Below are 112568 nucleotides of genomic sequence, written 5' to 3'. Positions count from 1 at the left end.
CGCTCACCGCGATGTTGACCTCGACCACCTCGAGTCCGGCCATGCGTTCCACGGCGGTGATCACGTTCTCCCGCACGGCGTGGGCGACATCGCCGATCGAGACGCCGTAGTCCACGACGATCTCCAGGTCGAGCGCCGTCTGCACCTCGCCGACCTCGGCCTTCACGCCCCGGGTGACCGACTTGGAGCCGCCGGGCACCCGGTCGCGCACGGCACCGAAGGTGCGGGCCAGGCCGCTGCCCAGGGCGTGGACACCGACCACGTCCCGGGCCGCGAGAGCGGCGATCTTCTCCACGACGCCGTCGGCGATGGTCGTCCGTCCACGGGTCGCGGGGTCTCCGCCGCCGCGCCGGGTCGCCTTACGGGTCGAAACCTGCGGCTCCTGCTCGTCCTCGGGGGTCGTCGTCATATCGGTCATCGCCGTACGTCCCTTTCGGTCGTCCCCTTCGATCGTCCTCGACCACCGTAAGCAAGGTTCCCCCTCCGCGCGCCGGTGATACGGCAGGCTGGAGGAATGACGGCGGACCGGTGGACACAGGTGGTGCGGCGCCAGATCGGGCTGGGCAGACTGCTGCCGCTCGGCGGGCCGCGTGACGGCGCCTGGATCGCGGAGGCCGCGGCCGCGGCGGTGCTGGAGCGCGCGGTGGCGGAGGGGCTGCCCGGGGTGCGGCTCGGTGCGCTGCGGCTCGCGCTCGCCGATCCGGAAGAGGCGCCCGAGCCCGTCGTACCGGCTCCGCCGAGCGCGCTGCCGCCGGGCCCACTGCGGCTGACGGCGGACTTCGCCGCGACGGCCGCCGAGCCACTGCCGGCGGTGACGTCCGGGCTACGGCGGACACTGGCGACGGCCGCGACGGAGCGGCTCGGGCTCGCGGTGACGGAGGTGGACCTGCGGGTCACCGACCTGCTGGAGGTGGCGGAGCCGGCCGCCGAGGTGCGTGCACCGCAGCCGGTATCCGCACGGGAGCCCACGGACCCGGACGAGGTCCGGGTGGCCGCGGCCGCGCTGTCCGTCCCCGGGGTGACCGCACTGACGGGCTCCCTCGGCGGTCTCGGCCGGGCGGTCCACCTGGAGGAACGCACGGCCGCTACGGCACTGCCGCACCGGCACGCGCGCGTGGAGCTGGCGACCGGCGCGGACCGCCGGGCCGTCGAGGTGGCCCGGCAGGTGCGTACGGCCGTGACGGCCGCGCTGGAGGACAGGCCGACGGTGGCGGTGCTGGTGACGGCGGTCGGCTGAGCGGTGACCGGCGCCGGTTGCCCTGCCGGCGCAGGGGTCATTCGCCGAGGCCGGCCAGATCCCTGAGTCGCCGGGCCTGAGCAGCCCGCTCCGCCGCACGCTGCTCGTCGTACGTACGATCCACGGCACCCTGCAACAACGCCTTGGTCTCGACCACGGCGTCCCGCGGCGCAGCCAGCAGCGCGGCCGCCAAGTCCCGCACGGCCTCGTCCAGTTGGTCACCGGGCACGGCCACGTTGGCCAGCCCCGACGCCACCGACTCCGCAGCGCCGACGAACCGTCCGGTCGCGCAGATCTCGAGCGCGCGGGCGTACCCGACGAGACCGACCAGCGGGTGAGTGCCGGTCAGATCGGGGACGAGGCCGAGGCTGGTCTCGCGCATGGCGAACTGCACGTCGTCCGCGACGACCCGCAGATCGCACGCGAGCGCGAGCTGGAAGCCGGCCCCGATGGCGTGCCCCTGGACGGCGGCGATGGACACGATGTCGCTGCGCCGCCACCAGGTGAACGCCTCCTGGAACTCGGCGATGCTCGCGTCGAGCCCGGCGTCGTCACGGCGCGCGAGTTCGATGAAGGTCGACTCGCCCGGGATCCCCTCCGGGGTGAACATCTGCCGGTCGAGACCGGCGGAGAAGGACCTGCCCTCACCGCGCAGCACGACGACACGGACGGAGCCCGGCAGCAGCCGGCCGGCCTCGGTGAGCGCCCGCCACAGGGCGGGGCTCTGCGCGTTGCGCTTGGCCGGATTGGTCAGCGTCACCGTGGCGAGCGCGTCGTCGACGGTGAGCCGTACGCCGTCCTTGTCGAGTGCAGGAGCGAGGTCCTGGTCGGGCGAAGCCATGGGGCGCCTCCGATGGGTGCGGTCATCACACAGTGCCGTTGCGGCATGCTAAGTGACTGCACAGTAACCACCCGGTCGACCAGTCTGCCGACCGGGTGGCCACCATCGAAGGCGGACCGCCCGGCGTCAGGACGATGCGGCCTTCTTGCCCCGGGTCGCTCCGCCACGCCCACGAAGCGTGACGCCCGACTCACTGAGCATCCGGTGCACGAAGCCATACGAGCGGCCGGTCTCCTCGGCCAGCGCCCGGATGCTCGCACCGGAGTCGTACTTCTTCTTCAGGTCTGCCGCGAGCTTGTCGCGCGCGGCGCCGGTCACCCGGCTGCCCTTCTTCAGAGTCTCGGCCACCCGTGCCTCCTCATGGGAAGTGCGCTCTGGTCTCCTCATGATCACCCCTCTTGGGCGTGATGGCCACCCATTCGGCAAGGTCCGTGAGACATCGTTGTGACGACAGGAGTGGATCCCCACAAGCGGAATCAAGGATTCCAGGGGGTGGTGTCCAGGGGGCCGAACGGGTGGATCCGCGAAGTGCCAGGTCAGGGACGCGCGACGGCCGATCCCTTGGCGCGCAAGGGATCGGCCGGGAAATCCGTGTACGACACACCTCGATACGAGGAGATCTCACACAGATGATGGATCACCGATGAGCCGAATGATCCATACGCAGTGGATCACGCCAGGGCGACGAGGTCCGCGTAGTCGGAACCCCACAGGTCCTCGACGCCGTCCGGCAGCAGGATGATCCGCTCCGGCTGGAGGGCCTCGACGGCGCCCTCGTCGTGCGTGACGAGGACGACCGCGCCCTTGTAGGTGCGCAGGGCGCCGAGGATCTCCTCGCGGCTGGCGGGGTCGAGGTTGTTGGTCGGCTCGTCGAGCAGGAGCACGTTCGCCGAGGAGACCACCAGGGTCGCCAGGGCGAGACGGGTCTTCTCACCGCCGGAGAGGACGCCGGCCGGCTTGTCGACGTCGTCGCCGGAGAACAGGAACGAGCCCAGCACCTTGCGGACCTCGACCAGGTCCATGTCGGGGGCGGCCGAGCGCATGTTCTCCAGGACCGTGCGGTCGGCGTCCAGGGTCTCGTGCTCCTGGGCGTAGTAGCCGAGCTTGAGGCCGTGGCCGGCGACGACCTGGCCGGTGTCCGGCTTCTCGACGCCGGCGAGCAGGCGCAGCAGCGTGGTCTTGCCCGCGCCGTTGAGGCCGAGGATGACCACCCGGGAGCCCTTGTCGATGGCGAGGTCGACGTCGGTGAAGATCTCCAGCGAGCCGTACGACTTCGACAGGCTCTCGGCCGTCAGCGGGGTCTTGCCGCAGGGCGCGGGCTCCGGGAAGCGCAGCTTGGCGACCTTGTCGGACATCCGGACCGCTTCGAGGCCGGAGAGCAGCTTCTCGGCCCGGCGGGCCATGTTCTGCGCGGCGACCGTCTTGGTGGCCTTGGCGCGCATCTTGTCGGCCTGGGCGTTGAGGGCGGCGGCCTTCTTCTCCGCGTTGGCCCGCTCCCGCTTGCGGCGCTTCTCGTCGGCCTCGCGCTGCTGCTGGTAGAGCTTCCAGCCCATGTTGTAGATGTCGATCGCGGACCGGTTGGCGTCCAGGTAGAACACCTTGTTGACCACGGTGTCGACGAGATCGACATCGTGACTGATGACGATGAAGCCGCCGCGGTAGGTCTTCAGGTAGTCCCGCAGCCAGATGATCGAGTCCGCGTCGAGGTGGTTGGTCGGCTCGTCGAGGAGCAGGGTGTCCGCGTCCGAGAACAGGATGCGGGCCAGTTCGATACGGCGGCGCTGACCGCCGGAGAGGGTGTGCAGCGGCTGACCGAGGACCCGGTCGGGCAGGTTCAGCGCGGCGGCGATGGTGGCGGCCTCGGCCTCGGCCGAGTACCCGCCCTTGGTGAGGAACTCGGTCTCCTGGCGCTCGTACTGCTTGAGGGCCTTCTCGCGGGTGCCGCCCTTGCCGTTCGCGATCCGCTCCTCGTTCTCGCGCATCTTGCGGATCAGTACGTCGAGCCCGCGCGCGGACAGGATCCGGTCCCGGGCGAGGACGTCGAGGTCGCCGGTGCGGGGGTCCTGGGGGAGGTAGCCGACCTCGCCGGAGCGGGTGATCTGGCCGGAGGCCGGGATGCCCTCGCCGGCCAGGCACTTGGTGAGGGTGGTCTTGCCGGCGCCGTTGCGGCCGACGAGTCCGATGCGGTCGCCCTTGGCGACACGGAAGGTGGCGTTCTCGATGAGGACGCGCGCACCGGCGCGCAGCTCGATACCGGAGGCGGAGATCACGGACAGACTCCAGGGCGTACAGGGATTGGCGGGTGGGCGGCTGAGGACGTTCCCGCCGTCTAATGCGCGAGGAGAATGGCCATGGGGAGAAGTCTAACGGGGGCATGCAAGCTGTTTTTCTACGTCCGCGCGTTCGGTCCGTGCTGCGGAGATCGGCACGGAAGATCGTCGCCGAACGGCGTGCGGTCCGGTGTGGTCCGCCCGAGGTCGTCCAGGGCGACGAGCTGCCCGGTCCGGGCGCCCTGCGCGCACGGCCGGGCGATCAGCGGGGCCGCACCGCGCCGTGATGCGGTACGCGGTGACGCGGTACGGGGTGACCACCTCGAGGATGCCGTGGCCGAGGGGGCGCAGTACGCCGGTGCCGCCGTCGGCGCCGGTCAGCAGCCCGTCCTCCCACAGCGCGATCGCCTCCACGCGCGTGGCCCGCACGGCGACGGGCCGACGCCCCACGCGCGTGTACCGCCGGCGCGGTGGGACGGCGAGTCCTGGTTCGCTCGGGGCGGCTGCCACCGCCCCGCCGCCGCAGCGCGCCGCACCGTACGTCCACGTCTCCGGCGTCACCCGGCCCCGAACCCCCGAACGTGCGACTCCCCACCCTCACGCTCAGGGCTGCCGCAGGGCTGCCGGAACGGCGGTACGAAGCGGTGCGGCACCTTTCCGCCGGGGCGTTGTCAGTGGCGGCTGCAAGACTGAACGGGACGCCACGGAACCGACACACGAAGGAGTGATCGGCATGGCAGGCACGGGCGGCGGACGGCCGAGTCTCTACCCCACGCTGCTGTACGGGGACGCGAAGGCGGCGATCAAGCAGCTCACGGAGGCCCTCGGCTTCACCGAGCTGTCGGTGTACGAGACGCAGGACGGCAAGGTGATGCACGCCGAGCTGGTCCAGGGCAACGGCGCGGTGATGATCGGCTCCAAGGGCCGCGGCGGCCTCTTCGACACGGCGATGAAGGACGCGGGGCCCGCCGGGGTGTACGTGGTCGTGGACGACGTGGACGCCCACCACCAACGGGCCCTGGAGCACGGCGTGGAGATCCTGATGCCCCCGACGGACCAGGACTACGGCTCGCGGGACTACATGGCCCGGGACGCCGAGGGCAACATCTGGAGCTTCGGGACGTACGCCCCCGAGATAGGAGCCTGAGCGGCCCCCGCGCCGCTCATCCTCCGGTGTGCACCTGGAAGGCGGCCCGGCGCACGGCCTTGGCCAGGGCCGGGTCGGGATGCGCGGCGGCGAGCGCGACCAGGACCTGCACGGTACGCGGGTGCCCGACGGCGCGGACCTCGTCGAGCATCTGGGGGACGGTGGGCTGCACCGCGGACTCCAGATGCCGGACCAGCATCGGCGACTCGCCGTGGTCGGCGACGGCGGCGGCCGTGTCCACCCACAGCCAGGTCGCCTCCTGCCGGGTGAGGACCTCGTGGGCGTCCTCCGGGTCGATCCCGTCGTGCTCGGCGAGCCACAGCAGGGCGTAGGGCCGCAGGGCCGGCTCGTCCACGACGGCGCGCACGTCGGGCTCGGCGGGGGCGCCCACGACGCGCAGCGCCTCGAAGGCCAGGCCGCGCAGCAGGGCGTCCTCGCCGCGCGCGGCGTGGATCAGCTCGGTGACGGCGGCGCCGACCGTGCGGGCGGCGAGCCACGCGCGGTATTCGGCGCGGGCGGCGTTGGGGCGGAGCTGGGCGCAGCCGCGGAGCATGTCCTCGGCGGACTGCTCGATGTTGCCGGCCGGGCTCTGCGCGGCCACGCAGATCTGCTCCAGCTTGACCCACACCGCCCAGCTGCCCAGCGGGGTGAGGGTGGCCTGGCCGTCGCCGTAGGTCAGCGCGCCGACCGAGGCGAGGGCCCGCAGCGCCCAGTCGAGGAGGGGTTCGAGCGGGGTGTCGCCGGCGGGCGCGGTGTCTTCCGCGACGGCGGCCGTGCGGTCCCCCGGGTCCGGGGCGCCGGCCGCCGGGCCCGAGTGCCCCGGCTCGGAGGCCCCCCGCGCTTCCGACACCACAGGCTGTGCGGAGCCGGGCTCGGACGGCTGCCGGGCCGCCGGCACGGTCGGCCGGGCGGACCCGGACTCGCCGGGCTGCTCGCCGCCCGGCTCGTAGGGCACCTCGCAGCGCTCGGTGCGCAGTTCGGTGACCCGCTGCTGCAGCAGGTCGAGGAGCTGCTCCACCGGGACGGGCCCGGCGGACAGCTGGAGGAAGGAGAGCACCTGCGGCATGGCCGAGACGACCTCGGCGACGGCGGCCGGCTCGTGCTCCTCGGATTCCGGGGAGGCGAGCGACCAGGCGTCGAAGAGGGCGACCCAGCCGCGCAGTACGGCGCTGTCGTCGCGGTCCCAGGCGCGCAGCCGCCAGCCGGGGCGCGCGCTGTCGCCGTGCACCTCGACGAGTCCGGCGAGGCGTGCGGTGTCCCAGTCGGTGCGGATCTGATCGACGCTCAGGCCCAGGTCGGCGGCGGCGCGTCGGGCCGTGGAGTCGGAGAGGGTGGCCTTGCCGTCGGCGGTGGCGCCGTCGCTGCCGGGGCCGAGTGCGGCGTCGGCCCAGCGGGCGACCCGGACCGGGCCGGCCAGCCCGCTGCGGGCCATTCCAGCCAGTTCCGCGGGGGCCGGCGTGCCCTCCGGAGGCCGGGGTGCGGCGCGGCGCGGGCGCCGCTGGTTCACAGCTCTGGGGGCGGCGGCCAGGGGTCGCGGTCGGACGAGTCGGAGCCTGGAGTCGCGCGGGATACGGGACGTCACGGGTGCAGTCTTCCGGTTGACGGTCCGAAAACCCAAACGGAATGTCACGCCGGGCGACGGGGCTGGCCAAGGCACGGGGTCCGGGGCGGGGGAAGGAGTCGTGATCAGGCCAGTCGTACGGCCTTAAACGGAATGCCCGGCACCGGGTCGTCCGACGCCGGCCGGCGAGCCGGGAGCGGGTCCTCACACCAGCGGGGTCAGGAAGCGGCGCAGCCGCTCCTCGTACTCCTTCGGGTCCGCGTTCCACATCGCCGCGTGCGGGGCCTGCGGAACCGTGTGCAGGGCGACCAGATCCGGGCGGCGGAGGGCGAGCCGGCGGGAGAACTCCCAGGGGGCCACCTGGTCGTCGGGCCCGTGGAAGATCAGGGTCGGTACGGTGAGCACACCGGGGTCGGTGATCTCGGGGACCCGGTCGGCGTACAGGCCGGTGCGGCCCTGGGCGGCGCGCACCGCGAGCGGCAGCAGCGGCTGCGGGGTGCGGCGGGCCCGGGCGAGGGCGCGCAGCGTGGCCTCCCAGCTGAGCACCGGCGAGTCGAGGACCAGCCCGGCGATGCGCTCGCGCACCGGGGAGTGCTCGGCGGCGCGCAGGGCCATGGTGGCGCCGGTGGACCAGCCGAGCAGGACGACCCGGCGGGCGCCGTAGCGGACGGCGTAGCGGATCGCCGCGTCCAGGTCGCGCCACTCGGTCTCGCCGAGGTGGTTCAGTCCGTCCGGCGGGCGCGGCGCGCCGAGGTCGCCGCGGTAGGCCAGGGCCAGGATCGGCACCCGGCGGGCGTGCAGCGGGGCCATGAGGTTCATGGCCTGTTCCCGGGTGGTGCCGAGGCCGTGCACGGCGATCACCCAGGTGTCCCGGGCCCCGGGCACGAACCAGGCGGGCAGCTCCCCGAGTTCGCCGGGCACGTCGATGTCGGCGTGGTCGAGGCCGAGGGCGGTGCCGGGGTTGCCGACGTGCAGGTTCGGGGTGAACCACACCGCGTCGCCGGAGGCGAGGGTGCCGTGCGTGACGCGTTCCAGACGGCGTACGACGGTGTCGGCCGCATGCCGGGCCGCCTCCAGGACGGGGCCGACGATCGCGTGGGAGCCGTCGCCGGAGAGGCCGTAAGTGCCGGGGCGCAGCGAGGCCAGATCGCGGGTGAGGGTGATCTGGCCGGCGGCGGTGCCGTGCACGGTGAGGCGGGGTTCGGTGGGCAGCGGACGGCCCGCGGGCGCCTTCAGCGCGGCGTCGCTGGCGATGCGGCCGGCGGCGACGGATGCCATTGCCATGCCGGCGGCTATGGCGGTGGTGAGGGCGGTCGCTTTGACTGGGCGCACGGGTCCAGTGTCGTGGGGGTCGGGCCCACCGGCCAGTGGAAGGGCGGGGCAGTGCGGAGCATCGGGGTGCGGGTGGGTCCGGCACCGCCGGACAGGTGCGTGGTGGCTGAGCGCCATTGCGGCGGACAGGAGTGAGCGGAACCGGCAGGGGCGCGGCGGATCATGAGCGAGGCGGTCGAGGAAGCGTCGGAGCGAAGGGCTGGGCAGCACGGGGTCACCTCCGTTGGCCGTACCCCTTCAAGCGTTCCCCGACCTCCGCCAGCTGTGCCTCCGTCAGCAGGGACGGGGTCAGGCCCGGGACCGAGGACGCCGTCAGCCACAGGCGGCACATCCACTCCAGTTGGGCGGTGCGGTCGTAGGCCTGGTCGAGGGTCGCGCCGTAGCTGATCGTGCCGTGGTTCCGCAGGAGGCAGCCGGTGCGGTCGGTCAGGGCGCGGAGCATGTTCCCGGCGAGTTCGTCGGTGCCGTACGTGGCGTAGGGGGCGACCCGGACGGGGCCGCCGAGGGCGGCGGCCATGTAGTGGACCAGCGGCAGCTCGGTCACGAGCGTGGAGACGGCCGTCGCGTGCACGGCGTGCGTGTGGACGACCGCGCGGGCGTCGGTGGTGCGGTAGACGGCGAGGTGCATGGGCAGCTCGCTGGTCGGCACCAGCGTGCCGAGCACCTGTCGTCCGGTGAGGTCGACGCCGGTGATGTCGTCCGGGGTGAGCCGGTCGTACGGCACGCCCGACGGGGTGACGAGCACCAGGTCGCCGATGCGCGCCGAGACGTTCCCGGAGGTGCCGACCACCAGCCCGTCGGTTACGGTCCGCCTCGCCGTGGCGACCAGTTCCGCCCAGATCCGTTCCCGTTCCGCGTCCCGCCGCTGTTCAGCCATGCCGCGATCCTGCCAGCAGCGCCCACCGGAGGGGGGGTGACGGCCGTCCCCGGCCGGACGTGCGAGGGAAGCGCACACCCCCGAATGGGCGAAGTCATGGTGAATCGCCGCAAAAAGGCACCGATTCGGTGATCGCCGGACCTTCAATGGTCTCTCTTGCCCGCTGGACGATCATTCGTCCGCGACCCGGGGAGACACATGGCCCGCGAACGCATCCCTCTCCGTCACCGCGCCGGTGCCCTCGCCGCGGCCATGGCGGCGCTCGCCCTCGTGGGCACCGCGTCCGTGCCGGCCGCAGGCGCGGCGCTCGCCTCGGGCCGACCCCGGGGACACGACGTCTCGTCCCACCAGAAACGCGTCGACTGGGCGGCCGCCCGGTCCAGGGGCGCGCGGTTCGTCTACGTCAAGGCGACCGAGTCCACGGACTACCGCAACCCCTACTTCGCCCAGCAGTACAAGGGTGCGCGCAAGGCGGGCCTGTACCGGGGCGCGTACCACTTCGCACGGCCGGACAAGTCCTCCGGCGCCCGGCAGGCCGCGTACTTCGTGCGGCACGGCGGGGGCTGGCGGGCGGACGGCCGGACGCTGCCGCCCGCGCTCGACATCGAATACAACCCGTACAACAAGCGGCACAAGTGCTACGGGCTGGGCTGGAAGCGGATGGTCCGCTGGATCCGGTCCTTCAGCAACGAGGTGAGCCGGGAGACCGGCCGCCGCCCGGTGATCTACACGACGACCCAGTGGTGGCGGATCTGCACCGGCAACAGCCGTGCGTTCTCGAAGAGCCACGCCCTGTGGATCGCCCGGCACGGCACCTCCCGGCCGGGGAAGCTGCCGGGCGGGTGGCGGTACTGGACGTTCTGGCAGTTCGGCACCAGGGGCCGGCTGCCGGGTGACCAGAATCTCTTCAACGGCTCCACCCGCCGGCTGCGGACCTTCGCGCGGGGCTGGTAGCCAAGGGGCGCTTGGGGCGCCCGATCCAAACGGAACCTCAACCCCCCTCTTCGGACACCCTCACGCCCGCCTGAGTTCATCTTCCGTTCATCCAGGTTGCCTACGGTCGTCCAGCCAATGACCTCGAACGATTGCCTGGGTAAATGGAAAGCTTCTCGCTGATCCTCGCGATAGTGGTGGTAACCGCTCTCGCGTTCGATTTCACGAACGGTTTCCACGACACCGCCAACGCGATGGCCACCACCATCTCGACAGGCGCGCTGAAGCCCAAGATCGCGGTGGCCATGTCCGCCGCCCTCAATCTGGTGGGCGCCTTCCTCTCCGTGGAGGTCGCCAACACGATCTCCAAGGGTCTCGTCGACGAGACCGGCATCCGTCCCGAGGTCATCTTCGCCGCCCTGGTCGGCGCAATCCTCTGGAACCTCATGACCTGGCTGGTGGGCCTCCCCTCCAGCTCCTCGCACGCCCTGATGGGCGGTCTGATCGGCGCCGCCGTCGCCTCCGCCGGCCTCGGCGCCGTCCACACCGACGTGCTGGTCACCAAGGTGATCCTCCCCGCGGTCGCCGCACCGCTCGTGGCGGGCGCCGCCGCGATGCTGGCCACCCGGTTCTCCTACGGCATCGGCGGCAAGGCCGAGGGCGAGGCCACCCGCAAGGGGTACCGCGCCGGCCAGATCGCCTCCGCCGGCCTGGTCTCCCTCGCCCACGGCACCAACGACGCGCAGAAGACGATGGGCATCATCACCCTCGCGCTGATCGCGGGCGGCGCCATCGCCCCGGGCTCGAACCCTCCCACCTGGGTCATCCTCTCCGCCGGCCTGGCCATCGCGCTCGGCACCTACATCGGCGGCTGGCGGATCATCCGCACCATGGGCAAGGGCCTGACCGACCTGGAGCCGCGCCAGGGGTTCGCCGCCCAGACCAGTGCCGCGACCGCCATCCTCGCCTCCTCCCACCTGGGCTTCTCCCTCTCCACCACGCATGTCGTCTCCGGCTCGGTGATGGGCGCGGGCCTCGGCCGCAAGGGCGGCGTGGTCCGCTGGTCCACCGCGACCCGCATGGCCGTCGCCTGGGTGCTCACCCTCCCGGCCGCCGCGCTGGTCGGCGCGGGCGCCGAGTCCGTCACGGAACTCGGTGACTGGGGCACCGCTGTCGTCGCCGTCTTCCTGGTCGCCGCGAGCGCCACGATCTGGAAGATCTCCCGCCGCGAGGTCGTCGACCACACCAACGTCGTCGACGAGCCCGCGGAGCCGGCCGGCGTGGTGACCGCCGCCATCGCCGCGGTGACCCCGCCCCCGGCGGGCACGATCACCGAGGACCTGACGGCCACGATCCCCTCCCCGGCCGCCGCCGAGCCCGCCCCCGAGGCCGCACCGCCGGCCGCCACCGTCTGACCCCCGGCCATACCGGTAACCAAGGAAGCAACCCATGAAGATCGACTGGTCGGCCCTCGGCTCCGTCTTCGGCGTCAGCCTCGCGTTCACGGTGGGCCTGGTGGCCCTGTTCACCCTCGGCATCAACGGTCTGGCGCGGCGTGAGAAGGCCGCGGCCCAGGGCGGCTCGGCCGGCCTGGCCGTCACCGGGGCCTACGTCTGCTTCGCCGCCTGCGCGGCGGCGGTGTCGTACGGCATCTACCTGATCGTCGCCAAGTCCTGACCGAGCAGCACCAATCGGGCAGTCCGAAGGCTCCCCTCCGTCCGTGACGGAGGGGAGCCTTCGCCATGCCCCAGGGGTCACGGGCGCCCCACGATGTGGGGATCGGCACACTCTCCCCACGCAGGTCAACGGCAAGTTGACGGCCGTTCGGAGCGCGTGGTGGACTGCCCAGGCCATGTACGGCGGCAGGAGAGGAAGCCGGTGCGAATCCGGCGCGGTCCCGCCACTGTCACCGGGGAAGAACCCCCGGGAGCCAGGAACTCTCACCGCCGGATTTCGTCGAACCAGGGCGCGGACACCCTGAGTGAGGACACAGATCGCCATGCCCGGCTGCCGAAGGACCCGTAGCAGGCCCGCTCCCGTACCCACGGCCGGCTGAGCCGATGGGTGCCGATCGCAATTACGCGTACGGCGCCGCCGCCGGCCTTCTCGGCGACCTGCTCCTCGGCGATCCGCGCCGCGGGCATCCGGTCGCCGCGTTCGGACGTGCGGCCGCTGCCGTGGACCGCGCGTTGTGGCACGACCACCGTGGCTGGGGCGCTGTGCACACCGTCGTGTGCGCCGGTGGCGCCGTCGCCCTGGGCACGCTCGCCGCACGCGCCGTACGCCCCTCCCCCGCCGCCTCCGTCGCGCTGACCGCCGCCGCCACCTGGGCGGTGGTGGGCGGTACGTCGCTCGCCCGGGAGGCCCGCACGATCGGACGCGCCCTGGAGTCCGGGGACGCCGAGACGGCCCGCGCCCGGCTGCCGCATCTGTGCGGCCGCGACCCGCAGGCGCTGGACGCCGAGGGGATCGCCCGGGCCGTGGTCGAGTCGGTCGCCGAGAACACCTCCGACGCCGTCGTGGGCGCCCTGGTGTGGGGGGCCGTGGCCGGGGTGCCCGGGCTGCTGGGCTTCCGGGCCGTCAACACCCTGGACGCGATGGTGGGTCACAGGTCACCCCGGTACCGGCGTTACGGCTGGGCCTCCGCCCGGCTCGACGACCTGGCCGGCTGGCCGGGTGCGCGGCTGACCGCCGTACTCGCCGCCGCGGCCGGACCCGACCCGCGGGGTGCCCTGCGCGCCTGGAAGGCCGACGCCCGCAGGCACCCCAGCCCCAACGCCGGGCCCGTGGAAGCCTCGTTCGCGGGGGCGCTGGGGGTGCGGCTGGGCGGCACGCTGTCCTACGGCGGCCGGGTCGAGCACCGCCCCGTGCTCAACGGGGCGGCCGGCCGCTCCGTTCGGGTCACCGACATCGACCGGGCCGTACGGCTCTCCCGCCGCGTCGGCCTGCTCGCGCTCGGCGGCACGGTCGCCGCGCGCCTCCTCGTCAAGAGCCCCAACGGTCTGAAGGGACATGGCAAGTGAGCGGGGGTCTCCTCGTCGCCGGCACCACCTCCGACGCCGGCAAGAGCGTCGTGACGGCCGGGATCTGCCGGTGGCTGGTGCGTCAGGGCGTGAAGGTCGCGCCGTTCAAGGCGCAGAACATGTCACTCAACTCCTTCGTGACCCGCGAGGGCGCCGAGATCGGGCGGGCGCAGGCCATGCAGGCCCAGGCGTGCCGGATCGAGCCCACCGCGCTGATGAACCCGGTGCTGCTCAAGCCGGGCGGTGAGCAGAGCAGTCAGGTGGTGCTGCTGGGCAGGCCGGTGGGCGAGCTGAGCGCACGGGGGTACCACGGCGGGCGGCAGCAGCAGCTCCTCGGCACGGTGCTGGACTGCCTGGCCGAGTTGCGGGGCACGTATGACGCGGTGATCTGTGAGGGCGCGGGCAGCCCGGCCGAGATCAATCTGCGCCGGACCGACATCGTGAACATGGGGATCGCGCGGGGCGCGCGGCTGCCCGTGCTCGTCGTCGGCGACATCGACCGCGGGGGCGTCTTCGCCTCCTTCTTCGGGACCGTCGCCCTGCTCTCGCCGGAGGACCAGGAGCTGGTCGCCGGGTTCCTGGTGAACAAGTTCCGCGGCGATGTCTCCCTGCTGGAGCCGGGTCTGGAGATGCTGTACGGCCTCACCGGGCGGCGTACGTTCGGCGTCCTGCCCTTCCGGCACGGGCTCGGCATCGACGAGGAGGACGGACTGCGGGTGTCCCTGCGGGGCACGGTCCGCGAGTCCACCGTCACCGCGCCGGTCGGCGAGGACGTGCTGCGGGTCGCCGTGTGCGCGGTCCCGCTGATGTCCAACTTCACGGACGTGGACGCGCTGGCCGCCGAACCGGGCGTCGTGGTGCGGTTCGTGGACCGGCCGGAGGAGCTGGCGGACGCGGACCTGGTCGTGATTCCGGGAACCCGGGGCACGGTGCGGGCGCTGCAGTGGCTGCGGGAGCGGGGGCTCGCGGACGCCCTCGTGCGGAGGGCCGCTGAGGAGAGGCCCGTCCTCGGCATCTGCGGCGGCTTCCAGATCCTCGGCGAGCGCATCGAGGACGAGGTCGAGTCGCGGGCCGGCGAGGTCCCCGGTCTCGGTGTGCTGCCGGTGCGGGTGCGGTTCGCCCGCGAGAAGACCCTGACCCGGCCGGCCGGTGAGGCCCTCGGCGAGCGGGTCGAGGGGTACGAGATCCACCACGGGGTCGCCTCCGTCGCGGGCGGGGAAGCGTTCATCTCCGATGACAAAGGACACAGCCTCGACGGCTGCCGCGTCGGGCATGCCTGGGGCACGCACTGGCACGGCTCGCTGGAGTCGGACGGCTTCCGGCGGGCCTTCCTGCGCGAGGTGGCCGCCGCCGCGGGCCGCCGTTTCGTGCCCGCGCCCGACACCTCCTTCGCCGCGCTGCGCGAGGAACAGCTCGACCGGCTCGGCGACCTGATCGAACAGCACGCGGACACGGACGCGCTGTGGCGGCTCATCGAGTCGGGCGCGCCGCAAGGACTGCCTTTCATCCCACCGGGAGCGCCTGCATGAGCACAGTGTTGTTGTTGTCGACCGCCGACACGGATCTGCTGGCGGCCCGGGCCTCCGGCGCGGACTACCGCATCGGCAACCCGGCACGGGTGGACGTCGAGCAGGAGCTGCCGGGGCTGCTGGCGGGCGCGGACCTCGCCGTCGTACGGCTGCTGGGCGGCAAGCGTGCCTGGGAGGAGGGGCTGGCCGTGCTGCGGGCGTCCGGCGTCCCGACCGTGCTGCTGGGCGGCGAGGCCGTACCGGACGCCGAGCTGATGGCCGAGTCGTCGGTGCCGGCCGGTGTGGTGGCGGAGGCGCTGAGGTACCTGGTCGAGGGCGGGCCCGCGAACCTGCTGGAACTGTCCCGGTTCCTTTCGGACACCGTGCTGCTGACCGGTGAGGGCTTCGAGGAACCGCGGAAGATGCCGGAGTACGGCCTCCACGGCTCCTACGAAGTACACGCCGGCCGTCCGACCGTGGGCGTGCTCTTCTACCGGGCGCACGAGCTGAGCGGCAACACCGCGTTCGTGGACACCCTGTGCGACGCCATCGAGGCGAAGGGCGCCAACGCCCTCCCCGTGTACTGCGGTTCGCTGCGCGGCGCCGACGCCGGGCTGTACGAGCTGCTGGGGCAGGCCGACGCGCTGGTCGCGACCGTGCTGGCGGCCGGTGGTACGCACGCGTCGCAGGCCTCGGCGGGCGGTGACGAGGAGTCCTGGGACATCGGCGCGCTCGCCGATCTCGACGTCCCCGTGCTGCAGGGGCTCTGCCTCACCTCCTCGCGGGCCGCGTGGCGGGAGTCGGACGCCGCCCTGTCCCCCATGGACGCGGCGATGCAGGTCGCGATCCCGGAGTTCGACGGACGGCTGATCACCGTGCCGTTCTCCTTCAAGGAGCAGGGCCCGGACGGGGTCCCGGTGTACGTCGCCGACCCGCAGCGGGCCGCACGGGTGGCCGGAATCGCCCTGCGGCACGCGCGGTTGAAGCACAAGCCGAACGCCGAGAAGAAGATCGCGCTGGTCTTCACCGCGTACCCGACCAAGCACTCCCGGGTCGGCAACGCCGTCGGTCTGGACACGCCCGCGTCGGCGGTGCGCGTGCTGGACGCCCTGCGCGACGCCGGCTACGGCCTCACCGCATACCCTTCCGGCGGCGACGAGTTGATCCACCGGCTGATCGAGGCCGGCGGCCACGACGTGGAGTGGCTGACGGAGGAGCAGCTGGCGACGGCACCCGCACGGGTGCCGCTGGCCGACTACCGGGCGTGGTTCGACACGCTCGACCCGGACCTCAGGGAAGCCATGGTGGAGGCGTGGGGCGAACCGCCGGGCTCGTTGTACGTCGACGGCGACGACATCGTGCTGGCCTCGCTGCAGTTCGGGAACGTCGTGGTCATGATCCAGCCGCCGCGCGGCTTCGGCGAGAACCCGATCGCGATCTACCACGACCCCGACATGCCGCCCTCGCACCACTACATGGCGGCGTACAGGTGGCTGGAGGCCGCGACGTCGGAGGGGGGCTTCGGCGCGGACGCGGTCGTGCACATGGGCAAGCACGGCACGATGGAGTGGCTGCCGGGCAAGGGGCTGGGTCTGTCGCGGGGGTGCGCCCCTGACGCCGTTCTCGGGGACCTCCCCCTCATCTACCCGTTCATCGTCAACGACCCCGGCGAGGGCACCCAGGCCAAGCGGCGCGGGCACGCCACGGTGGTCGACCACCTGGTCCCGCCGATGGCCCGCGCCGACACCTACGGCGACCTGGCCAAGCTGGAGCAGCTGCTGGACGAGTACGCGCTCGTCTCCGACCTGGACCCGGCGAAGGCCCCGGCCGTCCGCGCCCAGATCTGGACGCTGGTCAAGGCGGCCGAGCTGCACCACGACCTGCATGTGGACGAGCAGCCGGACGACGCCGCGTTCGACGAGTTCGTCATGCACATCGACGGCTATCTGTGCGAGATCAAGGACGTGCAGATCCGCGACGGTCTGCACATCCTGGGCGGCGGCCCGGCCGGCGAGCCGCGCGTGAACCTCGTCCTCGCCGTACTGCGCGCCTCGCAGGTGTGGGGCGGGCAGGCGAACGCGCTGCCGGGGCTCCGGGCCTCGCTGGCGGCTCGTTTCGGGCTCACCGAGAAGGAGCTGCTCGCCGAGCCGGGCGCGGCCGTGAAGGTGCCGGTGGAGCTGACCGACCTGGTGGAGGTCCCGCCCGTCTCCCACCACCCTTCCAAGGAAGGCGCTCCGCGCCCTTTTATTCCTTCCCGGACGGCCTCCGACGCGATCGACCTGCTGGAGCAGCTGTGCCGGCGGATCGCGGAGGAGATGGAGGCGCGGGCGTGGGACCGTGCGGTCGTCCCGGCGGTTCTGCGGGGCGTGCTCGGCGCCGAATTCCCGGACGCCGTCGCGGTGCTGGAGTTCGCGTGCGAGGAGGTCGTACCGCGGCTCGCCCGCACCACAGACGAGATCGGACACATCCTGCGGGCCCTGGACGGCGGTTACGTCCCGGCCGGCCCCTCCGGCTCGCCGACCCGGGGCCTGGTCAACGTGCTGCCGACCGGCCGGAACTTCTACTCGGTCGACCCCAAGGCCATTCCGTCGCGGCTGAGCTGGGAGGTCGGCCAGTCGCTGGCGGACTCCCTGGTGCAGCGGTATCTGCAGGACACGGGCGCGTATCCGAAGTCCGTCGGCCTCACGGTGTGGGGCACCTCCGCGATGCGTACCCAGGGCGACGACATCGCCGAGATCCTGGCGCTGCTGGGCTGCCGCCCGGTGTGGGACGACGCCTCGCGCCGGGTCACCGGCTTCGAGGTGGTCCCGCTGCGGGAGCTGGGCCGGCCGCGCATCGACGTCACGGTCCGCATCTCCGGGTTCTTCCGGGACGCGTTCCCGCACGTCGTCGGCCTGATCGACGACGCCGTACGGGCCGTCGCCGAGCTGGACGAGCCCGCCGGGAGCAACTTCGTGAAGGCCCACGCCGACGAGGACACCGCCGGGCACGGTGACCGGCGGCGGGCGACGGCCCGTGTCTTCGGCTCCAAGCCGGGGGCGTACGGCGCGGGGCTGCTGCCGCTGATCGACGCCCGGAACTGGCGCTCCGACGCCGACCTCGCCGAGGTGTACGCCGTCTGGGGCGGTTACGCCTACGGGCGCGGGCTGGACGGGCGGGCGGCGCGCGGGGACATGGAGACCGCGTTCAAGCGGATCGCGGTCGCCGCGAAGAACGTCGACACCCGCGAGCACGACCTGGTCGACGCCGACGACTACTTCCAGTACCACGGCGGCATGGTGGCGATGGTCCGTCATCTGACCGGCGCCAACCCCGAGGCGTACGTCGGCGACAGTGCCGTACCGGACCAGGTGAAGACCCGCACGCTGGGCGAGGAGACCCACCGCGTCTTCCGCGCCCGGGTGGTCAACCCGCGCTGGATGGCGGCCATGCGCCGGCACGGCTACAAGGGCGCCTTCGAGATGGCGGCGACCGTGGACTACCTGTTCGGCTACGACGCCACGGCGGGCGTGGTCGACGACTGGATGTACGAGAAGCTCAGCGCGGAGTACGTCTTCGACCCGGAGAACCGGGACTTCATGAAGAAGTCCAACCCGTGGGCGCTGCGCGGCATCACCGAGCGGCTGCTGGAGGCGGCGGACCGGGGCCTGTGGGCCGAGCCGGACGCGGAGACGCTGGAGCGGCTGCGCGCCACCTACCTGGAGCTGGAAGGCGACTTGGAGGGCGACGACCAGTGACAACTCCCTTCCCTTTCACGGCCGTTGTCGGCCAGGACGATCTGCGGCTCGCGCTGCTGCTGAACGCGGTCAGTCCTGCCGTCGGCGGTGTGCTGGTGCGCGGCGAGAAGGGCACGGCCAAGTCGACGGCCGTACGCGCCCTGTCGGCGCTGCTGCCCGAGGTGGCCGTCGTCGCGGGCTGCCGCTTCTCGTGCGACCCGGCGGCACCGGACCCGTCCTGCCCCGACGGTCCGCACGAGCTCGGGCCGGGTACGGCCCGGCCCGCGCGGATGGTCGAGCTGCCGGTCGGCGCCTCCGAGGACCGGCTGGTCGGTGCCCTGGACATCGAGCGGGCGCTCGCCGAGGGCGTGAAGGCCTTCGAGCCGGGCCTGCTGGCCGACGCGCACCGCGGGATCCTGTACGTCGACGAGGTCAACCTGCTCCACGACCACCTGGTCGACCTGCTGCTGGACGCGGCGGCGATGGGTGCCTCGTACGTGGAGCGCGAGGGCGTCTCCGTGCGGCACGCGGCCCGTTTCCTGCTCGTCGGCACGATGAACCCCGAAGAGGGCGAGCTGCGCCCGCAGTTGCTGGACCGGTTCGGGCTGACCGTGGAGGTCGCGGCCTCGCGGGAGCCGGACCAGCGGGTCGAGGTGGTGCGGCGCCGGCTGGCGTACGACGACGATCCGGCCGGCTTCGCCGCGCGCTGGGCGCAGGAGGAGACCGCCGTACGGCACCGGATCGTCGCGGCACGGGAGTTGCTGCCGCAGGTGCACCTCGGCGACGGGGCGCTGCGGCAGATCGCGGCCACCTGCGCGGCCTTCGAGGTGGACGGCATGCGCGCCGACATCGTCATGGCGCGTACGGCGACGGCGCTGGCCGCGTGGGCCGGGCGTGCCGATGTGCTCGCCGAGGACGTACGGCAGGCGGCGCTGCTCGCGCTGCCGCACCGCAGGCGGCGCAACCCCTTCGACGCGCCCGGTCTGGACGAGGACAAGCTGGACGAGACGCTGGAGGAGTTCTCCGGCGAGTCCCCCGACGACGATCCCGGCCCCGACGGTCCCGGCGGCGGTGGCGGTCAGCCGGCACCCGACAGCGGCCCCCAGGGCGGCGGGGACACCGCCGCGCGGCCCGAGGCCGGTGAGGGCGGGGAACCGCAGGCGTCCGGGGCGCGGGAGCAATCGGCCGTACGGGCCGCCGAGCCGTTCAGGACCAAGGTGCTGAGCGTGCCCGGTATCGGCGAGGGTGCCGCGGGCCGCCGGTCGCGGGCGCGGACCGAGCACGGGCGGACGACCGGGGCCCGGCGGCCCCGGGGCGCGCTGACCAAGCTGCACCTGGCCGCCACCGTGCAGGCGGCGGCCCCGCACCAGCGGGCGCGCGGCCGGTCCGGGCCGGGGCTGGTGGTCCGCCGGGACGATCTGCGCCAGGCGACCCGGGAGGGCCGCGAGGGCAACCTCGTGCTGTTCGTCGTGGACGCCTCGGGGTCGATGGCGGCGCGGCAGCGGATGGGCGCCGTGAAGGGTGCCGTGCTGTCGCTGCTGCTGGACGCCTATCAGCGGCGGGACAAGGTCGGTCTGGTGACCTTCCGAGCGTCTGCCGCGCAGCTCGCGCTGCCGCCGACCTCGTCCGTGGATGCGGCGGCGGCCCGGCTGGAGTCGCTGCCGACCGGTGGCCGTACGCCGCTCGCGGCCGGGCTGCTCAAGGCGCACGAGGTGCTGCGCGTGGAGCGGCTGCGGGATCCGGCGCGGCGGGCGCTGATGGTCGTGGTGACCGACGGGCGGGCCACCGGTGGCCCCGAGCCGGTCGCGCTGGCGGGGCGTGCGGCTCGGCTGTTCGCGGCCGAAGGGGTCGCCTCCGTGGTCGTGGACTGCGAGTCGGGGCCGGTGCGGCTCGGGCTCGCCGGGCAGCTCGCGGGTGAGCTGGGCGGTACGGCGGTCACGCTGGACGAGCTGCGGGCCGACTCGATCGCCGGGCTGGTCAGGGATGTGCAGGGGACGCACGGGACGTCGAGGAGGGCCGCGTAATGCCGCAGGGACAGCCGAGTGTCGTACCGGACGACGGATTGACCACGCGTCAGCGGCGGAACCGTCCGCTCGTCGTCGTGCACACCGGTGTCGGCAAGGGCAAGTCCACCGCCGCGTTCGGGCTCGCGCTGCGCGCCTGGAACCAGGGGTGGCCGATCGGGGTGTTCCAGTTCGTCAAGTCCGCGAAGTGGAAGGTCGGCGAGGAACGCGCGCTGCGGGTGCTCGGCGACAGCGGTGAGGGCGGTTCGGTCGCCTGGCACAAGATGGGCGAGGGCTGGTCGTGGGTGCAGCGGGACATCCAGGGGGACAACGCGACCAACGAGGAGAAGGCCCGGGAGGGCTGGGAGCAGGTCAAGCGGGACCTGGCCGCCGAGACGTACCGGCTGTACGTGCTGGACGAGTTCGCCTACCCGATGCACTGGGGGTGGGTGGACACCGACGAGGTCGTTGACGTGCTGCGGAACCGGACCGGTACCCAGCACGTGGTGATCACCGGCCGCAACGCGCCGGAGAAGCTGGTGGACTTCGCCGACCTCGTCACCGACATGTCCAAGGTCAAGCACCCCATGGACGTGGGGCAGAAGGGTCAGAAGGGCATCGAGTGGTGACGTCGTCGGTGCCCCGGCTGGTCGTCGCCGCGCCCTCCTCGGGCAGCGGCAAGACCACCGTCGCCACGGGGCTGATGGCCGCGTTCGCCGCGCGGGGGCTCGCCGTGTCGCCGCACAAGGTCGGGCCGGACTACATCGACCCCGGGTACCACGCGCTCGCGACCGGGCGGGTGGGGCGCAACCTGGACGCGTACCTGTGCGGGCCGGAGCTGGTCGCTCCGCTGTTCCTGCACGGGGCGCGGGGGTGTGACATCGCGGTCGTCGAGGGCGTGATGGGACTGTACGACGGGGCGGCGGGGGAGGGTGAACTCGCGTCCACCGCGCATGTCGCCAAGCTGCTGGGCGCTCCGGTGGTGCTGGTGGTCGACGCGTCGTCGCAGTCCCGGTCCGTCGCCGCGCTGGTGCACGGGTTCGCCTCCTGGGATCCGGAGGTGCGGGTCGGGGGCGTGATCCTGAACAAGGTCGCGTCCGACCGGCATGAGGAGCTGCTGCGGGAGGCGTTGGACTCGGCGGGGGTGCCGGTGTTGGGTGCCTTGCGGCGGGCTGAGCAGGTGTCGACGCCTTCTCGGCATCTGGGGTTGGTGCCGGTTGCGGAACGGGGCGCCGCGGCGGTGGAGGCTGTGGCGGCGATGGCTGCGCAGGTGTCCCGTGGCTGCGACCTGGCGGCGCTGGAAGCACTTGCCCGTACCGCGGGTCCCGTACCAGGGGGCTCCGCGCTCTGGACCCCCGCCTCGCCCACCCTCCCCCACGCTCGGCTTCGCTCGCGCGGGGGGACCCCCGTTCCGAAACCGTCGGCTGAAAGGCCGGCGCCCGTCGTCGCCGTAGCCGGTGGATCCGCCTTCACCTTCTCCTATGCCGAGCACACCGAGCTGCTCACCGCCGCCGGAGCCGAGGTCGTCACCTTCGACCCCTTGAGGGATGAGCAACTGCCCCCGGGCACCGCCGGGTTGGTCATCGGCGGCGGCTTCCCCGAGGTCTACGCGGCCGAACTGTCCGCCAACGAGCCGCTGCGGAAGGCGATCGCCGAGCTGGCGCTGAACGGTGCTCCCGTGGCCGCCGAGTGCGCCGGGCTGCTCTATCTGTGCCGGGAACTGGACGGGCGGCCCATGTGCGGGGTGCTGGACGCCCCCGCGCGGATGACGGACCGGCTGACGCTCGGCTACCGGGACGCCGTCGCCGTCGGGGACAGCGTGCTGGCCGTCGCGGGGACGCGGATGCGGGGGCACGAGTTCCATCGGACCGTCGTCGAGCCCGGCGCCGGGGCCGCTCCGGCGTGGGGCGTGCGGGCGCCCGTGCGGCGGCTCGAAGGTTTCGTACAGCAGGGCGTGCACGCGAGTTATCTGCACACGCACTGGGCGTCCGAGCCCGGTGTCGCCCGTCGGTTCGTGGAGAGGTGCCGGACGTCATGAGCAGCAGGCTGGTCGGAGTCGGGGTCGGTCCCGGTGATCCGGAGCTGGTGACCGTCAAGGGGGTCAACGCGCTGCGGGCCGCAGAGGTGGTCGTCGTACCCGTCATGGACAGCGGGGAGCGCGGGCGGGCCGAGGCGACCGTGTTGCACTACGTGCCCGAGGACAAGGTCGTCCGGGTGGTGTTCGCGCTGAACGAGCGGAGCGACCGGGCGCGCCGGGAGGCCGCCTGGGATGCGGCGGGCGGGCGGGTCGCCGGGCTGCTGGAGCGGCACGCGTCCGTCGCCTTCGCCACCATCGGCGATCCCAACGTGTACTCGACGTTCACCTATCTCGCGCAGACGATCGCCGGGCTGGTGCCGGGTATCGTCGTGGAGACCGTGCCCGGGATCACCGCCATGCAGGAGCTGGCGGCCCGGTCCGGTGCCGTGCTGACCGAGGGCACCGAGCCGCTGACCCTGGTGCCGGTGACCGCCGGGTCCGCGGTGCTCAAGGAGGCGCTGGCCGGGCCGGGGACCGTCGTCGCGTACAAGTTCGGGCGGCAGGCCGCCGAGGTCGCCGAGGCGCTGAAGGAGAACGGACGGCTGGCGGACGCGGTGTGGGGGTCGGCGCTGGGGCTGCCGGAGGAGTCGGTGCGGCCGGCCGCCGAGCTGGACGGGACGCCGCTGCCGTATCTGTCGACGCTGATCGCACCGCCGCGGCGGGACGGCGGACGGGGCGGGAAGCTGTGAGCACCCGCTGTGCCGCCGCGCGGTCAGCCGCCGGAAAGACCCACCACCAGCCAGATGAACGCCGCGCCCGCCACCGTGCACAGCAGGGTGGAGCGTGCGGGGTGCTCGTGGTGGGCCTCGGGCAGGATCTCGGCGGCGGCGAGGTAGAGCAGGACGCCGCCGAACAGGCCCAGATAGCCGCCGAGGACCGCTTCCGGGATGTGGACGAAGACGGTGGACACCGCGCCCACCAGGGGTGCGCAGGCGTCGGCCACCAGCATCGCGATCGCCCGGCGGCGGGCGTTGCCGTACAGGCTCGTGATGGTGAAGGTGTTGAAGCCGTCGGCGAAGTCGTGCGCGATCACGGCGAGCGCCACGGCCGCGCCCATGCCACTGCCCACCTGGAAGGCCGCGCCGATCGCCACGCCGTCCATCGCGCTGTGGCCGACCATCGCGGCGGCGGCCGTGAGGCCCACCTCGGGCGCCCGGTGGTTGTGTCCCTCGGCGCCGCCGTGCGCGGCCTGGCGGGCGGCCAGGGTGCGCTCCACCAGGTGGGCCAGGAGAAAGCCGGCCACGAACAGCAGCAGGGCGGCGGGTACGCCGAAGATCTCGCGGCCGGCCGCGTGCAGCGCCTCCGGCAGCAGGTCCAGGCCGACCACGCCCAGCATCAGTCCGCCGGCCAGTCCCAGGACGAGATGGCGACGGTCGGTCACGCGCTGTGCCGTCCAGCCGCCGGCCAGCGTCATCAGGAACGCGCCGAGCGCGACGAAGACCGCCATAGGCCCTTGCTATCCGATGAGGGCGCCTTCGCGCACATCCGGCGCCGCTCACACCTCACCAGACCCTGACATTTCACCGATTCCGACTTCTGATTCCGCGGTCTCCCACCGCTTCCGCAGTCTCCGCAGTTTCCGTACGAGAGGACCCTCCCCATGGCCGATGCCCCCACCGGCAAGGTGACGTTCGTCGGTGCCGGCCCCGGCGCCGCCGATCTGCTGACGTTCCGCGCCGCGCGCGCCATCGCGGAGGCGGACGTGGTGATCTGGGCGGCGAGCCTGGTCCAGGCGGAGGTCCTCGACCACGCGCGCGAGGACGCGGAGATCCTGGACTCGGCGGCCATGCCGCTGGAGGACGTCGTCGCCGTCTACCGGCGTGCCCGCGCCGAGGGTCTGCGGGTGGCCCGGATCCACTCCGGCGACCCGGCGCTGTGGGGCGGCACGCAGGAGCAGCTGGACCGGTGCGCGGAGATCGGGATCGAGACCGAGGTCGTACCCGGGGTTTCGGCCTTCTCCGCCGTCGCCGCTCTGGCACGGCGGGAGCTGACCATTCCCGAGGTCGCGCAGTCCGTCGTCCTCACCCGGCTGGGCGGCGGCAAGACGCCGATGCCGCCCGGGGAGGAGGTACGGGAGTTCGCCCGGCACGGTACGACGATGGCGATCTTCCTCTCCGCCGCACGCAGCGGGCAGCTGGTGCGCGAGCTGCTGGAGGGCGGCTACCCGACGGACACCCCGGTGGTCGTCGCCTACCAGGCGACCTGGCCGGAGGAGCTGGTCGTGCGGTGCACGGTCGGCACGCTGGAGGAGACGGTCAAGGAGCACAAGCTCTGGAAGCACACGCTCTTCCTGGTCGGCCCGGCGCTGGACGCGCACGGGACGCGTTCGCACCTGTACCACCCGGGACACTTCCACGGCTACCGCAAGGCCGACCCGGAGGCCCGGCGGGCCCTGCGCGAGCAGCGGGCGAAGAGTTGATCACGGTCGTCGGCGCGGGGACGGGCGCGCCGGTCGCCGCGGACGTCCTCGCGGGGGCCGCGCTGGTGGTCGGCGGGCGGCGGCACCTGGACACGGTACGGCTGCCGGACGGCGCCGAGCGGGTCGTACTCGGACCGCTGGCGCCCGCCCTGGACACGATCGCCGAGTATGTCGACAAAGAGCTTCCGGTGGTCGTGCTGGCCTCCGGTGACCCGGGGTTCTTCGGGATCGTGCGGGTGCTGGCCGAGCGGTTCGGGCCGCGGCGGCTGGATGTGCGGCCCGGGGTCTCGTCCGTCGCCGCCGCGTTCGCGCGGGTGGGGCTGCCGTGGGACGACGCCGTGGTCGTCAGCGCGCACGGCCGGGAGCTGCGTATGGCGGTCAACGTGTGCCGGGCGCGGCCGAAGGTGGCGGTGCTGACGGGGCCGGGCGCGGGGCCGGCGGAACTGGGGGCGGCGCTGCTGCACCACGCGCGCGAGCCGGGGCGTGTCCTCGTCGTCGTCTCCGCCGTCGGCTCCGCGGACGAGCGCGTCGAACGGGTCACTCCCGCCGAGGCCGCCGCCCGGGACTGGGGTACGGCGGTGAGCGTGGTGCTGTGTCTGGACGAGGCGCGGGCGCTCGGGCCGGTGCGTACGGTGGCCGGGGTTCCCGCGCGGCCGTCCAGGTGGGCGCTGGCCGAGGGCGAGTTCGCCCACCGCGACTCGATGATCACCAAGTTCGAGGTGCGGGCGCTGGCGCTGGCCCGGCTGGGGCCGAGCCTCGGCGACCTGGTGTGGGACGTCGGCGCCGGCTCGGGTTCGGTGGCGGTGGAGTGCGCCCGGCTCGGTGCGGCCGTCGTCGCCGTGGAGAAGGCGGCGGACGGGGTGGAGCGGATCCGCGCCAACGCGCATGCCCACGGCGTGGACGTGGACGTGGTGCACGGCGCGGCACCGCGGGTCCTGGACGGGCTCGACGATCCCGACGCGGTGTTCGTCGGGGGCGGCGGGCGCGAGCTGCCCGCCGTCGTGAGCGCGTGCGCGCGGCGGGCCCGGCGGGCCGTGGTCGTCGCCATGGCCGCCCTCGACCGGGTGCCGGCGGCCCGCGAGGCGCTCACGGCCGCCGGGTTCACCTGCGACGGGGTGCTGCTGCAGTCGTCGCGCCTGGCGCCGCTGCCCGGGGACGTGACCCGGCTCGCGGCGACCAATCCTGTGTTTCTGCTCTGGGGCGTCAGAACCCCGGTCCCTAGCGAAGGAGTTCTCCAGTGATCGGCCTGATTTCCGCCACCGCGGCGGGGGCGGCGGCACGGGACCGGCTGGCCGCGGCCTGGCCGGGCCGGACGCGGGTGTACGAGGGGCCCGTCGGGGAGGCGGCACGGGCCGCGTTCGCCGAGTGCGAGCAGCTGGTGTGCTTCCTGGCGACGGGCGCGGTGGTGCGGCTGCTCGCGCCGCTGCTCGGCGACAAGGCGGCCGACCCCGGCGTGGTGTGCGTGGACGAGGGCGGCCGGTTCGCGGTGGCGCTGCTCGGCGGGCACGGCGGCGGCGCCAACGAACTCGCCCGCGCGGTGGGCGAGTCGCTGGGTGCCGAGCCGGTGGTGACGACCGCGACGGACTCCGTCGGCCTGCCGGGTCTGGACACGCTCGGGCTGCCCTTCGAGGGGTCGGTGGCGACGGTCTCCCGCGCCCTGCTCGACGGCGAGCCGGTGGCGCTGGAGGCCGAGGTGCCGTGGCCGCTGCCGCCGCTGCCGACCTCGCCACAGGGCGCGTACACCGTCCGGCTCACCGACCGGGCCGTCGTACCCGGCGAGCGCGAGGTGCTGCTGCGGCCGCCGTCCCTGGTGGTCGGCGTCGGCGCGTCCAAGGGGGCGCCGGTGGAGGAGGTCCTCGGGCTGGTCGAGGGGGCGCTGCGGGAGGCGGGGCTCTCGCCGAAGTCCGTGGCCGAACTCGCCACCGTGCACGCCAAGGCGGAGGAGCCGGGCATCGTGGCCGCCGCGGAGCGGCTGGGGGTGCCGCTGGTGACGTACTCCGCCGAGGAGCTCGCGGGGGTCGAGGTGCCCAACCCGTCGCAGGCGCCCCTCGCCGCCCTCGGCACGCCGTCGGTCGCGGAGGCCGCGGCGCTGCTCCGGGGCGGTGAACTCCTCGTCCCGAAGCGGAAGTCGGCGATGGCGACCTGTGCCGTCGTACGGCGTGCGGGGCGCGGGCGGCTCGCGGTGGTCGGGCTGGGGCCCGGCGCCCGGGACCTGCTGACCCCGCGCGCGGCGGCCGAGCTGCGCCGGGCCTCGGTGCTGGTCGGGCTCGACCAGTACGTGGACCAGATCCGCGACCTGCTGCGGCCCGGCACCCGGGTGCTGGAGTCGGGGCTCGGCGCCGAGGAGGAGCGGGCGCGCACGGCGGTCGCCGAGGCCCGCAAGGGGCATGCCGTGGCGCTGATCGGCAGCGGGGACGCGGGCGTGTACGCCATGGCCTCCCCCGCGCTCGCCGAGGCCTCGGACGACATCGACGTGGTCGGGGTGCCCGGGGTGACGGCCGCGCTGGCCGCCGGGGCGGTCCTGGGCGCGCCACTGGGCCACGACCACGTCTCCATCAGCCTGTCCGATCTGCACACGCCGTGGGAGGTCATCGAGCGGCGGGTGCGGGCGGCGGCCGAGGCGGACATCGTCGTCACCTTCTACAACCCGCGCTCCCGGGGCCGCGACTGGCAGCTGCCGAAGGCGCTGGCGATCCTGGCCGGGCACCGGGAGCCGATGACGCCGGTGGGTGTCGTGCGCAACGCGTCCCGGCCGGACGAGTCGAGCCGGGTGACCACGCTCGCCGAGCTCGACCCGGCGACGGTCGACATGATGACGGTCGTCACCGTGGGCAACACCGCGACCCGCACGGTCGCGGGACGCATGGTGACACCGCGCGGCTACCGCTGGCAGGAGGGCGCCCGGTGAACCCCGTGGCTCGTGTCGTCCACCCCATCGAGCAGGAGTCCTTCCGGCGGCTGCGCGCCCGCCTGGACACCTCGCACTTCCCGCCGCTGACCCGGGCGGTGGTGGAGCGGGTCATCCACTCCGCCGCCGACCTGGAGTACGCGACCGATCTCGTCATGGACGAGGACGACCTGGTGACGGCGCACGCGGCGCTGCACGCCGGGGCGCCCGTCGTCGTGGACGTGGAGATGGTCGCGGCCGGCATCACTCGGCGGGAGACCGTCTGCCGGCTGAAGGACGCCAGGTCCGGCCCGGGGCTGACCCGTTCGGCCCATGCCGTCCGGCTCGCGTTCGAGCAGGTCGGCCCGGGCGCGCTCTGGGTGATCGGCTGTGCGCCGACCGCGCTGGAGGAGCTGCTCACCCTGGACGCCTCCCCCGCGCTCGTCATCGGCCTGCCCGTCGGTTTCGTCGGCGCCGCCGAGTCCAAGGCCGCGCTGCGGACGAGCGGGCTGCCCGCCGTGAGCAACGTGTCCGAGAAGGGCGGGTCGGCGGTCGCCGCCGCCGCGCTCAACGCCCTGCTGTACCACCCCGTTTCGTCTGAGGAGACCTCGTGACCACCCCGCCCGCCCTGCTCATCGCCGGCCACGGCACCCGTGACGACGCCGGCGCCGAGGCGTTCCGCGACTTCGTGCGGCAGCTGCAGCTCCGCTCCGGCATGCCGGTCGCGGGCGGCTTCATCGAGCTGTCCGCGCCACCGCTGGGCGAGGCCGTCGCCGGACTGGTGGCGCGGGGCGTACGCCGGTTCGCCACCGTGCCGCTGATGCTGGTGTCCGCCGGGCACGCCAAGGGCGACATCCCGGCCGCGCTGGCCCGCGAGAAGGAACGGCACCCGGGCATCTCGTACACCTACGGCCGTCCGCTGGGCCCGCATCCGGCGCTGCTGAGCGTGCTGGAGCGGCGGCTGGACGACGCGCTGGGGTCCTCCGCGCGGAGCCCCGAGGACCGGGCCGATGTGACGGTGCTGCTGGTGGGCCGCGGCTCGACGGACCCCGACGCCAACGCCGAGGTGTTCAAGGCGGCGCGGCTGCTGTGGGAGGGCCGTGGGTACGCCGGGGTGGAGACGGCGTTCGTGTCGCTGGCGGCGCCGGACGTGCCGAGCGGGCTGGACCGGTGCGCGGCGCTGGGGGCGCGGCGGATCGTCGTACTCCCCTACTTCCTGTTCACCGGGATCCTGCCGGACCGGGTGCGGCAGCAGACCGAGGGGTGGGCGGCCGCGCACCCGGAGATCGAGGTGCGGTCGGCCGATGTCATCGGGCCCGAGCCCGAACTGCTGGATCTGGTCCTGGAACGGTACGAGGAGGCCGTCGAGGGCGATCTGCGCATGAACTGCGACTCGTGCGTGTACCGGATCGCGCTGCCGGGCTTCGAGGACAAGGTGGGGCTGCCGCAGCAGCCGCACTACCACCCGGACGACGACGGCCACCACGGCCATGGTCACGGGCATCAGCACGGGGGGCACTCACACAGCCATGCGCACTGAGGGCACGGGACCGGATCTGCGTCACCACGGGGACGCCGAGGTGCGGGACGACGGGGCCGCGCTGGTCGATCTCGCCGTCAACGTCCGTGCGGACACGCCTCCTTCGTGGCTGCGGGAGCGGATCGCCGGCTCGCTGGCGTCCCTCGCGGCCTACCCGGACGGGCGGGCCGCGCGGGCGGCGGTGGCGGCGCGGCACGGGCTGCCGGTGGAGCGGGTGCTGCTGACGGCGGGCGCGGCGGAGGCGTTCGTACTGCTCGCCCGCGCGCTGAAGGTGCGGCGGCCGGTCGTCGTGCACCCGCAGTTCACCGAGCCGGAGGCTGCGCTCAGGAACGCGGGGCACACCGTGGACCGGGTGCTGCTGCGGGCGGAGGACGGGTTCCGGCTGGATCCGGCGGCGGTGCCGGAGGAGGCGGACCTGGTGGTGATCGGGAATCCGACGAATCCGACGTCGGTGCTGCATCCGGTGGGAGCGATCGCCCGGCTGGCCCGTCCTGGGCGGGTGCTGGTGGTCGACGAGGCGTTCATGGACGCGGTGCCGGGTGAGCGGGAGGCGCTGGCCGGGCGGGCCGACGTGCCGGGGCTGGTCGTGCTGCGCAGTCTGACCAAGACGTGGGGGCTGGCCGGGCTGCGGATCGGGTACGTGCTGGCTCCCGCGGAGATCGTCGCCGAACTGGAGCGGGCCCAGCCGCTGTGGCCGGTGTCGACGCCGGCGCTGGCCGCGGCCGAGGCGTGTGTCACGCCACGGGCGCTGGCGGAGGCGGGCCACGTGGCGCATCGCGTCGCGGCGGACCGGGCCCACCTGGTGGCGGGTCTGACGGCGTTCGCCGACCGGGGCGTGCAGGTCGTGTCCCCTGCGGAGGGGCCGTTCCTGCTGGTCCGGATGCCGGGCGCGGCCGCCGTACGACACCGGTTGCGCGAGCTCGGTTATGCGGTGCGACGGGGGGACACGTTTCCGGGACTGGACGAACAGTGGGTACGGGTCGCCGTCCGGGACCGGGCTACCGCGAGCGGCTTCCTGCGGGCACTGTCGGCTGCCCTGCGGTGACCGACGCGGCATCGGACGTCATCGGGGGCGTGGCCAAGGCCGAGCCGCCGGCCGGACGGACGTCGGTCGTCGCCGGTGGGCCGCTCCCCGCCCGGCGTGGTGGCCGGGTGGGGAGCGGTGCGGGGAGGTGGTGTCAGTTCTTGCGGCGCCGGGCCACCGTCACCGCTCCCCCGCCGGCCAGCAGCAGCACCAGCGCGCCGCCCGCGATGTACGGGGTCGCGGAGCTGCCCCCGGTCTCCGCGAGGTCCGCGCGGTCTCCCTGGGGCTTCGCGCCGGCCGCCGGGTCGTGGCTCGGCACGGGGTGAGCGGTGGGCGGGACCGCCGGGGTCTCGCAGGTGGCCTTCGCCAGGATGACCGTGCCCTCGACGTCGGCCACGTTGAGCTTCAAGGGGTTGACGGAGACCTTGAGTTCGAGGGCGGTGGCGGCGGCCGTACGGGTCGTGGTACGCCGCTGGGCGAGGTCGAGGCGGACCTCGCCGACGCCGGGCACCTTGACCTCGGTCGGGCCGCCGGCGGTGAGGGTGACCCGCTTGCCGAGGACGGTGACGGCGCCGAGGACGTTCGCGTCGGCGGCGGGCGCCCGGCCGGCCTCGCAGGTCGCCTTGGCGGTGACCGTGCCGACCTCGATCAGGGACAGCAGGGGCAGGCCGGGGACGTGCAGCCTGGCGTCGACGAGCCGGACCGAGCCCTCGGCGCGCCGGGCGGTCACGGTGGCCTTCGCCGAGGCGACGCCCGCGCCGAGGACCGTGAACGGCCTGCCGCCCGCCACCCCTTCGAGCCGGGCGGACAGCGCGGTCTTGTCGGCGCTCTGCGGTGCCTGGACCTCGTTGAGGGAGACCGCGAGCGGGACGTCGACGGTCTTGTTGAGCAGGGACACGTCGAGCCCGGTGCGCAGGACGACGGCGGAGGCGCGACCGTGGTCACCGGTCGCGTGCGCGGCGCCCGCGCCCAGGGCCGCCGGAGCGGCGGCGAGGGCGGTGACCGTCAGGACGGTGGCGAGACGGCGCGCGGGCATGCGGAAGTTGTTGCTGTTCAAGGCGGTGGGACCCCCAGTGGGAACATGCTTGGGACCCGTCAACCTTGTACGCACTGTGGGTGAACGGTCAGCAATCCTGGGTCACTTCACTCAAACGTGGATTTTCCGCACACCGATTCGAATCAGCGGGCACAGGCGTTCCCGCACGTTCCCCGCGCCCCTGCGCGGCTACTCGACGACGATCCCGTTCAGCACCACCCGGCGCGGTGCCGCCAGCACCCGTACGTCCGCGCGCGGATCGGCCTCGTACACCACGAGGTCGGCCGGTGCGCCCTCCTCCAGGCCAGGGCGGCCGAGCCAGGCACGGGCGCCCCAGCTCGCGGCCGAGACGGCGGCCACGGCGGGGATGCCCGCGGTGACCAGCTCGGCGACCTCCTCCGCGACCAGGCCGTGGGCGAGTGAGCCGCCGGCGTCCGTGCCGACGAACACCGGGATCCCGGCGTCGTAGGCGCCGCGCACGGTGTCATAGCGGCGTTCGTGCAGCCGCCGCATGTGCGCGGACCAGCGCGGGAACCGGGTGTCGCCGCCGGCCGCGAGCTGCGGGAAGGTGGCGATGTTGACGAGGGTGGGGACGATCGCGACGCCGCGCTCGGCGAAGAGCGGGATCAGGTCGTCGGTCAGGCCGGTGGCGTGCTCGATGCAGTCGATGCCCGCCTCGACCAGGTCGCGCAGGGAGCTCTCGGCGAAGCAGTGCGCGGTGACGCGGGCGCCGAGCCGGTGGGCCTCGCCGATGGCCGCCTCCACCGCGTCGCGCGGCCAGCAGGCGGACAGGTCCCCGAGGTCACGGTCGATCCAGTCGCCGACCAGCTTGACCCAGCCGTCGCCGCGCCGGGCCTCCTGGGCGACGTACGCGACCAGGTCGTCCGGTTCGATCTCCCAGGCGTAGTTGCGGATGTAGCGGCGGGTGCGGGCGATGTGCCGGCCGGCCCGGACGATCTTCGGCAGGTCCTCGCGGTCGTCGACCCAGCGGGTGTCGGAGGGCGAGCCGGCGTCCCGGATCAGCAGGGTGCCCGCCTCCCGGTCGGTGAGCGCCTGCTTCTCGGCGGTGGCGGAGTCGACCGGGCCCTGCGCGCCGAGGCCCACATGGCAGTGCGCGTCGACCAGGCCGGGCAGCGCCCAGCCCTCGACGGTCCGGACGTCCCGGGCGCCGGCGGGGCGGTCGTACGACACCCGGCCCCCGACCACCCACAGCTCGTCGCGGACGTCCCCGGGCCCGGCCAGGACCCGCCCCTTCACGTGCAGCACGGCGCCATCGCTCATGTACTGCACCTTAATCAGCTACTGCGCGGGCTTCCCCGCCTGGTCCGAGGTCTCCTCCTCCACCTCGGCCATCGCCGGGTCCAGCACCCGGGACAGGAAGTGGCGGGTGCGCTCGTGCTGCGGGTTGCCGATGACCTGCTCCGGGCTGCCGTCCTCGACGATCACGCCGCCGTCCATGAAGACGACCCGGTCGGCGACCTCGCGGGCGAAGGTCATCTCGTGGGTGACGACCATCATGGTCATGCCCTCGTCGGCGAGCATGCGCATGACGGCGAGGACATCGCCGACCAGCTCCGGGTCGAGCGCCGAGGTCGGCTCGTCGAAGAGCATGACCTTCGGGCCCATCGCCAGCGCCCGGGCGATGGCCACCCGCTGCTGCTGGCCGCCGGAGAGGGAGGACGGGTAGGCCTCCGCCTTCTCGGCCAGGCCGACCCGGGCGAGGTTCTCGGCGGCGATCCTCGCGGCCTCCGCCTTGCCCCGCCCGAGGACCCGGCGCTGCGGCAGCGTGAGGTTCTCGGTGACGCTCAGGTGCGGGAAGAGGTTGAACTGCTGGAAGACCATGCCGATGCGGCGGCGTACGGCGTCGATGTCGACATCCGGGTCCGTCAGCTCGGTGCCGCCGACGAAGACCTGGCCCTTGGTGGGCTCCTCCAGCAGGTTCACACAGCGCAGGAGGGTCGACTTGCCGGAACCCGAAGGGCCGATGACGCAGACGACCTCGCCCGAGCCGATCTCCAGGTCGATGCCCTTGAGCACCTGGTTGTCACCGAAGGACTTGTGCAGGTCCTGGACGCGGATCTCGGGGCTGGTCACTTGATCTCCTTCTGGGCCTTGGCCTCCAGACGGCGGGCGACGAAGCCGAGCGGGATGGTGACCAGCAGGTAGCACAGGCCCGCGACCAGGATCGGCGTGGAGTTGGCGGTCGTACTGGCCAGGTCCCGGCCGTACTTGGACAGCTCGCGCTCCTCCAGGGTCACGCCGAGCAGCAGCACCAGGGAGGAGTCCTTGAAGAGCATGATCAGCTCGTTGGTGAGCGGCGGCAGGATGATCCGGAAGGCCTGCGGGATGATGATGGAGATCATGGCCCTGGCCGGTGAGAAGCCCAGCGAACGGGCCGCCTCCATCTGCCCCTTGGGCACGGCCTGGATGCCGGCGCGGAACGTCTCCGCCATGTAGGCGGCGCCGATGAGGCCGAGGCCGAGAGCACCCTTGCCGTAGGTGCCGCCCGGGATCTCCGTGCCGGGGAAGGCCAGCGGCACGGCCACCGCGATGAAGACGAAGATCAGCAGGGCGGGCAGGCCGCGGAAGACCTCGATGTAGATGCCGGCCACCCACCGGTACGGCCCCACGGAGGACAACCGCATCAGCGCGATGACCAGGCCGAGCACCAGTCCGAGGACGAATCCGGACACCGTGTACAGCACGGTGTTCTTCAGCGCCAGCGTGATGACGTCCGGCCACATCTGCTTCGCGATGCCGCCCTGCGCGAACTGGTTCTGCAGCCGCCCCCAGTCCGCCGTGACCGCCACGGCGATCACGGCGGCGACGAAGACGACGTACTGGATGCCCCGGGACAGTCGCCGCTTCTGAGTGCGGGTCAGTCCCTTTTTCCTCGGTCGCAGTTGTACGTCGAGATCCGTCATGAGGCGGCGGGAGAGGCCACGGAGGCGTTGTACGGGCCGATCCACTGCTCGTACAGCTTCTTGTAGGTGCCGTCGGCCTTGGCGTCCTTCAGGGCCTTGTCGATGGCCTCGCGCAGCGCCGTGTTGCCCTTCTTGACCGTGAAGCCGTACTGCTCGCCGGTCTTGAGGTTGTCGACGACCTTGAACTTGTCCGCGTTGGCCTTGTCCTTCAGCCAGCCCTGGACGACCGGGTAGTCGATGACGACGGCCTGGACCTGGCCGGTGCGCAGGCCGTTGAGGACCGCGTCGGAGGACTCGAAGGAGACCGGGTCGTAGCCCTTGCCCTTGACGTAGTCCTCGCCGGTGGTCTGCGCCTGGGCGCCGAGCTTCTCGCCCTTGGCCTTGACGTCGGCGAGCGAGTTGATCCCGCTGCTCTTGGCGACCAGGACGGCCTGGGTGGCCTCGAAGTACGGGGCGGAGAAGTCGACGTTCTTCTTGCGCTCGGGCGTGATCGTCATGCCGGCGGCGGCCAGGTCGCACTGGCCGGAGTTCAGGAAGGCGCCGGTCTTGAAGTTCTCGAACGGCGTGTCGACGATCTGCTGCTTGACGCCGAGGTTCTTGGCGACGAGGTCGATGAGGGAGACGTCGAAGCCCTGCACCTTGCCGTTGATCTCCGACTGGAACGGCGGGTACGGCAGGTGGGTGCAGGTGGTCAGCTGACCGGCCTTGACGAGGTGGACCCCCTTGACGGTGGCACCGCCGCTCCCCCCGCTGCCGTTCGAGGAGCAGCCGGCCACGACGAGGACCAGCCCGGCGGTCGCGGTGGTGGCAGCCAGGAGGCGGGACCGGCGTCCGAGGAGCGTTTTCATGGGGGATCTTCTCTGTGGGGGAACTGTGGGTTCCGATTATAAGGAAGAGTTTGAGTACCTCAAATCAAACCGATGGTTAAGGGGGGCTTGGACCTAAGATCGGTGGAGTTGAGCCGAATATTGCCCCCGAGAACGAAGAGAGCGCAGCCGTGACCCACCCTTTCCTCGACCTGCCCCCACTGAGTGCCGAGCGCTTCGCCGCCATCGAGGACGGGGTCGCCCGGCTGCTGGGCACCCGGCAGGACGTGCTGGTCACGCAGGGCGAGGCGCTGCTGCCGCTGGAGGGCGCGATCCGCGCGGCGGCCGGTTCCGGCACGGTGGCCCTGAACGTGATCACGGGCCCGTACGGGCAGACGTTCGGCAACTGGCTCCGGGACGCGGGTGCGACGGTGTACGACCTCTGCGTCCCCTTCCACACGGCGGTGACCGCCGACCGGATCCGGGAGGCGTTCGCCGAGCACCCGGAGATCGACTTCGTGTCGCTGGTGCACGCGGAGGCGGCGACCGGCAACACCAATCCGGTCGCGGAGATCGGCGAGGCGGTACGGGAGCAGGGCGCGCTGTTCTACCTGGACGCGGTCGCCTCCGTGGGCGCGGAGCCGGTGCTGCCCGACGCGTGGGGCGTGGACCTGTGCGTGATCGGGGCGCAGAAGGCGATGGGTGGGCCGGCGGGGGTGTCGGCGATCTCGGTGAGCGAGCGGGCCTGGGCCCGGATGGCGGCGAACCCGAACGCGCCGCGCCGCTCCTATCTGTCGCTGCTGGACTGGAAGGAGCGCTGGCTCGACGCCGGCCGCGCGGTGCTGCCGCACGCTCCGGCGCAGTTGGAGATGCTGGCACTGGAGGCGTGTCTGGAGCGGATCGAGTCGGTGGGGCTGGACGAGGTCATGGCCCGGCATCGAAGTGCCGCGCTGGCCACGCGGGCGGGTGCGGTCTCGCTGGGCGGGGGGCTTGAGCCCTATGTGTACGAGGCCGCGGATGCGGCGCCGGTGGCCACGACACTGCGGGTGCCGTCGCAGGTAGTGGCGTCGGAGGTGGTGGCTCGGGCCCTGACCGACGATCCGACGCTGCCGATCGCCGCCGGCGGTGGGGCGCTGGCCAAGGAGATGATCCGGGTCAACCATTACGGGGCGGATGCTTCGCCGGAGACCGTGGAGAGGTGTCTGGCGGCGCTCGGGGCGGCGCTCGGCGTTTGACGTCGCCCCCTGGGGGCTCCGCCCCCAGACCCCCGTCCGCCCACCCGCCCACGCGTCCCGGTCGGCCAAAAGGGCGCCCCTCCGCGGATGCGCGGCCCTGTCGATGTCAGCACCCGGTGCCATCCTTCCCCCATGACCACGCCACGGACGCCCCAGTCCCCCAAGACACCCCGAACCCCCCTCACCCTCCCCGACGGCCGCCCCGTCCCCCCGATGACCGGTTCCGAGCGTGCCCTGCTGGAAGGCTGGCTGGACTTTCACCGGGCCACGCTGGAGCTGAAGTGCCGGGGGCTGGACGAGGCGCAGGTGCGGCTGGCCTCGGCGGAGCCGTCGGAGTTGACGCTGCTCGGGCTGGTGCAGCATCTCGCCGAGGTCGAACGGAACTGGTTCCAGCGGGTGCTGGCCGGCCTGGACGTGCCGCCGGTGTTCGAGGAGGAGACGGGGTACGCGCTCGACCCCGCACGGGGGCTCGAAGAGGCGCTCGGCGTATGGCGGCGGGAGATCGCGCGCGGACGCGAGCTGCTGGCCGTGCGCTCTCTGGAGGACACCGGGCGGATCGTCGACGAGCCGATGACCGGCATGGAGGTCAGTGTGCGCTGGGTGCTGATCCACCTCATCGAGGAGTACGCCCGGCACAACGGTCATGCCGACATTCTGCGTGAACGAATCGACGGGGCCACCGGAGCCTGAATTCAATATTCGGGTTAGTTTCACAATTCCCGCAAATTCTCCCGGTGGCAGCTTCCCATGGTCTTCTGCCCGCTTTTTGCAAACCTAAACGGGGGAATTTCCTAGCGGTTTTCTGCCGGTTTCCGTGCTGTGACGTACTCCACAGCAAGGCCCGTTTGCCCCGATTTGATGTGGGTCAATTCCGACATTTCACCAGACTCTCTGTGCGGCACAGCGACGGTGCCCGTGCATTTCCTAATTCACCTCGCTAAATTCGTGCCGCATGACTGCCGCACCCGCAGACCTGATCGTCGACCAACCGGCGGTGACCGACGGAGCCGCGCTCTGGCGTCTCGCCAAGGACTCGAAAACCCTCGACTTGAACTCCTCGTACAGTTATCTGCTGTGGTGCCGGGACTTCGCCGGCACCTCGGCGGTGGCGCGCGGTGCGGACGGGGAGCCGGTCGGTTTCGTCACCGGCTATGTGCGGCCGGAGCGCCCCCGCACGCTGCTCGTCTGGCAGGTGGCCGTCGACTCCGCCCACCGGGGTCTCGGTATCGCCGCCGCGCTGCTGGACGGGCTGGCCGGACGCCTGGCCGCCGAGCGCGGCATCACCGACGTGGAGACCACCATCACCCCCGGCAACACCGCCTCCGAGCGGCTGTTCACCTCGTTCGCCGCCCGGCACGGCGCGCGCGTCGAGCGTGCGGTGCTGTTCCCCACCGAGCTGTTCCCGGACGGACCGCACGACCCCGAAGTCCTCTACCGCATCGGCCCGCTGACCGATGCCACCCCCACAGAAGCCCACTGAGGAGCGATTCACCGTGACCATCACCCAGCCCGACCTCAGCGTCTTCGAGACTCTCGAGTCCGAGGTGCGCAGCTACTGCCGCGGCTGGCCCACGGTCTTCGACCGCGCGCAGGGCAGCCGGATGTTCGACGAGGACGGTCATGTCTACCTCGACTTCTTCGCCGGTGCCGGCTCACTCAACTACGGTCACAACAACCCCGTACTCAAACGGGCGTTGATCGACTATCTGGCACGCGACGGGGTGACCCACGGGCTCGACATGTCGACCACCGCCAAGCGGTCCTTCCTGCAGGCCTTCCAGGATCTGGTGCTGCGCCCGCGCGATCTGCCGTACAAGGTCATGTTCCCGGGGCCGACCGGTACCAACGCCGTGGAGTCGGCCCTGAAGCTGGCCCGCAAGGTGAAGTCGCGCGAGGCGATCGTGTCGTTCACCAACGCCTTCCACGGGATGTCGCTGGGCTCGCTCGCGGTGACCGGCAACGCCTTCAAGCGGGCCGGCGCCGGGATCCCGCTGGTGCACGGCACGCCGATGCCGTTCGACAACTACTTCGACGGCACGGTGCCGGACTTCCTGTGGTTCGAGCGGCTGCTGGAGGACCAGGGCTCCGGCCTCAACAAGCCCGCCGCGGTGATCGTGGAGACCGTGCAGGGCGAGGGCGGCATCAATGTGGCCAGGCCGGCGTGGCTGCGCGCGCTGAAGGAGCTGTGCGAGCGGCAGGACATGCTGCTGATCGTCGACGACATCCAGATGGGCTGCGGGCGTACGGGCGCCTTCTTCTCGTTCGAGGAGTCCGGGATCACGCCCGACATCGTCACGGTCTCCAAGTCCATCAGCGGCTACGGGCTGCCGATGTCGCTGTGCCTGTTCAAGCCGGAGCTGGACGTCTGGGAGCCGGGCGAGCACAACGGCACCTTCCGGGGCAACAACCCCGCGTTCGTCACCGCCACCGCGGCGCTGGAGACGTACTGGACCGACGGCTCGGCCATGGAGAAGCAGACCCGCGCCCGTGGCGAGCAGGTCGAGCAGGCGCTGATCGCCATCACCGAGGAGAACCTCGCCGACGTGAAGGAGTACCGCGGGCGCGGTCTGGTCTGGGGCATGGAGTTCCACGACAAGGACCGGGCCTCGCGGATCGCGCGGCGGGCCTTCGAGCTCGGGCTGCTCATCGAGACGTCCGGCCCCGAGGGCGAGGTCGTCAAGCTGCTGCCCGCCCTCACCATCACCCCCGAAGAGCTGGACGAGGGGCTGAGCGTCCTCGCCCGCGCCGTCCGGGAAACCGTCTGACCGACGCCCTCCGGCCGGCACCGTCCGACCTCATCCGACCGACCCTGTGATCAACCCGGAGAGAGAACACCACCGTGATCGTCCGATCGTTCAAGGACATCGAAGGCACCGACCGGCACGTCAGGTCCAAGTCCGGCACCTGGGAGAGCAAGCGGATCGTCCTCGCCAAGGAGCGGGTCGGCTTCTCCCTGCACGAGACCATCCTGTACGCCGGCACCGAGACGTCGATGTGGTACGCCAACCACATCGAGGCCGTCGTCTGCACCCGGGGCGAGGCCGAACTCACCGACCACGAGGCCGGGAAGACGTACACCATCACGCCCGGCACCATGTACCTCCTCGACGGGCACGAGCGGCACACGCTGCGCGTCAAGGAGGACTTCCACTGCATCTGCGTGTTCAACCCGCCGGTGACCGGACGGGAGGACCACGACGAGAACGGCGTCTACCCGCTGCTCACCGAGCCCGAGGAGGTGTGAGAACCCATGACCACTGCCAGCGTCACCGATCTCTACCCGACCCGCGGCACCACCGAGGTGACCGTCCCGCGCCAGGACCCGGTCGTCTGGGGTTCCCCGGACACCCCGGGACCGGTCCCGGCGGCCAATCTGCAGGCGTACGAGCGTGACGGCTTCCTCGCCGTCGACCAGCTGATCGCCCCGGACGAGGTCGAGGTCTACAAGCGCGAGCTGGACCGGCTGGTCGGCGACCCGGCGATCCGCGCCGACGAGCGCTCCATCGTGGAGCCGAAGTCGAAGGAGATCCGCTCGGTCTTCGAGGTGCACCGGATCAGCGAGGTGTTCGCCGACCTGGTGCGCGATCCGCGGGTCGTCGGGCGCGCCCGGCAGATCCTCGGCTCGGACGTGTACGTCCACCAGTCCCGGATCAACGTCAAGCCCGGTTTCGGCGCGAGCGGCTTCTACTGGCACTCGGACTTCGAGACCTGGCACGCCGAGGACGGTCTGCCGAACATGCGCACGGTGTCGGTCTCGATCGCGCTGACCGAGAACCACGACACCAACGGCGGCCTGATGATCATGCCGGGCTCGCACCGGACGTTCCTGGGCTGCGCCGGCGCCACGCCGGAGGACAACTACAAGAAGTCGCTGCAGATGCAGGACGCGGGCACGCCCTCGGACGAGGCGCTGACCGCGCTCGCGGGCGAGCACGGCATCAAGCTGTTCACCGGCAAGGCCGGCTCGGCGACCTGGTTCGACTGCAACTGCATGCACGGCTCGGGCGACAACATCACGCCGTTCCCGCGCAGCAACGTGTTCATCGTGTTCAACAGCGTGGAGAACAAGGCCGTGGAGCCGTTCGCGGCTCCGGTACGACGGCCCACGTTCATCGGAGCAAGGGATTTCACTCCCGTGGGGTGAGTGGAGACCGGCCGGGGTCCGGGGGTCGTCCCCCGGAGAACCCGGCATTGGGGCGCGAGACTTCACGCCGGTGAAGTAGCCCCCTTTCAGCACCGGGCCGGGGCCTCCTCGTGTGGGACGGGGGGCTCCGGCCCGGTCATGTCGTCAGCCGGCCAGCACGTTCAGCAGGCGGTCGACGTCGGCGGGCGTGTTGTAGAGGTGGAAGGCCGCGCGGAGGTTGCCGGCGCGGTCGGAGACCTCGATCCCGGCTCGGCTCAACTCCGGCTGGCGCGCGCCCAGCCCGGGCACGGAGACGATCGCCGAGCCCGGAGCGGGCACCGGCTCGTGGCCGAGGTCCGCGAGCCCCGCGCGGAACCGGTCGGCGAGAGCGACGTCGTGGGCGTGGATCGCCGCCACGCCGAGTTCCTCGACGAGTTCGAGGGAGCGGCGCAGGCCCGCGAAGGTGAACAGGGAGTGGGTCAGGTCGAACCGCCGGGCGGACCGGGCGAGTTCGGTCACCGGCCCGTAGCAGCTGTCCCACGGCTGCTCGGCCGCGACCCAGCCCCCGAGCAGCGGGGTCAGTCCGCCGAAGTCCTCGGGGACGGTGAGGAACGCCGTGCCGTGCGGGCCCAGCAGCCACTTGAAGGAGACGCTCGCGGTGAAGTCGTGGGCGTCCGCCTGCATCGGCAGCCAGCCGGCGGCCTGGGAGAAGTCGACGTAGGTGCGGGCGCCATGGGCGCGGGCGGCCTCGCGCAGGGCGGCCAGGTCGGCGATCCGGCCGTCGGCGGACTGGGCGGCGCTGACCGCGACGAGCGCGGTGCCGGGGCGGACGGACTCGGCGATCCGCTCCAGCGGGACCGAGCGGACCTTGAGGTCGCCGCGCACATGGAACGGGTTCAGCACGGAGGTGAAGTCGTCGTCGGCCGTGAGGACTTCGGCGCCCGCCGGCAGCGAGGCGGCGATCACCCCGGTGTGTGCGGCGACCGAGGCACCCGCCGCGACCCGGCCGGCCGGGACTCCGGCGAGCCGGGCGTACGCGGTCCGGCAGGCCTCCACGTCCTCGTACAGCGCAGTCAGCGGCCGGCCCTCGGCCCGCAGCAGCGCCGCCTGCTGGAGGGCGGTGACGGTGCGGGCGGGCAGCAGGCCGTTGCTCGCGGTGTTGAGGAAGATGCTCTTCGGGGTGAACTCGGCGCGGACGAGGCTCTCGAACGTCTCCGTGGTCTCCATGGGACCACTCTGCGGCCCGATGAAGTCGTAGTCCATTGCGGATTTCTACGTGGATCGGCTCAGAAAGCCTTATACGTCCGCGCCGACCTGCGGTTTCTCAGTGCTGCGGCACCGCGCACCCGTCCGGACCGCACGCCGCCCCGTCCCCCTGGTCTCCCTGATCGACCAGCTTCAGCGGCGAGTGCTCGCCCCAGGCCTGGGTCAGCGCCCGGGTGAAGACCTCGGCGGGCTGGGCCCCGGAGACGCCGTACTTCCGGTCGAGGACGAAGAAGGGCACGCCGTTCGCGCCGAGCTGGGCGGCCTCGCGCTCGTCGGCGCGGACGTCGTCGGCGTAGCGGGACGGGTCGGCGAGCACCGCGCGGACGGCCTCGGCGTCGAGACCGGCCGCCACGGCCAGCTCGACGAGCCGCTCGTCGCCCTCGGTGAAGACGGACCGCTCCTCGGCGAAGTTCGCCCGGTACAGGATCTGGATCAGCTCGTCCTGCCTGCCCTGCTCCTTGGCGAAGTGCAGCAGGCGGTGCATGTCGAAGGTGTTGCCGTGGTCGCGGCCCCGGGTGCGGTAGTCCAGTCCCTCGGCGGCGGCCTGGGCGCCGAGGTTGTCCTCGCCGGCCTGGGCCTGGGCCTCGCTCATGCCGTACTTCCTGGTCAGCATGGTGATCACCGGCTGGACGTCGCCCTTGGCGCGGCGCGGGTCCAGCTCGAAGGAGCGGTGCACGACCTCGACGTCGTCGCGGTGCGGGAAGGCAGCGAGCGCCTTCTCGAAGCGGGCCTTGCCCACGTAGCACCAGGGGCAGGCGATGTCGCTCCAGATCTCGACGCGCATGTCTTCGGCTCTCTCCAGGTCGTACGGGCGCGGAGGCTCTCTCCCGCCGGTACGTGAACGTTCAAGCAGCGCGGTTCATTCCCGGGGTACGGACAAACGCAGGAAGAGATGGTGGTCGCCCTCGGCGGGCGGGTTGTCGGGGTCCGCCACCCAGCCCAGGCGGGCGTAGAAGGCCTGGGCGCGCCGGTTGTCCATGTGCACGTCGAGGACCGCCGCCCGCTTGCCGTCGGCCCGCCACTCCTCCACACAGGCCGCGTGCAGGGCCGTACCGATGCCGGAGCGCCAGTGGCCGGGGTCGACGTGGAACTGGAAGAGCTTGACCGTTTCCGCGGGGGCGCCGTCGGGGGTGCGGAAGGAGGCGATGCCGACGATCCGGCCCTGCTCGACGGCGCACAGCACATGGCCGTCGGGGCGCTCGATGGAACCGCGCCAGGCCGCGGCCCAGTCGGTGTCGTCCTGCGGGACCCCGTCCGGGTAGTACGTCGAACGGGCCCGGAAGTGCAGCTCGGCGATGACCTCGGCTTCGGCGGGCAGGGCGGTACGGATCACGCGGCCGCTCGTCACACGTTGACTGATCATGCAACGGAGGACGTGACCGCATCCGGCCCGGTTCCGAGGCGGCTGAACTGGGTCCGGTACGCGCTCGGGGTGAGGCCGGTGCGGCGGACCATGTGGGCGCGCAGGGAGTCGGCGGTGCCGAGGCCGCAGGCGGCGGCCACCTGGTCCATGGGCAGCGTGGTGGTCTCCAGCAGTTCCCTGGCGCGCTCGATGCGCTGGTGGAGGAGCCACTGCAGGGGGCTGACGCCGCTCTCGGCGTGGAAGCGGCGGGTGAGCGTGCGTACGGAGACTCCGGAGTGCCGGGCCAGGTCGGTGAGGGTGAGCGGCTTGTCGAGGTTGCGCATGGCCCAGCCGCGGGTGTCGGCGCAGGCGGTGCCGCGCTCGGGCGGCAGCGGGGTGTGGGTGAACTGGGTCTGGCCGCCGGGGCGGACCGGGGCGACCAGGGCAAGGCGGGCGACCTCGTTGGCGACGGCGGCGCCGTAGTCGGTGCGGATGATGTGCAGGCACAGGTCGATGCCGGCGGCGTAGCCGGAGGAGGTGAGGTACGGCCCGTCCTGGACGTACAGGACGTCGCCCTGGAGGTGCACCTGCGGGTACCGCTTGCGCAGTTCGTCGGCGTGCGCCCAGTACGTGGTGGCCCTGCGGCCGTGCAGCAGGCCCGCCTCGGCGAGCTGGAAGGCGCCGGTGCAGATGGAGGCGATCCGCTTGCCGGCGTCGGCGGCCTCCCGGACGGCGGCCACGATCCGGGGCTCCGGCTCGAACGGGGCGCCGGTGCCCGCGACGACCACCGTGTCCGCCTCCCGCAGGGCGTCGAGCCCGTGGCGCACGGACAGGTCGAGACCGCCGGTGGTGGGGACCGGGCCCGGGTCGGCGGCGCAGACGAGCACCTCGTAGCCCGGCCGGCCGTCCACCTCCACCTTGCCGAACAGCATCTCGGGGATCGCGAGGTTGAACATCGACACCGGCGAAGGCGCGATGACGGCGACACGGTGCGGCATGGCCAGAACCTCCGGATGCGTGGCATTCAGGCCACTACTGTACGGCAGCCGGAATCCGCAGCATGGGGGCATGTCAACGAATCAGATGCCCAGGGTCGGCCAACTCGCCCCTGCGGAAGGTGACTTGGAGCCCACCCGGTCCTCCGCCCCGCTCACCCTCACCGCCGCCCTGCTCGGCTTCGCGCTGATCTGCCTCGACGCGTCCGTGGTCAACGTGGCCCTGCCCGCCATCGGCTCGGCCCTGGGCGGCGGGATGTCCGGCCTGCAGTGGGTGGTCGACGCCTACACGCTGGCCTTCGCGGCGCTGATGCTGTCCACCGGGGCCTTCTCCGACCGGGCCGGGGCGAGCCGGGCGTTCGCGCTGGGCACCACGGTGTTCACGCTCGCCTCGGCGGCCTGCGGGCTGGCGCCGAATCTGCCGGCCCTGATCGGCGCGCGGGTGGTCCAGGGCGTCGCGGCGGCCGTGGTGCTCCCGGCGTCGCTGGCGCTGGTGCGGCAGGCGTACCGGGAACCGGCACGGCGGGCCCGCGCGGTGGCGGCCTGGGCGGCGGGCGGTTCGCTCGCCGTGGCCCTCGGTCCGGTGGCGGGCGGTGCGCTGACCACCGTCTGGGACTGGCGCGGCATCTTCTTCGTCAACCTGCCGGTGGGCGCCGCGATCCTGGCCCTGCTCGTCCGCGCCCCGCGCTCGCGGCCGCGCCCGGCACCGCTGGATCTGCCCGGCCAGCTGACGGCGGTGGCGGCCCTGGTGTCCCTGACCTTCGCGGTGATCGAGGGCGGGACGGCGGGCCGGGCGGCACTGGCGGTGGCCGTTCTCGCGGGCGCGGCGTTCCTGCGCATCGAGGCGCGCCGGCCCCATCCGGTGGTGCCCCTCGGCCTGTTCCGCGACCGGACCGTGGCCACGGCCGTCGCGGTGGGCTCCGCGGTCAGCGTGGCGTTCTACAGCATGGTGTTCGTCTTCTCGCTCTTCTTCCAGCAGGTCCAGGGCCACTCCGCGCTGTACGCCGGGCTGATGTTCCTGCCGATGACGGGTCTGATCGGGGTGACGAACGTGGTGGCGGGCAAGCTCGCGGGCCGCTACGGCCCCCGGCTGCCGATGCTGGTGGGCCAGCCGCTCGCCGTCGCCGGCCTGCTCCTGCTGCTGTACGTCGACGCCGGCACGCCCCCGGCCCTGGTGTCCGTGCTGCTGGTGCCGCTGGCGCTGGGCTGCGCGCTGACGGTCCCGCCGCTGACCGCCGCGATGATGGACGCCGTACCCGCCGAGCGGGCGGGCCTGGCGGCCGGGGTGCTCAACTCGGCCCGGCAGGTGGCCGGCGGCCTGGGCATCGCGGTGTTCGGAGCGCTGCTCGGACACGGCTTCCAGGCCGGTATGCGCTGGAGCCTGGCCGTCGGCGCGGCCCTGCTCACGGTGACGTTCGCGCTCAGCTTCCGTCTCGCAGGTCGCTCGGCCAGGACGTCCTGAACTCGAGGTGGTCGTACGTGACCACGCACCCCTCCCCCAGCGGCGCCTGGGTCATGAAGCCGACCAGCGCGTCACCGGTCTCCTTCTCGCCGCCGAGGGTGAACAGCCGGACGAAGGTCCAGCACTCGCCGTCCCGGGAGGCGTGGAAGGCGAAGGCCCGCCCGGTCCTGCTGACCCGCAGCCACACCGAACTCCCTTCCACCGTGAAGGAGTTGGCGTCGTCGGAGTGTCCCCGGGTGACCACCGTGCAGACGGTGGGCACGTCCGGGGAGTACTCCAGACAGAGCTTGGCCCAGGCCCGCTCGCCCACATGGACGTAGAGCACGCCCGCGTCGAAGGACGCGTTGAACCCGACCGTGACCCGCGCGATCAACTGGAAGTCGCCTTCCGGCGCACCGAGCAGCCGGGGTGCGTCGGAGGCGGGGTCCAGGGCCTCCCCGGTGGGCGTGACGAACCGGTCCTGCCGGGGGCCGGCCCAGCCGGTGAGCACGCCGTCCTCGTAGGACCAGTGCCCGTCGGGCCCGTATGTGCGCAGGGGGAAGGGGAGTTCAGGGAGTTTCACGTCCATGGTCCGATTGTCTCAGCGCGTCTCGGCGGAAGGTCGGGGTCCGCGCTATCGCTCCAGAACCCCGTTGAACCTCCGGGGAAGTCCCAGCGGGTTGTCGTCCTTCAGCTCGGCCGGCAGCAGGGCCGACGGCGCGTTCTGGTAGGCGACCGGCCGCAGCCACCGCTCGATGGCGGTACCGCCCACGGAGGTGGAGGTGGAGGTCGTCGCGGGGTACGGCCCGCCGTGGTGCTGGGCCGGTGCCACCGCGACCCCCGTCGGCCACGCGTTGACCACCACACGTCCGGCCAGCGGAGTCAGCTCGGTGAGGATCTCCGCGCCGCGCCCCTCGCCGGCCGCCTCCTCGGCGGACAGTTGTACGGTCGCCGTCAGGTTGCCCGGCAGCCGGGACAGGACCGACGCCGCCTCACCCTCGTCCTCATAGCGGACCACCACGGTGACCGGCCCGAAGCACTCCTCCAGGAGTTGGTCGTAGGCCCCCTCTTCGGCCAGCCTGCCCGCCGGCACCGTGAGGAACCCGGCGCTGACCGTGTGCGCGCCGCCCGCGCCCGGGGTGACCGGGGAGTCCACCTCGGGGAGCTGGGCGCGCTCGGCCACCCCGGCGATGAAGTTGTCCCGCATCCGGTGGTCCAGCAGCACGCCCGCCTCGGTGTTGCTCACCGCGGCCGTCAGGGCCTTGACCAGGCCGTCGCCCGCCGCGCCGGACGGCACCAGCACCAGACCGGGCTTCACGCAGAACTGCCCGACCCCCAGCGTCATCGACCCGGCGAGCCCGGTGCCGATCTCCTCGGCGCGCTCGGCGGCGGCGGCCTCGGTCACCAGGACCGGGTTCAGCGAGCCCAGCTCGCCGTGGAACGGGATCGGCACCGGCCGCGCGGCGGCCGCGTCGAAGAGGGCGCGTCCGCCCCGTACCGAACCGGTGAAGCCCGCCGCGGCGACCAAGGGGTGCTTGATCAGCTCGACGCCCGCCTCGAAGCCGTGCACCAGGCCGACGACGCCCTCGGGGATGCCGTGCTCGGCTGCGGCCCGGCGCAGCACCTTGGCGACCAGCTCGGACAGGGCCGGGTGGTCGGGATGGGCCTTGACGACGACCGGGCAGCCCGCGGCGAGCGCGCTCGCGGTGTCGCCGCCGGCGACGGAGAAGGCGAAGGGGAAGTTGGAGGCGGAGTAGACGGCGACGACGCCGAGCGGCACCTTGTAGCGGCGCAGGTCCGGCACGGGCGGGGTCGCCGTGTCGTCGGGGTGGTCGATGACGACGTCGAGGAAGGCGCCCTCGTCGACGATGCCGGCGAAGGCCCGCAGCTGGTAGCTGGTGCGGGCGAGTTCGCCGGTGAGGCGGACCGGGCCGAGGGCGGTCTCGGCGTCGGCGGTCTCGACCAGGCCGTCCCTGGCCGCCTCCAGGCCCGCGGCGGCCGAGCGCAGGAAGGCGGAGCGCACCGCGCGGTCGGCGAGGGCGCCGCGCACGGCGTGGGCCGCGCGGACCGCCGTGTCCACCTCCTGGGCTGTGGCCTCCACCGCAACCTGTTCACGCTGCTTCCCGGTACGCGGGTCGACACTCCAGACTGGTGCTGCTGCCACCGCGGGTCCCTCCAGTAAGGCCGCAAGAACTAGGGTCACCGATCAGCCGCGTTCGATATACTGAACACTGTCTCTGATGATGAATATGCTGTTCGGAGACTATTTCCCGGCGATTGAAGGGGTCAAGGGCGATGTCGGCTGGCGAGACAGGCGGGGCCCAGGTCAAGTCCGCGGTGCGGACCGTTGAATTGCTCGAGTACTTCGCCGGCAAGCCCGGCATGCACTCCCTCGCGGCCGTACAGGAGGCCGTGGGGTACCCCAAGTCCAGCCTGTACATGCTGCTGCGCACACTCGTGGAGCTGGGCTGGGTGGAGACCGACGCGACGGGCACGCGGTACGGCATCGGGGTGCGGGCGCTGCTGGTCGGCACCTCGTACATCGACGGCGACGAGGTGGTGGCCGCCGCCCGGCCGACCCTGGACCGGCTCTCCGACGACACCACGGAGACCATCCACCTGGCCCGGCTCGACGGCACCAACGTCGTCTATCTGGCCACCCGCCAGTCCCAGCACTACCTGCGCCCCTTCACCCGGGTCGGGCGCCGGCTGCCCGCGCACTCCACCTCGCTCGGCAAGGCGATCCTCGCCACGTACACCGACGAACAGGTGCGCAAGCTGCTGCCGGAGACCCTGCCCGCGCTCACCGAGAACACCCTCACCGACCGGGAGAAGCTCATCGAGGAGCTGCACCAGGTGCGCGAACAGGGCTACGCGGTCGACCGTGAGGAGAACACCCTCGGCCTGCGCTGCTTCGGCGTGGCGATCCCCTACCGCACCCCGGCCCGGGACGCGATCAGCTGCTCGGTGCCGGTGGCCCGGCTGACCCCCGCCCACGAGCAGATGATCAGGGACGCGCTGTTCGACGCCCGCGACCGGCTGACGCTGGCGACCCGGCGGCTCTGAGCGCGCACCTCCTGGGCCCGGCGCCCGGGCCGTCGTAGGCTCGGGCGTCATGGAGATCGCATTGCGTGCCGTCGAGGACGGTGACCTGCCGGTGTTCTACCGGCAGATGACGGACCAAGAGGCCCTCCGCATGGCCGCGTTCGGGCCCGCGGACCCGGCCGACCGGGAGGCCTTCGACGCCCGGTGGAAGCGCATACGCGCCTCCTCCGACGTGCCGCGCACGGTGCTGGCCGACGGGCAGGTCGTGGGCAGTGCCGCGGTCTACGGCGAGCCGGGCGAGCGCGAGGTGACGTACTGGATCGACCGCGCCCACTGGGGCCGCGGTGTCGCCACGGCGGCGTTGCGGGCCCTGCTCGCCGAGGTCCCCGAACGGCCGCTGTACGCGCGGGCGGCGGCCGACAACACCGCGTCGCTGCGGGTGCTGCACAAGTGCGGCTTCCGCGAGACGGCCCGGGCCCGGGGGTACGCGAACGGGCGGGGCCGGGAGATCGAGGAGGTCGTGCTCGTCCTGCGGGACTGAGCGTCTCCCCCGTGCGGCGGAGACGGATCGTCGGGCCGCAGGAGGTGAACGGCCCCTGCCGCGCGGGAGCGTTGAGGCATGACGATCTCCACGGCCCCTGTCCCTCTGCGCGTCCCGGCCGGGCGGCGCCTGCTCCGCCTCGTCGCCATCGCCGCCTGCCTGCCGTATCTGTCCCTCAAGCTCGCCTGGATCGCCGGGAGCCACCTCGGCATCCCGGACGGCAGCCCGCTGCTGGAGCACCGGCTGGCCCTGGCGCTCGCCAACGGCCTGACCGTGCTGATGGACGCGGCCGTCGTCGTGCTGGCCCTGCTGCTGACCCGGCCGTGGGGGCGGCGGGTGCCCGCCTGGCTGCTCGCGGTGCCGATGTGGCTCGCCATGGGGCTCCTCGCGCCCATCATGGTGGACTTCCCGCTGCAGCTCGTCCTGCACGGCGGCGGTGGCGGCCACAGCGCCGGCAAACCCTTCCTGGCCGACTGGGTCTTCGCGGTGGTGTACGGCGGGTTCATCGCGCAGGGGCTGGCGCTGGGCGCGCTGTTCACGGGGTACGCCCGCGAGCGCTGGGGGCTTCTGTGGCGGGGTCGGGTGCGGGAGCTGCCGGCCGGGGGCGCGCCGAGGGCACAGGGGCGGACGGCCGTGGCGGCGGCGCTTCTCGCGCTGTTCCCCGGCGCGCTGCGACTGCTGCGGGCCTGCGGCGCGGCGAGCCCGGACGGCAGCGGCGACCGGTCCCTGCAGTGCGTCTACCTCCTCTTCCTCGCCGCGGCCGTCCTCGGCGCCTGGCAGCTCGCCTACCGCCGGGGCCGTGCGCTGCCCGTCGCCGTGCCGCTGGCGCTGGCCTGGACCGGCTCCGCGGCCGTGGCCTGCTGGGGCGGCTGGATGGCACTGGGGGCGCTGGTGACCGGCAACCGGCCGACGGTGCCGACCTGCCTCACCTACGCTGGGCAGATGGTCACCGGCGTGCTCGTGGCGAGCGTCATCGCCCGCTTCCTGACGGACCGGTCCGCCAAGGCCCCGCAGTGACAGGGGCGTTGCGGCCGCTCTTCGGCGGGCGGGCACGGCGCCGCTGGATCCATCTGATCCTGGGCGGCGCCCTCGCCATGCCGTACGTCCTCGTCGGCTCGGTGATCGTCGGGCCGCTCACCGGCGCGGACGACGTCTTCCGGTCCCTGCCCCTGCAACTCGGGTCGTTCGCGGTCGGGTTGCCGATCGCGGCCGTCACCTCGCTGTTCCCGCTGACCCGGCCGCTGGAAGCGGCGGCGGTGCGCGCCCTGTGCGGGGTCGACGCGGACTTCCTCGCCCACGGCCCGGCCCGGACCCGCGCCGAACGGGCCCGTACGGCGGCCTGGTTCACGCTGCACCTGGGCTTCGGCGGGATCGCCGCCGGGATGTCGCTCGCCGTGCCGCCGTTCGCGGTGGTGCTGATCGTCCTGCCCCTGTTCGCCGGGCTGCGCGACTCCCGGCTCGCCCTGCCCGAAGTCCTGCACCATGGCTGGGCGTTGGCGCTGACCCCGGTCGCGGGCCTGGCCATGCTGCTCGCGCTCGCCGCCTGCGCCGCCGGCTGCGGGGCCCTGCTGGCCCGCTGGGCGCCCGCGCTGCTCGGGCCCACCCCCGAGGACCGGCTGGCCGCCGCCGAGGCCCGCGCCGCCGACCTCGCCGTACGCAACCGGCTCGCCCGCGAGCTGCACGACTCCGTGGGCCACGCCCTGAGCGCCGTCACCCTCCAGGCGAGCGCGGCCCGCCGGCTCCTGGACACCGACCTTGAGTTCGTCCGCGAGGCGCTCGCCGCCATCGAGGAGACCACCCGGCGCACGGTCGGCGAACTCGACGCCGTGCTCGGCGTGTTGCGGGACGGGGACGCGCCGGGCACCGCGCCCGCGCCGACCCTGGAGACCGACCTGGACGGGCTGCTGCGCCGGACCCGGGCCGCCGGGCAGCCGGTGACGGCCACCGTCGGCACCGAGCCCGCCGCACTGCCACCGCTGGTCTCCCGGGAGGCGTACCGGATCGTGCAGGAGGGCCTGAGCAATGCGCTGAGACACGCCGGCACGGCCGTCGCCGTGCGCATCGCCACCGCCGCCGGGCACCTGGAGATCACCGTCGAGAACCCCCTGGGCGCCGCCCCGGCTCCCCGCCGCGGCGGCGGTCACGGGTTGCGGGGCATCGCCGAGCGGGTGCGGCTGCTCGGCGGCACGGCACAGGCGGGACCGGCAGGAGACATCTGGCGTCTGTCCGTACGACTTCCGTTGAAGGCTGCCTGACACTGCGGCGTGACCGCTGAAAGGACTCGTATGCCCCGGCCCGCGATCCGGATCGTCCTCGCCGACGACGAACGCATGGTCCGCACCGCCCTGCGTGCCATCCTCTCCGTCGAGCCGGGCGTGGAGGTGGTCGGTGAGGCGGCGACCGGTGCCGAGGCCGTGTCCGTCGTCCGGGAGCTGCGGCCCGACGTCGTCCTCATGGACGTCCGCATGCCGGAGATCGACGGCATCCGGGCCACCGAGCAGATCCTCGCCATCCTCGACCAGCCGCCCCGGATCGTGGTCGTGACCACCTTCGAGAACGACTCCTACGTGTACGACGCGCTGCGCGCCGGCGCTTCCGGGTTCCTGCTCAAGCGGGCGGACGCCGACGCTCTCGTACAGGCGGTGCGGCTGGTCGCGCACACCGACAGCCTGCTGTTCCCCTCGGCCGTCCGGGCCCTCGCGGCCGAGCACGGGCGCAGGACCGCCCCTTCCGCGCCCTGGGTGAGCAAGCTCACCGGACGCGAGCGCGAGGTGCTGCGGCACATGGCAGACGGACTGACCAACGCCGAGATCGCCCGGCGCCTGGACGTGGGCCCCGCCACCGTGAAGTCCCACGTGGCGGCGGTGCTGGCCAAGACGGGCGCCCGGGACCGCACCCAGGCGGTGATCGCCGCGTACGAGGCCGGTTTCCTGCGCGCGGAGTGAGCCGCTCCGGGGTCGCTTCCTGAGCGCACGATGAGAAAACGGGGCGTACGGGAACGATCGATCCCTTCTCGATCGTCTTCGGAGCGGGATGAACAAGACGATCAGGCGGGCCTCCGTCTTCGCTCTGCTGCTCGTGCTCGCTCTGCTGGTCAGGGCGACCTGGGTGCAGTTCTACGACGGCAAGGCCCTCGCGGACGACAACGACAACCGGCGGAACGCGATCCAGACGTACTCGCAGCCGCTCGGGAACATCATCGTGGCCGGAAACGCGATCACCGGCTCCACCCGGACCAAGGGGAGCGACCTCGCGTACAAGCGGACGTACACGGACGGCCGGCTCTACGCGGCGGTGACGGGCTATGCCTCGCAGGCGTACGCCCCCACCCAGTTGGAGGGCATTTACAAGGACCTGCTCAACGGCACGGACACCCGGCTGAAGAACGTGCTGGACACGCTCACCGGCAAACGCGCCGACCCGGGTGACGTGCTCACCACGATCGATCCGGACGTGCAGAGGGCGGCGTACCGCGCGCTCGGCGACAAGAAGGGCGGGGCGGTCGCGATCGACCCGAAGACCGGCAAGATCCTCGCGGCGGTGTCCACGCCGTCGTACGACCCCACCGCGCTGACCGACGCCAACACGGCCGGCGCCGCCTGGAAGCAGCTCAACGCGGACAAGGACAAGCCGCTCACCAACCGCGCGCTGCGCCAGCCGCTGCCGCCCGGCTCGACGTTCAAGCTGGTGGTGGCGGCGGCCGCGCTGGAGAACGGGCTGTACAAGAACGTGGACGACCCGACCGACAGCCCGGACCCCTACACCCCGCCGGGCACGACGCACGTGCTGGTGAACGAGAACAAGTCGGCGCCGTGCAGGAACGCCTCGATCCGCAAGGCCCTGCAGTACTCCTGCAACAACGTCTTCGGGCACATGGCCGTCCAGCTCGGCCAGGACAAGGTGAAGGCCATGGCCGAGAAGTTCGGCTTCAACGACGACAAGCAGGACGTGCCGGTGCGGGCCTACGCCAGCGTGTACCCCTCCGGCATGGACCAGCCGCAGACCGCGTTCTCCGGCATCGGCCAGTTCGACGTCACCGCGACCCCGCTGCAGATGGCCATGGTGTCCGCGGCCATAGCCAACGGCGGCAAGCTGGTCTCGCCGCATATGGTGTCGCAGATCGCCGACAGTGGCGGTGAGGCGCTGCAGAACTACGACGACAGCGCGGACACCAAGGAGATCGTCAGCTCCTCCACCGCCGAGCAGCTCCGGTCGGCCATGGAGACGGTGGTCAAGGACGGCACCGGCACGAACGCCCTGATCGACGGAGCCACCGTCGGCGGCAAGACCGGCACCGCCCAGCACGGCGAGAACAACAGCAAGACGCCGTACGCCTGGTTCACGTCCTTCGCCAAGTCCCACACCACCGGCAAGGAAGTGGCTGTCGCCGTGCTGGTGGAGCAGTCGGACGCGGCCCGGTCCGAGGTGAGCGGTAACGGTCTGGCGGCGCCGGTGGCGAAGGCGATGATGCAGGCGGCGCTGAAGTGAGCGTCGGCGTCCTCACTTCACCCCGAGCACCTGCTCGATCGGATCGATCGCGAAGTACACGAGGAACAGCACCGACACGGCCCACAACAGCCAGTTGACCTCCCGCGCCTTGCCCAGCACCGTCTTGATGACGACGTAGGAGAGGAAACCCGCGCCGATCCCGTCGGTGATGGAGTAGGTGAACGGCATCGCGGCGATGGTGAGGAACGCCGGGATGGCGATCTCGTACCGGTCCCAGTCGATGTGCTTGACGTGGGTCATCATCAGGAAGCCCACCGCGATCAGCGCGGGCGCCGCCGCCTGGAGCGGGACGATGGTGAGCAGCGGGGTGAGGAAGAGGGCGAGGCCGAACAGGCCGCCGGTGACGAGGTTGGCGAGGCCGGTTCGGGCGCCCTCGCCGACGCCGGCCGCGGACTCGATGTAGGCGGTGTTGGAGGAGGCGGAGCCGATACCGCCGACGGCGGCCGCGGCGCCGTCGATGAACAGCACCCGGCCGATGCCGGGCACCTGCCCCTTCTCGTCGAGCAGTCCGGCCTCCGCGCTGATGCCGACGATCGTGCCCATGGCGTCGAAGAAGTCGGACAGGATGAGGGTGAAGACCAGCAGGACGGCGGTGAGCACGCCGGCCTTGGCGAAGCCGCCGAACAGGCTGAAGTGACCGATGAGCCCGAAGTCCGGGGCGGCCACGAGCTTGTCGGGGACCTTGGGCGTGGTCAGGCCCCAGCTCTTGATGTCGGCGACGGCGTTGATGACGATCGCGACGACGGTCATCGTCACGATGCTGATGAGGATCGCGCCCTTCACCTTCCGGGCGAGCAGCGCGATGGTCAGCAGGACGCCAAGACAGAAGACGAGCACGGGCCAGCCGGTGAGCCGTCCGACGGCGCCCAGTTGCACGGGCACGGTGGTGTGCGCGGCGTCCGGAATACGGCTGACGAACCCGGCGTCGACCAGGCCGATGAAGGCGATGAACAGGCCGATGCCGACACCGATGGCTTGTTTCAGCTGCTGCGGGATCGCGTTCATGATGGCCTCCCGGAGTCCGGTGAGGACCAGCAGGCAGATGATCAGGCCCTCCAGGACCACCAGGCCCATCGCGTCGGGCCAGCTCATCAGCGGGGCCAGCTGGAAGGCGACGACGGCGTTGAGGCCGAGGCCGGCGGCGATGGCGAGGGGGAGGTTTCCGCCGACGCCCATGACGATCGTCATCACGCACGCCACCAGCGCGGTGGCGGTCACGAGCTGGCCGGTGTCGAGCGTGTGCCCGTACTTGTCCTTGGCACTGCCCAGGATGATCGGATTCAGGACGAGGATGTAGGCCATGGTGAAGAACGTGGCGAAGCCGCCGCGTATCTCCCGGCTGAACGTGGATCCCCGCTCGGAGATCCTGAAATACCGGTCCACTGACATGGTCCCACTCCTCGTCGCCTGATGATCGGCATGCGGATGCTGGCTGGATTGTTCCCCTGTTCAACCTGTTTCAGGTTTTCTCCGTGTTACGGAATCCGGTTCGGGGGACCGTACGTTGTCCGGTCCCCGTACAACGGGCAGCGCCGTCGCCGGCCCCCGCCACGGCACGGTGCTGCCGGTGACGGGGGCCGAGGACGAGCGGCTGCTCAGGACGTACGGCTGGGGCTCAGCTGACGAAGTACGTCGGGTTGGGCAGCTTGTACGTGCGGTCGGCGTAGCCGCCGTCGAGGTCCGAGTACTGGTCGCCGAAGTCGGCGATGATCTCGTACCCCAGGTCGTCCTCGATGTGCTTGCGCGTGCCGGACTTGTACTGCACGGTCGTGCAGTTCCAGGTGCCCGGGGTGGCGCAGTCGCTCAGGTAGGACGGCGGGTTGGCCTTGTCCTTGAGGAACATGTGGTCGGCGTCGAGGTTCACATCGGCGCCGACCTTCTTCAGGTTCGCGACGGCGGCGGTGCGCTGGGCCTCGGTCAGGCCGGAGTTGTAGAAGACCTCGACGCCCTGGGACTCGGCGTAGCGCACCAGCTCGGGGCTGCCGAACACCTCGGGGCGGTCGGCGCGGTTCACGTAGTCGTTCCACGTGGTGGAGTTGTACGTGTAGTTGTAGCGCTTCTCGTAGTCGAGGCTGAGCAGCAGCGTGTCGTCGATGTCGAACACGACGGCCGGCTTCTCGCCGCGGTGCTGTGCCTTCCGCGCGGCCTTGTCGATGTACCGCTTGGCGTCCGCGTCGATGCCGGCCAGGTCCTTGGCGTACGGGCTGTCCGGGGACGCCTGGTAGACGCCGTTGCTGTCGGCGGTCGTGCCGTAGTAGGTGTCGATGTCCTTCACCAACTGCCCGATGTTGTAGGGCTCGTGGGTGGAGTTCGCCGTCGACTGACCGGCGGTGGCCACGCCCGCGCCGTACAGCGCGACACCGGCAAGAGCACAGGCGGCACCGGCGGCGACGACTCTGTGGGACTTCCGCATGGATTCTCCGGATCTGGTGGATGAGAGTGATGTACCAGGTCGGAGACTGTCTACGCGCATAACACCGAGCGCTGCGAGGCCTGTTATCCGATCGATACACTTTTCTCCGTGATCGCTCCGCACGGGGACGACACCGGGAGACCGAACCCCGGTACCGGCCGGAGCACTTCAGCCCGTCGGACATATGCTGCCAGCCGTCGAGTGTGGTCCCGAGGATGCAGACGTCGCGCAGAGCGCCGTCCACCACGAAGTCGTCATGACCATGGAGGCCACCTGCCACTCCACGATTCCCGCGCTGCCGCTGCCGTCGTCGCCGCAGGCGGTGGCGGTCAGCGCGAGGACGGAACCGAGGGCGAGGGCCGTGGCGGCGCGTCTGCTTCCGCGGTTGCTGCTGCTCGTCATGTGTCGGCTCTCTTCTTCTCGAATCTTTTCTTCTCGAAGGACTGCGCAGGGATTACAAGGACGTGATGCGGAACTGGGTGAAGGTCGCCGCCCCCGCGTTCCCCGGTCCCTCGGGTGCGACGGCGAACAGGCCGAGCAGGGCGCCGACCCAGCGCCAGGGGGTGGCCGTGAAGACCGGGCCGGACGGGCGGAAGCCGCCCCCGACGTCGTACGAGAACCGGCAGCGCGCGCCCGTCCCGGCCTCGATCCGCAGCCGGGCCCGCCCCTCGGGCGCCGGCCGGGACACCCCGGCGTCCCGCTCACGGTCGGCGACCGCCTCCGCGAACCGGTGCACGAGCCGGACCGTCCCGTCGGCCGCCCGCTCCAGACCGATCCAGCAGAACGCGTCCCCGAGCACCACGAGCCCGGCCCGCGCCCCCGGTTCGCCGCTGTCCAGCCGCAGTTCGACCTCCGCCACGGAAGGCTCGCCGGGCAGCCGCTGGGTCAGGACGTTCGGAAGTCTCCGCACGTCTGCGGCGTCGGCGGAGCGGACGCAGGTCAGCCGTAGTCCGTCGCCGGAGTGCTGGGTGGCCCAGCCGTCGCCCGGATTGGCGGTCCACTGCCACTGGCGGCCGTAGCGCCCGCCGGGGAAGCCGTCGTCGGTGGCGGGCGCGGCGGGCGGCTGCGCCGGCAGCGCGGGGCGCCGGTGTACGGCGACGGGGGCGCCCTCGGCGCCCAGGACCGGCCATCCGTCGTCACCCCAGCGCATCGGCTGGAGGTGGACGACCCGGCCGTACGCGCCGCGCTGCTGGAAGTGCAGGAACCAGTCCTCGCCGGCCGGCGTGCGCACCCAGCCGCCCTGGTGCGGCCCGTTGACCTCGGTGTCCTGCTGCTCCAGGACGATCCGCTGCTCGTACGGCCCGAAGAACCCGCGTGAGCGGAAGGCGCCCTGCCAGCCGGTCTCCACTCCCCCGGCGGGCGCGAGGATCCAGAACCAGCCGTCGTGCCGGTAGAGCTTGGGGCCCTCCAGGGTGAACCAGCCGGGGATGCGGTCGCCGTCCACGATCACCTTGCCCTCGTCCAGCAGGGAGGTGCCGTCGGGGTGCATCCGGTGGCCGGTGAGCCGGTTCTTGATGCCGGAGCGGGACCTGGCCCAGGCGTGCACGAGGTAGGCCTCGCCGGTCTCGTCGTCCCACAGCGGGCAGGGGTCGATCAGTCCCTGGCCGGCCTTGAGCAGGTGTGGCCGGCTCCACGGGCCCCTGATCCCGGGAGCGTTGATCTGGAAGATGCCCTGGTCGGGGTCGCCCCAGAAGATCCAGAAGCGGTCGTCGTGGTACCGGATCGAGGGTGCCCAGACCCCGCAGTCCTGCCGGGGACGCGCGAACTCCTCCTCGGGTTCGAGACGTTCGAGGGCGTGGCCCACGAGGGTCCAGTGCACCAGGTCGCGCGAGTGCAGAAGCGGCAGGCCGGGGGCGCGGCCGAAGCTGGAGGCGGTGAGGTAGAAGTCGTCGCCGACGCGGACCACGTCCGGGTCGGACCAGTCGGCGTTCAGGATCGGGTTCCTGTACGTCGTCACGGTGTCACCGCCTTCCGGACCAGCGCGGCCGCCTCGTCCCGGTCCAGCCGCCCGTCGGCGACGACGGTGACGATCCGCCGTACGACGGTGTCGCCGGGCTCGACGGCCAGCCGCTCGGTGTGGGCCGGCGACGAGCCGACGCCGGGGTACTCGGCGGCGCGCACGAACCACGGGTCGCGGCGGGTCTCCTCGGTGGCCCCGGCGAAGACCAGCGTCCAGCCGGCCCCGGCGAGCGCCAGCCAGCCGGCGGAGCGGCCGTGCACCTCGGACTCGCCCTCGCGGTCGGCGGTGAAGACGTCCGGCGCCCGGTCCTCCCTGCGCGCCCGCCAGAAGAAGCCGCCGTAGGCCGCGCCGGGCCGCCCGTTGGTGGCGGGGCTGCCGATCGACAGCGCACCCGGGGTGACGTTGGTCAGGGCAAAGGTGAAGTCCAACGCCCAAGCCACTTCGGTGAGTTCAGTGGCCGTGACGGTACGCCGCTCGCGCAGCAGCTCGCGTCCGGCGGCGACCCAGCGCAGCTCCGACACGAACCCGTCGGGGTCGCGCAGCTGGAAGCCGGTGTGCCGCTGGGTGCCGTGGTTGTCCAGCTCGGTGGGGCCCTGGTCGCGCACGAAGGTGCGGCCGCCCCAGAAGTTGTGCCCCTCGACATCGGGAACGGCGACACCGACGCCGAGGTGGTGCGTGTGGTCGCCGGGGCTCAGCTCGGTGACCACCGTGCCGGCCAGGGTGGTGACGGGGTGCAGATACGGGCGCGGGGAGAGGCGCGCGGGCAGCTCGGGCCGGGTGACGTACCGGGCGACCGGACGGCCCGCGACCCGCAGGACCAGGGTGTCGGGGGAGGTCATCAGGTGTTCACCTCGTTCGGCAGGGCCCAGTCGGCGCCCAGTTCGGAGTAGAGGGCGAGGGTGTCGGCGGCGGCCGCGACCAGGCCGTCGATGCCGGGCACGACCCGGCGGTGCTCGGCGGGCAGCGTCCGCCAGGCGTCCTCCGGCGCGGTACCAGCAGCTCCGCGCCGCGCTCCAGGTGCTGGACCAGGTAATCAGCAGTGCCGCCGGGGCGATCAGCAAGTACGGCAGCCTGCGCGGGGGCGCGGAGGCACGGCGCCGCCGGGGAGGCGCGGGCGGTTTCGCCACGGCTGCGGCTTGGGCCATGACTGTTCTCCGTTCAATGGGGCTGTGGTACGACGGGCGTAGGAAGCGCTTGCTACGTACACATGGGTGAAGCGCTTCACCTCTCTCGATGCGGTGGGTCAGCCGGCGTAGGGGTCCGGCACGTGGCCCGGCCGGGCCAGGAACTCGAAGTCGCAGCCGGTGTCGGCCTGCGTGATCTGGCTGTTGTAGAGGACGCCGTAGCCGCGCTCGTAGCGAGCGGGCGGCGGCGTCCACGCGGCTCGCCGGCGCTCCAGCTCCGCGTCGTCCACATGGAGATGGAGGCTGCGGGCCGCGACGTCCAGGGTGATGAGGTCCCCGGTCCGCACGAGCGCCAGCGGGCCGCCGACGTACGACTCCGGGGCCACGTGCAGCACGCAGGCGCCGTAACTCGTGCCGCTCATCCGGGCGTCGGAGATCCGGACCATGTCCCGCACGCCCTGCTTGAGCAGGTGGTCGGGGATGGGGAGCATGCCGTACTCGGGCATGCCGGGACCGCCCTTGGGACCGGCGTTGCGGAGGACCAGCACGCTGTCGGCGGTGATGCCGAGCGCGGGGTCGTTGATGGTGCGCTGCATGGTCTTGTAGTCGTCGAAGACGACCGCGGGGCCGGTGTGCTCGAGCAGGTGGGGCTCGGCCGCGATGTGCTTGATGACGGAGCCGTCCGGGCAGAGATTGCCGCGCAGGACCGCGACCCCGCCCGCCCCCGCGACCGGGTTGTCGCGGGGGCGGATGACGTCGTCGTGGTGCACCTGGGCGCCCCGCAGCTGCTCGCGCAGGGTGTCGTACGACACCGTGGGCCGGTCCAGGTGGAGCAGGTCGGTGATCCGGGACAGGAAGCCGGGCAGGCCGCCCGCGAAGTGGAAGTCCTCCATGAGGTACTTCCGGCCGCCGGGGCGGACGTTGGCGAGGACCGGCACGGTCCGGGCGATGCGGTCGAAGTCGTCGAGGGTGAGCTTCACCCCGGCGCGGCCGGCCATGGCGATCAGATGGATCACGGCGTTGGTGGAGCCGCCCAGGCCCAGGACGGTCGTCACCGCGTCCTCGAAGGCCTCACGGGTGAGGATCCGCGACAGCCTCCGGTCGCTGCGCACCAGCTCCACGGCCGTCATCCCGGCCTTGGCGGCCATCCGGTCGTGCCCGGAGTCGACGGCGGGAATGCTCGACGCACCCGGCACGGTCACACCGAGGGCTTCGGCGGCGGCGGTCAGCGTGGACGCCGTACCCATGGTCATGCAGTGGCCCGGGGAGCGCGCGAGCCCGCTCTCCAGCTCGGCCATCTCGCAGTCGCCGATCAGACCGGCCCGCTTGTCGTCCCAGTACTTCCACATGTCCGTGCCGGACCCGAGCACCTCGCCCCGCCAGTGCCCCGGCAGCATGGGCCCGGCCGGCACGAAGACGGCGGGCAGATCGGCGCTGGCCGCACCCATCAGCAGGGCGGGCGTGGACTTGTCGCACCCGCCCATCAGCACGGCCCCGTCGACCGGATAGGACCGCAGCAGCTCCTCGGTCTCCATCGCCAGCAGGTTGCGGTAGAGCATCGGGGTCGGCTTCTGGAAGGTCTCGCTGAGGGTGGAGACCGGGAATTCGAGCGGGAAGCCCCCGGCCTGCCACACCCCCCGCTTCACCGCCTGGGCGCGATCCCGCAGGTGCACATGGCACGGGTTGATGTCGGACCAGGTGTTGAGCACGGCGATCACGGGCTTGCCCAGATGCTCCTCGGGCAGATACCCGAGCTGCCGGGTCCGGGCCCGATGGCTGAACGACCGCAGCCCGTCGGTCCCGTACCACTGATGGCTTCTCAGCTCCTCGACGGGGTGGTTCATACGGACCACCCAGCGGCGATCGCGGCGAGGTGGTTCATATGGACCACCCCGCGGCGATCGCGGCGACCTCTGCGCGCTCGTCCTCGGGCAGCGGCCTGCTCGGCGGGCGGACGTCGCGGCGGCACAGGCCGAGGGCGGCGAGGGCTTCCTTGACGACGGTGACGTTGTTCGCCGAGCCGTGCGCGGCGCGGAGTTCCTCGAAGCGGCGGATCTGCTCCCAGACCTTCATCGCGGCCGGATAGTCACCGGATCGCAGCGCTTCCACCATGTTCAGCGAAACGGCCGGGGCGACGTTCACGAGCCCGGAGGTGAAACCGGTGGCACCCGCGGAGAAGTAGGAGGGGGCGTACGGCTCGGCGAGCCCGGCGACCCAGACGAAGCGGTCGAGACCGGCGTCGCGGGCGAAGGCGGCGAACCGGGCGGCGTCCGGTACGGCGTACTTCACGCCGATGACGTTCGGGCAGTGGTCGGCGAGTTCGGCGAGCCGGGCGCCGGGCAGCTGGGCGTTGCGGATGTACGGCACCACGCCCAGCTCGGGCACGGACTCGGCGATGGCGCGGTGGTAGTCGACCCAGCCGGCCGCCGAGACGTACGGGTGGACGGGCTGGTGGACCATGACCATCGGGGCGCCGAGGTCGCGGGCGTGCCGGGCGGAGGCGATGGCGGTGGGCAGGTCGTGGCCGACGCCGACGAGGATCGCGGCGCGGTCGCCGGCCTCCTCGACGGTCAGCTCGGTGACCAGGCGGCGCTCTTCGGGGGTGAGGGCGTAGAACTCGCCGGTGTTGCCGTTCGGGGTGAGGGTGCGGATCCCGCCGTCGAGCAGGCGACGCAGCAGGGCCCGGTGGGTGCCGGTGTCGACGGAGCCGTCCGCGGCGAAGGGGGTCACCGGGATGGCCACCACGTCGGCCAGGGCCGCCCGTTGGGTCTCGAACGTCACGCTGCTCATGAATGACCTTCCTCTGCGTGGGAGCCGGCGAGCCCGGTGCCCTCGATGCCCTCGATGCCCTCGATGCCCTCGGTGTCCGAGGGGAATGCGCGCCGGACGAAGGAGGCGATGTGGGCGTACAGGGCGCGTCCCGCGCCGTCGGCGTCGCCGTGGAGCGCGAGCCGGAGGATCTCCCGGTGCTCGGCGGCCTCCCGCTCCCAGGAGGGGTCGGCGGCCCAGGCGACGGCGGAGACCAGCGCGGCCTGGTCGCGGACCTCGTCCAGCATCCGGCCGAGCAGCGGGTTGCCGCACGGCAGGTAGAGGGCGCGGTGGAACTCCCGGTTGGCGAGGGAGCGTTCTGCGGTGTCGTGGGCGGCGTCGGCCCGGCTCAGCGCATCGCGCGCGGCGTCCAGGGAGGCGCCTCGGCGGACGGCTCTTCGCAGCGCCTCGGGCTCCAGCAGCAGCCGCACGTCGTAGACCTCGCGTGCCATGTCCGCGTCCACCATGCGCACCGTGACGCCCTTGTACTGGTTCATCACGACGAGTCCGGTCCCTGCAAGGGTCTTCAGCGCCTCGCGCACGGGGGTCTTCGACACCCCGAACTGCGCGGCCAGCTCCGTCTCGACCAGGGCCTGACCGGGCGTCAGCTGCCCGGTCAGGATGCGGTGTTTGATCGCGTCCAGCACGAACTGCGTGCGGGACGGGATCGGCGTGGGCACAGAGGTCATGCGGCCCTCTCGGATCTCACGTATCGCGTCTCATATATGACGTACGAAGTATGACGCGTTGAAAGTAGGAGGGGGCAGGTGTTTCGTCAATCCTTCTGCCGAAGAAAAGTCGGGCTGCGCGCGACCAGCCACCCCTGCTAGGGCGCGGGCAAGGTGCAGACCAGGAGCAGGACGCTCAGGGGCGGCAGCAGGGCGACGAGGGACGCCGCGGCGCGGGCCGCCGTCCAGCGGCGTTTCCAGGGCAGCAGCCAGGCGGTGAGCAGTGCCGCGATCGAGACGACGCCACCGTAGGTGAGCAGGCGGTAGATCCAGGCAAGGGCCGTGTCGAGGGCCGCCGAGCAGTCGTCGGGGCCGCAGCTGTCCGTCGCCATGGCGGACAGCCCGCCGAAGAGGAGCGCGGCCGGGCCGAGCACCACCATCAGGGCGGTCGAGACCGTCGGGGCCACCCAACCCCTGGGGTCCCGCGCGTTCCCGTCCACCGGGCCCGGAACCGTCGCGACGTGCTGTGTCATGCGCTCAGTGAACCGGCACGGAACCGTCCCGCACACCGGCGCGCCTACTCAGGCCGCACCGGACCACGTACTCAGTGCCGATACGGCGTCAGGCGCCCGATACGGGGGCGTACTGGGCGGCCTGGGTCTCGTAGAGGGTGCGGTAGTGGCCGTTCGGGAGGGTCATGAGGTGGGCGTGGGTGCCGTGTTCGACGATCCGGCCTCGGTCGAGGACGTAGATCAGGTCGGCGGTGGCGGTGGCCGCGAGGCGGTGGGTGATCAGGAGGACCGTGGTGCCCTGGTCGGCCAGGTCGCGCAGGGCGCGGAAGGCCTCGATCTCCGCCCTGGGGTCCAGGGCCGAGGTGGGCTCGTCGACGATGAGCAGCGGCGCCGAGCGGTAGCGGGCCCGGGCGCTGCCGAGTCGCTGCCACTGGCCGCCGGAGAGCTCGGTACCGCGCTCGAATCCCTTGATCACCAGGCTGTCCCAGCCGTACGGCAGGGCGGCGACGGTCTCGGCGACATCCGCGTCGGCCGCGGCCCGCTCGATGCGGTGCTGTTCGCAGTTCCGGTCGCTGCGGCCGATGTGGACGTTGGCGCGCGCGGTCATCGGCCACTGCGGGAAGTCCTGGGTGAGGACGGCCACCTGGTCGAAGACGGCCGCCCGGTCGGCGTCCCGGATCTCCGTGCCGTTCCACCACAGACGTCCCGCGCTGGGCAGGTGGAGGCCGGCGACGAGCTTGGCGAGGGTCGTCTTTCCCGAGCCGTTCTCTCCCACGAGGGCCACGACCTGCCCGCGCGGGATCGTGAGGTCCACCGCGTGCAGCGCGGGCGTGCCGGCCCCGGGGTAGGTGAACGAGACCTCCTCCAGCCGGACCGCCTTGAACGGGCCGGGGACGGGCGAACCGCCGACGGGGATGGCGTGCTGCCGTGCCGTGGCGCAGGCACGCTCCCAGTCCTTGAGGTACATGGCCTCCTGGTAGAGGCGGTTGACCTGCATGACGAGGGACTGCAGCCCGGCACTGGAGGTCCGTACTGCGATCACGGCGGTGCCGGCCACGGCCAGGGGCATTCCGCCGCCGGTCAGCAGTGCCCACAGCAGACCGTAGGCGACCAGGGCCGCCGCTCCGGAACCGGCCGACGCGGCGGCCCGGGTCACCGCCTCCGCGCGGGCCAGCCGCCCCTGCTCGCGCTCCATGGTCCGGGACATGTCGGCGTAGGCGTCGACCAGCAGGCGCCCGGCGCCGTGCACCCGGATCTCGGCGGCGCACCGCTGGTCGGTGAGCTTCTCGGTGAGCACGGCGATGGCCCTGCGGTGCTCGATCCAGGCGTGCCGGGAGGCGTACCGGCGCCGGGCGGAGCGGACGGCGCCCCACCCCTGGGGCGCGGCGATCAGCAGGAGCGTGAGGACGAGCAGCGGATGCAGCAGGAACAGCACACCCGCCGCCGCGATCAGGCTGATCAGGGCGTTGAGCACGAGGACGGAGGAACCGAGCATCGTGCGGATCGCATCGGTGCCGAACTTTCCCGCGTCCAGCGTGCGCCGGATCGACTGATCCTCCAGGGCGGCCAGTTCCACGCGGATCACGCCCTCGTAGAACCGGGCCGTGCACACACGCTCGACCTTGGGTTCGAGCCGTCCGGACGCCGCGGTCGACACCGCCCCGAGCAGCGCGAGCAGGGCGGCGACCGCTGCCATGGCCGTGAGACCGGGGAGGGCCTGGCGCAGCCGCGCGGGGGTGGGACCGGCCGCGAACAGTGCCAGCAGCACCTTGTTGGTGGCCACGAGGGCGAAGGCCCGCATCAGCCCCTGGCCGAGTTCGACGGCCAGCAGGGCGAGCAGCGCCGCCCGGTCCTCGCGCCAGGCGGCCTTCGCCACGGCCCCGATCATCTGCGGGAACTGCCGGGCCATGGTCCACATGCCCATCCGCAGCAGGGGCAGCTCGTGCCCCACGTACGCCGATTCGTAGCGCAGTGCGCCGCCGAAGAGCAGCCGCTCGCTGTCCGAGAGGGGCAACTGAGGGCGGGTGCGGGGGCGTTGGCGCCTCTCACGAAGGTGGGGGTACCTGATCCGGACATGTGGGCGCCGCATCAGGCCACCAGGAGGGCGGTCTGCCAGGGGGAGGCGCAGCCGCCGGCCGCGTAGGCGCGCAGGGCGAGCGCGATGCCGGCGCTTCCGTCGAGGAAACCGGCGCGGTGGGGTGCCTGCCGCAGTCCTTCGCCCAGCTGCGGGCGCACGTACGCGAAACCGAAGGGGAGATCGGGACGGTAGTCGGCCAGCAGGGCGGCGGCCAGTGCGGGCAGCCGCTCCGTCAGCCGGGGGTCGCCGCTGTCCCGGGCCATCAGGCCGGTGAGGTGCAGCAGGCCCGCCCAGCCGTGGCACACCGAGCTGTCGGTGACGGTGGCCGGCATCCGCGCGAGCGCCGTGACCTGGGCGTCGACGGCCTCCTTCCGCCAGTCCGGGCGGTCCAGGGCGATGCCCGCGAGCTGGAGGGCGCGGGCGGTGCCGGGCGTCCCGTAGCACCAGGCGATCATGCGGGAGTGGCCGGCGTGCGGGTCCGCCGCGCCCACGAAGGCGTCGAAGCTCAGCACCCCGGGCCACATGCCCTGCTCGGTCCGGTGGGCGAGGAGATGGTCGGCGATCGTGCAGATGGCATCGCTCTGGCCCGGGACGCGTACGCCCTCGCTCCAGGCGAGCGAGAGCAGCGCGAGGGGCCCGCTGATGCCGTGCGCCAGGCCGAGGTTGAAGTGTCCGCGGGGGAACTGGGGGCCGTGGCCGGGCTCCAGCGGCACCCACCATCCGGGTACCTGTTGTCCGTACGCCTCGACGGGTTCGGTCAGGCGCACCAGACAGCTCAGGACGTCGAGGAGCCCGTCCCGGTGCCGGGCGCCGCGCAGCATCAGCCAGCGGCCCAGTCCGGTGGCGCCGGCGATGACGTCGTACGTGCTCATCCGGACGCCCGCGCGGCCGGCCGCCAGCCGTTGTTCCTCGTCGGCGAGCAGCCGGTCCACCTGGGTCGTCACCCTCCCGTCGAGGGTGTCGAGGAGTCCGGCGTAGTCGTCCGCGCCGTGCCGGGCGGTGTGGGCCGCGAACGCGAGCGAGGCGGCGCCGCCGTAGAGCCCCCGCTCCGTCGGCCCGCTCAGTCCCCGGGCGGCTGCGGTCAGATGGGCGTGCGCGGCTCCGCGGAACCGCTCCTCGGTGTGCGACAGCTCGGCGTACAGCAGCGCGACACCGGCATGGGCCTCGCCCAGCCCGAGGGTGCCCCAGGGGGGCTGCGCGGCGGGCATGCCGGGCAGCAGGTCGACGTTGTCGGCGGCACGGGCGGCGGTGGCCACCCTCGCGGGGTCGAGGAGCCGTTCGGCGAGTTCGTGCACGACGGCGCCGATACGTTCCCGGCTCGCCGCTGCGACGGTCTCCTGGGCGGGGGCGCTCATGGGCAGCTCCTGATGCGGTCTCGATGGGCTTGCACGGCGCCGCGCATGACGGCGGTCGCGGCCTGTTCGGCATGTGGGCCGATGCCGATCACCCGGTTGTGGTGCATGTGCAGCAGGGAGCGGAACACCGGGGCGGGCGCCGACCAGGCGTCGTCGCCCAGCGTGCGCAGGGTGCGCGCGTAGTCGGTCACGGCCGCCGTCCGGGCCCGCCAGGAGGCGAGCAGTTCCGCGCCTCCCGGCCGGCCGCGCAGGCCCTGCCAGTCGCCGTGGACGTCCACGAGCGGCAGCACCTCGCGCCGGCGCTTCTGGAAGGCGTGGTGCATCTCGCCGCGCGGGACGGCGTCGAGCACATGCCCCAGCCACGCCGGTTGGGCGCCCTCGGGCTTCTCGGCGGTGTACGCCGTCCAGAACGTCCGGGCGATGTGGGCCTGGCCGAGTGCCGCCACGGTGACCGGATCGAGGGCGAGCCGCCCGGTCTCCCACAGCTTCAGTGCCTCGACGGCGGCCAGGCTGTCGGCGTGGAAGACCCGTTCGGCGGCCGCCATGGCCCGGGGGCCGCCGTAGCGCTCCAGCTCGGGGTCGTACGTGCCGAGGCCGATGCCCCGGATCAGCGCGGCGGACCGGAGCGTGGCGGCCCAGCGGTGCAGCCGGGGCAGCAGGGTCGCCATGAGGGTGCCGGGCGCGCCGTGGAAGCGCAGCCGGAGCAGGTCGTCGGGGTTGCGGTAGCGGATGAAGAACCAGCGGTCCACGTCCTCGGGGAGGCCGTCGAGCAGGTCGTCCAGGTGGTGGACGAGCAGGTCGTTCTGCCGCGCGGGAGTGCAGTGCACCGTGGCGTACAGCCACTCCCCGCCGGGCAGGTGCTCGACGGGGAGCGTCCGGGGCGGAGCGGCCCGGGGTGCCTGGACTGCCCGGACCGCGCCCGGAGCCTCCTGCGGCTGCTCGGCGGGCCGTGCCACCAGCGGGATGATCAGCTCGTTGCGGTGGGTGCCGTCCGGGCCGGTCAGCCATCCCCCGCCCGCCCCGCGGGCGTCCCACGGCTCCAGCACCAGGGCTTCCGGGCGCCGCTTCAACTCGTGGCGCAGCAGGCGCAGATGGAGGGGGCTGGTCAGGTCGAGTTCGAGGCGCTGGTCGGCGTAGACCAGGCAGATCCGGTCGGGTACGGCCCAGCGCTCGCGCCACTCCGCGACGGCCCGGGTCCATGCGGGGTACGGCGTGTCCCGGTCCAGTACGGCTTCGGTGGGGCGCCAGCGCGCCAGGCTGAGGACGGTACGGCCGTGGCGGACCCGGGGGACGTACGGCAGTTCCTCGGCGCGGCCCCACTCCCAGGAGTGGACGCCACGCACCCCGCCGCGCCCGATCTCGTCCAGCAGCCGGGCCGCGTTGGGGGCCAGGGTGCGGGTGTTGAGCTTGTGCAGCACGGTGGCTACGACCTCCCGGCCGCCGGCCGTGTCGACGATCATCAGGCGATGGGGGTCGGCGCAGACGGCGAGGTCGTCGAGGGCCAGCGTGCCCGGATCGGCGGGGTCGGCGAACACCCCGACCGGAAGCCGGTGTTCCAGCCACTGGGGGACCTGGGTGACGTTGTCGCCCCGGCCGTGGCGGGCCTGGAAGACGAGCTGGGCGTGCAGGGCTCCCGCGCGCTCGCCGTCGGTGACCCGGGCGAGTCCGGTCAGGGACGGGTGCAGCTCGTCGGGGAGCAGACCGGCGAACCGCCCGAAGGCCGCGGCGGCGGGGCCGGCCGAGCCGCCCATGACGACCAGGCGGAACTCGCCGTCGCGCAGGGCCCGGACCGAGGGTGCGACCAGTCGCGTGACGAGTTCGATCGAGGGTGCGTGTCCGGTCTTCGGGCGGGCGAGCCGGGCCACCAGGGGGTGCGCCTCGTCGAGGACCACCTCCGGGGTCCCGGAGAGCAGCGCCTCCTGGGCGAGCTGTGTCATCAGCCGGTCCCGTCGGGTCACCTCGGGCGTCCGGGGCGGGAGGGGGCGGCTGCCGGGCGGGTGCTCGTAACCGGCGGGCGGACCCAACCCGGCGTCGGGGTCCAGTACTTCGGTGACCGGCACCGCCCGTCCCACGCCGTACCGCTCGACGAACTCCGTGTGGTAGGTCCGCAGCGCGAGGTGTCCGGCGCCGTCCGGGGCCAGGCGCCACAGCAGGTCCGCCGCCCGCTCGGCCTCGGCCGCCACCTCCGGGGGCAGTCGTACCTCCGCGTCCATCGCGAGATCCACCTGGACGCCCCGCTGAGCGGGCCGCAGCCGGCGCATCCGGGCGCAGGCCTCGGACCACAGGGCCCGACCGGCGCCCAGCGGCCGGTCCCGGTAGGTCTCCAGGCACCGGGTGATCTGCCGCAGCTCCGCCAGCTCGGGCAGGGACCGCGCGGGCAGCGCGCCCAGGGTTTCCAGCACATGTGCCGCCGCGTCCGGGGCCTCCGCCGGCGGGGTCAGGTCGGTGAGCAGCACCTGTTTGCGGACCAGTTCGGCGAGCATCCGGCCGATCGCACCGTCGGGGGCGGAAGGGAACTGCTCGGCCAGGCGCTTCTCGACTTCCGGGTAGGGCAGGGGCGTGCGTACGGCGTCCAGTGCGGCGCGGACGGCAGGCGTGTGGCGCACGCTGACCTCGCGCACGGTTTCGGTGCCCTCGACGCCCAGGTCCGGGAGGTAGGAGAGCACCAGCCGGTCGCCGCGCACCCGGCACAGGTTGTTGGCCGTGAGCCGCAGGCGGCGCAGCACCTCGGGCCGGCCGGCCCAGGAGGCCGTCAGTGCGGTGACCCAGCCGCGCTCCAGCCGGACCGCCTTGCGGTGCGCCGGTCCCAGCCGCACCTGGGTGTCCCCCGCACGCTCGGCGAACCGTGCCGGCGCGACCCCCGCCATGATCCCGAACGGGGTGCACCGCGTCGCCATGCGCAGTCGGTAGGAGGTGACCGCACGGACGGCGCGCCGGATCTCGGCGGCGCCGTGCCTGTCCCCGCGCAGGATGTCGTCCCAGCGACGGGCGAGGGGCGGGCTGGAGATCTCCACCGCTTCCCGCAGCAGGCTGTCGGTGGCGAGCGCACGGAGATATTCGAGACTCTTCGGAATTTCGTCGGCGGCACCTTCCGTGATGTCTACGGAGGTTGCCTCGGAACACTTTTCGGGCAGCGTCGGAATACGCAACAGAGCAAAGCCGGCACAGGAGTACAAAGGCTTGTCGGTCACCAGGATTTTCTCTGCTTTCTGCCGCTTTCTGGGCGTCCTGAGCGTCTTCCTGGGCGTGGGCCGCAGCTCTCCTTCCGGCCGCCGCCGGAAGGAGAGCCACGTGTCACGTCAGGCTGATCCTGGCGTCAGTTGCAGTTGAAGATGGTGCAGCAGTCGCCGGTGCACTCGTTGCTGCACAGCGTCGGGATGCCGCTGCTGCTGCCGATGCTGGTGGTCGCTTCCTCGGTCGGGTCCACGACGCCCCGGACGTCGAGGTCGAAAACATCCGTCGTGGTGTGCTGAGCGGGCATGACCAACTCCTTTTCCGAGAAGGGAATGCGGCACGAAAACCGATTGATTCATCGGCCGGTACGACCTTCGCAGCGCAATCGAGCCGGCCGCAAGAGAGCCGCCGGCCGGTGGTTGATTTTGCGCCTGCCGCCTCGAAGCCGGCCCGGTCCGCACTCCCCCCGCGCACTCCCGGGAGCCGCCCCCGGTCTGCCTCCGCGGGTCCGGCTTCCCCGCCTTTCCCGACTCGCCCCGCGGACGGAAAAAGGATTTTCCGGCCGCGGGGAAGTGTTGCCGGAACATGTCCTGATCTATTTTCGCGATAATGCGATGATCGATACTTCGGGAGGTGTTTCTGCGCAGTATTTTTGTGGTGTGTTTTTGTTGGCTGTCTTTGTGGGTGTCTTTGCGGCGTGTTTCTGTGGGTGTTTCTGTTACGGACGCCACCCCGGATACCGCCCGCTCAGCCCCACCGCCCGGTCCAGCAGCGGTGCCTCCGGGGGCCAGGGGACGACCGGGCCGAAGAGGCCGGCGCCGCGGTTCGGGTCCTCGGCGGCGGCGAGCAGGAAGCCGTGGCCCGACTCCAGGGCCGCGGGGTCGGGAGCGTAGGGCCGGCCGACGGCGCGGGCCAAGTCCCAGCCGTGGATGACCAGTTCGTCGGCGACGACGGCGCCGGCGACCTCGCCGGGCAGGTTCACCCCACCCGCGCGGGTCATGCCCGTCCAGGCGTCCGGATCGCGCCAGGCGTCGGCCAGTTCGTCCAGGACCTTGGGCAGCTCCGCACGCCAGCCGGGGCCGATGTCCGGTACGGCGGCGTTCGGGTTGGTGTCGGTCCTCGTACCGAGGTCCTTGCGGGCGGCGTCACGGAAGGCCACCGAGAGCATCTGGATGTGGCCCAGCAGGTTCCGCACCGCGTAGTCCGGGCACGGTGTGGGAGCGGTCAGCTGCTCGTCGGTCACGGACTCGACGAGCCCGGCCACGATCCGGGTCTGCGGGCCGAGGTCGATCACGGTCATGCGCTACTCCTTCACGGTCGCACTCCTCGTACGAAGGACTGACCGGCCGGCCCGCCCGAACTCATCGCTGCCGCGCAGCCACTTCCACGGCGATCGTCCGCCGCCCAGGCACCACACCGCGATCACCGGGTCGCACAGCGCGCAGCCGAAGGAGGAGTCGTGCGCGAACGGGATGATCGGGTGGCCCTTGAGGTGGTGCACGACGTCCCAGACCGTGTGCAGCAGCCAGCCGACGCCGATCCAGGCCCAGGAGTCCAGGCCCTTGTAGGCGACATAGGTGGCCACCGCGGTGAACGCGAACTCCCAGCCGCCGAGGCCCCCGCCGCTGAGGTAGGCGGCGCCCGCGCCGGCCACCATGACCGCGTTGAGGCGGCGCCGGTGCGGCTCCGGGACGAGGGACGTCAGCAGGACGTAGACGAGACCGATCAGAATCGGGGCGAGGTAGCGCATGCCGCCGACAGTAGGTTCGGGCCGGCGCACGCCCCAGGGGCATTCCTGACAGGTTCCGCCGGATTGCCGCCGCCACGCCCCGCCCCGCGGATACGGCACCTTACCGATCCGCGCCCGCCTGCCTTAGACCCACGATGAGCAGGCATGACGACTTCCTGGACCCTGCTCCGCGTGCTGCGGGACCGCAACGCGGGGCTGTATCTGGCGGCGGTGGTGGTGTCGGGCTTCGGCAACTCCGCGCTGTTTCTGGCATCGGGCGTGTGGGTGAAGGACCTCACCGGGTCCGACGGCCTGGCCGCCCTGTGCATGCTCGCCATGTGGGCGCCCACCCTGGCCGGCCCACCGCTCGGCACGATCGCCGACCGCGTACGGCGGGGGCCGCTGCTGGTGGCGCTGAACGCGGGCCTGGCGGCCCTGTTGCTCACCCTGTGCACCGTGCACTCCCCGCGCGGCCTGTGGCTGCTCTTCACCGTCCTGCTGGTCTACGGCGCCGCCGAGGTCGTTCACGACGCGGCCGAGTCGGCCCTGGTGACCGCGGCGATCGGCCCGGAGCGCCTCGGCGACTTCAACGGGCTGCGCATGGCCGTCACCGAAGGCATGAAGCTCGTCGCCCCGCTGACCGGGGCGGGTCTGTACACGGCCTTCGGCGGCCCGGCCGTCGCCTGCCTGGACGCGGCCACCTTCGCGGTCGCCGCCGGGCTGTACGCGCTGCTGCGGGTGCGCGAGGAACGGCCCGCCCGGTCCGGCGGCGACTGGCGGCAGGAGACCGCGGAGGGCGTCCGGCACCTGTGGAGTCACCCGGGGCTGCGCCCGCTGGTCGGCGCGGCCGGTACGACGATGCTCCTCACCTCGCTGTGCAGCACGACGCTGTACGCCGTCGTCGACCGGCTCGGCCACTCCCCCGCGTACACCGGCGTGCTGTACGCCGTCCAGGGCGCCGGTTCGGTGGCGGCCGGGCTCCTCTCGGGCGTCGCGCTGCGGCGGCTGGGCGCGCGCCGGTTCGCGGCGGCGGGGATCGCACTGACGGCACTGGCTGCGGCCGCCCGTGCCGTGCCGTCGGACCCGCTGGCCCTCGCGTCCTCCGCGGCGGCCGGTCTCGGTCTGCCCTGCGTGCTCGTCGCGGCCTTCACCGCCGTGCAGCGGGAGACCCCCGGCCCGCTGCTCGGCCGGGCGACGGCCACCGCCGGCACCCTGGTCTTCACACCCAATGTCATCGGACTGGCCGTGGGCGCGGGGCTGGTGGAACTCGCCTCCCCCGCGCTGCTGTTGCCGCTGTACGGCCTCGCGCTGCTCGGGACGGCCGCCTCCCTTGCTCAGCGCGCCGACAGGGCCTCGCGCACCGCGGCGAGGTCCGGGTCGGACGCCAACCCGGCGTGATAGAGCCGCAGTTCGGTGGCGCCCCGGGCACGGGCGCGTGCCGCGTCCGCGGCGAGGGTGCCGGGGCTGCCGCCCATCCCCGAGACGACCGTGAGGTTGGCGGCCAGCACCGTCCGCTCCCGGGCCGCTGCGGCAAAGGGCGCCAGCAGGTCCGTACCGCCGGTGCAGGGCACCACCACACCGTCGGCGACGGCGAGGACGCGGGCGGGGTCGACGCCGGCGTTGGCGCCGCAGTGGTAGGAGACCGGGTCGGCGTGCAGCAGGACCTGGAACCCGGCCGGTGCGGCGGCGCGTACGGCGGCGACGGCCTCCTCCTGGAGGGTGCCGGCGGTGTCGTCGCGCCACGCGCGCGTGCGGGCCGCGTTCTCCTCGCCGAGCAGCTTCTCGACCGTCGGCCAGCCCTCGTCGTCCGCCGCGCCTCGCCACAGCGGCTCCAGCGCGGCCCGCACGGACGCCGCCAGCCCGTCGGTGTCCAGGCCCTGTCCGGCGTACCCGGCGCGGCAGGACGGGCAGAAGCACAGCGACATCAGGTACTGCCCGGCCTCGCCGAGACCGACCCCGGACGTCTTGTCGTGGGCGTGCAGATGCTGCAGCCCGTACCAGCCGAGGGACTCCAGTTCGGTGCCGTGCGCGCCGGGGCGTACGGCGGCCTCGGCGGCCAGGTCGACCAGGTACGCGCGCGTGGCGGGCTGGGCGATGCAGGGCGCCCAGGGGTAGCGGTCGCCGTAGGCGTTGACCACCGAGGTGTCCGGGTGTTCGGCGCCCATGCGGGAGTTGTGGGCGAGGACGACCCAGGTGTGCACCTCCAGGCCCACCGCGGTCAGGGCCCGTGCGGCCTCACCGTAGGCGTCCCCGGGGGCCCAGCGGCCGGCGGGGTACGGGCGCAGGCCGCGGCCCGCCCAGCGGTCGCCCGGCGGATAGAGGACGGCCGCGTACTCGGCGGTGACGATGCGGTGGCGGGGGTGGCGGGGGGTCAGGGCGCGGGTGGAGTGGTAGGCGGCGGCGAGGGTCACCTGTTCCACGCCGAGCCCGGCGATGCGCGCGGGGGCCTCGGGGTCCCCGCCCACGTCCCAGGGATACACGAACGCCGACGCCTTCACACGCCCTCCTCTGTGGTGCAGGGACAGATGTTCACACGCGCATCTCCAGGCCTCACCAAAACTCCCTCACACGCCAACCGCCGGGCAACGGCACCCGGAACTCCCGCACGCGCCCGCCTCCGGACGACACGCGGCGCCAACCACACGCCCCCTCCAGACCACACGCAACGCCCGCCCGGACACACGCCTCCGGACGCCACCCGACACCCGCCCACGCGCCCCACCCCGGACCGCACGCAACGCCCGCCCACACGCCCCACTCCGGACGGCACGCAACGCCCGCCCAGACACCCCCTCTGGGCGCCACCCGACGCCCGCCCGCACGCCACCCGACGCCCGCCCGTACACCCTCCTCCGCACGCCACCCGACGCCCGCCCACACGCCCCACCCCGGACGCCACCCGACGCCCGCCCGGCACACCCACTCCGGACAACACCCGACACCCGCCCAGGCGCCCTCCTCCAGCACGGGCCGAGGGCGTTCACGTGTCCCCCTCCAGTAGCGCATAGCCCCGCTCGATCAGATGGGCGAGTTGTTTGACATGGTCCTCCGTCGGCTCGTGCAGCGGGGGCCGGACCTCGCCGACGTCCAGGCCGCGCAGCCGTACGCCCGCCTTGACGAGCGAGACGGCGTAGCCGCGGCCCTGGGCGCGCAGTTCCACGAACGGGCGGTAGAAGCCGTCGAGGAGACGCCGGAGGGTCGCGGTGTCGCCCGCGTTCAGGGCCCGGTGGTAGGCGAGGGCGATCTCGGGGGCGAAGCAGAAGACGGCCGAGGAGTAGAGGGGGACGCCGAGGGCGTGGTAGGCGAGCTGGGTCTGCTCGGCGGTGGGCAGGCCGTTGAAGTACAGGAAGTCGCCGGGGACCTCGGTGCGTACGGCACTGATGATCCGCTGCATCAGGTCGAGGTCGCCGAGGCCGTCCTTGAGGCCGATGATCCCGTCGGTGCGGGCGAGTTCGGCCACCGTCCCCGGGGTGAAGACGGCGTTGTCGCGCTGGTAGACGATCAACGGCAGGGCGGTGGCCGCGGCGAGCTCACGGTAGTGCCGCAGCAGGCCCTCCTGACCGGCCAGGACGAGATACGGCGGCATGGCGAGGAGGCCGTCCGCGCCGGCCTGCTCGGCGAGCCGGGCGTAGCGGACGGCGAGAGCGGTGCCGTAGCCGGCGCCCGCGACGACCGGAACGCGCCCCTCGGCCGCCTCCACGGCCACCCGGACGCAGGCCTCGAACTCCTCCGGCAGCAGCGCGTGGAACTCCCCGGTGCCGCAGCAGGCGAAGACGGCGGCGGCACCGGCGCCGACGCCCCGGCGGACGTGGGTGCGGTAGACGTCGAGGTCGAGCGAGCCGTCGGGGCCGTAGGCCGTGACGGGGAAGAAGAGTGGCCCGCTCGGTTCGCGGAGCCGTTCGGTGAGAGGGGCTGGCGTCACGGGCTCTCCCTTGGGACATGCCGGTGCATGGAGGCACGCGGTGCATGTTTCTGATCCACGTCCATATTTCTGAACGCGACCACGCTAAAGCGCCTTCTTATGGCAGGTCAAGCAGGCAAACCCGCAGCATCCGGAGCGAATTCACCGACATCACGGGACGCTTGACGGTGCGCGGAGAAACTCTCTAGCGTGTCCACGTATGTGAATACCGGCCGCAAGGAGAACCGAGGATGCCCGCACCCCGCACCGTTCTGCTCACCGGCGCCGCCGGGGGGCTCGGCACCCTGATGCGATCCCTGCTGCCGGAGTACGGCTACACGCTGCGCCTGTTCGACGTGCGGCCCGTCGAGGACGCGCCGGACGCGATCACCGCCGACCTCACCGACACGGCGGCCCTGCGCGAGGCCGTACGGGGCGTGGACGCGGTCCTGCACCTCGCGGGCATCTCCCTGGAGGCCCCCTTCGAGAAGATCCTGAGGTCCAACATCGAGGGCACCTACAACCTCTACGAGGCCGCCCGCGAGGAGGGTGTGCCCCGGATCGTCTTCGCCTCCTCCAACCACGCCGTCGGCTTCACCCCCGCCCCGCGCGCGGGCGAGCCGCTGATCCCGGTCGACACCCCGCGCCGCCCGGACACCTTCTACGGCCTGTCCAAGTCCTTCGGTGAGGACCTCGCACAGCTGTACTGGGACAAGCACGGACTGGAGACCGTGTCCGTGCGGATCGGCTCCTGCTTCCCGGAGCCGACCAGCGTGCGCATGCTCTCGGTGTGGATGAGCCCGGCCGACGGCGCCCGTCTCTTCCACGCGGCCCTGACCGCCGAGGAGGTCGGCCACACGGTCGTGTACGGCTCCTCCGCCAACACCCGGCTGTGGTGGGACCTGACCACCGCGCGGGCGCTCGGCTACGAGCCGCAGGACGACTCCGAGCCGTACGCCGAGAAGCTGATCGCCGAGCAGGGCGAGCTGGACCCGGCCGACCCGGCGCACAGCCACCTCGGCGGGCACTTCGTGAACGACCCGCCGATCTGGCCGTACTGAGCCCGGCGAAGGCCCCGGGAGGCGGAAAACGATCGCTCACGCGCGCGGGCGGGCACCGAACGGGCCCGCCCGCCGCCGTCTACGGGCATCCGGGACGCCCGCTCCCACCCCGCCGGACACGGCCGCGCAGGTCCACGCCGGGCAGCGCCCTCGGTGAACGGGCACAAGCGGGCAGTATCGGGCCCGCAACAGGCCTGGTCAGTGCCGCGCACCCGCTGTAGAACTTCCCCCATGGGCCCGAACGGGCAGTTCCGCGGGAAGGTGGGTGACGAGATGAGCACGAGGACGGCGGAAGAACGCCAGCGCGAGATCGTGCGGGCCGCGCGCGCCACCGGCTCGGTCGACGTCACCGCGCTCGCCGCCGAGCTGGGCGTGGCCAGGGAGACCATCCGGCGCGATCTGCGCGCCCTGGAGGACCATGGACTGGTCCGTCGTACGCACGGCGGCGCCTATCCGGTGGAGAGCGCCGGTTTCGAGACGACGCTCGCCTTCCGCGCCACCAGCCATGTGCCCGAGAAGCGCCGGATCGCGGCCGCCGCGGCCGAGCTGCTCGGGGACGCCGAGACGGTCTTCGTGGACGAGGGCTTCACCCCGCAGCTCATCGCCGAGGCCCTGCCGGCCGGCCGGCCGCTGACCGTGGTCACCGCGTCGCTGCCGGTCGCGGGCGCCCTCGCGGAGGCCGAGCACGTCTCGGTGCTGCTGCTCGGCGGCCGCGTCCGGGCCGGCACGCTGGCCACCGTCGACCACTGGACGACGAAGATGCTCGCCGGTTTCGTGATCGACCTCGCCTACATCGGCGCCAACGGCATCTCCCGCGAGCACGGCCTGACCACCCCCGACCCGGCGGTCAGCGAGGTCAAGGCGCAGGCGATACGGGCCGCGCGCCGCACCGTCTTCGCGGGCGTGCACACCAAGTTCGGCGCGGTCAGCTTCTGCCGGTTCGCCGAGATAGGCGCCCTGGAGACGATCGTGACGAGCACCCAGCTCCCGGCCGCCGAGGCACACCGCTACTCCCTGCTGGGCCCGCAGGTCATCCGGGTCTGAAAGTCCAACCCACTCCCTGAGGGGTGCTTCACACCCCCAAGTGCCCCTTATATCCCGATATCTCCAGGAGCGACCCATGCGAACCCAGAGCCGACGGAGGCCGCGAGCCACGCTCGCCATGGCCGCCGCAGGGACGCTGCTCGCCCCGCTGCTCTCCGGCTGCTGGGTCGGTGCGGGCGGGACCGGTGGTGGCAACTCCATCAACGTGCTGATGGTCAACAACCCCCAGATGACCGAACTCCAGAAGCTCGCCCCGCGCTTCACCAAGGAGACCGGCATCAAGGTCAACTTCACCGTCCTCCCCGAGAACGACGTCCGCGACAAGATCAGCCAGGACTTCGCCAACCAGGCGGGCCAGTACGACGTGGCGACGCTGAGCAACTACGAGATACCGATCTACGCCCGCAACGGCTGGCTGCACGAGATGAACTCGTACGTCGCAAGGGACCCGTCGTACGACGAACAGGACGTCCTCGGGCCCATGCGCCAGTCCCTGACCGCCTCCGACGGCAAGCTCTACGGCCAGCCCTTCTACGGCGAGTCGTCCTTCCTGATGTACCGCAAGGACGTGTTCGCGGCGAAGGGCCTGACGATGCCGGCGCATCCCACCTGGCAGCAGGTCGCCGGCCTCGCCGCGCAGGTGGACGGCGCCCGGCCCGGCATGAAGGGCATCTGCCTGCGCGGCCTGCCCGGCTGGGGCGAGATGATCGCGCCGCTGACCACGGTGGTGAACACCTTCGGCGGGACCTGGTTCGACAAGAACTGGAAGGCGCACCTGGACTCCCCCGAGTTCGAGAAGGCGACGAAGTTCTATGTCGACCTGGTGCGGGGGCACGGCGAGTCCGGCGCCGCCCAGTCCGGCTTCGCCGAGTGCCTCAACGACATGACCCAGGGCAAGGTCGCCATGTGGTACGACGCCACCTCCGCGGCCGGCCTGCTGGAGGCGAACGGCTCCCCCGTCAGCGGCAAGCTCGGCTACGCCCCCGCCCCCGTGGAGAAGACCCCGTCCTCCGGCTGGCTCTACACCTGGGCCTGGGGCATCCAGAAGGCCTCCCGCAACCCGGACAAGGCCTGGAAGTTCGTGTCATGGGCATCCGGCAAGGGCTACGAGCAGCTGGTCGGCCGGACCAGCGGCTGGCCGAACGTCCCGGCGGGCAAGCGCGCGTCGACCTACACCAACGCCGACTACCGCAGGTCGGCCGCCGCCTTCCAGGACATGACGAAGCAGGCCATCGAGAGCGCCCGCCCGAACGACCCGGGCGTACAGCCGCGCCCCGCGCCCGGCATCCAGTTCGTCGACATCCCCGAGTTCACCGACCTCGGCACCAAGGTCTCCCAGGAGATCAGCGCGGCCATCGCCGGACGCCAGTCCGTCGAGTCGGCCCTGAAGAAATCGCAGGCGCTCGCCGAGAAGATCTCCAAGGAGTACGAGGGACGATGACCGCGACGACAGCACCTCTTGCGACCGCACCGGTACGCGCCACGCGGCAGCCCTCCGCCCGCCTGCGCGCCTGGGCCACCCGGGCCCCCCTCATGCCCGCCCTCGTCTTCATGATCGTCGTGACCCAGCTGCCGTTCGTGGCCACGCTGGTCATCTCCCTCTTCGACTGGAACGCCCTCTACCCCAAGGCCCGCCGCTTCACCGGCCTGGACAACTACCGCCAGGTCCTGACCGACGCCGACCTGCGCCACTCGGTCTGGACGACCGTGCTGCTCACGGTGACGGTGGTGCTGGTCAGCCTGGTCCTCGGGCTGGCGCTGGCGCTGCTGCTGAACCGGAAGTTCCGCGGCAGGGGCGTCGTACGGACCCTGCTGATCGCCCCCTTCCTCGTCGTCCCGGTGGCCGCGGCCCTGCTCTGGAAGCATGTGCTCTACAACCCCGAATACGGCCTGCTCAATGGGTTGTTGCACTATGTGGGCGGCCCACAGCCCGACTGGATCTCCAACACCCCGCTGCTCGCGGTCGAGGCCTCCCTGGTGTGGCAGTGGACGCCGTTCATGATGCTGATCCTGCTCGCCGGACTGCAGAGCCGTGACCCCGAGCAGATCGAGGCCGCACGCGTGGACGGCGCGAACGACTGGCAGATCTTCCGCCATCTGACGCTGCCGCATCTGCGCCGCTATCTCGAACTCGGCGCGCTGCTGGGCTCGATCTACATCGTCCAGAACTTCGACGCGGTCTTCACGATCACGTCCGGCGGGCTCGGCACCGCCAACCTGCCCTACACCGTCTACCAGAGCTTCTACCAGGCCCACGAGAACGGTCTCGCCTCGGCCGCCGGCGTCCTGGTCGTCATCGGCTCGATCATCATCGCCACCTTCGCCCTGCGCGTGGTGTCGTCCCTGTTCCGCGAGGAGGTGTCCCGCGCATGAACGCCGTACTGCGCCGTAACGGGCTGGGTCTCGTTGCCTGGCTCGTCGGGATCGTGTTCTTCCTGCCCATCGCCTGGATGGCGCTGACGTCCTTCCACTCCGAGGCGGACGCGGCGACCAACCCGCCGTCCTTCGCCGCCTCGCTGACCCTCGACGGCTACCGCGAGTTCTTCGGGGCGGGCGGCGGCGCGAGCCCCTGGCCGGCCCTGATCAACTCCACGGTGGCGTCCGTGGTGTCGACGGTCTGCGTGCTGCTCCTCGCCCTGCCGGCGGCGTACGCGCTGTCCGTCCGGCGGGTCCGCAAGTGGACGGACGTCCTGTTCTTCTTCCTGTCCACGAAGATGCTGCCGGTGGTGGCCGGTCTGCTGCCGATCTACCTGTTCGCGAAGAACACCGGGATGCTCGACAACATCTGGCTCCTGGTCATCCTCTACACCTCCATGAACCTGCCGATCGCGGTGTGGATGATGCAGTCGTTCCTCGCCGAGGTCCCGGTGGCGGTGATCGAGGCGGCACAGATCGACGGCGCCCGGCTGCCGACCGTCCTCGCGCGCGTGGTCGCGCCGATCGCCCTGCCCGGCATCGCCGCCACCGCGCTGATCTGCTTCATCTTCAGCTGGAACGAGCTTCTCTTCGCCCGAGTCCTCACGGGCGTGGTCGCCGAGACCGCCCCCGTCTTCCTGACCGGCTTCATCACCAGCCAGGGCCTGTTCCTGGCCAAGGTGTGCGCCGCGTCGCTCGTCGTCTCCCTGCCGGTGCTCGCCGCGGGGTTCGCCGCCCAGGACAAGCTGGTCCAGGGCCTGTCGTTGGGAGCCGTGAAATGAAGGCCGCCGTCATCGAGTCCGTGGGCCGCGCCGTCGTCACCGAGGTGCCCGACCCGACGCCGGGACCCCGCGAGGTCGTCGTCGAGGTGGCGGCCTGCGGCCTGTGCGGCACGGATCTGCACATCCTCCAGGGCGAGTTCGCGCCCAAGCTGCCGATCGTCCCCGGGCACGAGTTCGCGGGCGAGGTGGCCGGCGTCGGCAGCCAGGTCACCGAGGTCGCGGTCGGCGACCGGGTGGCCGTGGACCCCTCCCTGTACTGCTACGAGTGCCGTTACTGCCGCACCGGCCACAACAACCTGTGCGAACGGTGGGCCGCGATCGGCGTGACCACGGCCGGCGGGGCCGCACAGTACGCTCTCGCCCCCGTGGCCAACTGCGTGAAACTGCCCGAGCACGTGCGCACCGAGGACGCGGCCCTGGTGGAGCCGCTGTCCTGCGCGGTGCGCGGCTACGACGTCCTGCAGTCCCGCCTCGGCGCGCACGTCCTGATCTACGGCTCCGGGACCATGGGACTGATGATGCTGGAGCTGGCCAAGCGGACCGGCGCGGCGAGCGTGGACGTAATCGACGTGAACCCGGCCCGGCTGGAGACGGCCCGGCAGCTGGGCGTGTCCGCCTCGGCGGCGAGCGCGGACGAACTGGACCGCCCGCAGGGCTGGGACGTGGTCGTGGACGCGACCGGCAACGCGGCGGCGATCCAGGACGGCCTGGGCCGGGTGGCGAAGGCGGGCACGTTCCTGCAGTTCGGGGTGGCCGACTACGCGACCCGGGTGACGATCGACCCGTACCGCATCTACAACCAGGAGATCACCATCACCGGCTCCATGGCGGTGCTGCACAGCTTCGAGCGGGCGGCCGAGCTGTTCGCGAACGGAGTGCTGGACCCGCAGGTGTTCATCAGCGACCGGATCCCGCTGGCGCGGTACCCGCAGGCGCTGGAGCAGTTCGCGGCCGGGGTGGGGCGGAAGATCGTGGTGGTGCCCTGAGGGGACTCGGGGTCGGACCCCTGAGCCGATTGGGGGTGGGTAAGGGAACGGTAAAGCGGTGTCGTTCGTTCACCAGGCATGACAGCTATGACCCCTGGCTCGAACATCCCTCTCCCCGCCGCGCGCGTGACGGTGGACGTCGCCGCTCCGGTGCGGCTCGACGTGTCGGGCCTGCTGCTCACGGCCGACGGCAAGGTCCGCTCGGACGACGACTTCATCTTCTACAACCAGCCGGCCGGGCCGGGGGTGACGTACGCCTCCGGCGGCGGTGCCGCACCGGACGCGATCACGGTCGACACCGCCGCCGTCCCGCCGGACATCGAGAAGATCGTGGTCACGGCCAGCCCGGACGCGGCCGGCCAGACCTTCCAGGGCATCGAGCCGACGGCCACGCTCCGCGACGCGGACGGCGGCGCGGTCCTCGCCACGTTCACCCCACCGCAGCTCGGCGCGGAGACGGCACTGGTCGTCGTGGAGATCTACCGCCGGGGCGGCTCCTGGAAGGCCCGCGCGGTCGGCCAGGGGTACGCCAACGGGCTGGCCGGCATCGCGACGGACTTCGGGGTGACGGTCGAGGAGCCGGCGGCCACGCCCGCGGCACCCTCGCAGCCGGCCGCCGCCCCCGTGGCCCCGCCGCAGCAGCCGGTCGCTCCGCCGCCGCCCGCCATGCAACCGCCGGTCACCCCGCCGGCCCCGCCGGTGTCCGCTCCCCCGGTCCCGCCCGCGCCGGCGCCGGGTGCCGGGAAGATCAACCTCGACAAGGGCCGGGTCAGCCTCCAGAAGAACCAGACCGTGTCCCTGACGAAGGGCGGCCGCCCGCTGCTCTCCCAGGTCAAGATGGGGCTGGGCTGGGAGCCGGCGTTCCACAGCAGGGACATCGACCTGGACGCCTCGGTCATCGCCTACGGCCCGCAGCGCAACCACATCGACAGCTGCTACTTCGGCAAGCTGACCATCCTGAACGGCGCGATCAGGCACTCCGGCGACAACCTCACCGGTGAGGGCGCGGGCGACGACGAGGTGATCACGGTCGACCTCGGCCGCCTCTCCCAGGAGGTCACCGGCCTGGTCTTCACGGTCAACTCCTTCTCCGGACAGAAGTTCACCGAGGTCGCCAAGGCCTACTGCCGTCTGCTGGACGCCACCACCGGCGAGGAACTGGTCCGCTTCGACCTCACCCACGCCGAACCCCAGACGGGCGTGATGATGGCCAAGCTGGTCCGCCAGTTCTCCGGCGAGTGGGACATGACGGCACTGGGCGACTTCGTCAAGGCCCGGACGGTGAGAAACATGGTGGAGCCGGGATCGCGGGCTCTGTAGACGGTCGTACGACAGCCGGCGGCGCCCCGTCCCTCCGGGGCGCCCGGCTCTCAGGCCTCCCCGCCCGGCCGCAGTCCCTCCATCAGCAGTGACAGATACCGGCGGAGCTGCCTCCCCTCCCCGTCCGCCAGCTCCGACGCCGACGCCACGCCATGCGCCAGGCGCAGCACCTCGAGCGGCTCGACGTCCCCCCGCAGGCCGCCCTCCCGCTGCGCCGCCTCCACCAGCCGCCGCGCCGCGTCCTTCATATGGGTGCCGCAGGCCGTGGCCGCGAGGGAACCGCCGTCGGTGACGGCCGAGCCCAGCAGGGCCTTCAGGCCGCGCACCTGGATCACCCCGACACACACCGCGTCCAGCCACTCCACCAGCGCCTCACCCGGCGGCAGTTCCCTCGCCAGTTCGTCGGCCCGTGCCCCCAGCGCCTCGATCCGGTCCACGTACGCGGCCTCCAGCAGCGCCTGCCGGGTCGGGAAGTGCCGGTAGAGCGTGCCGGAGCCGACGCCCGCCCGCTTGGCGATGTCGTCCAGTGACGCGTTCTCGCCGTGCTCGGCGAAGGCCTCCGCCGCGACCTTCAGCAACCGCTCGTAGTTGCGCCGAGCGTCCGCGCGCATGGGCCTGACCCGCGGCATCCAGAAACTCCTCGCAAACCGGGGATTGTCTCCACATCCTAGCGAGACCTAGTCGGCCCGGTCAGTGCCGCTCGGGTGGCTCGTATCCGCCGGCCGCCGGTTCCGGGCCGAGGTGACGGCGTACCGCGCCGGTGCCCGGGCCGATCGTGGCGCGTGTCCGCATGGGCCCGTCACCCCGGCGGGACAGCACGGCGATCTCGGCCACGTGCAGCGTCCCGAGCCGGGTGGCACATTCGGCGGCGAGGACGCGCGGGACACGGGTGCGCCCGAGCGAGAGGTGCGGGATGAAGCGCGGGAAGCGGTCCGTGCAGAACGGAAAGGGCTCCGCCAGCAGGCGCTGCAGCTCCGTCCAGGACGCGGCGCCGGCCGCCGCGGGATCGAGCCACACGGTGGAGGAGGACCGGTGGTTCCATCATGCCCCCGCCCCCGGGCACGGCGTCGGCACGAACGCGTCCGGAACAGGGCTGGAACAGGGCGCTGCAGGCCCTCGGCGCACGTGCCGGCCGCAGGGCCCCAGAGTGGACACCGGAGATGTCGTACGTGCCCCCGTGGGTACCGCTCGGCCTGCTCATCGGTGTGGCCCGCACCCCCGTAGAAGTGCGGGCCACGTTCAGGGACGGACACCGTTCAGGCCTGCCACGGCCAGCGGCTGTCGTCGGCCGCCTCGAGCAGGGGCACCATCCGGAAGGCAGCGTCCGAAAGGCCGCCGAAGGTGTGCCGGTTGCCCGTGCCCGACGGTCCGTGGCCCGCCCGGTAGCCCTCCAGGTTCCAGGTGTAGACGGGCACCCGGGCCGGGATCTGCTCGGTCGGGTCGCCGTGCCGGTTCGGGGCGTACTGCTCGTCGGTGACGATCAGCACCCGGTCGTGCTTCCTGTAGTGCCGGCGCAGCGCGTCGGTGGTGTCGGTGCCGCCCAGGTTGCCGAAGCGCTCCAGGATCTTCAGCACCGACTCGCCCTTGCGGAACCGCACCTTGTCGCTGGTCGAGCCGAACTGGACGAGGTCGGCGTCGGCCGCCCGCAGCGCGAGCGCGGTGCCGAAGATCGCCGCCGCGTCGGCCCGGGTGAGCTCCGAGCGGTCCCGGGACTGCGCCCAGAACATCGAGCCCGACCGGTCGACCAGCACCAGCGTCCGGCCCGGCAGCGCGGGCACGTTCGCCAGCGAGTGGCCGAGCGCCCGCTCCAGCGGGTACGACCAGCGCAGCGACGGCGCGTGCCGGTAGGCGGCGAGATAGCGGAAGGGGAACTGCCGCGACCGCGCCACCTGTTCCGGGTCGCTGATCCTCGCCGCCACCCGGGCCGCGACCTCGTCGGACACCCCGGCCTCGTCGAAGTTGCGCAGGTTGCGGACGAGCGCCATCGCGCCCATGGACGGGATCACGGCCTCCCAGGCCGCCTTGTCCATCGGGCCCTGGAGCCAGCCGGCCAGCGCCTCCCAGGTGAGGCCGGCTGCCGCGAGCCGCTCGGCGCCGCCGGGCGAGGTGACGACCGCCCGACGCTCCCCGACCGGCAGTGCCATCAGCTCGCGGTGCGCGGTGAGCACCGGCAGGGGCGCGGGCGGAGCGGCGGTCTCCGGGTGGTGCCGGCGGTCGAGCGCGTACTGGAACAGCGCGCCCTGCCACGGCTTGTCCGGGTCCGGTGCCGCGTGCACCAGGTTGAGGATGTCGCCGAAGCGGTACCCCTTGGACGCGGTGTCGTACTTCAGCAGCGACTTGGCGTGGTACAGCCGTCGTACGGCGTCGGCCACCCCGCGCTTGACGGGCTTGGGCACGGCACGGCCGTATGTGGACGTCCAGTACGCGAGCAACTCGCCGGGCTCGTCCGGGCGCTGGAGCACGGAGTCCACGACCTGCCGGTTCGACGGGCCGTCGGTGGCCCCGGCGGCGAGCCGGGCGTGCACGTACTCGGCGGCACCGACGATCGACGCCGTCCGCATGTGGCCCTCACCGCGCAGCCAGCCGAGCAGACCGGCCGTCCAGTCCGGGTCCGTCACCGCGAGGTCGCGCACGAGCTTCGCGAACCGGTCGTCGCGGTCGGTGCCGGACTCGTAGAAGGTGCTCCGCGTCACGAAGTTGGAGACGGCGAGCAGAAAGAGCTCGGAGCGTGCGTCGCGCTCGTGGCCCCGGCCGCCCTCGTAGGTCCGCAGCGCGCGGCCGGTGGTGGTGACGGGCGAGGTCGGCCGCGCCGTGGCGAACCGCGTGTTGAATCGCGCCATGGTGAATTCCCCCGAATTCTTTGCCATTTCGGAGGGAGGCGCGGCAAATGGAGGGTGTCCGAGGTCGAGAGTCGGCGACGGTCCTTGGTCAGATGCTCTGTCCATTGAGCTACACCGACCCGAAGCCGGTGACGGGAGTCGAACCCGCAACCTTCTGATCCCCATGAAGTATCCGCTGCCTGCGCACCGGACACCCACCATGAGCTGCGCCTCCCGAGATCATGTCGGCTGCGGCTGTTGTTTCATTCCTGGAAAGGGAAGTAGCCGCCGCCCTCGCACCGGGAGGTGCGTGACGTTGTGATCCCACTGTAGGAGGCGCAGCTGTGGACGTGCGAGCGAATTAGTCTCCGCGTCGCGCGTTACCGCTTCTGCCGCTTCCACGGCCCCGTGATCGCGAGCATGATGCCGGGCGTCTGGATGTTGGCGAACAGGGTCTTCCCGTCGGGCGAGAAGGTGACGCCGGTGAACTCGCTGTACTCCGGCTCCGCTTCGGTGCCGATGTTGAGTTCGTTGCGGGCGATCGGGTAGGTGCGGCCGCTCTCGGTGGCGCCGAACAGGTGCTGGACGCCCTCGCCGTCCTCGGCGATGACCAGGCCGCCGTACGGGGAGACGGTGATGTTGTCGGGGCCGTCGAACGCGTCGTCCTTGCTCGGGTCCGGGTTCACACCGAGCAGCACCTTCAGGGTGAGGGTCCGGCGCCGCGGGTCGTAGAACCAGACCTGGCCGTCGTGCTGGACCGGGCTCTCCGCACGGGCGTAGGAGGAGACGATGTAGGCGCCGCCGTCACCCCACCACATGCCCTCCAGCTTGCGGGCGCGGGTGACCTGGCCGTCGGTGAACTGCTTGCGCACCGACACGGCCTTGGCGTCACGGTCCGGGACGTCCACCCAGTCGACGCCGTAGACCGCGCCGATCCTCGTGGCCCGGGACAGGTCGTCCACGAACTTGCCGCCGGAGTCGAAGCACTTGAAGGCCTGGAGCACACCGGCGTCGTCGGCGAGGGTGCGCAGCCGGCCGCGGCCGTGGCGGAAGCCCTCCGGCGGGGTCCAGCGGTAGAGCAGGCCGTTGGGGCCGGCGGCGTCCTCGGTCAGGTAGAGGTGGCCGCGCTTGGGGTCGACGACGACGGCCTCGTGGGCGTAGCGGCCGAGGGCCTTGATCGGCTTGGGGTCGCGGTTGGCCCGGCGGTCCTCCGGGTCGACCTCGAAGACATAGCCGTGGTCCTTGGTGAAGCCGTTCTTGCCGGCCTTGTCCTCGGTCTCCTCGCAGGTCAGCCAGGTGCCCCACGGGGTGCTGCCGCCCGCGCAGTTGGTGGCGGTGCCGGCGATGCCGACCCACTCGGCGACCTCTCCGCCGCGGCGGACCTCGACGACGGTGCAGCCGCCGGCCGCCGCCGGGTCGTAGACGAGCCCCTCGGCCAGCGGCACCGGGTGCGGCCACTGGGCGCGGGCACCGGCGAGCTCGTGGTTGTTGACGAGGAGGGTCGTGCCCCGGGGACCCTCGAAGGTGGCGGTGCCGTCGTGGTTGGACGGGGTGAGCTCGCCGGACTCCAGCGTGGTCCTGCCGCTGTAGGTGATGATCTCGTACGCGAAGCCGGCGGGCAGGGCGAGGATGCCGTTCGGGTCGGGGACCAGCGGGCCGTAGCCGACGCCGTGGTGGTCGCCGTCCGACTCCGCCCCGGTGCTGTCGTCGTCGGTCGCGGCGAGGGCGTTCGGCGCCGTGGCGAGGGCGCCGACGCTGCCCGCGAGGGCGATCCCGGCACCGGCGATCGCGGATTTTCTGGCGAAGTCCCTGCGGGTGAGCGACATGGTGTGTCTCCTGAGACGGTGGGAGTGCCGTGGAGGGTGGCGGACCTCGGTTCGGCGCACACGCTCCCGTCGCACCTTGAACGGGAGTTGAACATCGGGCTACTTCACAGGCCCATGTTCAAGAATCCGTATGCTCCACCCCATGGCGGACCCAAGTCGTCCCATGACCGGCTCAAGGAGTTCTTCAAGCCCCGTACTGAGAACGAGCCTTGAACGCGGCCTTCCGCGCCTCCTTCGCCACCTTCTTGTCGGGATGCAGCCGTCCCATCGCCTCCAGCACATCGGCCGTGGCCGGATGCTCCACCCGCCAGGCCGCGGAGAAGAACCCGCTGTGCTGCGCGGCCAGCCCCTCCACCAGCGCCTGCAGCTCCTCGGAGTTGCCCTCGGCCGCCAGCTGCGCGGCCACCGTGTCGATGGTCAGCCAGAACACCAGCTCCTCGGACGGCGCCGGCACACCCGCCGCACCGCGTTCGCTGAGCCACACCCGGGCCAGGCCGCCCAGTTCCGGATCGTCCAGCACCTCCCGGAGTGCCGGCTCGGCCTCCGCGCCGATCAGGGACAGTGCCTGCTGACAGCGCAGCCGGCGCAGCGGCGCGCCCGCGTCCGCACCCCGTGCCGCCGCCAGCAACTCCCGTGCCGCGGCGAGCGGTTCCCGCCGGTCGAGCCACTGCTCGGTCTCGGCGCGCGCCGCCGTCCGGCCGAACGCGGCCGTACCGTCGAACAGCGCGTCCGCGCCCTTGTCGGCGAGTTCACCGACGGCCGGCGCCTGGAACCCGGCCTCCAGCAGCCGCGCCCGCAGCCCGTACGCACCGAGCGGGGTGAGCCGGACCATGCCGTACCGCGCGACGTCGGTGTCGTCCAGCGACGCCGCGGGCTCCTCCTCGGCGTCGGCCATCAACGCCTCGTCCACCGGCTGGTACTCCACCAGTCCGACCGGCTCCAGCACCCGGAACTGGTCGTCGAGCCGCATCATCGCGTCGGAGACCTGCTCCAGGACGTCGTTGGTGGGCTCGCCCATGTCGTCGGGGACGATCATCGAGGCGGCGAGGGCGGGCAGCGGGACCGGGCCCTCGCCGGGGCCGTCCTCACTCACCGTCAGCAGATACAGATTGCCGAGGACGCCGTCCAGGAACGCCGCCTCGGCCTCGGGATCCCAGTCGAGTGACGAGAAATCGATCTCGCCGCCCTCGTCCAGGGCGCCGACCAGATCGTCCAGATCGGGGACGCTCGCGTCGGCGACGACGGTCTCCAGCGCGGTGAGCCACACCGCGAGCACATCGGCCGGCGAGCCCCCCGTGAGCAGTTTCAGCTCCTCGCCGGCCCGGACCGTCCCGGCCTCCTCGTCCACGATCTCGACCAGCCCGGCATCCACGGCGACCCGCCAGGCCTCGCTCGCGTGCGCGGCGGCGTCGTCGCCGCTCAGTCCCAGCAGCTCGGCGGCGGCGGGAAGCTGCTCCTCGACCAGTCCGCCGCCGGCGTCCACGCGGGTCTCGGGCCCGGCCCAGCGGGCGAGGAGAGCGGCGCGGGTGAGCAACGGCGTGGACAGCGCGGCGCGCGCCAGCTCCGCTTCGGGGTGCAGCCGTACGGGCGGCAGGGGGGAGCTGTCTGACATCGGCTGGTTCTCCTCGGACCGTGAACGGGCTCAGCCGCTCAGCCTAGACGGATTTCCACCCATGCCGCCCGGTTCATCTCCTCGTCAGCGGCCGTACATGGCCGAAACCTTGACAACTCCCGCCGCCAGGCTGGAGATTGACGCGCGTAGAAGTTGGGGGGACAACTGTTCACTCGGCTCTACGCGTGTCACGGAGGGCTACGACCCCTACACGCTCCCGCACCACCCTCGTCCCGGCGCATCATCACGTCCCCGGAGGGATCCCTTGCCGAGCAGGTCTTCCGCGCGCCTCGCCGCGCTCACCGTCGCCGCCGTCTGCAGCGCGGCGTCCGCCATCGTCCTCACCTCTCCCGCGCACGCCGACTCGGTGCGCATCCACGACATTCAGGGCACCACCCGAATATCGCCGTTCGCGGGCCAGAAGGTGGCGGACGTGCCCGGCATCGTCACGGCCACGCGCACCTACGGCTCCTCCAGAGGTTTCTGGCTCCAGGACCCGAACCCGGACAACGACCCGCGCACCAGCGAGGGCGTCTTCGTCTTCACCAGCTCCACGCCGAAGGTCGCGGTCGGCGACTCGGTGACGGTGACCGGCACGGTCTCCGAGTACGTCCCGGGCGGCACCTCCTCCGGCAACCAGTCGCTGACGGAGATCACCAAGCCGACGATCACCACCGTCTCCACCGGCAACGCGGTCCCGGCACCCGTCGTGATCGACGAGGACTCGGTGCCCGACGCGTACACGCCGGACGGCGACACCGCCGCCGGCGGCTCGATCAACGGCCTGACCCTGGACCCCTCGAAGTACGCCCTGGACTACTACGAGTCCCTGGAGGGCATGAACGTCCAGGTCGCCGACACCCGTGTGGTCACCGCCACCGACCCCTACAGCGAGCTGTGGGTCACGGTGAAGCCGTGGGAGCACCCCAGCCCCAGTGGCGGCACGGTCTACGGCTCCTACGACGCGCAGAACACCGGCCGGCTGCAGATCCAGTCGCTGGGCGCCACCGCCGACTTCCCGAGGGCGAACGTCGGCGACACCCTGGAGGGCACCACCACCGGCCCGCTGGACTTCAACCAGTACGGCGGCTACACCCTGGTCGCGAGCAAGCTCGGCACGCTGGAGAGCGGCGGCCTGGAGCGCGAGACGACCCGGAAGCAGTCCGGCCGCGAGCTGGCGGTGGCGACGTACAACGTCGAGAACCTCGACCCCTCCGACGCCACCTTCGACAAGCACGCCGCCGCGATCGTGAACAACCTCCAGTCGCCGGACATCGTGTCCCTGGAGGAGATCCAGGACAACAACGGCGCCACGGACGACGGCACGGTCGACGCGAGCCAGACCGTGAACAAGCTGATCGACGCGATCGTGGCCGCGGGCGGCCCGAAGTACGACTGGCGCTCGATCGACCCGGTCAACGACCAGGACGGCGGCGAGCCGGGCGGCAACATCCGCCAGGTGTTCCTGTTCAACCCGGAGCGGGTGTCCTTCGTGGACCGCGCGGGCGGCGACTCCACCACCGCGGTCGGCGTCACCAAGGAGAACGGCAAGGCCGAGCTCACGGCCTCCCCGGGCCGGATCGACCCGGCGAACGCGGCCTGGAAGGACAGCCGCAAGCCGCTGGTCGGCCAGTTCGTCTTCCGCGGCAAGACCGTCTTCGTGATCGCCAACCACCTGATCTCCAAGGGCGGTGACCAGGGCCTGACCTCGCAGTACCAGCCGCCCACGCGCAGCTCGGAGATCCAGCGTCACGCGCAGGCCACCGAGGTGAACGCGTTCGTCAAGGACATCCTGAAGGTCCAGAAGAACGCGAACGTCATCGCGCTCGGCGACATGAACGACTTCGAGTTCTCCGAGACCGCGAAGATCCTCGAGGGTGACGGCGAGCTGTGGTCGGCGATCAAGTCGCTGCCGAAGAGCGAGCGTTACACCTACGACTACCAGGGCAACCAGCAGGTCCTGGACCAGATCCTGATCAGCCCGGCGATCCGCCGCGGCTGCGACTTCGACTACGACTCCGTGCACATCAACGCGGAGTTCAACGACCAGATCAGCGACCACGACCCGCAGGTTCTGCGCTTCCGCCCGTAGCCGAAGCCGGTCTCAGGGCTGACTGAACACCCCGTTCAGCCAGCCCTGCCAGGCGCTCTCGTTCGCCTCGGCATCGGCGTCCGGCGCGAAGTCGTGGACGCTGATGCCGAGCGGCGCGCCCCAGTGGCCGCGTCCGAAGAACCGGATGAGGGCGTCGTCGGTGCGCAGCCCGATGAAGTACGGGTTGCGGTAGTCGAGTACGGCGTCCAGGGTCCGGCCGCCGGGTCCCCGCACCCCGACCTTCGTACCCGCGGCCGCGTCGTCCGCCAGTCCGAGGGCGCGGCCCACGGCGCCGAGCGCCTCGGTCGTCTGCGAGGCCGCGGGCCCGTTCAGCTGGGCGAAGGTGACCGGCCTGGGCGCGAAGTGGACGAGATACTCGCACAGCGTGTGCAGGTAGAAGTTGGTGTGCTTGCTCGCACCGTCGTACTGGTTGTTCCAGTCGTCGGTGAAGATCCCGCTGTGCACGTAGCGCACCCACGCCCGGCGCCCCTCGTCGCGCGGCTCGATCACGTAATCCAGCTGATTGACCGACTGGACCGGGAATCCGACGTCCTCGCTGCGGTTGGTGTAGCGGTGGGGCGGATCCCAGGCGGTGACGGTGGACCCGAAGGGCCCCTTTCCGCCCTCCCGGGGCTCGGGCGGGTCCATCGGCCACAGATAGCCACCGGTACCGGTGGTGACCGCTTCCCAGACCTTCTCCGGCGGGACGTCGACCTCGAACTCACGGACGATCTCGAATTCCTTGGACATGGCGGGGCTCCTGCTCACTGTTCCAGTGCGGGGGTGGACTGCTGGTCCTTGACCGTGGGGTGGAGGGCGACGACGATCCGGTGGTCCCTGCCGCCCTCGGCATCCGGGGCGTCGTACTTGCGGATCAAGGCGCTCACGCCCGCCGTCAGCTCCTGCACGAAGGCCGCGCGGTCGGCGGCGGAGGCGAAGCGGACCTGGCCGTCCAGCGCGTAGGTCGCCAGCCCCTTCCTGGCCCGGGCGGCGCCGGTGATCAGCGCCCCGACGTCCCGCACCAGGCGGGCGCCGAGTGCCAGCAGCCAGCGCGCGGACAACTGATCACGAAAGCGCTCCGGGTCCGGCTGCACGGCCGGCAGAGCGGCGGGCGAGATGACGTACGACGCCGCGGTCGCGCGCATCAGCCGCTCGGTGACATTGCCCTTGCGGCGCTCTCCGGCCAGCTCGACCAGGCCGTGCCGCTCCAGCGTCTTGAGGTGGTAGTTCACCTTCTGCCGGGGCAGTCCGACTTTACCGGCCAGCATCGCCGCCGACGCGGGCTCGGCGGCCAGCTCAGCAAGCAGCCGGGCCCGGATGGGGTCCAGCGACACGGCCGCCGCCTCGGGGTCCTCGATCACGGTCACATCCAGCATGCGACCACTCTCGCACCGAAAACTTTTCTTGTCCAGACGGATCAAACTTTCGGCGCGATCCACCACCGCGCTTCTCAGTGATGCTGCCTACGCCAGACGACACCCGCCGCCACCACGGCCGCACCCAGCACCCCCACCGCGAGGACCGGCCCCGGATGACGCATGCCCGCCCGCAACGCACCCCGCAGGGGCTGAGGCACGGCGGCATGCCCGGCGCGCCCGCCCCGCCCCTGCACGACGTGCCCAGCACGACTCGCCCGCCCCTGCGCCGTATGCCCGGCATGCGCGGCCCGCCCCTGCACCGCATGCCCCACCCGCGCAGCCTTGCCCTGCACCGCGTGACCCGCCTGGGCCACACCGCCCTGGACGACATGACCGGCCCTGGAGGCCCTGTCCTGCATGCCGTGGCCGGCGTGGGCGGCGCTGACGCGCAGCTGCACCGTCATGGCACCGGCCTTGTCCCTCAGGTCGGCGGCCCGCACCCGCGCCCGGCCCTTCACATCGGCCTTGCCGACCAACTGGGCGACGGTGTGCCCGAGTTGGTGCCTGGTGTGCTCGATCTGCTGCCGCAGCTCGTCGGGCCCCTTGGCGCCCGATCGGTGCGTAACCCTGTGCTTCATCGGTGTGCCCCTTCCCTGATCTTGCGCTGAGCGTGATGCCTGCTGAGGCCGCGCACGGCGGGGAGGGGACGTCGCGGGTGGTGTCCGCCCGCAGCGGCCGGCGAAAACTCCCCGCACCACGCAACGAACAGCCCACCGGACCGAGGACGGACACCACCCCGGCGCGGCACCGACTCACACACCACCGTAGGCGCGACCCCAGCCACGACGCACCCGCACGGGCCCGCAGGCACTGCACCCACGCACCCGCACATTCGGGTACCCGGCCCGCAGACGGTCAGTCCCGCTCGGCACCCCCGCCGCCGCGCTCCCCCAGCCGCGCGAGCTGACTCTGGAACCAGTCGAGTCGCGCCTGCAACAGCGCGGCCTCCGCGACGAGTTCGGGCACCCCCAACCCCGCCCCGGCCGCCGCCCCACCGGACCCGACGTCGGGAAACCCGGCACCCCCGCCCCGCGCCACCACCCGCACCCCCTGCCCGGCCAGCCGGGCGAACCCGGCGAGCGAGACGGACGTACGGCCCCGCACACACCCGGCACAGACGGGCACGAGGGCCCGCCAGCCGGGCCTGCCCCACCCGGCATCGGCGAGCGCGACAGCAGCGGCGCCACAACCGCACGGTCCGGCGACAGCCACACGCACCCGCTGCCGGGCATAACGAAACCCGCGCTCGAAGCGGATGTAGGCGCCGAGCACGGAGACCTCCAGCAGCAGGGCGGCCCGGTGCTCGGCGGTGCACAACATGGCCTCGGCGGCACTGCGGTCGTGCACACAGTGGAAGCCGCAGTCGCACAACCGGGCCGGCGGTCGGTGCCTGCGGCCGTAGACGCAGGAGGCGTCGTCGAGCACGGCGTACGGCAGCGCGCCGCCGAGCGACACACCCGTGAACCCGGCCCGGGTGCCGTCCTGGGACAGCACCGGGTGGGCGATCTTGTATCCGGTCGGCGGCTCCGTCGGACGTTCCGCCGGGAGCCGCAGCCTCATCGGACGGCCGGGACCTCTTCGCGGACCGGCTCGTCCGGTTCTACAGAGGCGACGCAGGCGGCAGCCTCCTCGGCGACCAGCCCCTCAGCCTCCTCTTCCCGAACGACCGGCCGCTCCTCCACGACTCCGGTGGCCAGTGCCTTGCCGAGCTTCATGGCGCCTCCCATGACAGACGTCGGTGCCCCTCCGGCCATAGTGACCCATGAGAGCCCGAGTTGGACACAGGACCTCCACCCACCGCCTCGCCCCACACATCAGCAATCCTTAACAATATGCTGTAGAGGAATTAAGTAGAGCTTCACCATGGGCGTGCCGAGACTACCCCTATGACGACCTCACACCCCACCACCCACCCCTTCGGCCGCACCCTCTGCGCGATGATCACGCCGTTCACCGAGAACGGCACCCTCGACCTGGACGGCGCCCAGAAGCTGGCCGCACACCTGGTGGCCGAGGGCTGCGACGGCCTGGTGCTGAACGGCACCACGGGCGAATCGCCCACCACCACGGACGCGGAGAAGCAGGAACTGCTCGCGGCCGTCCGGGAGTCCGTCGGCGACCGGGTGCCCCTCGTCGCGGGCGTGGGCAGCGCCGACACCCGGCACACCGTCGAACTGTCCCTGGCCGCCGAGAAGGCGGGCGCCGACGGCGTGCTGGTGGTGACGCCCTACTACAGCCGGCCGCCGCAGCAGGCGGTCGAGGCGCACTTCCGCACGGTCGCCGACGCGAGCGCGCTGCCCGTGATGCTCTACGACATCCCGGGCCGCACCGGCACCCGGATCGAACCGGAGACGATCATCCGCCTCGCCGCCCACCCGCGGATCGTGGCCGTCAAGGACTGCTCCTACGACTTCCTCGGCACCCAGAAGGTGCTGGCCCACACGGACCTGGCGTACTACGCGGGCTGCGACGAGCACGTACTGGCGCTGTACGCGGTCGGCGCGGCGGGCTGTGTGAGCACGGTCGCGAACGCCGTGCCCGGCCGGATCGCCGCGATCCTCGACGCCTTCGACGCGGGCGAGACCTCCCGCGCGCGCCAACTCCAGCTGCGGGTCACGCCGTTGACCGAGGCGATGACGGGCGCCGGCCTGCCCGGCACGGTCACCGCCAAGGCCCTGCTCACCCGGCTCGGCCTGCCCGCGGGCCCGGTGCGCGCCCCCCTGCTCCCCGCCGGCCACGAGGCGTCCGACGACCTGCTGGCTCGGTACGAGGAACTCATGGCGGGCTGATCTGCGGTCGAAATTTCCGGCGAGCGGCCCCTCACCCTGCCGTACGGTGTCCCCGTGAGCCGCCCCCTGCTGTTCCTGGACGTCGACGGCCCGTTCAATCCGTACGCGGCCCGGCCCGAACGCCGGCCTGCGGGATATACGACGATCCGGGTGCCCGGGTTCTCGCGGCGCCCGCTGCGGGTCTGGCTGAACCCCGACCACGGCCCGGCCCTGCTCCGGCTCGGCTACGACCTGTGCTGGGCGACGACCTGGATGGCCGAGGCCAACGTCTGGATCGCCCCGGTCGTCGGGCTGCCCGGGCTGCCGTACGTCGACTTCGGCACCGGCCTGTTCGCCGAGCGGCCCGACGGCGTGCACTGGAAGACGGAGGCAATCGTGGCGTACGCCGACGGCCGCCCGTTCGCCTGGGTGGACGACGAGCAGAGCGCGGCCGACACCGCGTACGTGCGCGCGCATCACCCCGGGCCTGCCCTCCTCCACCACGTCGACCCGCGCACCGGGCTGCGCGAGAGCGACCTCAGGACGCTGGCGGAGTTCGCGGCCGACGTGTCGGCCTGAGGGGCACCCCTCGTCATGCCGACACGTCGGCCGACGTCACTACAGCCGACGCGCCAGCAGATCTGCCGCCAGGTCGGCGAGGGTGTCGGGAGCCGGGGTCGCGTCGAGCTCGGCTCCGTGCTCGTCCGGTTCCAGGGGTTCCAGCGTGGCCAGTTGCGAGTCGAGGAGCGAGCCCGGCATGAAGTGGCCGGTGCGCCGGTCGAGCCGGTCCGCCAGCAGCTCGCGGTCGGACGTCAGGTGCAGGAAGAAGGCGCCCGGGCAGGCCGCCCGCAGGACGTCCCGGTAACGCCGCCTGAGTGCGGAACATGCGACCACCGCACCGGTGCCCGCCACGTCACGCTCGTGCAGCCAGCGGCCGATGGACTCCAGCCAGGGCAGACGGTCGGTGTCGTCGAGCGGCGTGCCGGCCGACATCTTGGCGATGCCGGCCGGGGAGTGGAAGTCGTCGCCGTCCGCGAAGGGCACGCCGAGCCGCTGCGCCAGCAGGCGAGCCACCGTCGTCTTGCCGATCCCTGCGACGCCCGTGACCACGACGCACGGGGATCGACGCTCAGTGGTGCCCATCGTCCGGCAGCGCTTCGGGATGCAGCATGTCGCTGCGCCGCCGTTGTGCGCCCTCGTGCGGCCGGGGAGGTGGTCCGCCGGAGCCGGCCGGATACTCCTCCAGCGGGACCGTGTTCCTTTCCCAGGCGCTCAGGACGGGTGTCAGGACCCGCCATGACTCCTCGGCCTCGTCGCCGCGGATGGACAGCGCCGGATCACCCTTCATGACGTCCAGCAGGAGCCGGCCGTAGGCGGGCAGGTCGGGCGGTTCCATCCGTGCCGTCAGCGAGAGCTGGGTGAGGGCCTGGGCGCGGGCGCCGATGCCGGTCATGTCGAGGGTCATCCCTTCGGGCTCCAGGCCGAAGCGCAGCACGTTGGGCAGGGCCTCTCCCTCGTGGCCGAAGGGCAGGTGGGGCACGGCGCGGAAGCGCACCGCGACCTCCTTGCGGTCCTGTCCCAGCGCCTTGCCGCTGCGCAGCCGGAACGTCGTCCCGGACCAGCGCCAGCTGTCCAGTTCCAGTTCGACCTCGGCGAAGGTCTCCGTGCGCCGCCCGGGGTCCACGCCCTCCTCGTCGACGTATGCGGGGACGGCGTGCTCGCCGATCCGGCCGGACAGGTAGCGTGCGCGGCGCGTGCGGTGCAGGACGTCGTAGTCGGTGAGAAGCCGCACGGACCGCAGCACGTCGACCTTCCGGTCCCGCAGGTCCCGTTCACCGAGGGTGATCGGGGGTTCCATGGCCACCAGGCACAGCAACTGCAGCAGGTGGTTCTGCAGCATGTCCTTCAGCGCGCCGACGCCGTCGTAGTAGCCGGCCCGGCCCTCCAGGGCGAGCGTCTCGTCCCAGACGATCTCCACTTCCGCGATGTGGGTGCTGTTCCAGATGGGCTCCAGCACCCGGTTGGCGAGCCGGCTTCCGAGCACGTTCTGCACGGTCGTCATGGCCAGGAAGTGGTCGACCCGGAACACGGCCTGCTCGGGCACGAGACCGGCGAGCAGCCGGTTCAGCTCGCGCGCGCTCGCCAGGTCCTCGCCGAACGGCTTCTCCAGCACGAGCCGGCTGCCCGGCGGCAGGCCCGCCTCGTGCAGGGCGGTGACCATGTGCGGGAAGAGCGCCGGGGGAAGGGCGAGGTACACAGCGATCGGTTCGTCGCCCGCGACGACTGCGGCGACGTCCGCGGGGTCGGTGACGTCGGCCTGCCGGTAGCGGGCCGAGGCCACGACGGCCCTTCTCGCATCGGCGGGGCAGGCGCCGCCGTGGCGGTCGAGCTGGTCGGCGCACCAGTCGCGGAACCGGTCGGTGCCCCAGCGCTCCCGGCTCGCGCCGGTCAGCCGGAAGCCGTCGCCGATCCGTCCCGCGGCCCGCAGGGCGGCCAGGGCCGGCAGCAGATAGCGGGCGGTGAGATCGCCCGTGGCGCCGAAGACGGCGAGCCGGTCGATCATGCCCGAGCACCTGCCCTCGCCCGCGCGAGGTTCACGCCGCTGGCGATGATCCCGATATGGCTGAACGCCTGGGGGAAGTTGCCCATGAACTCTCCAGAGGTGGGGTCGATCTGTTCCGGCAGCAGCCCCAGCGGGCTCGTACGGGCACACAGCGAGGCGTACACCTGCTCGGCCTCGTCGAGCCTGCCCTGGGCGGTCAGGTTGTCGGCCAGCCAGAAGCTGCACAGCACGAAGGCGCCCTCGTCTCCGGGCAGCCCGTCGGGCGACTCCTCGTGCAGATAGCGGTAGAGCAGGCCGTCACCGGCCGACAGGCGTTCGGCGACGGCCGTGGTGGTCGCCGCCATCCGCGGGTGGTCGGCGGGCACCACGTGGCGCAGCGGGAGCGCGAGCAGGCTCGCGTCGAGGACGCCGCCGCCGTCCAGGTGTGCGCTCAGCGTCCGCGCGTCGTCGTCCCAGGACTCCTCCAGGACGAGCCGGCGCAGCCGGTCGGCGGAGGCTCGCCAAGCCGTTGTGGGCCCGGGCAGACCGAGGCGCTCGCCGATGGCCGCGGCCCGGTCCAGGGCCACCTGGCACATTCCGGCCGAGTAGGTGAACACCCGGCCCGTACTGCGGACCTCCCAGATCCCCTGGTCCGGCTGGCGCCACGCCTGCTCCGCGGTGTCGGCCAGCGCCGCCAGGCCCGCCCACAGCGCGGGCTCGACCTGCCTGCCGGGGCGCTGCCACCGGTCGGCGCGCAGCCACTGGTCGGCGCAGTCCAGGATCTCGCCGTAGACGTCGTGCTGGCGCTGGTCGGCCGCGCCGTTGCCCCATCGCACCGGGCCGGAGCGCCGGTACCCCTCCAGTTCGGGGTCCTCGATCTCGTCGGGTACGGGGCCGCCGTCGAGGTTGTACATGATCCGCGGGCTGCGGCTCTGCTCGACGGCGTCGAGGACCCAACCGAGGAAGGCGTCCGCCTCGCCGGTGAAGCCGATGCGCCGCAGGGCGAACACGGCGTAGGCGGCGTCCCGGATCCAGGCGTAGCGGTAGTCCCAGTTGCGGACTCCGCCGACCGGCGCGGGCAGGGAGGAGGTGGGCGCCGCGACCACGGCGCCGTTGGCCCAGTCGTCGCACAGCTTCAACGTGATGGCGGCACGCCGGACCAGTGCCTCCTGGGGGCCGGAGTAGTCGAAGTGCTTCATCCAGCGCCGCCATGCGTCGGCGGTGTCGGCCAGCGTCGCGTCGGCCTCGAACCGGTGGTGGCGGTGGAAGCGGCCCCAGGACAGCACGAGGTCGAGGTGTTCGCCCTGCCTCAGGTCGTGCGTGCTGTGCAGGCCGGTCAGGGGGCGGTTGGAGCGCAGGTGCAGGCGCAGGTCCGGCCGCCGCGCGGGCCTCAGTTCCAGGCCGCTGAACAGCGCCTGCACGGTGCCGCCGCCGCGCGGCTCCAGATCCACCCGCAGTCGGACGTGCCCGGACAGGACCACGGCCGTCCGGACGAGTTCGCGCCGCCCGGCCGGAGCGTCGTCGGTGAGGTCGGCGCCGGTCCGCACGGTCAGCGCGTCGGTGACCCGCACCAGGCCGGTGGGACTGCGCAGCTCCGTGGTCAGCACGCCGGTGTCGGGCTCGTAGCGCTGCCGGGCCTCCACCAGGTCCTCCGGCGCGAGGGTGAAGTGGCCGCCTCGTGCGTGGTCCAGCAGGCCGCAGAACAGGGGGTCGGAGTCGAACCGGGGGAGGCACATCCACGGGATCGAGCCGTCCAGGCCGACCAGCGCAGCCGTCGAACCGTCCCCGATGAGGCCGAGGTCCTCCAGCGGCAGGTAGCCCTGCCGCCTGCGGACCGGGCGGAACGGGGGCTCGGGATCGTACATGCTTCTCGCTTCCGCGGCGCCTAGAAGGTGATCAGCACCTTCACGACGTCTTCGAGTTTCTTGTCCGAGACCTCGAAGGCCCGCTCCATGTCGTCGAAGGAGAACGTGTGGGTGGTCATGTGCGTGGGGTCGAGGCGCTTCGCCTCCAGCACCCGCAGCAGCCGTTCCATGCGCAGCCGGCCGCCGGGGCAGAGCCCGGTCGCGATCGTCTGGTCCGCCATGCCCACGCCCCACTCGACGCGGGGGATGCGGATGAACTCGCCCTCGCCGAAGTAACCGATGTTGGAGATGGTGCCGCCGGGCTTGGTGATCTTCACGGCGGTCTGGAAGGTGATGTCCGCGCCCAGTGCCTCGATGGCGGTGTCGACCCCTTGGCCGCCGGTCAGCTCGTGGATCCGCTCGACGACGTCCTCGCTGCTGAAGTCCACGATCTCGTCGGCGCCGTACTCCCGCGCCAGCTTCTGTCTGCTGGGCACCGACTCGACCCCGATGACCCGGCCGGCGCCGCGGAGCCTGGCTCCCGCCGTCGCCATCAGGCCCACCGGTCCTTGCGCGAGGACGGCCACGGTTCCGCCGATCGGGATGTCCCCCTTCTCCGCTCCCATGAATCCGGTCGACATCATGTCCGCGCAGTAGACCGCCGCGTCGTCGCTGATGGCGTCCGGGATCCTGGCGAGGTTGGCGTCAGCGTCGTTGACGTGGAAGCAGTCGGCGAAGACCCCGTCCTTGCGGTTCGCGAACTTGAATCCGCCGAGCGGTCCGCCGGACTGCGACGGGAACCCGTTCTGAGCGGCCAGGTCACCCCAGTCGGGAGTGATGGCGCCGACCAGAACACGGTCGCCGGGCCGGAAGTCCTGCACCTCGCTGCCCACGGCATACACGGTGCCCACCGCTTCGTGACCCAGCGTCAGGTTCTGTCTCGGGCCGATACCGCCTTGAACCGTGTGGGAATCGGATGTGCAGATCAGGGCCCTGGTCGTCCTGACCACCGCGTCGCACGGACCCGGTTCCGGAACGGGCTTCTCCATGAAGCCGACCCGGCCGATCTCCTTCATCACGAACGCCTTCATGCGCCTGCCCTTCCTCCCGGCCCACCGTCGTCCGCGACGATGGCTGCCGGCCGAATCGGCTCCGGCATCCGGCATCAGCCGTCACTCCTGCCACTGTCGCAAGGTCCGAGCCGCCTCGCGACCCGAGAACCCCGCGGCCCACGGCCGGTGCCGGGACAGGCGTGTTCACACGGTCCGGGACGTCTCCGGGACGGGCAACCGGAGCTCACGCCTTGCCGCGGACCACGGCGACCGGGCAGTGCGCGTGGTGCAGCAGCGCCTGGCTCACCGAACCCAGGAGCATCCCGGAAAAGCCGCCGCGCCCCCTGGCTCCGACGACCATCAACTGGGCGTTCCTGCTCGCCTCGATCAGGACCTCGCGGGTTTCGCCGCTCAGCACTTCCTGTCCGACCGTGACGTCCGGATACCGCTCGCCATGACCGGCGACTGCCTGGGCGGGGAGACGCTCCGCGCTCTCCACGCCGGTACCGGCCGGCGCATGGTCCGGCAGCCACGCGTGCACGACATGGAGCCCGGTTCCCCGCAACGCCGCCTCGGCGAAGGCGAATTCGACCGCCCCCTCACCTTCGGGCGAGCCGTCGACGGCCAGCACGACCGGGCCGGCGCCGGCCTGTTCCTCGCGGACCACCAGCACCGGACAGTGGCTGTGGGCGGCCAGGGACACCGCCGTCGAGCCCAGCAGCATGCCGACGAAGCCCCCGATGCCCCGGCGGCCCACGACCACGAGGTCCGCGGCGCGCGACTCGGCCACCAGCACCGACACCGCACCGCCGATCATCACGGCCTCGCCGACCTCCACCTCGGGCGCCACACTCCGGGCGTCCTGCGCCGCGTCGTGCGCCAGGCTGTTGAGCGGCGACGGGTCCAGCGGCGCGTACATGGGCCCGACCGGCCAGCTGAAGGCGTGCACCACCCGCAGCTCCGCCCGGCGACGCTGGGCCTCCCGTGCGGCCTGAACCACCGCGGCATGGCTCGACGACGAGCCGTCCACTCCTACGACGACCAGGCTGCCCACCGCTCCTCCTCCCGCACGTCGGTACCGCTGGGCCTTGGCAAGACGGGCATCAGCCGGGCCCCCTGCGGCTGACCGCCACCGCCGGAACGACCGGGGAAGCCTGGGGACATGTGCCATCCTTCACGCCTTGCACGAGCGATCCCACTCATCTTCCGCACTGAGGTCGCGACCGGCGAGTCGACCGTGGCCGTTCGGATGGACGTGGACACTCCGCCATGCGGTGCTCACCGCTGTTGTCGCCCCACGCACGAGCGCCCTCCCGGGCCGCCGTGGGGCCGTGGGAGGGCGCTCGGAACCGCCGGTGATCAGTTGTGGCTGTTCTGAGTAAGACACAGGTCAGGGGCCTAGCTTGCCCCCTGGGCCGTCTCGGGGCCGTCCTCGGTGCTGTCGGGGTCCTGGAAGACGCGATCCACGGCGGCCCGGGTGCGCGCCTCGCTGTTCGGCATCAGGTGCGTGTAGGTCCGGAGAGTGAAGCTGGAGTCGTGGTGGCCGAGATATTCGCTCAGGGCCTTGATGCTCTCCCCCGCGTCCAGGAGCACGGACGCGTAGAAGTGGCGAAGAGCGTGCATGCCGTTCTCGCGTCCGAGGGGGATGCCGGCGGATGTGAGAGCCGGTCGCCACACAAAGCGGTTGAAGCGAGTTCGGTGCACAGCCAGAGCCTTGTTCCGGACATTGACGAACAGCAGCGAGGCCGTCACGGGCGGACCGTCCGGTGTCTTCCAGGGCAGCGTGACCTCAACCGGCTCATGCTTCGTGATGTGAGCGGCCAGCGCGAAGGAGACTGTCTCGGGCAAGGGCACGCGCCGTTCCTTGCCTCCCTTGGGCGGGCCGAAGACCGCCTGGGTGCCTCGGAGCATCTTGACCTGCCGGACGACGTGGACCGTACCGCCGAGGAAGTCGACGTCTTCGAGGGCCAGGCCGAAGATCTCGCCTTGCCGAAGACCGCACCCCGCGCCCAGGGAGACCATCTCTCGGTAGGCATCCGGTAGTGCGTCGTGCACCGCCATCACGCGCTCGATGGACCAGGGCTTGACCTTGCGCCCGTCGAGGGACGGCGCCCGGACCGAGCGAGCTCGGCAGGGGTTCTCGGCGATGATCCGATCTTCCACGGCGGCCGTGAACACGGCGGACACGTTGGCGAAGATCGACCGCCGGTAGGACGCCGCACGCCCCGTTGCCTCCAGCTCTCGCATCCAGGCACGCAGGTGCAACGGCCGGAAGGACCCCATAGGGCGGTCACCGAGGTACGGAAGGGCGTGGACCCTCAGCCGGATCTCAACGGCCTCGCGCGTCACCGGGTCGATCGTCAGTGCCGCCATCCAGTCCTTGACGTACTGCCCGAAGGTGATCGAGCCCGCCGTCGGGTCGATGTACCGCCCCTGGGACATGTCCGCTTCGATGTTGGCCAACCAGGCTTCTGCCTTGCGTTTCTGCTTGTCCGGGAAGCTCTTGGACTTCTCGGAGCCGTCCGGGGCGATGTACCGGGCCCGGTAGCGATGACCGACGCCGTAGCGCTCGGTCTTGGCCCTGACCGTCTTGCCGTCCGGGCCGGAGACGTTCTTGTACCAGCGGTCTTGGATGTGTCCGGCCATCAGGCAGCAGCCCCTTCCATGCGGGACTTGACCCATGCGCGCACGTCGTCAGGGTCGAACCGGAGATGCCGGCCGACCCGGAATCCGCGGGGACCTAAGCCGGATCACGCGGAGGCCGGCGGGCTGGGCGATGCCGGTGAAGGAGCGGTACAGGTTGCGCGGCTCGGACCGGGCGGCCGGTGCGGGTGGTGAAGACAGTAGGCGGACTCCTGCCAGGTCTCCCCCGCTTTCGCCCGAGCCGCCGCCTGCCGCATCCGGTGCCAGCGCAGGGGCGCGATGCACAACGCGGGCAGCGGGACGGCACGGCGACGACGGCTCTTGGGGTCGTCGTCGTAGAGGACGCCACGACGGCGCTGTGTCTGCTGGCGGACGTAGAGGACTCGGTTGTCGAGGTCGAGGTCCGACCAGCGGAGACCGACGATCTCGCCCCGGCGGAGGCCCATGGCGATGGCGAGCACGAAGGCCGCGGTAGAGCGGGTCCTTACGTGAGGCGGCCAGGAAGTCGAGCGTCTCGTCCAGGCTCCAGGGCTTCAGCTCGCCGCTGTCGGTGCGGGGAGGCTCGACGAGCTTGGCGACGTTCCGCGTGATCATCTCCTCGCGGTAGGCCGAGGACAGCGCCGACCGCAGAACTCGGTGCGACTCTTTGGCCGTTGCCGCTGTCGTCTCCTGCTCCAAGCCCACGAGGAACCGGCGTACGTCGGGAACGCTGAGAGATTCGAGCCGCTTGGCGCCAAGCATGGGCACGAGGTACAGCCGGACGTGCGCCTCGTACTTGTCGTACGTGCTCAGCTTCCGGCGAGCCTTGATGACGTTCTCCACCCAGTACGGCAGCCACTCGGAGAGCTTGGCCGACCGAGTCGGCACGGGCACGCCCTGGTCGACCTTGTCGAGCAGTTCCCGGCGCTTGGCGTCGCACTCGGCCCAGGTCTTGCCGTAGGCAAACTTGCGGGCGCGGGTGCCGTCCGGCTGCAGCACGTAGACCGCGCACTGGTAGCGGCCGTCCTTCCGCTTGGTGATGGTGCCCGCGCCGTTCGGGTTGCGCCTGCGCTGACCGGCCATCAGGCAGCCTCCTCGATCTTGCCGAGGATGAAGTCCTGGACGGCGTCGGCGGGAATGCGGCGGGCGCCATCGATCTTGATCGATGTCAGGCGACGCGAGCGGATCAGGTCGTAGACCTTCGAGCGTCCGAGCTTCAGCCGCACCATGACTTCCGGCACGGTCAGCAGTTCAGCGGTAGCGGTGGTCATGCTGCGGCTCCTTCCAAGGCGAGTTGGTCGCGTAGGGCTTCGCGGGCGGTTTCGCGGTTGAGCTGGAGATCGCGGGCGATGGTGGCGGCGAGGGCGGATTCGCCGGGGGTGTGGCCGTGGCCGGCGTACTGCCAGTCGGCCAGGACCAGGACGGTGTCCGGCTCGACGTCGTCCAGGCCGAGGGCAGCGTGCTCTTGAGCGGCGCGGTAGTCGGCGCGTTCCTGGCGCAGGGCGCCGAGAGTGGTGGAGTAGCGGCTTACGGGGCCATGATCACTCGCGCCAAAGCAGCTCCAGCCCAAAGCCGCTCCACCGCCCTCGTCTCGAGGCGCTCGCTGATGATCATGTGCTCGCGGCCACCGGCTACCGACTCGATTTGAACGCGGTGACGTTCCTGTCACCCACAGTGCGCGACGCCTTGGCGCGTGTGCTGGATTCGAAGGCGACCCATCTGTTCGCTTCATTGGAATCGTCTGTTCCGAGCCTGTACTTCACTGGTTCACTCACCGCCCCGATGTTCGGTCCGATGATGCGCTTCGTGGCAGGAACGGAGTCGCCGCGACGCCGCAGGGCACCTCAGGTTGCTCGGGTATCAGCCCGTTCCCAATCTCTGTCCCACTGCCGCATACGGTGCTGGTCCAGCAAGCGGTGGACGGCCCAGGTCCCGCCCAGCGCTGCCATGGACGCACCGGCCGCAGCCGCGGTGCCCGCCCCACCAGCATCAACCGCCACTTGCGTCGAGGACAGGGGAGTAGACGTGAGGGAGCCGTGCACGTCAGTCCACACCGTAAGGGCTGCCGTGCACGTGTCAATGGGCTTGCTTGGGCGTCGCGGTGAGTTGCTGGTACAACTCCCAGCTCGCACGTTCCACCCAGTTGTGCAGAAGCTTGCCGTCTTCGCGGACCGCCCAGATCGCAGTGCCGGTGAAAGAGATCAGGCGCCCGTCAGCCTCGGTGCCCAGGACGCCGTTGTTGCGTCCCTTTACCCGCCAGCGCGAGGCGACCCGGCTACCGTCCTGGTTCTGGAAGGTCTCGATGACTTCCAGGACCAGGTCATCGACCTGGTCGAGGAAGGTCCTGATCCAATTCTTGAAGTTCTCTCGTCCCTCGATGCGCTCGCCAGCGGTGGTGACGACGAAGTCCTCCACGACGAAGTCGTCCACCTTCTCAGGATCATGCGCATTCCATACTTGCGTCCAGAACGCTTCGACGATCTCGACAGAATTCGCGTACGCCATGAAGACCTCCATCGGTTAGACGAGTCATGGCCGCACGGGCCCTGAAGGTGGGCGCAGCGGCGTGGAGAAGGGCGCGAACGCGCCGCACGTTGCCAATCATACATACATGTATGTATGGTCGAGATCGTGGAACGATCCTCTGACGCCAAGGAACGCCTGATCGAAAGCGCTCGGCAACTGATATGGGACCGCGGGTACGTAGGGACGAGCCCGACAGCGGTCCTCCGTCGGTCGGGCGTCGGCCAGGGCAGCATGTACCACCACTTCAAGGGAAAGCCGGACCTGGTCCTGGCCGCTGAGCGCCGCAGCGCGGAACTGATGCAGGCGCAGATTCGCCGCCTCTTCGCCGGTGAAGGTTCGGGGCTGCGACGGATCATCGCCTATCTGATGTCGGAACGGGACGTGCTGCGCGGATGCAGTGTCGGGCGACTGGCGGGTGATCCTGAGATCGTCGCCGACGACGAGCTGCGGAAGCCAGTGCGAGAGACCTTCTCAGTCCTCGTCCGATGCCTGACCGAGGCCATCACCGAGGCCCGGGCGGTCGGCGAACTGGAGGCGCGTCTGCGACCGGAACAGACCGCCGCAGCCCTGGCGGCCGTCGTCCAAGGGGGCTACACACTGGCGCGCGCTGAACAGTCCGTAGAACCGTTCGACCGCGCGATCCAGGGAGCTCTGGACCTGCTTGGCGTCACAGCGGACGACATCATCGGCCCCTCTCGCACACCCTCATGATCTTTGACGACGGGCGACCACCAGGTGCCCAGGCTCAGCGTCATCCTCGGGAGAAAACTCTCAGCAGGACGCCGGAACGGCGACGCCGCCGCCGACGTCGGTCCGGCTGGTGCAGGGAACACCGCTCGTCCCCCTCCACTGCACCGTGGCCCGCACGGGAAGACGCCCGGAGGAGATAGCGGACCCACGGACCGCAGTCTCCCGCACAACAACCGCCTGCACCGGATGCTGTCCAGCCGGTTCCGCATCCAGGCGGCCGGCAGTCGTGACCCCCGTGACCAAGCCGGTCAGAAGGCTGCCCACCGCAGCGCATAGTCCCGCGGCGAGGAACAACCATTGCTCAGCGATGTCGATACGCCGCCCTGAGCGGATTGGGGTGCCACCACCACAGCATGGTCGGGGTCGCCATCACCATCACCCCGCAGCTTAGAGCAAGAGCGCGCACTTCCCCTCTATTGTCCCGTCGCCCAGGCTCGGCTGCAGGTGCTGAGTGCGCGTCCCACCAGCCGTGTCCGATCGGACAGACGGCGAATAGAACCGCGCCGCCCGACGCGTGCTGTGTGGGCACCCCTTCTGCATGCAGACTGTCTCACCGTGGTCCAGCTTCCCGCCTATGGCTCTCTCAGCGACCTGCAGGGGCAGCAGCGAATGCCTCAGCGCAAGGCAGCCCATACGCTGATCGTGCTCGGGGTTCCTGCATAGGTCTGCCATGCCCCGGACCGTCTGGAGCGGCGCCATCGACTCTTGTGAGGGAGGCATTTCTCATGGCCAGCGAATCCTGGCGTGACCTGCGTCCACCGTCTGCCACATCGGGTGACGACGACGGCACCACCGGATACATCGAGTACTTCCAGGTACGGCAGTTGCACACGCTTCAACGGCCGGCCACGGAATCCGCCTACGACATGGGCTTCGTGGTGAGCTCGCAGGTGATGGAGCTCTACTTTGGGCTGCTGTGCCATGAGCTCGCCCGAGCGCGACGCGAAGTCCGTGACGACGACGTCTGCGCCGCCTCCCTCACCCTGCGCCGGAGCGTGAGCCATCTGCGTGCCCTGGAGGGCACCTGGGAAAGCTACGCGGACATGACGCCTGCGGACTGGAACCCCATCAAGGCCCGACTGGGAAAGGGCGAGTCCTCCTCGGTCCACTCGTACATGTACCGGCACATGGCGTTCCTGCTGGGGCTGAAGTCCTCCAAGATGCTGGAGCCGCACCGGTCCACCCCGCTGATCCACAAGGGGCTCCAGGAGGCGCTCAGCGCGCCCAGCCTGTATGACGAGGTGCTGGCCCTGTTGCAGCGCAGAGGGCTGCCGCTGCCCGAGTCGGTCGTTCACCGCGACTTTGCCGAACCATACGTGACTCGGCCAGAGGTCGAGGCGGCATGGGTGCGGGTATACCGCGAGGAGTCCTTCGCCGAACTGCGGACGCTGGGCGAGTTACTGACCCAGGTCAGCGAGCACTTCACCCTGTGGCTGCAAAGACACCTCACGGTGACGGTACGCACTTTCGGTGCCAAGCCGGGCTACTACGGCACGGACGCCGTCGCATGGCTGCGCCGCGGCCTCGACCAGACCGTCTTCCCCGAATTGTGGAGCTCACGCACCGCCATGTGATCACCGATGTGCCGAAGCGCCCTCCACTGCATCCGGCTGGCCTGACGGAACCGGCCGCGCCCCGATGCCGGGTGGGGGGCCGGGTATCATCACAGATCCACTCCGCACCTGCCACTCGACCTGCAGAGCCACCTCATTACTGGCGACGAAGGGTCCGCAAACCCGGTCCCCATCCTCGTCGGAAGCAGGTATCGCGGCTATCGAGCGCAGTTGATCTCGTGCCAGTGAGCGCATGTGGCTGCGCCGTTCTGACATCCATGAGTGACATCAACAGCTCCGGACGTCAGCACTCCTAGGCGGTCTGGCATGGCCAGCATGGCCGGGCCCCAGCAGCACCGGGGAGCGATCGAACTCCTAGTGCGGTGCTCAAGCGCGAGCGCCCTTCCGGGCCGTCCTCGGGCCGTGGAAGGGCGCTCAATGGTGACCAACGTCGACAGGTGCCGACAGCTCAACAGCAGGTCAGGGCACTGATCGATGAGGCGGCCGCAAATCACGGCCGCCGGTGATCAGTTGTGGCTGTGCAGGATGTCGTTCAGGCCGCCCCAGACCGCGTTGTTCGGGCGTGCCTCGACCACACCGGTGACCGAGTTGCGGCGGAAGAGGATGTTGGAGGCGCCGTTCAGCTCGCGGGCCTTGACGATCTGGCCGTCGGGCATGGTGATCCGGGTGCCCGCGGTGATGTAGAGGCCGGCCTCGACCACGCACTCGTCGCCGAGCGCGATGCCGACGCCCGCCTCGGCGCCGACCAGGCAGCGCTCGCCGATGGAGATGATCACGTTGCCGCCGCCGGACAGGGTGCCCATGGTGGAGGCGCCGCCGCCGATGTCGGAGCCGTTGCCGACCACGACGCCCGCGGAGATCCGGCCCTCGACCATGGAGGTGCCGAGCGTGCCGGCGTTGAAGTTGACGAAGCCCTCGTGCATGACCGTGGTGCCCTCGGCGAGGTGGGCGCCGAGACGGACCCGGTCGGCGTCGGCGATGCGGACGCCCTTGGGGGCGACGTAGTCCGTCATGCGCGGGAACTTGTCGATCGAGGTGACCTGCAGGTGCAGGCCCTCGGCGCGGGCGTTGAGCCGCACCTTCTCGATGTCGTCCACGGCGACCGGGCCGAGCGAGGTCCAGGCGACGTTGGCGAGGTGGCCGAAGATGCCGTCCAGGCTCTGGCCGTGCGGCTTGACCAGGCGGTGCGACAGCAGGTGCAGACGCAGATAGACGTCGTGCGCGTCGATCGGCTTCTCGTCCAGCGAGGCGATGACCGTGCGGACCGCGACCACCTCGACGCCCCGGCGGGCGTCCGGGCCGATCGCCGCGGTCGCGCCACCGCCCAGCAGCTCCGCCGTCTGCTCGGCGGTGAGCCGCTCGGTTCCGGCCGGGCCCGGCTCCTCGACCAGCTCGGGGGCCGGGAACCAGGTGTCGAGAACGGTGCCGTCGGAGGCGAGGGTGGCGAGGCCGGCGGCGACGGCGCCGGTGGTGCGGGAAGCAGAGTCGGTCATGCAGGCAAACCTAACGTGGGCGGGGCGGTGAGGGCGAACCGCGTCTCACCTGCCGGGCGGGGGTTCAGGGGATCACCCGAGCCAGCACGGCACGGGCGTACTCCTCGTCGTACGAACCGCCCGTCAGCAGCACGTGCAGACAGATTCCGTCCAACAGGGCCACCAGCGCCCGCGCCGTCACCGGGTCCACCCGCGCGGCCAGCCGCTGGGCCGTCTCTTCCGTCCACTGGGCAGCCACCGGACGCAGGGCGGGGCGGCGCAGGGCCGCGAGATACAGCTCGTACTCCAGCTCCACACCCGACCGGTCCCGTCCGAGCCACTCGCCGAGGACACGGGCGAGACCGGCCGCGAGGTCGCCGCCGGAGTCCGTCGGCACCCCGCTCGCGTCGAGCACCTGCGCGAACCCCTCGTTGGCCTGGCAGAGGGCGGCCACCAGCAGCTCGTCGAGGGTGGCGAAGTGGTAGGTCGTGGAGCCGAGCGGGACGTCCGCCTCGGCGGCGACGGTACGGTGGCTCAGCCCGGCGATGCCGTCCCGGCCGGCCACACGGAGCGCCGCGTCGATGATCCGCTGGCGTCGCTCGGGGTCGTAGCGGCGGGGCATCAGTGGCTCGCCCCGCCCAGGTTCAGCACGACCACTCCCCCGATGATCAGCAGGATCCCGCCGACCTTGGCGACGCTGAGCCCCTCCCCGAACAGCAGCAGCCCGAGGACGGCGATGGTCGCGGTGCCGACGCCGGACCAGATCGCGTACGCGGTGCCGATCTGGACGGTCTTCAGCGTCTGGGCGAGCAGCGCGAAGGAGACGAGGTAGCCCAGAGCCGTCACGAGCGAGGGCCACAAGCGGCTGAATCCCTCGCTGTACTTCATCGCCGTCGTCGCGGCGACCTCGGCGGCGATGGCGCCGGCGAGTGTCAGGTATCCCATGTGTACGAGCGTACACAACGGATGCGTACGGTCGTACACAGGGTGGGCCGAGCATGCGAAAGGGGCCACGGCACCTGGCCGTGGCCCCTTTCACGGGCTCTGTGTCAGACGTTGAACCCGAGCGCCCGAAGCTGCTCGCGACCGTCGTCCGTGATCTTGTCGGGGCCCCACGGGGGCATCCAGACCCAGTTGATGCGGAGCTCGTTGACGAGGCCGTCCGTCGCCGACTTGGCCTGGTCCTCGATGACGTCCGTCAGCGGGCAGGCCGCCGAGGTCAGGGTCATGTCGACCGTGGCCACGTTGGAGTCGTCGATGTGGATGCCGTAGATCAGGCCGAGGTTGACGACGTCGATGCCCAGCTCGGGGTCGACGACGTCCATCAGGGCCTCGCGGAGTTCCTCCTCCGATGCCGGCTTCATCTCAACGGTGTCGGTCATGCCGTCTTCCTTTCGGCGTCGGCGCCACCCAGCACCTGGGCCGTCGCGTCCTTCCACGCCATCCAGCTCAGGAGGGCGCACTTGACCCGCGCGGGGTACTTGGAGACACCGGCGAACGCGACCGCGTCCTCCAGGATGTCCTCCATCGCGTCGTCCGGCTCGATCCTGCCCTTGGACTGCATCAGCTCCAGGAAGGTCTCCTGGATCTTCTGCGCCTCGGTCAGGTCCTTGCCGACCAGCAGCTCGTTCAGCACGGAGGCGGAGGCCTGGCTGATGGAGCAGCCCTGGCCCTCGTACGAGACGTCCGCGATCTGCGTGCCGTCGTACTTCACGCGGAGGGTGATCTCGTCGCCGCATGTCGGGTTCACATGGTGCACCTCGGCGTCGCCATCCCGCAGACCACGCCCGTGGGGGTTCTTGTAGTGGTCCAGGATGACTTCCTGGTACATCGAATCCAGCTTCACGGTCTCAGCTCACGCCCCTCAGCCGAAGAAGTTCCGAACGTGCTCCAGCCCCTCGACCAGTGCGTCGATCTCGGCCGGCGTGGAGTACAGATAGAACGACGCTCGCGTGGTCGCAGGAATTCCGTACCGCAGGCAGACCGGCCGCGCGCAGTGGTGGCCGACGCGGACCGCGATGCCCTGCTCGTCCAGGACCTGGCCCACGTCGTGCGGGTGGATGTCGCCCAGTGTGAAGGAGATCGCGGCGCCCCGGTCCTCGGCCGTGGTCGGGCCGATGATCTTCAGGTCCGGGACCTTCTGCAGACGCTGGACGGCGTACTCGGTCAGCGCGTGCTCATGGGCGAGGATCTTGTCCATGCCGATCGACTGGAGGTAGTCGATCGCCGCGCCCAGGCCGACCGCCTGCGCGATCGGGGGCGTGCCCGCCTCGAACTTGTGCGGCGCGGGGGCGTAGGTGGACGAGTGCATCGAGACCGTCTCGATCATCTCGCCGCCGCCCAGGAAGGGGGGAAGGTCCTCCAGGAGCTCCTGGCGGCCCCACAGGACGCCGATGCCCGTCGGGCCGCACATCTTGTGACCGGTGAAGGCCACGAAGTCGGCCTGCAGGGCCTGCACGTCCAGCGGCATGTGCGGGGCGGCCTGGGAGGCGTCGATGCAGACCAGCGCGCCGACCTCCTGGGCGCGGCGCACTATCGCCTCGACCGGGTTGACCGTGCCCAGGATGTTCGACACCAGCACGAAGGAGACGATCTTCGTCTTCTCCGTGATGACCTCGTCGATGTTGGACAGGTCCAGGCGGCCGTCGTCGGTCAGGCCGAACC

At 71.9% G+C, this 112568-nt stretch carries 103 protein-coding genes, 5 pseudogenes and 1 riboswitch (2 of these 109 cut by a window edge); of the genes and pseudogenes, 44 read left to right on the top strand and 64 right to left on the bottom strand.

All coding sequences use genetic code 11. The annotated features are described in order from the left end of the window. Positions 1–418, bottom strand: partial view of an Asp23/Gls24 family envelope stress response protein gene (locus tag SRB17_RS06750; RefSeq protein WP_153535341.1) — the 5' portion only. The gene continues 53 nt to the left of window position 1, outside the view; only the first 418 of its 471 coding nucleotides appear in the window; it begins with the start codon at positions 416–418; the stop codon falls past the left edge of the window. A gap of 96 nt (positions 419–514) precedes the next feature. Here SRB17_RS06750 and SRB17_RS06745 point away from each other — a divergent pair, with 96 nt between their 5' ends. Beyond that, positions 515–1237: a nucleopolyhedrovirus P10 family protein gene (locus tag SRB17_RS06745; RefSeq protein WP_153535339.1), complete on the top strand. Its 723-nt coding sequence runs from the start codon at positions 515–517 to the stop codon at positions 1235–1237. Positions 1238–1274: 37 nt separating this feature from the next. On the opposite strand, the gene SRB17_RS06740 is transcribed toward SRB17_RS06745, so the two are convergent. From SRB17_RS06740 to SRB17_RS06730, 3 genes are all read right to left on the bottom strand, one after another. After that, positions 1275–2078, bottom strand: coding sequence for an enoyl-CoA hydratase/isomerase family protein (locus SRB17_RS06740; RefSeq protein ID WP_153535337.1), 804 nt, complete (start codon positions 2076–2078; stop codon positions 1275–1277). 126 nt (positions 2079–2204) lie between these two features. Beyond that, entirely contained in the window at positions 2205–2426 is a 222-nt protein-coding gene (locus SRB17_RS06735; protein ID WP_004002281.1) for a helix-turn-helix domain-containing protein, read from the bottom strand. Between the two features lie 323 nt (positions 2427–2749). Then, positions 2750–4348 (bottom strand): ABC-F family ATP-binding cassette domain-containing protein, encoded by a 1599-nt coding sequence (locus tag SRB17_RS06730; protein WP_323375084.1) that lies wholly within the window; start codon positions 4346–4348, stop codon positions 2750–2752. A 733-nt stretch (positions 4349–5081) separates the two neighbouring features. Between SRB17_RS06730 and SRB17_RS06725 the strand changes: the two genes are divergently transcribed. After that, positions 5082–5495 (top strand): VOC family protein, encoded by a 414-nt coding sequence (locus tag SRB17_RS06725; RefSeq protein ID WP_153535332.1) that lies wholly within the window; start codon positions 5082–5084, stop codon positions 5493–5495. Positions 5496–5511: 16 nt separating this feature from the next. Here the strand turns inward: SRB17_RS06725 and SRB17_RS06720 are convergent, their stop codons facing one another. The 3 genes from SRB17_RS06720 to SRB17_RS06710 form a co-directional block, all read right to left on the bottom strand. Beyond that, positions 5512–6927 carry a hypothetical protein gene (locus tag SRB17_RS06720; RefSeq protein WP_228395837.1) on the bottom strand — a complete coding sequence of 472 codons (1416 nt, stop codon included), beginning with the start codon at positions 6925–6927 and terminating at the stop codon, positions 5512–5514. Positions 6928–7260: 333 nt separating this feature from the next. Further along, a complete protein-coding gene (locus SRB17_RS06715) occupies positions 7261–8388 on the bottom strand; it encodes an alpha/beta hydrolase (RefSeq protein ID WP_323375083.1) in 1128 nt (375 codons plus the stop codon). 214 nt (positions 8389–8602) lie between these two features. Beyond that, a complete protein-coding gene (locus SRB17_RS06710) occupies positions 8603–9265 on the bottom strand; it encodes a class II aldolase/adducin family protein (RefSeq protein ID WP_153535330.1) in 663 nt (220 codons plus the stop codon). Positions 9266–9463: 198 nt separating this feature from the next. Here SRB17_RS06710 and SRB17_RS06705 point away from each other — a divergent pair, with 198 nt between their 5' ends. From SRB17_RS06705 to cobI, 10 genes are all read left to right on the top strand, one after another. Next, positions 9464–10219 (top strand): lysozyme, encoded by a 756-nt coding sequence (locus SRB17_RS06705; RefSeq protein ID WP_153535329.1) that lies wholly within the window; start codon positions 9464–9466, stop codon positions 10217–10219. A 143-nt stretch (positions 10220–10362) separates the two neighbouring features. Further along, positions 10363–11613 carry an inorganic phosphate transporter gene (locus SRB17_RS06700; protein ID WP_153535327.1) on the top strand — a complete coding sequence of 417 codons (1251 nt, stop codon included), beginning with the start codon at positions 10363–10365 and terminating at the stop codon, positions 11611–11613. Between the two features lie 34 nt (positions 11614–11647). Further along, positions 11648–11875 (top strand): hypothetical protein, encoded by a 228-nt coding sequence (locus SRB17_RS06695; protein WP_153535325.1) that lies wholly within the window; start codon positions 11648–11650, stop codon positions 11873–11875. A 142-nt stretch (positions 11876–12017) separates the two neighbouring features. Beyond that, positions 12018–12159: riboswitch (cobalamin riboswitch) on the top strand. A 99-nt stretch (positions 12160–12258) separates the two neighbouring features. Beyond that, complete coding sequence (locus tag SRB17_RS06690) at positions 12259–13221, top strand: cobalamin biosynthesis protein (protein WP_153535323.1); 963 nt, start codon at positions 12259–12261, stop codon at positions 13219–13221. Then, on the top strand, positions 13218–14750 hold the full coding sequence (locus SRB17_RS06685) for a cobyric acid synthase (protein ID WP_323375082.1): 1533 nt from the start codon (positions 13218–13220) through the stop codon (positions 14748–14750). The genes SRB17_RS06690 and SRB17_RS06685 overlap by 4 nt, the downstream gene beginning before the upstream one ends. Continuing rightward, the gene (gene cobN, locus SRB17_RS06680; protein ID WP_153535321.1) at positions 14747–18466 is read left to right on the top strand and encodes a cobaltochelatase subunit CobN; all 3720 of its coding nucleotides are present in this window, start codon (positions 14747–14749) and stop codon (positions 18464–18466) included. Before SRB17_RS06685 ends, cobN begins: the two co-directional genes overlap by 4 nt. After that, entirely contained in the window at positions 18463–20469 is a 2007-nt protein-coding gene (locus SRB17_RS06675; RefSeq protein WP_323375081.1) for a putative cobaltochelatase, read from the top strand. The genes cobN and SRB17_RS06675 overlap by 4 nt, the downstream gene beginning before the upstream one ends. Further along, a complete protein-coding gene (gene cobO / locus SRB17_RS06670) occupies positions 20469–21077 on the top strand; it encodes a cob(I)yrinic acid a,c-diamide adenosyltransferase (protein WP_153535319.1) in 609 nt (202 codons plus the stop codon). The genes SRB17_RS06675 and cobO overlap by 1 nt, the downstream gene beginning before the upstream one ends. Then, on the top strand, positions 21074–22486 hold the full coding sequence (locus SRB17_RS06665; protein ID WP_416237027.1) for a cobyrinate a,c-diamide synthase: 1413 nt from the start codon (positions 21074–21076) through the stop codon (positions 22484–22486). The genes cobO and SRB17_RS06665 overlap by 4 nt, the downstream gene beginning before the upstream one ends. Then, positions 22483–23214 (top strand): precorrin-2 C(20)-methyltransferase, encoded by a 732-nt coding sequence (cobI, locus tag SRB17_RS06660; RefSeq protein WP_153535316.1) that lies wholly within the window; start codon positions 22483–22485, stop codon positions 23212–23214. The genes SRB17_RS06665 and cobI overlap by 4 nt, the downstream gene beginning before the upstream one ends. Before the next feature lie 23 nt (positions 23215–23237). Here cobI and SRB17_RS06655 read toward each other — a convergent pair whose 3' ends face one another. Next, complete coding sequence (locus SRB17_RS06655) at positions 23238–23972, bottom strand: ZIP family metal transporter (RefSeq protein WP_153535314.1); 735 nt, start codon at positions 23970–23972, stop codon at positions 23238–23240. A 153-nt stretch (positions 23973–24125) separates the two neighbouring features. On the opposite strand from SRB17_RS06655, the gene cobM reads away from it, so the two are divergent. Genes cobM through cobC form a run of 6 tightly spaced genes read left to right on the top strand, consistent with a single transcriptional unit; the run spans position 24126 to position 30416 of the window. Beyond that, a complete protein-coding gene (gene cobM / locus SRB17_RS06650) occupies positions 24126–24944 on the top strand; it encodes a precorrin-4 C(11)-methyltransferase (protein WP_153535312.1) in 819 nt (272 codons plus the stop codon). After that, positions 24941–26185, top strand: coding sequence for a precorrin-6y C5,15-methyltransferase (decarboxylating) subunit CbiE (gene cbiE / locus SRB17_RS06645; RefSeq protein WP_153535310.1), 1245 nt, complete (start codon positions 24941–24943; stop codon positions 26183–26185). Before cobM ends, cbiE begins: the two co-directional genes overlap by 4 nt. Then, positions 26182–27852 (top strand): precorrin-3B C(17)-methyltransferase, encoded by a 1671-nt coding sequence (cobJ, locus tag SRB17_RS06640; protein WP_323375079.1) that lies wholly within the window; start codon positions 26182–26184, stop codon positions 27850–27852. Before cbiE ends, cobJ begins: the two co-directional genes overlap by 4 nt. Before the next feature lie 5 nt (positions 27853–27857). After that, positions 27858–28445: a precorrin-8X methylmutase gene (locus tag SRB17_RS06635; RefSeq protein WP_323375119.1), complete on the top strand. Its 588-nt coding sequence runs from the start codon at positions 27858–27860 to the stop codon at positions 28443–28445. Beyond that, on the top strand, positions 28442–29371 hold the full coding sequence (locus SRB17_RS06630) for a sirohydrochlorin chelatase (RefSeq protein WP_323375078.1): 930 nt from the start codon (positions 28442–28444) through the stop codon (positions 29369–29371). Before SRB17_RS06635 ends, SRB17_RS06630 begins: the two co-directional genes overlap by 4 nt. Further along, positions 29361–30416 carry an Rv2231c family pyridoxal phosphate-dependent protein CobC gene (cobC, locus tag SRB17_RS06625; protein ID WP_267133402.1) on the top strand — a complete coding sequence of 352 codons (1056 nt, stop codon included), beginning with the start codon at positions 29361–29363 and terminating at the stop codon, positions 30414–30416. The genes SRB17_RS06630 and cobC overlap by 11 nt, the downstream gene beginning before the upstream one ends. Before the next feature lie 133 nt (positions 30417–30549). On the opposite strand, the gene SRB17_RS06620 is transcribed toward cobC, so the two are convergent. The 5 genes from SRB17_RS06620 to SRB17_RS06600 form a co-directional block, all read right to left on the bottom strand. Next, positions 30550–31452, bottom strand: coding sequence for an SCO1860 family LAETG-anchored protein (locus SRB17_RS06620; protein ID WP_153535306.1), 903 nt, complete (start codon positions 31450–31452; stop codon positions 30550–30552). Positions 31453–31620: 168 nt separating this feature from the next. Beyond that, positions 31621–32712 (bottom strand): amidohydrolase family protein, encoded by a 1092-nt coding sequence (locus tag SRB17_RS06615; protein ID WP_153535304.1) that lies wholly within the window; start codon positions 32710–32712, stop codon positions 31621–31623. Between the two features lie 18 nt (positions 32713–32730). Next, entirely contained in the window at positions 32731–33525 is a 795-nt protein-coding gene (locus SRB17_RS06610; protein ID WP_323375077.1) for an amino acid ABC transporter ATP-binding protein, read from the bottom strand. Beyond that, a complete protein-coding gene (locus SRB17_RS06605) occupies positions 33522–34355 on the bottom strand; it encodes an amino acid ABC transporter permease (RefSeq protein ID WP_153535302.1) in 834 nt (277 codons plus the stop codon). Before SRB17_RS06605 ends, SRB17_RS06610 begins: the two co-directional genes overlap by 4 nt. Next, the gene (locus tag SRB17_RS06600; RefSeq protein ID WP_153535300.1) at positions 34352–35203 is read right to left on the bottom strand and encodes a transporter substrate-binding domain-containing protein; all 852 of its coding nucleotides are present in this window, start codon (positions 35201–35203) and stop codon (positions 34352–34354) included. The genes SRB17_RS06605 and SRB17_RS06600 overlap by 4 nt, the downstream gene beginning before the upstream one ends. Positions 35204–35352: 149 nt before the next feature. On the opposite strand from SRB17_RS06600, the gene SRB17_RS06595 reads away from it, so the two are divergent. The 6 genes from SRB17_RS06595 (at position 35353) to thpD (ending at position 40540) form a co-directional block, all read left to right on the top strand. After that, positions 35353–36396 carry a pyridoxal-phosphate-dependent aminotransferase family protein gene (locus SRB17_RS06595; protein ID WP_323375076.1) on the top strand — a complete coding sequence of 348 codons (1044 nt, stop codon included), beginning with the start codon at positions 35353–35355 and terminating at the stop codon, positions 36394–36396. A gap of 132 nt (positions 36397–36528) precedes the next feature. Further along, positions 36529–37086, top strand: a complete 558-nt coding sequence (locus SRB17_RS06590; RefSeq protein WP_153535298.1) for a DinB family protein — start codon at positions 36529–36531, stop codon at positions 37084–37086. A gap of 262 nt (positions 37087–37348) precedes the next feature. Further along, positions 37349–37876 carry a diaminobutyrate acetyltransferase gene (gene ectA / locus SRB17_RS06585; RefSeq protein WP_153535296.1) on the top strand — a complete coding sequence of 176 codons (528 nt, stop codon included), beginning with the start codon at positions 37349–37351 and terminating at the stop codon, positions 37874–37876. Between the two features lie 13 nt (positions 37877–37889). Next, entirely contained in the window at positions 37890–39161 is a 1272-nt protein-coding gene (ectB, locus tag SRB17_RS06580) for a diaminobutyrate--2-oxoglutarate transaminase (protein WP_323375075.1), read from the top strand. Between the two features lie 74 nt (positions 39162–39235). After that, positions 39236–39640: an ectoine synthase gene (locus SRB17_RS06575; RefSeq protein WP_323375074.1), complete on the top strand. Its 405-nt coding sequence runs from the start codon at positions 39236–39238 to the stop codon at positions 39638–39640. 6 nt (positions 39641–39646) lie between these two features. Then, positions 39647–40540: an ectoine hydroxylase gene (gene thpD / locus SRB17_RS06570; RefSeq protein ID WP_153535293.1), complete on the top strand. Its 894-nt coding sequence runs from the start codon at positions 39647–39649 to the stop codon at positions 40538–40540. A 144-nt stretch (positions 40541–40684) separates the two neighbouring features. On the opposite strand, the gene SRB17_RS06565 is transcribed toward thpD, so the two are convergent. From SRB17_RS06565 to SRB17_RS06550, 4 genes are all read right to left on the bottom strand, one after another. Then, positions 40685–41746: an aminotransferase class V-fold PLP-dependent enzyme gene (locus SRB17_RS06565; protein ID WP_153535933.1), complete on the bottom strand. Its 1062-nt coding sequence runs from the start codon at positions 41744–41746 to the stop codon at positions 40685–40687. 97 nt (positions 41747–41843) lie between these two features. Then, complete coding sequence (locus SRB17_RS06560) at positions 41844–42569, bottom strand: DsbA family oxidoreductase (RefSeq protein WP_153535292.1); 726 nt, start codon at positions 42567–42569, stop codon at positions 41844–41846. A gap of 75 nt (positions 42570–42644) precedes the next feature. After that, complete coding sequence (locus tag SRB17_RS06555) at positions 42645–43148, bottom strand: GNAT family N-acetyltransferase (RefSeq protein WP_153535291.1); 504 nt, start codon at positions 43146–43148, stop codon at positions 42645–42647. Further along, on the bottom strand, positions 43145–44125 hold the full coding sequence (locus SRB17_RS06550) for a GlxA family transcriptional regulator (RefSeq protein WP_153535290.1): 981 nt from the start codon (positions 44123–44125) through the stop codon (positions 43145–43147). The genes SRB17_RS06555 and SRB17_RS06550 overlap by 4 nt, the downstream gene beginning before the upstream one ends. A gap of 70 nt (positions 44126–44195) precedes the next feature. On the opposite strand from SRB17_RS06550, the gene SRB17_RS06545 reads away from it, so the two are divergent. After that, entirely contained in the window at positions 44196–45584 is a 1389-nt protein-coding gene (locus SRB17_RS06545; protein ID WP_153535289.1) for an MFS transporter, read from the top strand. Here SRB17_RS06545 and SRB17_RS06540 read toward each other — a convergent pair. Further along, the gene (locus SRB17_RS06540; protein ID WP_153535288.1) at positions 45544–46152 is read right to left on the bottom strand and encodes a DUF1349 domain-containing protein; all 609 of its coding nucleotides are present in this window, start codon (positions 46150–46152) and stop codon (positions 45544–45546) included. The two genes, SRB17_RS06545 and SRB17_RS06540, sit on opposite strands and share 41 nt — an antisense overlap. A gap of 45 nt (positions 46153–46197) precedes the next feature. Next, complete coding sequence (locus SRB17_RS06535) at positions 46198–47727, bottom strand: aldehyde dehydrogenase (NADP(+)) (RefSeq protein WP_323375073.1); 1530 nt, start codon at positions 47725–47727, stop codon at positions 46198–46200. A gap of 131 nt (positions 47728–47858) precedes the next feature. On the opposite strand from SRB17_RS06535, the gene SRB17_RS06530 reads away from it, so the two are divergent. The 6 genes from SRB17_RS06530 to SRB17_RS06505 all read left to right on the top strand — a co-directional run bounded on the left by SRB17_RS06530 (position 47859) and on the right by SRB17_RS06505 (position 53637). Continuing rightward, entirely contained in the window at positions 47859–48629 is a 771-nt protein-coding gene (locus SRB17_RS06530; RefSeq protein ID WP_153535286.1) for an IclR family transcriptional regulator, read from the top strand. A 49-nt stretch (positions 48630–48678) separates the two neighbouring features. Next, on the top strand, positions 48679–49149 hold the full coding sequence (locus tag SRB17_RS06525) for a GNAT family N-acetyltransferase (protein WP_153535284.1): 471 nt from the start codon (positions 48679–48681) through the stop codon (positions 49147–49149). A gap of 78 nt (positions 49150–49227) precedes the next feature. Then, on the top strand, positions 49228–50166 hold the full coding sequence (locus tag SRB17_RS06520) for a hypothetical protein (RefSeq protein WP_153535282.1): 939 nt from the start codon (positions 49228–49230) through the stop codon (positions 50164–50166). Next, positions 50163–51404, top strand: coding sequence for a sensor histidine kinase (locus SRB17_RS06515; RefSeq protein ID WP_323375072.1), 1242 nt, complete (start codon positions 50163–50165; stop codon positions 51402–51404). Before SRB17_RS06520 ends, SRB17_RS06515 begins: the two co-directional genes overlap by 4 nt. 30 nt (positions 51405–51434) lie before the next feature. Continuing rightward, positions 51435–52094: a response regulator transcription factor gene (locus SRB17_RS06510; protein ID WP_153535280.1), complete on the top strand. Its 660-nt coding sequence runs from the start codon at positions 51435–51437 to the stop codon at positions 52092–52094. Positions 52095–52182: 88 nt separating this feature from the next. Then, a complete protein-coding gene (locus SRB17_RS06505) occupies positions 52183–53637 on the top strand; it encodes a peptidoglycan D,D-transpeptidase FtsI family protein (RefSeq protein WP_153535278.1) in 1455 nt (484 codons plus the stop codon). A gap of 12 nt (positions 53638–53649) precedes the next feature. On the opposite strand, the gene SRB17_RS06500 is transcribed toward SRB17_RS06505, so the two are convergent. The 16 genes and pseudogenes from SRB17_RS06500 to SRB17_RS06425 form a co-directional block, all read right to left on the bottom strand. After that, on the bottom strand, positions 53650–55047 hold the full coding sequence (locus tag SRB17_RS06500; RefSeq protein WP_153535276.1) for an NCS2 family permease: 1398 nt from the start codon (positions 55045–55047) through the stop codon (positions 53650–53652). Between the two features lie 226 nt (positions 55048–55273). Beyond that, positions 55274–56071: an HAD family acid phosphatase gene (locus SRB17_RS06495; protein WP_153535274.1), complete on the bottom strand. Its 798-nt coding sequence runs from the start codon at positions 56069–56071 to the stop codon at positions 55274–55276. Positions 56072–56239: 168 nt separating this feature from the next. Continuing rightward, positions 56240–56473 (bottom strand): hypothetical protein, encoded by a 234-nt coding sequence (locus tag SRB17_RS06490; RefSeq protein ID WP_153535272.1) that lies wholly within the window; start codon positions 56471–56473, stop codon positions 56240–56242. 52 nt (positions 56474–56525) lie between these two features. Further along, positions 56526–58028 carry a glycoside hydrolase 43 family protein gene (locus SRB17_RS06485; protein ID WP_323375071.1) on the bottom strand — a complete coding sequence of 501 codons (1503 nt, stop codon included), beginning with the start codon at positions 58026–58028 and terminating at the stop codon, positions 56526–56528. Further along, positions 58025–58870 carry a PmoA family protein gene (locus SRB17_RS06480; protein WP_153535270.1) on the bottom strand — a complete coding sequence of 282 codons (846 nt, stop codon included), beginning with the start codon at positions 58868–58870 and terminating at the stop codon, positions 58025–58027. The genes SRB17_RS06485 and SRB17_RS06480 overlap by 4 nt, the downstream gene beginning before the upstream one ends. Then, positions 58870–59061: pseudogene (locus SRB17_RS06475) on the bottom strand (hypothetical protein); the annotation flags it as partial. The pseudogene SRB17_RS06475 and the gene SRB17_RS06480, both read right to left, overlap by 1 nt. Before the next feature lie 213 nt (positions 59062–59274). Beyond that, positions 59275–60999 carry an L-arabinonate dehydratase gene (araD, locus tag SRB17_RS06470; protein WP_153535268.1) on the bottom strand — a complete coding sequence of 575 codons (1725 nt, stop codon included), beginning with the start codon at positions 60997–60999 and terminating at the stop codon, positions 59275–59277. 34 nt (positions 61000–61033) lie between these two features. Beyond that, on the bottom strand, positions 61034–61945 hold the full coding sequence (locus SRB17_RS06465) for a dihydrodipicolinate synthase family protein (RefSeq protein ID WP_153535266.1): 912 nt from the start codon (positions 61943–61945) through the stop codon (positions 61034–61036). Further along, positions 61942–62652 (bottom strand): GntR family transcriptional regulator, encoded by a 711-nt coding sequence (locus SRB17_RS06460; RefSeq protein ID WP_153535263.1) that lies wholly within the window; start codon positions 62650–62652, stop codon positions 61942–61944. Before SRB17_RS06460 ends, SRB17_RS06465 begins: the two co-directional genes overlap by 4 nt. Positions 62653–62789: 137 nt before the next feature. Beyond that, positions 62790–63164 (bottom strand): hypothetical protein, encoded by a 375-nt coding sequence (locus SRB17_RS06455; protein ID WP_153535261.1) that lies wholly within the window; start codon positions 63162–63164, stop codon positions 62790–62792. An 88-nt stretch (positions 63165–63252) separates the two neighbouring features. Then, positions 63253–65157, bottom strand: coding sequence for an ABC transporter ATP-binding protein (locus SRB17_RS06450; RefSeq protein ID WP_228395835.1), 1905 nt, complete (start codon positions 65155–65157; stop codon positions 63253–63255). Positions 65158–65231: 74 nt separating this feature from the next. Beyond that, positions 65232–66575, bottom strand: coding sequence for a lanthionine synthetase C family protein (locus SRB17_RS06445; RefSeq protein WP_153535257.1), 1344 nt, complete (start codon positions 66573–66575; stop codon positions 65232–65234). Next, positions 66572–69766 (bottom strand): lantibiotic dehydratase, encoded by a 3195-nt coding sequence (locus SRB17_RS06440; protein ID WP_323375070.1) that lies wholly within the window; start codon positions 69764–69766, stop codon positions 66572–66574. Before SRB17_RS06440 ends, SRB17_RS06445 begins: the two co-directional genes overlap by 4 nt. Positions 69767–69891: 125 nt before the next feature. Continuing rightward, positions 69892–70056 carry a hypothetical protein gene (locus tag SRB17_RS06435; RefSeq protein WP_153535253.1) on the bottom strand — a complete coding sequence of 55 codons (165 nt, stop codon included), beginning with the start codon at positions 70054–70056 and terminating at the stop codon, positions 69892–69894. 411 nt (positions 70057–70467) lie between these two features. After that, positions 70468–71049, bottom strand: a complete 582-nt coding sequence (locus SRB17_RS06430; RefSeq protein ID WP_153535251.1) for a TIGR03086 family metal-binding protein — start codon at positions 71047–71049, stop codon at positions 70468–70470. A gap of 3 nt (positions 71050–71052) precedes the next feature. Further along, a complete protein-coding gene (locus SRB17_RS06425; RefSeq protein ID WP_153535249.1) occupies positions 71053–71499 on the bottom strand; it encodes a DUF6010 family protein in 447 nt (148 codons plus the stop codon). A gap of 144 nt (positions 71500–71643) precedes the next feature. Here SRB17_RS06425 and SRB17_RS06420 point away from each other — a divergent pair, with 144 nt between their 5' ends. Further along, complete coding sequence (locus SRB17_RS06420) at positions 71644–72876, top strand: MFS transporter (RefSeq protein ID WP_153535247.1); 1233 nt, start codon at positions 71644–71646, stop codon at positions 72874–72876. Here SRB17_RS06420 and SRB17_RS06415 read toward each other — a convergent pair. Together SRB17_RS06415 and SRB17_RS06410 are read right to left on the bottom strand one after the other, a co-directional pair. Further along, positions 72813–73976: a hypothetical protein gene (locus tag SRB17_RS06415; protein ID WP_323375069.1), complete on the bottom strand. Its 1164-nt coding sequence runs from the start codon at positions 73974–73976 to the stop codon at positions 72813–72815. The genes SRB17_RS06420 and SRB17_RS06415 overlap by 64 nt on opposite strands. 482 nt (positions 73977–74458) lie before the next feature. Beyond that, positions 74459–75400: a 5-dehydro-4-deoxyglucarate dehydratase gene (locus tag SRB17_RS06410; protein WP_323375068.1), complete on the bottom strand. Its 942-nt coding sequence runs from the start codon at positions 75398–75400 to the stop codon at positions 74459–74461. A gap of 230 nt (positions 75401–75630) precedes the next feature. On the opposite strand from SRB17_RS06410, the gene SRB17_RS06405 reads away from it, so the two are divergent. From SRB17_RS06405 to SRB17_RS06375, 7 genes are all read left to right on the top strand, one after another. Further along, positions 75631–76440, top strand: a complete 810-nt coding sequence (locus SRB17_RS06405) for an NAD-dependent epimerase/dehydratase family protein (RefSeq protein WP_153535243.1) — start codon at positions 75631–75633, stop codon at positions 76438–76440. Positions 76441–76713: 273 nt separating this feature from the next. Further along, complete coding sequence (locus SRB17_RS06400; protein WP_153535241.1) at positions 76714–77484, top strand: DeoR/GlpR family DNA-binding transcription regulator; 771 nt, start codon at positions 76714–76716, stop codon at positions 77482–77484. A gap of 76 nt (positions 77485–77560) precedes the next feature. After that, complete coding sequence (locus SRB17_RS06395) at positions 77561–78925, top strand: ABC transporter substrate-binding protein (RefSeq protein WP_153535239.1); 1365 nt, start codon at positions 77561–77563, stop codon at positions 78923–78925. Further along, positions 78922–79857 (top strand): carbohydrate ABC transporter permease, encoded by a 936-nt coding sequence (locus SRB17_RS06390; protein ID WP_153535237.1) that lies wholly within the window; start codon positions 78922–78924, stop codon positions 79855–79857. Before SRB17_RS06395 ends, SRB17_RS06390 begins: the two co-directional genes overlap by 4 nt. Then, positions 79854–80681 (top strand): carbohydrate ABC transporter permease, encoded by an 828-nt coding sequence (locus SRB17_RS06385; RefSeq protein ID WP_153535235.1) that lies wholly within the window; start codon positions 79854–79856, stop codon positions 80679–80681. The genes SRB17_RS06390 and SRB17_RS06385 overlap by 4 nt, the downstream gene beginning before the upstream one ends. Next, the gene (locus SRB17_RS06380; RefSeq protein ID WP_153535234.1) at positions 80678–81667 is read left to right on the top strand and encodes a zinc-dependent alcohol dehydrogenase family protein; all 990 of its coding nucleotides are present in this window, start codon (positions 80678–80680) and stop codon (positions 81665–81667) included. The genes SRB17_RS06385 and SRB17_RS06380 overlap by 4 nt, the downstream gene beginning before the upstream one ends. A gap of 87 nt (positions 81668–81754) precedes the next feature. After that, positions 81755–82987: a TerD family protein gene (locus tag SRB17_RS06375; protein WP_153535232.1), complete on the top strand. Its 1233-nt coding sequence runs from the start codon at positions 81755–81757 to the stop codon at positions 82985–82987. A gap of 50 nt (positions 82988–83037) precedes the next feature. Here SRB17_RS06375 and SRB17_RS06370 read toward each other — a convergent pair whose 3' ends face one another. From SRB17_RS06370 to SRB17_RS06350, 5 genes and pseudogenes are all read right to left on the bottom strand, one after another. Continuing rightward, positions 83038–83616, bottom strand: a complete 579-nt coding sequence (locus tag SRB17_RS06370) for a TetR/AcrR family transcriptional regulator (protein WP_153535230.1) — start codon at positions 83614–83616, stop codon at positions 83038–83040. 61 nt (positions 83617–83677) lie between these two features. Further along, positions 83678–84010: pseudogene (locus SRB17_RS06365) on the bottom strand (polynucleotide adenyltransferase); the annotation flags it as partial. Positions 84011–84243: 233 nt separating this feature from the next. Then, positions 84244–85827: a TROVE domain-containing protein gene (locus tag SRB17_RS06360; protein WP_153535227.1), complete on the bottom strand. Its 1584-nt coding sequence runs from the start codon at positions 85825–85827 to the stop codon at positions 84244–84246. 359 nt (positions 85828–86186) lie between these two features. After that, positions 86187–87632, bottom strand: coding sequence for an alkaline phosphatase PhoX (locus SRB17_RS06355; RefSeq protein WP_153535225.1), 1446 nt, complete (start codon positions 87630–87632; stop codon positions 86187–86189). Between the two features lie 184 nt (positions 87633–87816). Continuing rightward, complete coding sequence (locus tag SRB17_RS06350) at positions 87817–89244, bottom strand: hypothetical protein (RefSeq protein WP_153535223.1); 1428 nt, start codon at positions 89242–89244, stop codon at positions 87817–87819. 265 nt (positions 89245–89509) lie between these two features. On the opposite strand from SRB17_RS06350, the gene SRB17_RS06345 reads away from it, so the two are divergent. Continuing rightward, a complete protein-coding gene (locus SRB17_RS06345; protein WP_153535221.1) occupies positions 89510–91336 on the top strand; it encodes an endonuclease/exonuclease/phosphatase family protein in 1827 nt (608 codons plus the stop codon). A 12-nt stretch (positions 91337–91348) separates the two neighbouring features. On the opposite strand, the gene SRB17_RS06340 is transcribed toward SRB17_RS06345, so the two are convergent. The 5 genes from SRB17_RS06340 to SRB17_RS45335 all read right to left on the bottom strand — a co-directional run bounded on the left by SRB17_RS06340 (position 91349) and on the right by SRB17_RS45335 (position 94469). Next, complete coding sequence (locus tag SRB17_RS06340) at positions 91349–92086, bottom strand: SRPBCC family protein (RefSeq protein ID WP_153535219.1); 738 nt, start codon at positions 92084–92086, stop codon at positions 91349–91351. 14 nt (positions 92087–92100) lie between these two features. Beyond that, positions 92101–92712 (bottom strand): ArsR/SmtB family transcription factor, encoded by a 612-nt coding sequence (locus SRB17_RS06335; protein ID WP_153535217.1) that lies wholly within the window; start codon positions 92710–92712, stop codon positions 92101–92103. Positions 92713–92786: 74 nt separating this feature from the next. Further along, positions 92787–93332: a DUF3618 domain-containing protein gene (locus SRB17_RS06330; protein WP_153535215.1), complete on the bottom strand. Its 546-nt coding sequence runs from the start codon at positions 93330–93332 to the stop codon at positions 92787–92789. 277 nt (positions 93333–93609) lie between these two features. After that, positions 93610–94314 (bottom strand): hypothetical protein, encoded by a 705-nt coding sequence (locus tag SRB17_RS06325; protein WP_153535213.1) that lies wholly within the window; start codon positions 94312–94314, stop codon positions 93610–93612. After that, complete coding sequence (locus tag SRB17_RS45335; protein ID WP_194293911.1) at positions 94311–94469, bottom strand: hypothetical protein; 159 nt, start codon at positions 94467–94469, stop codon at positions 94311–94313. Before SRB17_RS45335 ends, SRB17_RS06325 begins: the two co-directional genes overlap by 4 nt. Before the next feature lie 171 nt (positions 94470–94640). Here SRB17_RS45335 and dapA point away from each other — a divergent pair, with 171 nt between their 5' ends. Both dapA and SRB17_RS06315 read left to right on the top strand, forming a co-directional pair. After that, positions 94641–95543 (top strand): 4-hydroxy-tetrahydrodipicolinate synthase, encoded by a 903-nt coding sequence (gene dapA, locus SRB17_RS06320; RefSeq protein ID WP_153535211.1) that lies wholly within the window; start codon positions 94641–94643, stop codon positions 95541–95543. A 54-nt stretch (positions 95544–95597) separates the two neighbouring features. Then, a complete protein-coding gene (locus SRB17_RS06315) occupies positions 95598–96101 on the top strand; it encodes a hypothetical protein (protein WP_323375067.1) in 504 nt (167 codons plus the stop codon). A gap of 39 nt (positions 96102–96140) precedes the next feature. On the opposite strand, the gene SRB17_RS06310 is transcribed toward SRB17_RS06315, so the two are convergent. The 11 genes and pseudogenes from SRB17_RS06310 to SRB17_RS06260 form a co-directional block, all read right to left on the bottom strand. Beyond that, positions 96141–96665, bottom strand: coding sequence for a gluconokinase (locus tag SRB17_RS06310; protein WP_153535207.1), 525 nt, complete (start codon positions 96663–96665; stop codon positions 96141–96143). Then, complete coding sequence (locus SRB17_RS06305; protein ID WP_153535205.1) at positions 96652–98085, bottom strand: glucose-6-phosphate dehydrogenase; 1434 nt, start codon at positions 98083–98085, stop codon at positions 96652–96654. The genes SRB17_RS06310 and SRB17_RS06305 overlap by 14 nt, the downstream gene beginning before the upstream one ends. After that, a complete protein-coding gene (locus tag SRB17_RS06300) occupies positions 98082–99929 on the bottom strand; it encodes a glycoside hydrolase family 15 protein (RefSeq protein ID WP_153535203.1) in 1848 nt (615 codons plus the stop codon). The genes SRB17_RS06305 and SRB17_RS06300 overlap by 4 nt, the downstream gene beginning before the upstream one ends. Before the next feature lie 20 nt (positions 99930–99949). After that, a complete protein-coding gene (locus tag SRB17_RS06295) occupies positions 99950–100999 on the bottom strand; it encodes an NAD(P)-dependent alcohol dehydrogenase (protein ID WP_153535201.1) in 1050 nt (349 codons plus the stop codon). A 205-nt stretch (positions 101000–101204) separates the two neighbouring features. After that, positions 101205–102014 (bottom strand): universal stress protein, encoded by an 810-nt coding sequence (locus tag SRB17_RS06290; protein WP_323375066.1) that lies wholly within the window; start codon positions 102012–102014, stop codon positions 101205–101207. Between the two features lie 344 nt (positions 102015–102358). Continuing rightward, positions 102359–103606 (bottom strand): tyrosine-type recombinase/integrase, encoded by a 1248-nt coding sequence (locus tag SRB17_RS06285; protein ID WP_153535197.1) that lies wholly within the window; start codon positions 103604–103606, stop codon positions 102359–102361. Further along, positions 103606–103701 (bottom strand): annotated as a pseudogene (locus tag SRB17_RS46000) (DNA-binding protein); the annotation flags it as partial. The gene SRB17_RS06285 and the pseudogene SRB17_RS46000, both read right to left, overlap by 1 nt. Continuing rightward, positions 103691–104665, bottom strand: a pseudogene (locus tag SRB17_RS06275) (site-specific integrase); the annotation flags it as partial. The pseudogenes SRB17_RS06275 and SRB17_RS46000, both read right to left, overlap by 11 nt. Continuing rightward, complete coding sequence (locus tag SRB17_RS06270) at positions 104665–104853, bottom strand: helix-turn-helix domain-containing protein (protein ID WP_153535195.1); 189 nt, start codon at positions 104851–104853, stop codon at positions 104665–104667. The pseudogene SRB17_RS06275 and the gene SRB17_RS06270, both read right to left, overlap by 1 nt. Then, positions 104850–105107: pseudogene (locus tag SRB17_RS06265) on the bottom strand (replication initiator); the annotation flags it as partial. The gene SRB17_RS06270 and the pseudogene SRB17_RS06265, both read right to left, overlap by 4 nt. 551 nt (positions 105108–105658) lie before the next feature. Further along, entirely contained in the window at positions 105659–106087 is a 429-nt protein-coding gene (locus tag SRB17_RS06260) for an ester cyclase (RefSeq protein WP_153535193.1), read from the bottom strand. 114 nt (positions 106088–106201) lie between these two features. Here SRB17_RS06260 and SRB17_RS06255 point away from each other — a divergent pair, with 114 nt between their 5' ends. After that, positions 106202–106819: a TetR/AcrR family transcriptional regulator gene (locus SRB17_RS06255; protein WP_153535191.1), complete on the top strand. Its 618-nt coding sequence runs from the start codon at positions 106202–106204 to the stop codon at positions 106817–106819. Between the two features lie 764 nt (positions 106820–107583). Further along, positions 107584–108432: a tryptophan 2,3-dioxygenase gene (locus tag SRB17_RS06250; RefSeq protein ID WP_153535189.1), complete on the top strand. Its 849-nt coding sequence runs from the start codon at positions 107584–107586 to the stop codon at positions 108430–108432. Positions 108433–108938: 506 nt separating this feature from the next. Here the strand turns inward: SRB17_RS06250 and dapD are convergent. From dapD to SRB17_RS06220, 6 genes are all read right to left on the bottom strand, one after another. After that, positions 108939–109925, bottom strand: a complete 987-nt coding sequence (dapD, locus tag SRB17_RS06245) for a 2,3,4,5-tetrahydropyridine-2,6-dicarboxylate N-succinyltransferase (RefSeq protein WP_153535187.1) — start codon at positions 109923–109925, stop codon at positions 108939–108941. 64 nt (positions 109926–109989) lie between these two features. After that, entirely contained in the window at positions 109990–110526 is a 537-nt protein-coding gene (locus tag SRB17_RS06240) for a TetR/AcrR family transcriptional regulator (protein ID WP_153535185.1), read from the bottom strand. Then, positions 110526–110849 carry a DMT family transporter gene (locus SRB17_RS06235; RefSeq protein ID WP_153535183.1) on the bottom strand — a complete coding sequence of 108 codons (324 nt, stop codon included), beginning with the start codon at positions 110847–110849 and terminating at the stop codon, positions 110526–110528. The genes SRB17_RS06240 and SRB17_RS06235 overlap by 1 nt, the downstream gene beginning before the upstream one ends. A gap of 104 nt (positions 110850–110953) precedes the next feature. Next, entirely contained in the window at positions 110954–111286 is a 333-nt protein-coding gene (locus tag SRB17_RS06230; RefSeq protein WP_153535181.1) for a metal-sulfur cluster assembly factor, read from the bottom strand. Next, positions 111283–111750 carry a Fe-S cluster assembly sulfur transfer protein SufU gene (sufU, locus tag SRB17_RS06225; RefSeq protein ID WP_323375065.1) on the bottom strand — a complete coding sequence of 156 codons (468 nt, stop codon included), beginning with the start codon at positions 111748–111750 and terminating at the stop codon, positions 111283–111285. The genes SRB17_RS06230 and sufU overlap by 4 nt, the downstream gene beginning before the upstream one ends. Positions 111751–111768: 18 nt before the next feature. Continuing rightward, positions 111769–112568 carry the 3' portion of a cysteine desulfurase gene (locus tag SRB17_RS06220; RefSeq protein WP_323375064.1) on the bottom strand. 457 nt of this gene lie beyond the right edge of the window, so 800 of the gene's 1257 nt are visible here — the last part of the coding sequence; the start codon falls outside the window, past its right edge; its stop codon occupies positions 111769–111771.

The sequence above is a fragment of the Streptomyces sp. RB17 genome, from assembly GCF_009604455.1.
Taxonomy (GTDB): domain Bacteria; phylum Actinomycetota; class Actinomycetes; order Streptomycetales; family Streptomycetaceae; genus Streptomyces.
The sequence above is the reverse complement of the archived record's forward strand: the minus strand, read 5'-3'. Positions and strand labels throughout refer to the sequence as shown.

Bases quoted from the DNA above. Each gene is read 5' to 3' on its own strand.
- dapA (WP_153535211.1), top strand. From the start codon at position 94,641: ATGACGACCTCACACCCCACCACCCACCCCTTCGGCCGCACCCTCTGC.
- SRB17_RS06445 (WP_153535257.1), bottom strand. From the start codon at position 66,575: ATGAGCGCCCCCGCCCAGGAGACCGTCGCAGCGGCGAGCCGGGAACGT.
- SRB17_RS06555 (WP_153535291.1), bottom strand. From the start codon at position 43,148: ATGATCAGTCAACGTGTGACGAGCGGCCGCGTGATCCGTACCGCCCTG.
- SRB17_RS06655 (WP_153535314.1), bottom strand. From the start codon at position 23,972: ATGGCGGTCTTCGTCGCGCTCGGCGCGTTCCTGATGACGCTGGCCGGC.
- SRB17_RS06505 (WP_153535278.1), top strand. From the start codon at position 52,183: ATGAACAAGACGATCAGGCGGGCCTCCGTCTTCGCTCTGCTGCTCGTG.
- SRB17_RS06720 (WP_228395837.1), bottom strand. From the start codon at position 6,927: ATGGCCCGCAGCGGGCTGGCCGGCCCGGTCCGGGTCGCCCGCTGGGCC.
- thpD (WP_153535293.1), top strand. From the start codon at position 39,647: ATGACCACTGCCAGCGTCACCGATCTCTACCCGACCCGCGGCACCACC.
- SRB17_RS06250 (WP_153535189.1), top strand. From the start codon at position 107,584: ATGGCCAGCGAATCCTGGCGTGACCTGCGTCCACCGTCTGCCACATCG.
- SRB17_RS06350 (WP_153535223.1), bottom strand. From the start codon at position 89,244: ATGTCAGACAGCTCCCCCCTGCCGCCCGTACGGCTGCACCCCGAAGCG.
- SRB17_RS06605 (WP_153535302.1), bottom strand. From the start codon at position 34,355: ATGACGGATCTCGACGTACAACTGCGACCGAGGAAAAAGGGACTGACC.
- SRB17_RS06710 (WP_153535330.1), bottom strand. From the start codon at position 9,265: ATGGCTGAACAGCGGCGGGACGCGGAACGGGAACGGATCTGGGCGGAA.
- SRB17_RS06460 (WP_153535263.1), bottom strand. From the start codon at position 62,652: ATGACCTCTGTGCCCACGCCGATCCCGTCCCGCACGCAGTTCGTGCTG.
- SRB17_RS06560 (WP_153535292.1), bottom strand. From the start codon at position 42,569: ATGCGCGTCGAGATCTGGAGCGACATCGCCTGCCCCTGGTGCTACGTG.
- SRB17_RS06255 (WP_153535191.1), top strand. From the start codon at position 106,202: ATGGTCGAGATCGTGGAACGATCCTCTGACGCCAAGGAACGCCTGATC.
- SRB17_RS06285 (WP_153535197.1), bottom strand. From the start codon at position 103,606: ATGGCCGGACACATCCAAGACCGCTGGTACAAGAACGTCTCCGGCCCG.
- SRB17_RS06740 (WP_153535337.1), bottom strand. From the start codon at position 2,078: ATGGCTTCGCCCGACCAGGACCTCGCTCCTGCACTCGACAAGGACGGC.
- SRB17_RS45335 (WP_194293911.1), bottom strand. From the start codon at position 94,469: ATGAAGCTCGGCAAGGCACTGGCCACCGGAGTCGTGGAGGAGCGGCCG.
- SRB17_RS06525 (WP_153535284.1), top strand. From the start codon at position 48,679: ATGGAGATCGCATTGCGTGCCGTCGAGGACGGTGACCTGCCGGTGTTC.
- SRB17_RS06260 (WP_153535193.1), bottom strand. From the start codon at position 106,087: ATGGCGTACGCGAATTCTGTCGAGATCGTCGAAGCGTTCTGGACGCAA.
- SRB17_RS06305 (WP_153535205.1), bottom strand. From the start codon at position 98,085: ATGATCGACCGGCTCGCCGTCTTCGGCGCCACGGGCGATCTCACCGCC.
- SRB17_RS06590 (WP_153535298.1), top strand. From the start codon at position 36,529: ATGACCACGCCACGGACGCCCCAGTCCCCCAAGACACCCCGAACCCCC.
- SRB17_RS06480 (WP_153535270.1), bottom strand. From the start codon at position 58,870: ATGACCTCCCCCGACACCCTGGTCCTGCGGGTCGCGGGCCGTCCGGTC.
- SRB17_RS06355 (WP_153535225.1), bottom strand. From the start codon at position 87,632: ATGTCGCTCACCCGCAGGGACTTCGCCAGAAAATCCGCGATCGCCGGT.
- SRB17_RS06405 (WP_153535243.1), top strand. From the start codon at position 75,631: ATGCCCGCACCCCGCACCGTTCTGCTCACCGGCGCCGCCGGGGGGCTC.
- SRB17_RS06530 (WP_153535286.1), top strand. From the start codon at position 47,859: ATGTCGGCTGGCGAGACAGGCGGGGCCCAGGTCAAGTCCGCGGTGCGG.
- cobO (WP_153535319.1), top strand. From the start codon at position 20,469: ATGCCGCAGGGACAGCCGAGTGTCGTACCGGACGACGGATTGACCACG.
- SRB17_RS06330 (WP_153535215.1), bottom strand. From the start codon at position 93,332: ATGAAGCACAGGGTTACGCACCGATCGGGCGCCAAGGGGCCCGACGAG.
- SRB17_RS06455 (WP_153535261.1), bottom strand. From the start codon at position 63,164: ATGACACAGCACGTCGCGACGGTTCCGGGCCCGGTGGACGGGAACGCG.
- SRB17_RS06340 (WP_153535219.1), bottom strand. From the start codon at position 92,086: ATGTCCAAGGAATTCGAGATCGTCCGTGAGTTCGAGGTCGACGTCCCG.
- SRB17_RS06390 (WP_153535237.1), top strand. From the start codon at position 78,922: ATGACCGCGACGACAGCACCTCTTGCGACCGCACCGGTACGCGCCACG.
- SRB17_RS06700 (WP_153535327.1), top strand. From the start codon at position 10,363: ATGGAAAGCTTCTCGCTGATCCTCGCGATAGTGGTGGTAACCGCTCTC.
- SRB17_RS06335 (WP_153535217.1), bottom strand. From the start codon at position 92,712: ATGCTGGATGTGACCGTGATCGAGGACCCCGAGGCGGCGGCCGTGTCG.
- SRB17_RS06300 (WP_153535203.1), bottom strand. From the start codon at position 99,929: ATGTACGATCCCGAGCCCCCGTTCCGCCCGGTCCGCAGGCGGCAGGGC.
- cobC (WP_267133402.1), top strand. From the start codon at position 29,361: ATGCGCACTGAGGGCACGGGACCGGATCTGCGTCACCACGGGGACGCC.
- dapD (WP_153535187.1), bottom strand. From the start codon at position 109,925: ATGACCGACTCTGCTTCCCGCACCACCGGCGCCGTCGCCGCCGGCCTC.
- SRB17_RS06520 (WP_153535282.1), top strand. From the start codon at position 49,228: ATGACGATCTCCACGGCCCCTGTCCCTCTGCGCGTCCCGGCCGGGCGG.
- SRB17_RS06325 (WP_153535213.1), bottom strand. From the start codon at position 94,314: ATGAGGCTGCGGCTCCCGGCGGAACGTCCGACGGAGCCGCCGACCGGA.
- SRB17_RS06705 (WP_153535329.1), top strand. From the start codon at position 9,464: ATGGCCCGCGAACGCATCCCTCTCCGTCACCGCGCCGGTGCCCTCGCC.
- cobM (WP_153535312.1), top strand. From the start codon at position 24,126: ATGGCCGATGCCCCCACCGGCAAGGTGACGTTCGTCGGTGCCGGCCCC.
- SRB17_RS06380 (WP_153535234.1), top strand. From the start codon at position 80,678: ATGAAGGCCGCCGTCATCGAGTCCGTGGGCCGCGCCGTCGTCACCGAG.
- SRB17_RS06240 (WP_153535185.1), bottom strand. From the start codon at position 110,526: ATGCCCCGCCGCTACGACCCCGAGCGACGCCAGCGGATCATCGACGCG.
- SRB17_RS06395 (WP_153535239.1), top strand. From the start codon at position 77,561: ATGCGAACCCAGAGCCGACGGAGGCCGCGAGCCACGCTCGCCATGGCC.
- SRB17_RS06695 (WP_153535325.1), top strand. From the start codon at position 11,648: ATGAAGATCGACTGGTCGGCCCTCGGCTCCGTCTTCGGCGTCAGCCTC.
- SRB17_RS06425 (WP_153535249.1), bottom strand. From the start codon at position 71,499: ATGCGCTACCTCGCCCCGATTCTGATCGGTCTCGTCTACGTCCTGCTG.
- SRB17_RS06550 (WP_153535290.1), bottom strand. From the start codon at position 44,125: ATGCCGCACCGTGTCGCCGTCATCGCGCCTTCGCCGGTGTCGATGTTC.
- SRB17_RS06385 (WP_153535235.1), top strand. From the start codon at position 79,854: ATGAACGCCGTACTGCGCCGTAACGGGCTGGGTCTCGTTGCCTGGCTC.
- SRB17_RS06540 (WP_153535288.1), bottom strand. From the start codon at position 46,152: ATGGACGTGAAACTCCCTGAACTCCCCTTCCCCCTGCGCACATACGGG.
- SRB17_RS06235 (WP_153535183.1), bottom strand. From the start codon at position 110,849: ATGGGATACCTGACACTCGCCGGCGCCATCGCCGCCGAGGTCGCCGCG.
- SRB17_RS06490 (WP_153535272.1), bottom strand. From the start codon at position 56,473: ATGACGAGCAGCAGCAACCGCGGAAGCAGACGCGCCGCCACGGCCCTC.
- ectA (WP_153535296.1), top strand. From the start codon at position 37,349: ATGACTGCCGCACCCGCAGACCTGATCGTCGACCAACCGGCGGTGACC.
- SRB17_RS06310 (WP_153535207.1), bottom strand. From the start codon at position 96,665: ATGGGCACCACTGAGCGTCGATCCCCGTGCGTCGTGGTCACGGGCGTC.
- SRB17_RS06600 (WP_153535300.1), bottom strand. From the start codon at position 35,203: ATGAAAACGCTCCTCGGACGCCGGTCCCGCCTCCTGGCTGCCACCACC.
- SRB17_RS06295 (WP_153535201.1), bottom strand. From the start codon at position 100,999: ATGAAGGCGTTCGTGATGAAGGAGATCGGCCGGGTCGGCTTCATGGAG.
- SRB17_RS06230 (WP_153535181.1), bottom strand. From the start codon at position 111,286: ATGACCGACACCGTTGAGATGAAGCCGGCATCGGAGGAGGAACTCCGC.
- SRB17_RS06270 (WP_153535195.1), bottom strand. From the start codon at position 104,853: ATGACCACCGCTACCGCTGAACTGCTGACCGTGCCGGAAGTCATGGTG.
- SRB17_RS06565 (WP_153535933.1), bottom strand. From the start codon at position 41,746: ATGGAGACCACGGAGACGTTCGAGAGCCTCGTCCGCGCCGAGTTCACC.
- SRB17_RS06430 (WP_153535251.1), bottom strand. From the start codon at position 71,049: ATGACCGTGATCGACCTCGGCCCGCAGACCCGGATCGTGGCCGGGCTC.
- SRB17_RS06360 (WP_153535227.1), bottom strand. From the start codon at position 85,827: ATGGCGCGATTCAACACGCGGTTCGCCACGGCGCGGCCGACCTCGCCC.
- araD (WP_153535268.1), bottom strand. From the start codon at position 60,999: ATGAACCACCCCGTCGAGGAGCTGAGAAGCCATCAGTGGTACGGGACC.
- SRB17_RS06545 (WP_153535289.1), top strand. From the start codon at position 44,196: ATGTCAACGAATCAGATGCCCAGGGTCGGCCAACTCGCCCCTGCGGAA.
- SRB17_RS06725 (WP_153535332.1), top strand. From the start codon at position 5,082: ATGGCAGGCACGGGCGGCGGACGGCCGAGTCTCTACCCCACGCTGCTG.
- SRB17_RS06420 (WP_153535247.1), top strand. From the start codon at position 71,644: ATGACGACTTCCTGGACCCTGCTCCGCGTGCTGCGGGACCGCAACGCG.
- SRB17_RS06435 (WP_153535253.1), bottom strand. From the start codon at position 70,056: ATGCCCGCTCAGCACACCACGACGGATGTTTTCGACCTCGACGTCCGG.
- cobN (WP_153535321.1), top strand. From the start codon at position 14,747: ATGAGCACAGTGTTGTTGTTGTCGACCGCCGACACGGATCTGCTGGCG.
- SRB17_RS06500 (WP_153535276.1), bottom strand. From the start codon at position 55,047: ATGTCAGTGGACCGGTATTTCAGGATCTCCGAGCGGGGATCCACGTTC.
- SRB17_RS06375 (WP_153535232.1), top strand. From the start codon at position 81,755: ATGACCCCTGGCTCGAACATCCCTCTCCCCGCCGCGCGCGTGACGGTG.
- SRB17_RS06690 (WP_153535323.1), top strand. From the start codon at position 12,259: ATGGGTGCCGATCGCAATTACGCGTACGGCGCCGCCGCCGGCCTTCTC.
- SRB17_RS06465 (WP_153535266.1), bottom strand. From the start codon at position 61,945: ATGAGCAGCGTGACGTTCGAGACCCAACGGGCGGCCCTGGCCGACGTG.
- SRB17_RS06745 (WP_153535339.1), top strand. From the start codon at position 515: ATGACGGCGGACCGGTGGACACAGGTGGTGCGGCGCCAGATCGGGCTG.
- SRB17_RS06495 (WP_153535274.1), bottom strand. From the start codon at position 56,071: ATGCGGAAGTCCCACAGAGTCGTCGCCGCCGGTGCCGCCTGTGCTCTT.
- SRB17_RS06400 (WP_153535241.1), top strand. From the start codon at position 76,714: ATGAGCACGAGGACGGCGGAAGAACGCCAGCGCGAGATCGTGCGGGCC.
- SRB17_RS06615 (WP_153535304.1), bottom strand. From the start codon at position 32,712: ATGAGCGATGGCGCCGTGCTGCACGTGAAGGGGCGGGTCCTGGCCGGG.
- cobI (WP_153535316.1), top strand. From the start codon at position 22,483: ATGAGCAGCAGGCTGGTCGGAGTCGGGGTCGGTCCCGGTGATCCGGAG.
- SRB17_RS06370 (WP_153535230.1), bottom strand. From the start codon at position 83,616: ATGCCGCGGGTCAGGCCCATGCGCGCGGACGCTCGGCGCAACTACGAG.
- SRB17_RS06510 (WP_153535280.1), top strand. From the start codon at position 51,435: ATGCCCCGGCCCGCGATCCGGATCGTCCTCGCCGACGACGAACGCATG.